Source organism: Glutamicibacter sp. 363 (assembly GCF_052379505.1).
In the GTDB taxonomy this organism is placed as follows: domain Bacteria; phylum Actinomycetota; class Actinomycetes; order Actinomycetales; family Micrococcaceae; genus Glutamicibacter.
Genome location: NZ_JBQSYR010000016.1, coordinates 1 through 102,859, shown reverse-complemented (window position 1 = coordinate 102,859; position 102,859 = coordinate 1). Strand labels below are relative to the sequence as shown.

The window sequence follows — 102,859 nt, the reverse complement described above, 5'->3', positions numbered from 1 at the left end:
GCAGAACCAGCCACAAGCACCTCAGCAGGGCGGTCAGTTCCAGCAGAACCAGCCACAGAATCAGGCTCCGCAACAACCAGAACAGGGAAGAACGCCTCAGCCTCAGCAGGGTCAGTCAATGCGTGAACAGCCGATGCTCGACGGCGAAGATTTCTAGACGAAGCTCCTGTTCCAGGCACCCGTCCAACACCATGGACGGGTGCCTGTGATTTTTAAGCACGGGTCACCGTTCGCAGACCGGCATGATGGGTAGCAGAACGTGTGGAGAACGGACATAAGCCTCGAATGGATAACCAAGAAAAGCCTAACGGCCTAAAGCAAATCAGCGATGACAAGAAGAAAGTCGGACTGGAAGCGCTTAAAGGGTTCACTACAGGTGGCGCGACCGGCGCAATTACTGGCGGTGTCAAAGGTGCGCTCAAAACCAAAACAGGAAAGAAGACAATCACTCTGATCATCGGCGTATTGCTCATCGCCGGCATAGTTGTAGGAATGGTCGGATACACGCTTTTTGTCAGCATGATCGGGCAAGAAACCGAAGCTAGCACCTCAAATGCGAGAGCCAGCATGTCCTTAGCCACCATGAACAAAAGCGTTGGCGCGGACAATGGAGACGACGTGAAAACCGTTATGACCGCCTCACAAGAGGTCGAATGGGAACTGACCGTTGCAATCTGGAACCTTCAAAGGCAAGCTAGCGGAGGCGTTGGTGACTATCAGGTCACTAATAAAGCCATTGAAGACAAGAAGATCAGCAAGACCGATGCTGAAAATCTCGAAAGCTCCACCAGGTTCATCTCCCGCGAGCTTGCCCGACACCTACGCGATAACAGCACCAAAGGCGTAGCAACGCTCGATGCTGGTCTGATGGAGAGCGCCAATGCTAAGGGCGAATGGGTGCGCTCCGTTGGCAACGATGACCGAAGTAAAGAGAGTGCCGAGTACGCGAAAAAAGCCATCACTAAATCAGTCAGTGCACTGCCTCTGAGTGGGGTCAAAGACCGCGCTGATGAAATCTACCGCGTGGCCTTAGGGTGGCGCACCGGAGATTCAGGGGCACCCTCGCCGGACAACAACGCGCCAGTCTGTACACCTGGTGATGGAAGCGATGGAACCGTACACATTCCAGAGAAATATCGGAGCCTTGTTGAAGAGGCCTCGAAAATCTCTGGGCTGTCGGTGAACCTGCACGCGAGCCAGATTCAAGCTGAATCGTCGTGGAACCCTAATGCCTCTAGCGGGGTTGCATTCGGGATCGTCCAATTCAAAATGGAAACTTGGGCTGAGTATGGAAACGGCGGAGACATTTGGAATCCAACCGATGCGATTCCAGCACTCGGTAGGTACATGAAGTTCATCAAGGACAAGATGGAGCCATTGGCCAAGGGCGACGAAGAGCTTCTAGCAAGAATGACCCTATTTGGCTACCACAATGGCCCTTATGCGATTTCCAATAATGGTAATGACTTTGAAAAGGCGCTTTCGGTCTCTCCGCGGGGCAAGGCCTACGTTGAAAAGATCATGGCCGGCTCCAAAGGCACCTACACCGCAGATTGCAAGGAAGATGAAGGCGGTGGCTCGCAGGTAGCCGAGGGCACCATCACCGAAACAGCCGGTAAGCTCGCCTGGGATCAATACGTCGAAATGCCCTACACGAGCATGGCTTACGCCTATGGCAAGGACAAAGCACGCCCAGAGTTCGTTGAAGCCGCCAGCAAGCTTTCAAAGGACTGGCACACCGCATACTTCACTGACTGCGGTGTCTTTGTCTCAACAGTCATGCGCACTAGCGGTGCAGACCCAACCTTCCCCAAGCGCAGTACGCCCGTCATGCTGAACTACGTCAGGAACAGCGAGAAGTACGACACTTTCATCCCTAAGAGTGAAGCTGACCTGAAAGCGGGCGACGTTCTTGTGCTCAACGGACACATTTATCTATACACCGGGAAACGAAACGCATCCGATACCGGGCGTGCGCAGGGTGCTTCACTAAGCGCGCGACCACCAGCAGGTCACTACGTGTACCTCTCCGACCGCCGTGGGCAGTACACCGTCGCCCGATTGAAGAACCAGGACTAACCATGAATGTCGCTACAACCGCTCAGAAAAAGCCTTTGGCTCTCAAAATCACTATTGCTGTTCTGATCGCCGTAGGCCTTGTGGGAGCATATTTCCTCACCATCGGAAATCCTCGCGAGCCAGAGGCACCAAGCACTGCCGAACTAACTATTAGTGGCTCTCCGAAGGAATTCAACCTGAAGGTCAACGGCCAGGACTACGGGTTAGTGAAAGACGGCGAGACAGTCACGATTAGCGCCACGGGGTCAGTAGAGCTGGTGGCCTCCCGCGAAGGCTTCGCGGACGTGACAATCCCATGGCAATTGTCATCGGCCAACAAAAACGGTGTACACCTCGCGCTAGAAGCCCAAACCGATGAGGCGAAGGCCATTGTCGCTGAAGAGCAGAACCTCGCAAACGAAGCCGAGGTTGGAGAGGCCTACGTCAAAGACGCCGAAAAGGCCTACAAGGATTACCCAATCCTCTCCGATTTGCCATATCAGGGCAACCGTTTCGAGCTGTACCAAGGGCTAGCGAACAAGCAAGGCTACGAGTTCGGACTTTACCTGCAACTCTTCACCGGCACCGAGGATGAAGGGCGAACCGCTTTCAACGCCTGGATGAAAGACCACGGGTACGACCCAGCGGGCTACAACGTGATTGAAGAAATCAAGTCTGCCAAGCAATCAGCTCAGCTGCCGGAACCGCCGACTAGTGGCGCTCTCGGTGCAATCACCGTAGACAGTATCACTGTGCACGACAATCCTGAGCTGAAAGAACGCACTGCTGATCAGCTAGCGCAGTACTTCGGTCTCTACACAGCCACGTGGGAACCCAAAGAAGACGGCTATATCGAATATTCTGAACAGCGCGCCAAACCACTCATGGCCAAGAATTTAGCCGACACCGTAGAAGAACCCTACAAGCCAACCATCACCTTCAATTGGCAGGTCGCCCAATCAATGAACGGACGCTCCTACCCATGGATTCAAACCTACGAATCCACCACCAAAAAGGGCATCACTAAAGCCAAGATGGAAGTCTGCTGGGCATGGATCGCGGACGAAGAAGACCCAGTATTCGATGCGCCACGCGAACTCGACGTGACGGTGAAGGACGGCAAGGTGCAGGAGTACTACTACACCGACGGCGACCCACTAGTTGACCAGTCCGGTACGATCTGCGACCCGTCGAACCGTTAGACCACAGAGAATTAGAAGGCACCCCATGAATAACAACGTCGATCCGAGCCGACTGCGCAAGCACTACCTGACCGAACCCGGAACCCCGCTGATCATCGCTGAAGACCCGATTGGGCGCATGTATGACTTCACCGTGTTTGCAGACGACACAGGCTTGCCAACCGAGAACATCTCAGCAAGCACCCTCTGCGCCGTACCGCTCCCCATCGTCACCGCCGATATGAACCCAGCCCGCCCCTATGCGCACGTGAACCCGGCAATGATGTGGCACCCGCTCTTCTGGCTTCCATCACGCCTGATCGAACGCGATGTTTACCTGAACGACGATGGTGAAGAAAGGATCGAGGATGACAAGATGTGGTCTTTGCGCCTTTCTCTCGAACTCATCGCAGGAATGGTCTACAGTCCAGAACTCGGCTGGCTCAACATGATGGAACTCATCGGCATCGACGTGAATGACCCCGCCGACGTTGAACGTATCCGGCGCTGGCAGAACGGCGCAGAAGACGATGCTCTGGACAGCATCAACCTAGATGAGCTGATGCGAGACCAGCAGGAACCAAACTGGGCAATGGAAACCACCCAAGCCTTGGTCGATGAGGTAGAGAACGCACAGTTGGCTGTCCATGCGTCGGCGCTGTCCACCTACCTGCAAGCCGGCATGGAAACTAATGACCCGTCAGGCCTGGTGCAACGACTGCTTGAATGTGCCGTGATAATGGATGTTGATTTCACTGAAGTCACAGACGAAATGTTCGAGAATCTGGACACTGAGCACCTGGTGAACACGCTCGATGAACTGTACAACGGTGGAGAGCCAATCGCCTTTGATGCGCTGTTGGAGTATGCGAAGCCAATGCTCGGCATCTTCGATGACATTGCCACCGAATTCGCTGAGTCTGTTGAAGCTGTGCAGGAGGCGTTCACGCCTCAGGCCAGCTAGACAGGTTGGCCGACGGGCACACGCTGGCCGGGCAGGCACTATTCGGTGCCTGCCCGGAGTGGCACCAGGCGAGAAAACAACCCTCGGATGAACGTCGATGCCATTGAAGATCAACACGAAATTCTGGTCTGTATCGCCAACGATCTAAAAAAGTTGCGAATAATTCTTAGAAAAATCACCACCACCCAATTTTTTCGCACACATCTATAAGGTATGAGCGACGTTTCATGGCGATCACGCCAACGCAAAGGACAGTCCAGTGGCGGACAGTTCGCTACTGAGCGCAAAAGAGAATCCAACGTCTCCCTTGTCTCAGCGCAATCAACTGTCACCGAACCGCAAAGCATGTTCGGTGACTTCAGCGAGGCCGAAGTGCTCAACATCGCTGAAAGGTGCGCCGAGAAGTACTCCCGCCAGTACTGGGCCGGCGGTCGCAAGGTAAGCCACAAGGACAAAGAAGACATGGTGCAAGAATCCCTGATTGCTCTCGTCTCCCGAGTTCAAAAGCATGGTCTGCCCGACAACGTGCCCCATTATCTGATGGGAGTCATGGCCTCCAACATGTCCAGGGCAAGCTCGGAAACTTGGCATGCAGGTGACCGTAAGGGCTACCGAGTCCTCAAGGCCTTGCAACAGCAACGCGAAGAACAGATCGGCAGGAAGCTCAAGAGCACAGAGACCGATGCACTGGCCAATGAAATCATCGAGACCTGGCCAAAGTACGCGTACCTGGACGTAACCAACCCACGCGAAGAACAAGCAACTAAACCTGAGGAAAATGCCTCCAACCCTAAAAAGCCACGCCCTGGCTTCCAGCACACGTACCAATACCTCAACGTGAGCTTGAACCTTCCTACTTCCGAAGATGGGCCAGACATGGGAGATCTGATCGCTGACCCGGCGAAAGCCACCTCCCACGTGGCACCTGGTTCCTCACTCGACCGGGTTTTCCGAGAAGTCGAAGACAAAGGCTGGGTGAGCGAAGGGGCAACTGAGAAGGAGGGGCATAAAGTAGGCCGTCTGACCAACGCTAAGAAGGACATATACCTAGCATTAGCTGAGTCATATGACGCACCAATTCCGCGCCTGAATAGTATTAAGGTGTGGGAAGCCAACAAACTGCTGAAGCAAGTCCGTGACAGCGGTTTCGAGGACATAGAGGATAAGACGCTGTTTCGCGCGTTCGGTGATTTGGAGAAGAGCGACCGCATTAGGGTGCGCAAGGTCTTCTACAAGCACCCTAACTACGCGCAGGAGCTTTGGGAGTCGACAATCAAGTACTCAACTGAGCAACAGGCTGAGGACGTGTGGGGTGGATCAGATGAAGCAGACTACGGCTCTTTCTGAACATGGGAAGGGAACTAAATGAGCAAGCAGTACCGGAACCGTGTGCCGAGAGGCCAGAGCACCGGTGGCCAATTCGCCCGTGAACGGCGCAATGAATCGAAGGTATCCCTCACGGGAGCCTCCAACGCGAGAACACCGGACGATCCTGGTGGGTCAGAGAAAGATTTCGGCCCGGACAAGTTTGGTGAGGAAGAAATGAAAGCGGTGATGAGCGACATGGAAAGCACGATTGCTGAGCGCATCAGTGCTGTGCACTCCATGAATAGTGGCGCGCCTGACTTAGCGCTAGCTGATCGAGACCCGCTTATTCGCGCACAAACTATAGGTCTTGTTGGATCCACGCCCGAGCAACAAGAACAAGCCATCCAAGACCCGGAAACTCGGCGCATCTACGAATTCCTCACCCAAAAGAATCATCGCTAAAACCACTGTGCCAGGGTCACCTCCCACAGACCGGCATGATGGGTAACGACCACTCCCATAGTCGACTCACACTTCCATTAGGAGAACCAGCATGAACATCACGGACACCCTGACGGGTTCGATTTTCACGGACACCATCAGTAACTCTCTCGTCATCGGTGCCAACGCCACAAACCTTAAGGGTGGTTGGGATAAGGTCTGGGGTGCTTTCACCTCGGGCTGGGGCGGATTCGCGCTGTTCCTCACCATGATCGGTGTGCTTTTGGCTGTCATTGGCATCGTGACCGCGATTATCAAGGCACGTCGTAACGAAGGTTCTGGTGCAGGCAAGGCTTTCAAGGGCCAGTGGATTATCTTCTTGCTAGCAGGCGTAATGGCCGGCCCACAGCTCATCCTTCCAGTGCTTCTGGGAACCATTGATATTTTGATCAACGTAGGCTTCTCGCTGTGGCAGACCTTCTTCGGGGTCAAGAAGTAAGACAGCAAATCAACCACGAGCGGGAACAGCACTAGCCATGGCAAAAAGCCTTCCGAACATGTTCAATCTGACCGAAATGACTGGCCGGCAATCGGCAGGCGAACGGCAAGTCACCATGATGACTTTTGACATGGCACGACGCACTCAGTTGATCATTATCGGTGCAGGCCTTCCAGGCCTCCTGATCAGCGCACTACTGTTCCCGCTTCTTGGAATCTGGTCGACCCTAGCCTTGCCACTTTTCCTTGGAGCAGGTTTCTATTTCTTCCACCTGAAATCTCAAGACGGTCTGGAACAGCGGAAATACAAGCAGTTTCTCACCAAGTACAAAAGCCGGAACAACAAGTTCATGCGCGGGATGGAAGAGGTAACCATCGGCCAGTTCAAGATGGACTGGATCGTTCGCACCGTTGGTGAAGTACCTTTTGAAATGCTCACCCCGGACATTCAGAAACTCGTTGACCACGACCGCTGGGAACGGGAAGAGCAAGACCGGTATATGCAGAAGGTTCAGGACGAGAACGGTCTCAAGGCAGAGAGACGGGCCAAAGAACAGGTGATAGCTGAACAAGCTCAAGCCAAACTTGACCGGAAATACACGCGCAGAACTAGGACTGGCCTCAGTGCATCCAGCCTGAAAACCAAGTTACGTCGCGCGAAGTCGGAAGATACCGAGGATAACGATGAAGGCTAAACCAATCTGGGCACGGCTCATTACCACTCTTGGAATCCTCGCTCTATTCCTTGGCATTACCGCATCGCCAGCTAATGCGTTCTCATCGGTAGTGAAGACGGCTCCCACTGTTGCACATCCCGCATCTTCAGGTAGCGTCTGCAACACCAGTGGCGAATCCGGTTCTGAAACCTCGAATCTACTGCCAATCAACCGCTGGTCAGACGCATCCAGCGAAATGCTCACTGTTCTGCTTTCGCAAGACCACATCCAGAACATGAGCGACCGCGCGAGTCGAAACACACTAGTCGGCTCGTTCATGTCCTTCGGCAACACGATGTTCAAGAGTGCCACCGAATTCGTGACGTTCTCATCCAATTTCTGCTTCTTAGATAAAGCAGGCGGAGCTATCGACAACATTGTCGGTTCCCTGGGCAAGACCATCTTCAAGTCCGAGGTCATGACCTTTGTTATCCTCGCCCTGTTCGTCTACGTCATCTGGGTCTCACGTCGTACTGGTTCCTTCGACTTCAAGACCTTTGGCACGAAGATCGCAGTCATGTCTCTGGTGCTCTTCATGAGCTTCCAATCCGCGCTGTCTACCGGGGGCGGAGCGGACAAGGGCGGAGATATAGGCAACAAAGATGCGAACTATCAGCCAGCTATCGGCGGTTTCGGTTGGGTAATGGTGACCGCAAACAACACCTTGGGCGCGATCATTTCTTCTCCGGCAGGTCTTTTCGAGAAGGGCATCAACGGCGACAAGAACATCTTCGACAATGATCCAGTAGGCGAGCGGAATACCAATCCATTGTCTTGCAGTATGTACGTCGAGGGCATGCGTGATGAATACGTCAGCACCTACCCGCAGAATGTTTACGGCCTTAATGCCGGTATGCCACTCATGCTGGACTCAATGTGGCAAGAAATGGGTTTGCGCGCATATAGAACAGCTTCTTTCGGCTACAACCTGCCTAACCCTGAAGCCCCTAAGAACGCTTACGATGATCAGGCATGGTGCCGTCTTCTGGAATGGAATTCCGGTATTCCTGGCACAGTCGGCTACGACAAAGCTACCGACGTGAACGGCGATACAAGCGGTATGTCTGGCGACGGTGGACGCGTTCCACGATTGTCAGGCGATTTGGAAAACGGTGTTTCCCAACGCCACGCGCTTCGAGAAGCTGGCCTGGGCGACAACCTGCCGACAGCACCTGGCATTGGCACGGGGCAGGGTGATGGGGTAGTAGGTAAATCACCAGGCGATGAGCTTTGGCCATACACGTGGCAAGGCAATGCTTTTAACCCCGGCTCGGATGTAGAGAAGCAACGATCCCTGATCGCTTGGAGCGCCTGCAACCTTAAAGACGGCGAACGCGCGGGCGAAGGAAATTCGTGGGAGATTCGAGGCGACTTTCAGCAGATATTTCCCCCAGACAAGCGTTACGGAGAAGAGTGCGCCAAGTGGTTCCGTGGGTACGACGATCCAGGGAACTCGCCCTGGGCAGGCGATGGTAGACAGGACGCAAAGAAGTTCGAGTTCCCTACCACCAAGGGCGAAGTGGATGAAAAGGTAGCTAAGGCAGGCGGAAACCCTGCCCTGGCCAAGTACGTCGCCACTATCAATGGCAATGACAACCAGCAGTCCATGGCATCATCTATCGTTTACGTCTTTTCAGCAGGCGTACTCTCCGTCGTGTTCTTCATCTTCGGGGCGATCACCCTCTGCGCAAAGATCTTCTTGGCTCTATTGATCTTCGGACTCTTCGCAGGCCTCCTCATGCTCTGCTTCCCGAAGTCGCTCCCGACCGTCGTCGGCAAGGTCGGTAAAATCGCAGTCTCAGTCATTTTGCTGACTTCGATGGTTGGCTTCCTCTTTTCGCTGATCACCCTTCTAACGCGCATGATGCAAAGCGCAGGCAACATGTTCCTCATGCAAGGTAGCATCATGCACCTGCTCTGGATGGGCTTGTCACCTGTGGTCGCCATTGTGGGGCTTCATTTCGTCTTCAAGGTTGCGAATATCCCGTCTCCCTTCACTTTCAAGGGAATGGCTCAGTGGGCAACCGCTGGCGGTGCAGGTGTCATTGGCGGTGCAGTAGGTTCAGGCCTCACACAAATGCGTCAAAGTGGCCGAAACATGCTCAGCCGAGCAGACCGTCGGAGCATAGGAGCGCGATCACGGAAGACTTCACCAATCCAGCGTCTGAGCAACCGGGCCAGCCAGCACAACGCTCCTGGCCAAGTAGGCGCTGACGGCGTTAACCGGCGCAAGTTCGCCAAGAAGACCGAACCAGCTATGGCGGGCGGACAATCGGGCGCATCGAAAGGCCACGGACCTACCGACAATCCAGGGGCACCAGGCTTGGATGGAGGCTCCACGGCTCAGGAACCTGTAGCGTTCCGTAAGGCTGGACGAGCGGGGGTACCTGGTGGCGAAGTCGAAATTGAGCGTCCAATGGGAAACAGGTTCTCGACCGGCGAGAAGTTTGCACGCAGGGAGACCCGGAACATGCGCCACCAGGATCGTCTTGATCGTGGCCACGCGATTGAACACGCGCTGAACTCCCCTAACCTCCCAAGGAAAGATCGAAGGCTCCTGGAAGAGCAACAGCGGTCTGACCGAAGCGTGGACGACAAGTTCAGGGATGCTAGTGTTCGCGCCTACTCCGGCGCACACCAAGTATTCGGGGCTGTGCGTTCAAAGGAGTCGTGGAAGAACGGTGCGAAGAGTGCTGGGCGCGGTATATGGCAAGGTACTCAGGCCACAGGACGCGGTATCAAACGTGGCGTAACCAGTGAGAAGTTCAAACGCATGGCTCATGATCCTGCCGGCGCTATGGCTAGTGGAACTGTGGCACTGGGCAAGGTCGCAAAAACCACTGCTAAATACGGTGCCCTCGGGGTTGGCCTCACCATGGCCAGCGCTCTTACGGGGGGAGTGGCCGCTCCGATTCTGATAGGCGGTGCTGTAGCTGGCATGAACGCTGGGCGCATTGCTCGCGGTAGTTCCAGAGTGGCCCGTGCAGGAGCGAATGCGGTGAGACAGCGCAAGCAACGTGTTGAGCGTAGACAGGGAGCAGTTAACCGTTCTCTCGCCGGGTTCCGCACCCCGGAGCTATCTCAGGCCAGGGTAGAGGCCAAGCCTCAGTCTGATCCAATACGTCAGGTGAAGAAGCCTCGTGTGATCAGCCCGAAAGCTCAGGAAACGCAGGTACGGAAGCAGAGAACAATCGAAGTACGGAACGCAGACCGAACGCGCCAGCAGGAACAGCGGAACCGCGACCGCTTGATGAGCCAGCGTGCGCGGGAGAAAGAACAGTGGCATCGGACGAACCGACAACCAAGCCAAATCGGTTCCATTAGGGGTGCGCACTGGAAACCTCGCCCATGACCCGCTAATCAAGGAATGAGCTGTGGCCACCATGATAAACGCAGGTGGCCACAGCTCAAGTCGTTGGAGTGAAGAATTGAGGGAGTAAAAACTGTGGCCAGGAACTATTCGGTTCCTGGCCACAGTTTTTACTAATTAAGAATTCTCTGAAGCTGAAGGCACTGGTTGCATCGTGCATCCCGATCCTTCAGGGGCGAACATCATGTACCTCTTGGCTACGCCACCCCGAGCATCTGATTCAGTCTTGAAAGCATCTAAGATCGCTTGACCAGCGCTTCCTGGCTCGCAGGTGAAGTTCGGAAGGCTCGCAATCGGCTCACCGCCACCTTCGCGGTCGTAAACAGCAAATACCTGTTCGAAAGCGTACTCTGCTGGGTCTGACGTATCAGATATAGGGAATTCCATGCCTCCACCGGCAACCGTAACGTAGTCAGTTTTGATGCTTGAATCACCGTAATTGAATGGGCTTATCTCACTTTCCCATTCGCTCGCAGTCTCGCGGAAAGAGGAATCCCTGATGCTCCCTGGGCTTTTCGATACCAAGCATCCGTTTCCATAGGGGATGTTGAACAGCGGATCAATCGTACTGGTCGATGTTGACTGAGTACATGCCTGGTTGACCAGCACGTAAATCTCGTTCTTTGCCTCGAACGCTTCATCTTCGTCTTGGCCGTCTTTGATTTTGTCGACGCGGAATTCTGAGGTGAAGTAGTCGTTTTTGTCGGCTTGTTCCTTGAGGAACTCTTGAGTCTTCTTCTCTACTGCGGACTTTGAAGCTGGCTTGCCGTTGTTTTCCTCTGCCAACCGTTCGACGAAGCCCTTCCTGACCTTCTCAATGATGTATCCACCGTTGGGGAATTCCTGGATGGTCATGGAGGCCCGTCGGGCCGTGCCGTTGGGGGCGTTGTAGGCGAAGGTCTGGTGGAACTTGGTGGATTCCTGGTCTGGAGTGAGTTCTGGGAAGCCAGACAGGTCGACTTTTTCTTCGGTCTGAGGGTTTTCACCGTTGTTTGGTGCGTCATTGCTGGTACAGCTTGTTAGCAGTAGGCCGGCTACGGCCATGATGCTCATCGCCTTGTACGTTTTGTTGCGCATGACTTTGGTTCCTCGAATGGTTCCGGCCAGGTCGTTCCTGGTGGTCTTACCTAAAAAAATACCGTATTTACGGGAAAAATGCTGTATTCCTGCCCATAAATACGGTTAACTCTATGGTTTAACAACTGTGAGCGGTTGTAAGTCCAGCCTAGCAACGGCACCGGGAGCCAACGAAAAACTGTTTCCTGCCAGCACACACTGTCGGCGCACCATTCCTGAGAGGATTGGAACAACCCATCGCACCGACGAAAGGACAACCTATGTCTGATTTGCCCGGCAACCCATACGCAAACATGAAGGACGGCGTTAACGAAACCCGCGCCACCCTTGCCCTGGCATACGAACAGCGTACTGCCAGCCTCATCGCGCTCATGGCTGACGAAGACTACGCCAAGCGCTACGGCGCTCAAGTTTCCAAGGAAATCTCTAAGCGCCTTGGCCTGAGTGGCAACAGCAAAAGCTAAGAACCCAGCTCGAATGCCCCGCTCTCTTACTCCATATGGGGGGGCGGGGCATTCTCCTATCCAATCGATGACGGAAGGACACCACCCGATGAGTTCCCTACCTGGAAACCCGCACTTCTTCGAAGGCCCACAATTCGCCACCCCGGAGACAACCAACGAGAAATTCATCGCTGAAAACGGCCCAACTGACACGACAGCGATCCTTTCTGAGCTAACCCGCAACACGGAGGCCACCCTCGCACTGGCATTCGAACAACGGACAGCAAATATGCTTGCGCTAGTTGCAACCTCCTCCCAACTAACCAAACTAGACGTTGCTGGACAGCAACTTGTGGTGGCTGAAGCCATGCGACGGCTCAGGCTCCCTGCGACGAACTAAGCACTTCTGAATTATCCTGTGGTGTCCTGCCCTAGCCACCTCGGGCAGGACACATCCACACCATCTGACTGGCAGGACGACTGAAATAAGCCAGGGTGGCTTCGAGCAGACCGGCATGATGGGAAGCAAAATGTTCTGAGAGTCCGCGGTGCAAAGTTTCTGTTCCCTCGTGCACACATTGTGCGCACTAAAACTTCTCAGAACGGAAGGACACCATGAACGCCACTAACACTAGCCTCTGCGAGTTGGAGCGCCACACTGAGGCTTATGGCCTCAGTCGCGGATTGATTATCGCGTTGCTCATCTCCATCGCGGGTACGGCCATGATCATCCTGGCCTTGTCGGGAACTCTCTCACTCGCACCGGCGCGATACCTCAAAGGCGGATCTGGCCATTCGCCCGTATGGGAGATTTCAGTCTTGGCCGGTGCATTCGTCGCGCTCCTTGGTTACAGGCCATTTTCCGGCTGGCGCTTGAGCAAGCTCAATGGGGCAATCGAACAAACTCGCACCCAGGAACAAAAGAGCGGCGGCCTTGATGACTGATCAGCTCTTTGAAACGCCTGGTGTGAAGTACACCGAGCGCGACATGCTCAACCTCCTGACCCTCCGGTACAACACCGAACGCCGGGGCACCATCGCTGACCGGTACGTGCGAGCCGAGCACGTCCGAAGCACCCAAAACCTCGGGCGCATAGTCTCCATCGCAGACTTCATTGCCGTGGACAAGTACTCCACCAAGCAGGCCTTGATCGGACACGAAGTGAAAGTATCCCGCGCTGACTGGCTCACCGAACTGAAAGACCCTGCCAAATCCGAACGGATCAAACGGTTCTGCACCTACTGGTTTCTGGTTGTGCCGGATGAGAGCATCGTCAGGCCTGACGAACTGCCTGAAGGCTGGGGATTGATGGCCAAAGCTGGAAACCGGCTACGCATCAAGCACCAGGCACCGAAGCTTGCCCCGGAACCAATGACCCTTGATTTCGTGGCAGGCCTGACCAGTGCCGTCCAACGAACCGCGTTCAGAGAACCCCTGCACAGGTCGGCCAGAACCGTGCAACTGTGGCGGGAGAAAGCTAACGATTCAATCGCTGTGTGCCAATCCTGCGGAGAGCCGGCACCATGCAGATACCACCAGAACGGAGTGAACTAATGGGATACGGACAATACCTCCTGAACGACGGTCGCGAAGCTGGATACACCGTGACAGCAGAGTGCGATAAGCCTGGTTGCTCAGTCGTAATCAACCGTGGACTGGACTACCTCTGCGGAGAGTCACCAAGACTCGATCCAGACACAGAGTACGGATGCGGGCAGTACTTCTGCGCAAAGCACCAGGGAGACTGGCACGGTTGCCCTAACCCGGAGTGCGGGAAGTTCTCGGCCGAGGGGGGTCTGTATTGCCAGCGTCCACGCGACCACGAAGGTGCTCACTTGGACTTAACAGACACCATCGAGTTCGAGAAGACAGAGGATGACGATGAATGAACAAACTGAGCGCTTAGACGGCGAGGCGGACGAGACCATCCTGGGCGTGCTTCGGGAGCATTCCGCTTGCTATGACCAAACCGCCGTCTTCTTGATGTGTACCTGTGGCTGGGGCTATGGAGAGCACCTGGATGAAGAATCTCATCTGTCGCACCTGGCAGGGTTTTTGGAACTTCACGAACAGGAAGCCCGGGCGAGGGAGCTGGAATCCTACGTGCAGGCCATTGAGCACATCGACGATGCGATCCTCCGAGGGGCTGGCAAGGATGATCGTTGGTACGATTTCATCCTCGCGGAGAAGGAATTCCACCGAGTCGGATACGACAAAAAGCAGGACTATGTGACTGCTACCGTGCACTATGCCAAGTACCGGGCACAGCAAATCCGAGACGGCCAACTTCAGTTAGAAGAGGACGAAAGCGGAGATACCGGCACCGGATGAGCTGGAAGAATCGGTGGCGTACTGACGCTAAGTTTTCCAGGGAAGAGGGGTGGTTCCTGAACCAGTTGGTTCGGGGAGCACCCCTCTTCTGTGCAATGTTCCGTTTACAGCCGTGCATGACTGGCTTATACGGCGGTGATTTCAGAGAATTAGGTGAACACCTGGCGCAGAATAGATCCAGGAAGAACTGCCCGTCGTGGAGGCCAAATTGAGTGCACCTAAGAAACCGAGCGCCCGTAAAACGAAAGCAATCAAGGCGAAGAAGCCAATCAAGTGGGATACCTCCTGGGCTGAACAACAGTCGGCCAAGAACAAGGCGATGATCGAATCGGGGGAGTCTTTCGCATCTCAGAAGCGCACAGGGAGGGAGAAATCCCCATCGGCTTACAAAGAAACCCGCTAGTACTCCTTTCCTCTTCTGGCACTCGTTAGAAGCGACCACGACTAACCCCAAGCGCTGATGATCCCCTGCAATGCTCAAACAATTCTTTCCCATCCGGCACACATGGTGAGTGCCCTGGATGTGGCCTCTCTCCATTTCCAGATCCAGTCGCAAGTGATACTGGTAGCACCCAAGGAAAAGATAGATTCATGATCCCCGGAATTCCATCGAGAGGAACCCCATGAGCACTACTAACCATGATTCAAAGGCCACCACGGCAGAAGACACCCGCCTGGTTCAGTACCCGGAGCACGAGAAGTTAGCCAAAATCACCAAGGAATCACAGGCGATAGCTGACTTTCTTGAGGCCACCGAATACCAGCTCGGGCACTACGTGACCTATGAAGGCTTCTCCAATCCACAGTTCGTGCCCCCGTCGGAACCGCTAGAAAAGATTCTCGCGAAGCACTTCGACATTGATCTAGCGAGAATCGAGCAAGAGAAACGGCATATGCTTCAGAACCTCTAAAAATGAGGGAGCAGGCCAGCTCGCAAACATTTAGCGCTCTCTAACCGCATCGGGTAGGGAGCGCTATTCCTATGCCCGCAATTTTTCCTTTCCTGCCGGCACACATAGGTATTGCAAGAGCAAACCTTCCCAGCGAAAGGGGAACAATCAGTATGACTGCCCACCAAGAAACCATGAACGAGATTCTGGACTTACTCGACGAACTGAACGTCGATCAGCTCGCCAACCTTGGACACAAGATCAAGGGCATTGCAGAAAAACGCGGAGCTTTGTTGCCGTGGATTCTATGGGCAAAGGAAGACTTCAATCCTGATGCCTATGAAATCACCGAACAAAAGGCCGAAATGGCGATGGACTACGCATGGAATGCCGTGCTTGCCAATAAGCGCTTCACTGACCTTGCTGAGACAGATCGGGAGCGTGTGAATGAGGCTATCGCTGAGGGCGTGGAAGCTGTCAGCGCCAGCGATTTTGAGCCGGGGCTAACCCGCGCAGAGGCTGACGCGATGGAGCGCCGAGCGCTAACCCAGCTAGAGCCATGGGTGGTCTATGAGGTGCCCGAACGTCGTTCCGAGCCAGAACCGCACTGGCATTCTAACTGGGGTGTCAGCCCGGACGGTGAGGGCATGTACTGGTATGAGTCATTCGCAGAGATGGTGGACAACCACTTCGGTATTGGGCGACTTGTTCCGCGTGTACGCATGGGGTCGAAAAGGCTCGAAATCATTCGGTAGAGTGCGAGAACGACTTCCCTGATGGGGGTGAGCACTTGTCCCACGTGGCCATGACCGAAAAGGACTTTGAGGCTATCCGCTACGGCGAGGACGACGAGAGCTGACCGACCGAAGAGACAATGGCTCGCTAATTCATGGGGATTAGCGAGCCATTGTGCTAATTTAAAAGTGGCTGATAGCCCAGCCCGTCTCCGAGCCACCGGATCACCCGCATTGATCTGCCGGCATTCGAGGACAAGCGCCTCAGGTGACGGCTCGATTATTTCCATGGTTTCCTTTAGCCGTGCGGTTATATGCGGGATGAGCGCGCGTTGAGACTAAGGGGATCATTATGACTTCCACCCGCATCACTAAACTTGCCCGTGAAATTCAACGGCAGACCGGGGTTCCTTATAGCCTCGCCCTGCGTGAGGCCAAACAGTCAGTGGGGCTGAGTCTTCCTCCCACGGATCTGGTTCCTCCTAAGAAACACTCACACAGCTATGCAGTTGCTTATGACTACGAGGAAACGCACGGCGACAATACTTCTCAGGTTTTCTTCGGTGTTCACAAGGACACTGGTGCCCTGGCCAGGGTCGACTTCGACGAAGAAGTTCATCTCTTGATTTCAGGAAGCCCCAATTCTGGCAAAACGACCCTACTGAAGAACCTAGCGTTTTCTGTACTACGCCTCCACCCGTGCTACGAAGCATCAATCATCGCTATCGCAGATTCTCGCGAGTACCTTTTCGCTAACGGTTTCGCCAAAGCTGTCGCACGCACCCTCCAAGAGGCCGTAGCAGTACTCAGGGCTGTTCGGCAATCAGTGATTGACCGTATCGAGATTCAGGAAATGTATGCTGTCTATTCGCCAGAGCTTCCCCCGGAAGAGGCCCTATTCGATGAGGACTTCAATCAGGGTCGTCACGTATTGTTTATTAGCCATCTCTTGGAATTGCTAACCCCAGTAGCTGTTCCGCGAGAAACCCCGTTGTCCGAGTTCAAGAAGCTCCGGGATCAGATCATCCAGGAGAATGCTTGGCGGGCAGAGATGAACGAGTTGTTGAAATACATCATTGTGCACGGAGAGAAGGCCAAGGTCTCCGTCGTCTGCGAAAGTGACCTTTTTAATGAAGACAGCGAGTTTCCCGCTATTCCGGCCCTACTTAGGAAATCTGCGCGCATCCTTCTGGGCGATAGAGTCCACCTAGCCCGCCGAACCCTGCTTCACCATCCTGATAAGACTTCCCTCTTGACCTACCCGATTCCAGCCGGCGTCGGAATCCTCAGTTCCAAAAAGTGGGGAGACAAGGAATTTCTGGGTTGGTTTGATGACCATTTTGAAGCTGACCTCAACCGTGCTGAGATTCTTACCCAATCGGTCGATTTCGGAGATATACGGCCACTCTATGCCTTGGCCGAGTACATGGATTAGGTCTATTGGGTGCCGGGGAATTTGCGCGCCGGCAACCTACCCCACTCAGTTAACGCCACCCAATATCTGATAGATTTGGGTCTAACAGGTGAATGGTCTCGCCTATCTCCGAGCCACCGAGCTACCTGCATTAGCTCACTGGCATTCGAGGACAAGCTTCTAACGCTGACGGCCAGCTTCTTCATGGTTCCTTTGTCGTGCCGTTGGATGCAGGGAGACCGCACGCAGGCAAAAGGAAATCGTCATGACTTCTCAACGCACGCGTAAACTTGCTTTATCCATTCAGGATGAATTGGGCATAAAGTACACCGAAGCACTCCGTAAGGCCAAGATTCAGATCGAGGAACGCTTGGCTCTTGCAGTCACTGCACCCTCTGCCTCACGAGCCACTGAGTTAACTGAGCGTCGCTTCCCACATGAAGGAACTTTCGGCTCTGGCCTGCCCTTGGGGCTGGACGAGACCTACGGCAACTTCGTGACTTGGAATTTCAAAGACAACGATCACCTCCTGTGCGTTGCGCCCACTGGCAATGGGAAGACCGTCTTTCTACAGAACCTTGCCTACAGCGCGTTGCGTTCCGTTCCCTCAGCCGAACTCTCGATTGTTTCTTTGAAATCGCCGGACGCTTTTAGGTTCGCTGACCCACATGCGAGAGGCGTAGCGCGTTCCATTGAAGATGCTGTTGCGCTCTTACGGGCGCTCAAGGATATGGCACTTGGTCGCCAGGAGTTGATATCGAACCATGGCGTTTCGTCTTTCCACGAGCTTCCCAGAAGCGTGCAGCAGACTTATGGGTTGGAGCTTCGTCGGCATATTCTAATCATTGACGAATTGTCCTCTCTGACTGAGGTAATTCCAGTTCCAGAGACACCCGAGCCTTTTGCCCCGTCTTCTGATGATCAGAAAATTATGGGTGAGAACGCTTGGCGCTCTGAGATGAACGAAATCTTGTCTTTCCTTGTGCGGGCGGGTCATTCGGTCGCGATTTCTGTTGCAGGGGCTACCCAGAGAATCCATTCGACCATGGCGCTAGAATTGGCCGACTACGTGCAGAAGTCGGCACGGCTCATCATGGGTCGTGTGCCCTCTAACGAAGCACATCTTCTAACGCTCAATCAGGCCGACCGACGACCATTCTTAGCCCCGATGAATGTAGGCCATGGTGCTTTCATTCCCTCTTCGGGTGAATCTGAGCAGGTTATGATGTGGCCTCCTCTTGACGATGAACAGATTGAATGGCTCGAATCCTCGCTACAGCCATTGAGTGACCGCCAGAGGCTCGATCTAGACGGGCACAGCGACTGGTGGATTGATCGCATGTCCTACGACGTTTAGGCCTCAGTTCGGATATTCATTTCCCTACCTCCCGGCACACCTTGAAGGCGTATCAACAATGCCCCGCGAAAAAGGGGCTGATGTGCTGGGAGGAACTAATGAGCACACTGTACCGGCCAATCTGCCAAGGCAAGACGCAAAAAACCACCGCTGAAGCTATTTATAACTACGTGGTGGCCAACCTGGAACGGTGGCTGGCCTCTAAAGGTGAGGTGGACGTGACGTTCCGGCTCGACGATTCAGCCGTGGCCATTCGGTTCCAACAGGGTGGCCTACGAGGCAACGTTCTGCCGGTGATCGCGCCGAAGAACCCGGCAAGCAAGGCCGAACCAGCCTTAGCTGGTTCTCTCGCTGACGGGATCGGAGAGGACTTCAAGGCAATTGACGGTAGCCTCGCCCGTCGCGTAGATGCCGTTAGGGCACTCAAAGTCGTCATCGGTCGCGCACGGCGCTGGCACAACGCCTAAGCGTTTGGGTGGGGCATTCCAACCCCATGAATGCTCCACCCTGTCCGTCTAGTCAGAAATAATGGAATTGATTGGCCTCGATCTGGTCATCAAAATAGAATTAAGGAGTTAAGCCTATGATGGGCGCTCACCATGCTGCCTGTGGCGCTGGTGCCTGGGTGGCTCTGACGAGCAGTGTAGAGATTCCACTCGACCTGATTACTGAGAAAATGGGTTGGAACCCTGTCACCCTGCAACTAGGGCTGGATTTGCTCGATGTACCAGGATTCGGAGTAGTCCTGGGCGCACTCATTTGCGCAGGATCAGCACTTCTGCCGGATGCTGACCATCACTCAGCGACTATCGCGCACTCACTGCCTCCCGTCTCAAACATCCTGTGCCGGGTGCTGGGCAAGGCTTCTGGCGGGCATCGGCATGGCACTCATTCGATCCTCGGCATCTTGTTTTTTACTCTGATCGCCATTGGAGCTAGCTTCGCCACAACGATTGTAGACGGCTGGGGAGCCGTGAATGTTGGTGCCGGCATCATGTCGGTCATCCTCATTAGCTTCGCCTGCAAGGCACTTCGGATCATCCCTGATTCTTGGCGTAAGTCTCCCTGGGGAATCGGCGTGGTCTTTGGTGCCCTGGTAGCGATCAATGACTTCGGGGAACCACGCTGGTTCGCGTACTGTGTCGCCCTCGGCGTAGTCGTTCACCTATTAGGCGACATGATGACCACAGGCGGATGCAACCTTTTGTGGCCTGCCACGTGGAAGCCACCAGCGGTAGTGCGTAAGACCCCGTGGCTGAACAAGTGCTGGATGGATAACGGCTACCTAGCTATCCCAGTGCTAGGAAATGCCGGTTCAATACGCGAATGGCTCCTACTAATACCGGTCTCCTTGTATGCGGTCATCGGAGTACTTCAAGCCTTGGTGGCCACAGGGCAATCGTATTTCCGCTAAAACCGGGTGCTTCAAGAAAAGTATTTGAACGCCCGTGACCGGAACGAAAGTTTCTGGGGGCTAGCTACACATTGGCCTTGTTAGTTCCCAAGACCTAGAAAGAGGCCAAAGACAATGCCCCTGTTTCAAACCGTTCTCCCTGAGAGCTTCACGGAGTCTGCTGACCCTGCCTTGTTCACGTGGCCAGTCATCCTGCTCATGTTCGGCGCAACTGTCGCGCTGTACCTCGCACCTTTACTGATCGGCTGGTTCATTGACTCGGTTTTCAGTAATCCTTCCGCAGGATGGGCTTCTAAGAGCATCAGCGGTCTGCTGTCGGCAATCAGTGTTTTCTTCGCGGTGGTACTGCCTATCCGGCTGATCGAGGGAGTTGAATACCCTAGTGACGCGTGGAGGCTCGCATTCGGGTTCTCCCTGATCGGACTCGTTTTCATCTGGTGGATGCACAAGATCACGGAGAATTCCCGCGTGAGCTGGATCATCGGCGGAAGTTATACCGGGTTGGTTCTGCTCACCGCGTTTTTCGTAAGCATGAGTATCCTGCTCAGTAATCTGGGTGCATACCTGGCTACTATCCCTGTGGGTCTGATCGTGGTTACCGCTCTGTTGATCTTCAGCAGGCGTTAGTCGCTTCTAGAGCTGGTGGACACCGGTCTGGCTGGCGGTGACCACCAGCTCTAGTCTTCATCCCGCGAACAGCCCGAATTTTTCTTCCCTGCGCACACATAGTGAGTGTTCGAGTTTCCCGACCTATGAAAGAGGTTGCCCGATGTTTCCAAAATTCGATGTTACGCCCATGCCCGTAGAGACCGTCGATACGAGTCTCACCTCATGGTCAAGCGTGATCATGATGGTTGGTCTGACCCTTGCCCTCCCGTTAATGGTTATGGCATTCAACTGGTTCATGGAAGTTGAGCCGTTCAGCCCTATCGCTAGGTTCTTCAGCAAGCTGGGATTCGGTGTGCTGTGCCTTTCCAGCGTTAGCGCTATTTTGGTCTTGCCGTTTGTCCTCATGAACCGGGCGGAGTCTGCCGGTGGCGTGTGGACGATGTTCATCATCTTTGTGATGATCGCATTTGTCTCCCGGTGGTTGATGAAGCAATCCGAGGTCGATGACTGGACTAGCTGGGTTATCTTTGGCGTGTTCGTCGTCTTGTGCTTCATCGGAGCCATCGTCATCAGCTTGTCGCTCCTGATTCAGTCCTTGATCGCTTCGGTTGTCCTGCTTCCGCTTGGAGTTATTCTCATTGTCGTAATTGCGTTCATGTCTCTCAGCCAACGCGCGAACTAGCTTCTGATTAGAGACGGCCACTGCCCCGCTAGGGTAGTGGCCGTTTCGTGTATCTGGAAGTCGTGCTGAATTTCCAAGAATGAAAAACGATCCAACAGGAAAGAAATTTTTCTTTCCTGCTGGCACACATTGGGGCTGTCCGAACAAAAGTTTCCTAATGAGAGGAACAGGCAGTGACCAACTTTGATCAAAACGAGAATCCCATCTCGTTGCGCGATGCTGAGAGCATCCTCGCCTACATCCCGCACGCACTTGGCTTTCAGCCTAAAGACTCACTGGTGCTCCTGATGTTTTCCGGCACCACGCTTGAAGCCACCATGCGCATAGACCTCTGCCACACGCAGAACAACATGAGCACCTGGGCTGACCAAGCTTCCGCCATGACACGTCGTCTGGACAGCATCACCCGCGTCATCCCTATCGTTTACGTTCCTGCCGGCGACCATGCTTCTAGCGCTCACTACTTGGAGCTCATGGACAAACTCGTAGAAGCTCTAGAGTCCTACGCTGTTGACGTGATCACCGCATATGGAGTGGATGACGAGGTGTTCGGGTACTCGGAAGATGAGTACATGAACGTGGATTTGAGCAACCTCAAGTTCCACCCTGTCAGCGTTCAACTAGTCGCCGGTGGCTCCGCGCCACAGCCGAAAACATGGAACGCCACTGACGTTCCACGGTGGGGGAACATCGACCGTGTTCGCGCTTTGGTCGCTGACGCGGAGTATCAGCTCCCGGATCACTTCGGCGCATGGATTGGAGTGCTACAGCAGGCTGACCCAACGACCATCCTCACGGATGAAGAGAACTGCGTGAAGCTCCTACACGGCCTGAACAGTAAGGTCGTGCGCGACATGCTTCCGGTCCTTGCAGGGCTGGGAGAACCCGCGATGAACCAGTTCTACGCAGAGGTGAGTTCAGGCGTAGAGAGTTGCTTTGCACAATTTCTGCTGGGCCAAGGTAATTTCACACCAAATTGGGAACGGATTGACCGGCTTGATGCAGTATTGCGTCTGCTCGTGGGTGGTGCCGAGCAAGATGAACGTCACGCGATCATGAGCTTGATCGCTTGGATCGAGTGGGCGCGTGGCCGTGGATCATTGGCGATGCCGTTGATTAGGCAATCCCTCTCTGAGGATGGAACCTACAGCCTGGCCAACCTGCTCAAGCGACTGATGAAGTCAGGTTTTGTTCCTGATTGGGTGGAAGATAAATATAGGGCTTGGCGACCGAATTTCCGCCAGTAGAGCCTAACCAAACTGGCATTGGTGGGGCAGGTGCGCAAGCTTAAGCACCTGCCCCACCAATTCATTTAGATTCCTGGTCGATGGGCAATTCCAGAACGTCCGCCAGAGCTGATAAAAATGAATTGGTACGACATTAAACTTTTGGAGCATTTTGATTGGATTTAGAATGCTCGCGTCCACAACCACTCTGGACGCTGAGCAAAAAATAATAGGAATCTTCGAGAACTGGTTCAGGTCTCGAAAATTCGACGATCTGCCCGCTTCAGATGCCCGAACGGAAAACTCCAAAGGACAGACCCTCCGGCATCAGTACCGCGTCATGGAGGACGGCACGAATGCCTACCGCTGGCTCCTTACCGAGGAATGGGAAAAAGCACACTGGCAAGAAGACGGGCTAGATCAAACCGCGCGCACACGCATCACAGTCACTTCTCAAGGCGACAAAGTGTGGGTGCTCGCAGACATACTTCCACCACTGGAAAAATCGCGCTACGGGGGCGACAGGCCACGTGATACGACTACGCCTGCTTTCATTCAGCCCTTGTTGAAAGCCGTTGATTTCCATGACGGAGATTCCCCCCTTTCTGCTGGACACTCGCTTGTCCGAACGGCGGAAGGACTAGACCTACTTCTCAACACCATCCAGGATGAGAACCGGCGCGGGATGGTTCTTGTCACCACCCCGCCAGAAGACCAAACCCCGGAACGCTGGCAGGGTACGGTTCATGACGTATTGAAAGGTATGCACGGGTTGACCAGCATCCATATGGTTGCCGGCGAAAAGCTCGACGCTTTCAACTCCTGGATGGGAAACGCCCACGGAATAGCGCCCGGAAGCATCAGAACCTACAAAGCCTCGGTTGACCTCGACAACCGGCTCGATGGGCATGCCCACCGGATCATGCAGAAGCACCGCATCTATTCGGAGGCTTCTCATCGTCTCAACCGTTTGCTTCGCCGTTCGCTCATCAAGGAGTTGGCCGGCGTTGAACTTCCCGACACTCTACGCCGTGCAGACCTTGAATTCCGCAAGCCTGTCCGTCACCGACAAGAATCATCGGTCTTTGAACAGGCCGTCGAAACAGTCAATCTTCAAAACGAAAACACCGAACTCAACGAACTGCTCGATGCCTCCGATACAGAGAACGCTGTACTTCGCGCGCTCACGGAGGAAATCGAGCAAAGCAACAGGGAACTGTTGGACGAAACTGACATTCTGAACTTCGAGATTTCTGCCAAACAGGATGAGCTAGACCGCGCTCATAGTGAAATCCAAAGGCTCAGGCACAAACTGTGGAGTACTGGCGATCAAGATGCGTACATCGAGCCGGCCCCAGAAGAACAGAGCGCTCCGCCCGAGAGCTTCGATGAACTTTTGAAACGAATGGTCGAATTGCCTGGTGTGCACTTCAGTGGCAATGAGGAAATTACCAGAGAACTGGACGATTTCAGCGATCTGGGCGAAAGCGTAGTCCAGAAAACTTGGGAAGTACTGCGCACTTTTGACGCTTATGCAAAGGCTCGAACCGGCAAAGAATTTGATGGTGGAATCTTCCAATACCAGCGGAATACCGAGCATGGATTCTACATGCGCATTAGACAGATCAGTGCCCAGGAATCAAACACGGTTCAGCAGAATGGCAAGATGCGCGATCAAAGGCTTTTTCCTGTGCCTGCTGAAGTTGATCCTTCAGGACAAATGCTCATGTATGCCCACGTGCCTTTGGCGACCAAGCGAGGTCGTTCCCCACGGCTCCATTTTGAAGACACCTGGGCACTCAATGGACAAATCACCATCGGGTATATCGGCCCGCACCTTGACAACAAATCCACGAACTGAGAGGACAGCACATTGGCACAACCATCGACCCAACCCACACGCACCCCAAAAGAACTGGTCGCGAAAGCGATCAAAGAGTGTAGTGAGCAGTCCTCTGAGTTCCGCATCTATCCTCGGGAACTAAGCCGGGAGACCTACGCGCTACTCATCTTTGCCTGCTCGGTACACTGCCCGATTGAGCGAGTTGCTGAAGAGAGATTCCGTGTGACCTCCATGACTGAGAAGGGCAAAACCTTCTCGATCAAAGAGGGGGATGACTTCCGTCGGGTATTCAAGCTCATGATCAAGGCCTTCCTCCCCGGCCCGGATCAGCGCATGCCCTACCTAAGACGATCTGAGCAGTACGCTGAGGCTTGCTTGTCCACCGTCGATGAAATGCAGGAGAATAGCGGTTCACTGCCACTGCTCTCCGATATTTTGCCAACACTCAACACGGAAGCTGGCTCCGACCAGGAAAGCACCGACGAGACCGCTGGTGATGAAAAGAAAGATCCACGGGATCAGCTTGACCCTCCGTCGTCGGCAGAGATACAAGCCAGCCTGCCTACTCCAACCGCTAAAGAGAACGAACCCTCGGCATTCGATGAGATGAGCGCCGAACAGAAGATCGACGCGATTCAACGAGTTCTGGGCATCACCAAGAAGACCCGTGAAGAGCAGGCGCAACGGGAAAAGACCATCATCAGGCTTACGGAACGGGTGAGTGCGCTCGAAGCTCGAACGGAGGAGCTGAAAAGGGAGAACGAAGAGGCGGAAGAAGCCAAGACCAAACTGCGCCGAGAGTACGACGACTACAAGCTCAAGGTTCGGTCAGTACTTCTCGACTAACTTCTTGAAGCACTGAAAGGGCGGGGCACTACGAATTTCGTGGTGCCCCGGCTGTTGTTTAATCCAGTTCGAGGAATGGGGCAGGAAAATATTTGTCGTACTGGCAGCACACAATAGAAGTGAACAACTACTAGCCCACCCGAAAGGTGCCGGAAAAACTAATGTCCGATATTCGCCAGAATTTGGCCAAGAGTCCTGAAATTCAGAACCTTTCGATTGATCCGCGGAGTGTCACTCAAATTGTCATTGATGCACGCCGTGGCACCTCAGAGAAGCCCTTGTCGCCTTGGCAACATCACACGCGCTGGTCAGCCAAGGATGCTGGCATCATGTGTGAACGTATGCGCGAGCTGTACCAATCGCCTTATGCATTACTGACTACGGCTGAGCTGATTTCACGGGGTAACTTCGTCTTCCCCCCCCCAGGTACTGATCCTGCGCGCAGTACTGCTCAAAGATACCTTGATTTCTGGGCTTCTGATGATGTTCTCATCGGCTTCCTGGATGACCCGACCGCCGATATGGTGCTTGCATCCAGCCTCAGCGCACCTCCTGGCGTGCTTCATGAAGACGAACTGATCGCACCACGTGGCATCGTCTTCTTCCAAAACCCGACCAGGATGTTCGAGGATATTTTCACCGACCTCCCGCCTGAGGAAATCGTTCCAGTGCGCGCAATTGCCTGGGAACTGCCTGTAGAGCAAGGGCAGAAATTGGTCTCGCTCACCACCTACTTTGATGGGTCGGAGCAGGTATTCACTGAGATTCCGTTCGAGGGCTATTCGGCTGAAGAACGTGCCCGGACTGAAGAATTCATCGCCAAAACAGCTTCTTATCTGAGCACTGGCCTGATCAATAATATCGTTCTAGACCTGGTTGAGGACGAACCAAAGACCAGCTCGCAGAGACTCATCAATTACCTACGCGCCCTGAATGCTATCTCCCAGTCACCCCGCACTAGCTCCATTACTAAGGCCGTGGCCGTCGCCAAACGCAAGAAAGGGAAGCGTACTTACACCAAGGAACGCCCAGTCACGATCATGTCACTGCACAAGCCTGAGACCGCACAGTATGAACTAGACGGCGTGCGAGGCACTGTCCAGCGTCAGCATTGGGTACGAGGGCACTGGCGCAAGCAGTGGTACGCCACTATGGAAGACCACCGCCTGAAGTGGATCGACGGTTTCATCAAGGGCGACCCGGAACTGGGAACAGTGAATGCGCGGAAAGTCACGAAGTTTTAACCCCTCCTGTCACACATGGAACGTATCGCCAGGATCTATTTGAAGAGGGGATGAAGGTTTTCCTGTCGGCACACAATTAGGCTGAAATAACGAACAACTCAAATTTAGGAGAAATCATGGACTACCCGGAGACCGCAACTCATGTAGTTAAATTCGATGACGGAAAAGTTGCTTGGTGGGATACTGCACTCGGCTACTTTGGAGGCGACGACGACGTAGTGGCCAACGCGATCATGTACGCCGTCTACGGATGGACTGTCCGCCTCGGCGCAATCAACGTTGGCGCTAACAAGACGACCCCACTAGGTATTGCTGGTGCACTGGCATCCTACGAGCCAGGGCGAGCGTTCTTCGTGGTGATACCCGAAGAGGTGGTAGAGCAGGCCTTCAGTAGTGAAGACGAAGAAATCAACTCGTAGTCCAGTTTTGGGGTGCCGAAAATGAAAATTCAGATTAGCCTGACCGTGGAAATTGACCCTGAAGCATGGGCCAGCTCCTACGGAATCGAAAAGCATGATGTACGCCAGGACTTTAAACGATGGGCAGTTCAAAAGATTCTTGAACATCCAGAAGGTCTGGTTTCACCAGCTCCGAAGAACGCTTCCACTGATTAGCGCTAAAGACTGGCCTCAACGTTCATCGTAAAATCGTTTGGTCTAGCTCTACGCTGGTTTGGTTTCCGAAGTTCCTTGACGATTTTTTGAGGACAGTTTTCGATATTTTTCTCCTGAATTCGCCACAGCCTCTATTTTTCGCATACATCTATAAGCATGGACAGAAACGATTCGTCATGGCGTGCACGGCAACCGAAAGGCACAAGTGCTGGTGGACAGTACGCCACCATGCGCTCCAATGAAGCCCGCATCAGCCTGATCAACAACAAGCATCAGATGAACCAAACCCTAACGAAGACTCTGAACGAGTTTGACGGCCTCATGGTCGACGGAGTGCTGACGGGTCGTGACGGCCAGTTTCAGGTCAATTTCATGTCCGCCAACGAGGATCAGCATCTCACTGACGGTTTGGCCATGCTCGAAGAAGAGGCGCGAAAACATGGATTCTTTGAGCTAAAGGTTCACCCCAACGCTTTGGAAGACTTTGACACCCCTGAACAGTCAGCTGGGTTCTTGAGTTCAGCCGGATACAAGTTCGATGGTCAGTCCTACGTGAAGGAACTGCGACAAAGACCAGCCGACATAGCTCCCGAGCCAGCGCCGGAGCCGGCACCTGTGAAGCCAGCGCCGGCACCGAAACCACCACGGCCTGATGTGGTGAAACCTTCTCCTGCCCCAGAGCCACCCCCTGCGCCAGAGACCAGCAGTGGAACGCTCTCGGAACGCGGAGTACCCACGGCGGAGATTACTGAAAAGAACTACGACGGTAGCGTTCCTGTTCCCGCTCATTTGACCGCTAAGTACCAAGAACTCATTCGCAACATCAATGACCCCCAGGGCGGAGAGCAGGGAGCTGTCGCTTTCGGTGCTCTACTAGCCAAGCGAGCGGACGTTCTAGCCGGGTTTGATGTTGAAGCAGAAGCAGAACGCCTTCGTAAAGACACCATGCGCATCCGCAATGAAATCAAAGACGGTCTGGTGGCTTCCCGTGGTCATGCAACCATGGACGGCATCTCATCTCGGTTGGAGTGGAGGGTAAAGTCGGCCGACCTTAGCGACCCGACTCTGAAAGTGAACAACACTAAACTGCGTGACGCGTACCGGCAGACGCTTGCGGAGATTCGACCAATGGGAGGCACGGCACAGACCGGTAAGCGTGCACAGAAGAAAGCCATTTCGTACCTGAACGAAGCAACCAAAAACTTCCCAACTGAATGGGTCGAACGCTCAAACACCCATGGAAACCCCCTGGTTCCCAAGATGAGCACCAGGCGCGCACACTACATTCCCGCACGGCTGAGCCAGGACGGGCTGACCGCTCCGCTCACTATGAACGAGGAAAGCTCCTATGTAGATGGGCAAGCCGGTGCGGTCGCCGTGGCCACGCATGAATTCACTCACCGGATGGAAGACGTAGTTCCTGGCATCTATCACCTAGAGAACCAATTCCGCACCAGGCGTACAACGTTGCCTAATGGGCGACTTGAACCACTTGTTCCCATCTATCGGCACACACCAAGAGAGAAAGCGCGCGTCGATCACTTCGCCAGCCGGTACATGGGCAAAGTCTATGGTTTCGGCGGGTATACCGAGATTATGTCTACAGGCACAGAGGCGCTGTTCGGTGGAGAATATGGCGGGTTGACGGGAATGAGCCGAGGCACATCTGCCGACAAAGACATGAGAAATTTCATTCTCGGTGTCCTGGGCGGGCATACCGTGAAGAACTAAGTAAAGGAAGGCGGCTTGAATGCCTAGACAACCGCGAATCTATTCAACTGCGGTAGACATTTCCGCGCGAACCCAAGGGGATCGCGTACAAGCATTGCTGGCGCTAGCCTACGAGCTTGAGCACGACGGCTCCGATCAGCGCATGTTTGCAGATGCCACCACGTTCTTCAGTGAGCAAGATCAGAAGCTCAGCAAATCGACTTGGTGGAAGGTTCGAAACTCTAAGTACCTGGTCACCTCCTATTCTTTCCTTTCCACCCTGGCTCGCTTCCTAGATGTGGAACCTCAAGTGCTCACCCGCGAGCACGCTGAGTTGCCGGTAGATATGGGGGAGGGGATGACAATGCTTCATGATGCCAAGGTTCGAAGGATCATAGATTTCGTGGAGCAACAGTTCGGCGCTGTAGATGACCAGACTCGCCTGAAGCTTACGCAGGCGCTGGGCTAAATATGTGCGCTGAGACGGGCCGTTCCTGACACTGGTTTGGGGCGCTCTCACGGTAGTGATTTGCCGTTTAAAGCCAGGCAAGAATGTTGTGCACGAGTCAACTCCCACAGACCGGCATGATGGGAATTGAGAAACAATCAACTTCTAAAAGGGGAGCCTGTGACCATGAATGGCGCGAGCGCACTAATTTCTACTTCTGTCAACGGAGGCGAGACCGGACAGAAGGTCGAGAGAACCTTCAACGAAATGTGGAATAGCGTCATCGCCTCTGATCCGCAGACCGAAGACGCAGTGTTCGTTGTCGGCCTCGCGTGGGTCATCCTGGCTGCCTGTGGCGCACTTTTCAGCTTGAAGAAAGGCTGGAAGAAAGCAGGCATCAGTTTGTTCTTCGCTGTTATTCCCGGCCTCTTTCTGATGTTCCCGCAACAGACTCTTCTAGCTTTCCTCGGGTTCCTCGGTTTCATTTGGGAATTCATCGGTCGCTTCGTAGAATTCGTCACAAACTTCAATTCTTAGTTCCTCCGGCCAACAACAGAAAGACTCACGGTTTTCCCATATGGCAATGATCCGAGTTTCCGACCTTAGCGGAAAGCGAGACGCAGAAGTCCTCCAATTCTCAGTTGGAGACGAGACTTTCGAAATTGACGTGACCTACGAAGAGAAAAGCGTCATGGAACAAACGTTGGGCAAGTTCCTGACCGTTGCCCGCAGAAAGCCCTCAAGCGCTAAGAATCTGCCGACACGGGCAATGGAGAGTAAAGCAATCAGGGAATGGGCTGAGGCCAACGGACATGACCTCAGCCCTCAGGGCCGATTGCCTAAGCGCATCATCGAGCTGTATCGGAATCGCTAGTTGAGAGTTTCTGAGACCGCCACTTTGACTGGTGGCGGTCTCTTGGTTTAAAAGGACTGGCCTCCCGTACCCTTGGTTGGGTGGGAGGCCTAGCTGGCAATGTGGGCGACTAGCAGTGGTCGAAACCGTAAGCCAGGTTGTAGAGACCGTTCACCAAGTTCTGCACGCCCAATCCAGCTTCGTGGCGTTGCTGAATCCTCTTCAGCTCTCGGTTGTACGTATCGACTTGTTCGTCGGCCCAAATCGCGCCATTCCAGCGTCTCTCACCGAAAGGCACCGGTTCAAAGCCGGTGATACCTGCTGGGAGGGTTGTGGTTTGTGCCATGGTGCTCACCTTTCAAAGGCTGGTGCTCTGTCGAGCGGTGCGCCTGTCCGGGTGACCGGCGCTCACTGACCATGTGTGTCTGGCGGAGAGAAGTTTTCGGCGTAGCGGGTCGCGCCTTTAGTTTCCCCATGGTTCTAGGACAAGCCCGTTTCTATGGAATTGCTGTGCGGTTGAGCGCCAACAGCGAGAAATAACCCTGACCCAAGGACATTCCAATTTTTCACTCGTAGGCTTCCAAGTGTGGAGGAAATATAACCACCGAAACGGAGGCACGAATGAACATTGATCTTAATAGGATTGACCACACTGAAGCCGTCTCTAGGCTGTCCTTGTTGGGCATAACCCGCGAAGCATTTGAAACCGCGCGAGGGCATGATGAAACCTTCCCGACTTCATACGACGTGCGGGAAAAGACTCCTGACAGCTGGGTGGCTTACTACGACTGGCCCGACTTGGAATCCTGGGCTAAGCGGTACATCGTCTCTCGCTAGACGCAAAAACAACGGTGGGTATCAATTTTGATGCCCACCGTTGTTGTGTTCAGATGAGGCTAACCGTCTTGGGCTTTCACTAGCTTCTCAGCTTGCAGTTCCATGTATATGTGGTGGTGTGCGTCTTCTTCATCGGTATCTGATTGTGCATGGGTGCGGATAACCCATGAAGCGTCCTCTGTTTTTCCCATGATTCTGAATAGGTCCGCCGAGGACTCAGCCTCTTTGCAGGAGGTCTTTTGCCATATGTCGTCTTCGACCCAGTAACGGGTGACTTCGGTGAACTCTTCGACGGCATCAAAAATTGGATCTTCAGTCAGCGTGTCGAGCTGAGTTCGAATTGACGTTATTGCATCTTTGGCTTTCTTCCACTTTTCGTCTGCGATCTGTTTGTCTTGGTCGCTGTAGTCTCCGAACTGAGCCTGGTAACCAAAGTCGCTTCTTCCTCGTTCGGCCATGCAAAGAACTTCTTTCAGCCCGTCTACAAGATCTTTCGAGAAGCGTAGGGTCAGTGCCATGAATGTTTCCGTTCTCGGTGGGCGGTTCTGTGTTGACCGCCGTGCACTCATAATGTGTGGCATTTGGGAACGTTTTCGTTGCGGATACGCCCAGGGTGCCAGATCGTTTCGAGAATTCTCTAAAGTTTTTTCGCCAAGAGTCGCCACACCTGCATTTTTTCGCACACATCTATAAACATGAGTAATCAAAGCCGAGTTCAACGTGGTGTGCGAGAAGGCGGACAGTACACATTCGGTCGCCAAGCAGAGGCGAGTGTGTCACTGATTCAGTCGGCTCCGACCGCAACGGACGATACCCGTACCCAGACCATTGCCGATCCCGAGCCGACCGTTCAGCCCGAGACCCTGACTATCAATCCCGATTTTGGTCAGGAACGAGCGGATCTTCTTGCTTCCAAGGGCTACGTTCCAGCAATCTCCGTCGACAAGATTCAAGAGAGTGAAGCCCGAGATTGGTGGGATAAGCACGAAACTCTAGGCGAATATGGTGAGCGCAATCGTTCGGTTATGCGTATGCCCAACAACGCCACCCCGAACATGACCCCAGGCCGTGGCGACGGTGGTACTCGCATGACCCATAGGCGCACCTACGAGGGTGGCGGTACTTCCATCAGGATGCCTTCCGTTACGTCAATCCGCCGTGCTAGCGCCTTGAACAATGACGTGACCATGGCGGTGCCTGTGCGCTACAAGGACGACCAGGGCAACGAAGTAGAGTGCGACGTGCACGTTACCCAGTCTGCGCCTGGACGATGGCACGTATCTGCCATGGGAGTGGAAGACGAAGCCCTATCGGCACACATTTCCGAGTCCGTTCAGGCTTCGCTGGAAGCGCGCCGTATTGGCAATGCCCTACAGAATGTTGATTGGGCTGAGCGTCGTCGGCAGATGCACGCATCTGAAGGCAAGATTCTTCATCCGTTGCCTAATGGGTCTTCATTTGTTTCCGGGGTGGCCTATAACCGTGCCAGTGGTTTACTCGTCATGGAGATGAATGGCCGACACTATGGGTACAACATTGACCCAGCAACTTATCGACAGTTGTTGGAGTCTTCTTCTCCGGGAAAGGTCTACAACGAGCTGATCAGAAAGCGCACTGGCAGTACCCCCGTTCAGCAGTGCGAAAAGTGCCAACGCTTCACCTCGGCCAAGGAACCGCACCGTTGCCCAGGGTTCCACAAAACCTTGAAGGGAACTGGTGCTTCGGCAACGCGAAGCGCCCGCCAACGTGCTTCCCTTGTGGCCGAGCGTCAGGGTTCGACGCTCTATAGAGGCAAGGACGGATCAGCTTCGCCACGTTCAGCTTCGCCTTTGACTGTCTGGGATTCCCAGACTGTCAACCATGTAACGAAGGATTCAGGTTGGACGCGTCCTGCTGTCCAGGCGTTGGAGAATGGCCACATCTATGAAGTGGACTCGAAGAATAACCACTACGGTTTCCGCGGGGTTGGCCGGCAGACGGCAGGGAACCTCTACCGTTCCTTGCCGAGCCATGTCCTGCATGCCTCGCATCATGGAGCGCCACCGCTGTCAAAGATGCTTCATCTGACCAAGAATTTTAGCAGTGTTGAGGTTCTTGGTCGGTTGAACTCTCCGAACTCGAAAGATGAAGGTGTTCAAGGCACCGGCCTGCGTATCCGCGACTCGAACCTTGTCGCCAATATGCGTTCTCTGAGCGGAAAGGTCAGCGGTGAAAAGCTAGATCAGCAGATGTGGCTCAAAGTTTCTTCCGTGACTGACCTGCCGGTTGGTAAGACTCTCCCGAAGACGCGGATTGTCCGCACAACTGAGGGCGAGGAAGCAGTTGAGTTGAGCTGGGTCTAATTGGCCGGTTGCGGGGCGAAGGATTTTCTCCCCAGTGGCACACAGTGTAGGTACAAGCGATCTCTTCCAGCAGGGATGAGGTTCAAGGATGAGGAGGGATGAATGGCTGTTTCAATGAATAGCATCATCTGTCTATGCCATTGCACTCAGGATCACGCTAACCTACTCGGAGAAGCAATTGGAATCCGGGCCGGCAAACGTCATCTCCGGTTGGAGGGGTTCGCTGAAGCCTACGCTTTAGCTCACCCAGCCGAGCAAGTCACTGTGGCATCAGAATTGGCCAAGTGTGGTTGGAATGCAACGACTGCCAAGCTACACAGTGCCGACTACCGTCAGGCGGTAGACCGTGCGTGGGTTCATTCGCAGACGATCCACGGAGAGGAATGGCCCATCGAAGTTGCCCAGGCGTTCCTTGATCCGACACAGCCAGTTCCAGAAGGATTGCCGAAGGCCGTAAAGAATCTTGTGTGCCCGATGCCTGATGAGGGATTCGTCGTCAGCGACAAGTTGAGGCTCACGACCTACCTGCCCTGGTTCCGTTCCAAAGGTGCGCTGATCGTTCACCAACAAGACCAGCCTTGCGATCAGGCCACCAGCCAAGACCAATACATCCATATCGGCTCCGGGAACTCGGCCAAGAACTATTTAAAGGCCTCTGAAGCAGTTCTTCAGTCGCTCACCACTAAACTTAACAGCTAAGGAAAACACTCATGTTGAAAGTTACTGAAAAGAACGAAATCCTGGTTCACAACGACGGAGCAGAATTCCCATTTGCCATGATCACCCGCGCAGATGGTGTCGAAAAGACTGTTTTCGCTGATACGCGAACCGACCTGTTCACGTTCTTCATGCCCGGATATGACGCACTGAACGATGCCGATGCTCAGGAGCAGTTGCAGTCGTTTGCAGAGGTCACCTGCGCACAGCTTCAGTCTGGGGCGGTAGCCAGCGCCGAGGGGTTCGACCAGGACAACTACACCGAGAGCCAGTTGAATGCGATCTTCGGGGAACGTGGGCTTCCTACGGTGCTCAAGGAATGGACTCGCGACGAGCCTTTCCCTCTGTTCTTAGTTGCAACTCTGCATGAGCCATATTCGGCAACGGTTCTTCCCGAAGGTGGCAACATCGTCCTGCTGAATCCTGAGAACGAGACCACTTTGCTGGAATCCCTTGAGAAGGCAGGTCTGATTCGCTTGATGATCAACCAGGATGCGTTGAACAACTACTCCGACCAGCCTGACACTTTCCAGAACGATGAGGCTTGGGCTGACCCTCGCTTGCTTGGGGTCTGGGATGCAAACAGCTAACCCGAAGATTGGCACCTTCCTTCAGAACTGAAATCACGCTGGAACACCTGCGAAACAACGCCAGTGTTCCAGCGTTTTTCTTTACCTGAAATCTTCTGTGCCAGGGTCACCTCGCACAGACCGGCATGATGGGTTTCAGAGGACGATTGGCTACCATTCAAAGGATTCATCATGGATTATTCGGCGCTATCCGAAGAGCATCAGAAGCTCAAGCCTGAAGAGATTCTTGCTCTGCCTGAATACCAGGCGATCCTAGCGAGTCGGGCCAAGCTCCCGGAAGATATTCAGCGCCTGTATGGGTTCATTGACCACCTCTACATCCACAAGGTCTCCAACGCGCACATTCACCCCGATAAGCCGGTGCGCCATGACATTCAAGATGTTCTCCGCATTGATAACGAGAGCGCGTACTCCCTCTTCGTTGAAGAGGAAATCAAGGCGTGGGCTGAATACGGGCGTAAGGCCTCGGACGTGGCACGGGTCGCGCATCTATTGAAAACTCACGGGCATGCATCCGTCGCTATTGATACCGACTTCGCGCGCGTTCGAGCCACCTTCCGTGACTCTATGCAGGGCTTCTCCGCATCCTTCCGTGTAATCCCGCGTGAAGTACCTACTCCTGAAATGCTGGACGTTCCCGAGGTAATTCAGGTTCAGGCCAAGCGTCGCTCCGGCCTAATCTTTGTGTGTGGCCCATCTGGATCAGGTAAATCTACGCTGAACCACTCTCTTCTGGGCAAGATCAACCGTGAGACCAACCGACATATCTACACGCTTGAAGACCCTATCGAATACCTTCACAACGAGGCCGGCGCGTCATCTATCGTCCAGAGAGAGATTGGCACCCACACGCCAAGCTACGGCGCTGGTGTTGCTGATGCGCTACGTTCCAAACCACACGTCATTCTCGTGGCCGAGATTCTGAAACCTGAAGATGCCCGTGCGGTACTCCGAGCGGCCTCCACTGGACACCTTGTACTGACTACCTCGCACGCTGGTTCAGTCCGCGAAGCTATTGAGTCTTTCGTCGCGTGGTTCCCTCCTGAAGAGCAGGAACAGACCCGACGACGCTTTGCCGATGTTCTGTTAACTGCCGTGGTACAGAAGCTGATTCCTCGTACTGATGACACGTTGTTTGCGGTTCGTGAGATTCTGACGAACACTCCGAATACTGCTGATGCCATTCGTAATGACCGATTAAGTGGAATCCAGCAAATCATCGTTTCCAATGCTGAGAAAGATTCGAACAGCATGGAGCAATCCCTGGCGCGCGCTGTCCGCGAAGGGCTGGTTTCCTTACCTGTCGCGAAGTCCTTTGCCCGTGATAGTGGTGCACTCGATGAAATTCTCGGCCAACTGCAACAGGCCGATGAACTGTCCAAGCCTAAAGCCGGACGCTTCCGTCGCTAAACGGACTTACTTTACTTCCCGAAGGATCTATTCATGACCGAAGTTGCTGAGAAACCAGCTACGAAACGTAAGCCGTTCATCACTTTCACTCCTGGCAGACGGGCTGATACCAACACCATCGCGAGAAGCCTACGTTCCCTGAGCCTGCAACTTTCGCTGTCCACCAGCGAGCAGACGGCCCTGTTGACCATTGGCGAGCAGTACCGAAAGTACGACATTGGGCACAAGTTCATCAAAGCCTCCAACGACATGGTGGCTAACGGAACTACACTTAGTGAGGCGCTAGCCAGCATCGACATGATTCCCCTGATTTCACGTCAGCTCATCGCGTCTTCGCAGAACACCTCCCAGCTCTACGCCAACATCAAATCCGCAAGCGAGATGGTTGCCGATTCTAAGAGCGTGAAAAAGCGTGTTTGGGGGGCGCTCATTCCATCCATCTTCAATGTCGCGGTCACTCTCGCTTTTATGTTCGTCGCAGTGAACTTTATTGTTCCGAAAATGATCGAGGTATTTGGTAATTTTCAGGCTGAAACGCCGGCAACAACCTACGTGCTCCTAGCGGTGGCTGAGGTTGTGAAGTGGACGGTCGCCACAGTCTTCATCGTCACTCTCGTATTCATGCTCTGGTGGACGGCCTTTGGTCGGCGCTCCGAACGATTCCGCACCATCATGGACAAGGTTCTCATCCGAGTTCCATACATCGGAGAAGTGCTGATGTATTCCTCAACAGGCCGTTTGTTCAACGGGCTCGCGCTCAACCTCAAAGCAGGCATGTCCGAAACCGAAGCGCTCAAGAACTCTGCATCGGGATGCGGTAACGACGCGATCCGAAGTGTTTGCATGAAGCACACCAAAGCCATGGTGAACGAGGGCGCTTCGTTCAAACACTTCGTAGACTCGAAGTTCTTTCCGCCAGGTGCCCGTCAGCTCGTTCTTGCTTCATCGACTTCGTACCAGGCTGTGGAATTATTCGAAGAATTTGCGCCCTCCTACCAGAACGAATCCAGGCTGATGCTTGAAACTTTCTCCGAAACATTGCGCCCCTCGGTAAATTTCATCACTCAATTGTTGCTTGGAATAACAATCGTGATGGTGGTATTCCCGATGTTCCAGATTTATCCAGCGCTACTAGACGTGGACAGCGGTTTGTAATGACTACTGAACCTCAAGTTTTTGGTATCAGTAAAGAGCCTGCCGTGCTCTTTGCTTTGGTTCTATCCACCGCGGTTTCCTCACTAGTTTCGCCGGTCATCATCTACCTAGGCTTGCCCAATTCCGACGCTTCGTTGACTTCTACATTCGCTTACGCAGTGGTTGCCTTGTTAGGTGCATTGCTGGGTCTGCTGAATGTCGTCGATAGCGTTACCCGACGAATTCCCAACCAGGTTCTCCTAGCCTTCACCGTCGTACTGGTACCGCTCGTGCTTGCTCAGACTCTGGTATCCAGCGAATGGGGCAAGCTCGGATTAGCTATTGCAGTCTCGGCTGGCTGGTTTGTTGCCATGTTGATATTCACAGTGGCAAAGCCTGATTCCTTTGGCGGGGGAGACCTCAAGGCCATTCCCTTGGTCATGCTCCCTCTCGGACTCTTTGCGTATTGGGTACCTCTTCTGTGGGTGGTGCTGTCGCTGGTCTTCGCAACCTTCCACTCAACACGCAAACGATCCTCCACCGGAGGGAAAGTGCCGTTCGCTCCTTCTATGAATATTGCCCTTCCTATAACGCTCGGAATCTATTCCCTGATCACGACTATGGCTACCCTGCCCACGTCGTAGCTCCCTAGTTTTGAGGCTCAGTTACATGGCCGGCTGAGACCTCACGCATCTATGGCCACTAATGAGAAAAGGAATACAACATGCAGTTCTCTACCCAGGACACCGCCATTGCCGTTACTTTGATGGCTGTGCTGACCCTTGGCGCACTTGCTGCGGTCTTCGGTGTCGTTCCAGCAACCCAGGATCGTGCGGCCCGAAACGCTGTTGCTGAAGCTGTCACCGCACAGGCTCTGTGCGCATCCGAAAAGTCCACGACCGGTGCACTGGCGTTCTGCTCACGCGAAGAGCTGGCTAGCACTGGCTACCTGCCGTCCGCTTCCAATGAGGAAGGCGAAGATGCGCTGAGCATCACCACCTCCGGCACCGGAACCACCGCTTCCTACGTCATTAACGTAACTTCCAAGACCGGCAAGCAGTTTCAGGCAACCAACGAGCGCCAGACCCCTATCGAGGTCAACTAATGCTTGGTGGGAGTCAAAGTGATCCTGCCTGACTCCCACCGACCTGCTCTTCCCTCTAATCTGCACCTTCTGGAAGGTCTCATCATGTCCTTGACTTCACGACTGCGTGAAGCGCTCCGTGATAAAACCGGGTCGATCATGATCGACTCAGTAGTATCCTCGGCAACGCTAGCGATCTTCACCGTTTCAACTGTCGTGATCTTCGCTGTGTTTCTCACGCATTCCAGTGCGAATGCAGAGAAGCTTGACCGCGACCGTACAAACAGAAATGCGGTCAGCCAGATCGTTGCCCTCAAAGGTGACGAACTGACCAGCTCACCAGAAATCCGCACGTATGACGATGAAAGCGTGAAAGTCTGGACTGAAGATTCCAACGGGCAAACCGTCATCTATGCTTCCAACCCAGAATGCAACGCTCCCGAACTCAGCGGATGCCGTTATGCTTCCCAGCACCTGATTTCCGGGCAAGGTTCCGTAGCTGACGATATGAAGCGCGACATTCGTATCACGGATGATTCAGGTACCGAATATGACCTCAAAGTACCTGCTGATACAGAATCTATTCGATACCTATTCACGGAAGTTCCAGTGGATGCAACGCTGACCGTCCACCCTGGCGAAGACACCGATATCGGACTGCCACTTATGCGCCAGGACATTGCCTTACCCGGCGATGATCAAGACAGGAACAAAGACGGGGAATTGAAATACGTCACTGGTGTGATTGAGCTTCCTGAAAAAGTCAGCAACTGGCACACCATCACGATTGAAGTGCGCAACAAAGATAAGAGAAAAGTAGCAGTCAAACCGTTCTTTTACACCTTAGATAAGGCCGAATAGTTCATGGGAAACATCAGGAAGTCGCTACTTTCGAAACTTCGGAGCGAAGACGGAAACGTCGCAGGCGTAGCCATAGCCTCCATCTTGGGGTCTGTTGTACTCATTGCTTTAGGTACAAGCATCACGACCTCCAACACTGTGATGACCGGAGTTTTCGAACGCATCAACACCAACTCCGACATATCCCGTGAGCTACATTCCCAACTAGAGAACTCTGACCGTTGGCACGGCAAGGAACACACCGAATCAGTCACTAAAGACACGACTTCCAATGGTTCTGTCTCGCGCACTGAACACTATTCGAAGAGCGGTGGAATGCTCCTGCTCGGCTACGACACTGCCGGGAACCCCATATGGGGTAATGCCGGCGACGATGAAGCAACTTGGAAGATCGGGTTCTGACCATGATGGGCAATTTGAAACAGCGCGTTCACACTGCGCTCGGCAACGACCGTGGGGAAACCATCAGCTCCGTGGCTATCGGTTCTCTGGTCTCCACCGTGATCACTTTGGCTGTATCAGCGTCAATGGTCGGGATGATCGCCGTTCAGCACAAGGTTGAAGAACGCACAGAAACAGCTACCGGATACGCCAGCGTTGAGCACAGCATTCGCGACGCGCTGACCTGGGCTTCTGATATTCCCAGCGTCGAGGCACGATCAGACCGGTTTACCACGATAAGCACGGGCATCGGCACCGAAGATGATTGCCAAGCCAGTACCTGGTCTAAAGAGGCTCACCGCCTGATCCTGACCCGCCAGACTTACCCTGACTATTCTTTCCACCCAACCACAGGCATGCCCATTTGCCAGGGTAAAGCTTCCCTCACGACTGATTCCATCATGTCCACCAACATCCCGGATGACGCGCGGTTCGTTTTCCTTTCTGCCCAGGGGAAAACGCTTGAGCGCGACGGGAATGTGTACCGTAACGAAGACAAAGACGAAACCCGCATCGTTGGCGTGCTCTTTGAAGGCGGGAACTTCCGCGTCCATCAGGTCGCGTCGCGCTTAACCCCCGAAAATGCGCACTCCATCGAAACAGGATTTGTTGATGGGGATGATCGGGGTACAGATGCTAAGCCAGGTGAGGCCGTCGCCTTGAAAACCACAGGCGTAATGAAAACAGTCTGGGATTTGAAGGAAGCGCCACGGGGCACCTGCGAGCAGGGTGAACGCATGATCACCCTTCCCCTGCGTTCTCGCGGTGACAGCAAGCTCAAGGCTGATATTTACTGGGGCGACGGCAAACGCACCGACGATGGAACCCTGACGCATTGCTACGACGCAACCGAGGGGCGCAAGCGCATCACTGTGATCGGTGAGGTTCCGTCCTACGGTATGGCTCATCGTGGTGGACAATACACCGGCGTAAGCGATGCAGTGCGAGATGGGCAGATGCGCATCAATCGAGCGCTCGTTGAAGTCGAAGAATTCACCGAAGAGCTAAAAACCACGACCCTTGACGTTGCCTTCGCCGGGGCTGAAAACCTGAGCCATGTTGGCAACATTCCAAAAACTGTCGAATCTATGAATCTGACTTTTATGGAAGCCGGGAATCCCGACTTCGGCACCGTAGACACATCGAACGTCTTCTCTCTGCGAGGAGCCTTCAAGGACAACACAAAGTTCGATCAGAACTTGAATGGCTGGGATACGGGCAAAGTCACTGACCTACACCAGGTGTTCGCTGGCTCCACAAGATACAACCAGCCGATGAATCGGTGGAACGTCCGTAAAGTAGTGAACGCGCAACAAGCATTCAAGGGAGCCACTAGCCTAGACCAGTCGTTACGAAGCTGGGATGTAAGTAATACCGAGCGGTTCGATGCCATGTTCAGCGGAGCCACGAACTATTCAGAAAACCTGTCCAATTGGAATCCGAAGTCGGCCAAGAGCTGGGGAGACTTCGCCAAGGACACCAAGCTTGAGCAGGAAGACCTGCCTGAAGAGTTCCGCGATCCAGTGACTGAAGAACCTACATCTTCCCCAACTCCCACGCCGTAGGTGTGATGGGAACGTGGCCGAGAAGCTAGCTCATTCCGCTAGTTCCTCGGCCACATTTATTCCTGGTGCTTCTCGCAAATATTTCATTCCCTAAGTCACACATTGAGGTCACCGAGGCAGGCCACCTGGCCAGTCACCACCTCACTATGAGCCGAAGGGGCATCACCATGCGAGAAGCAATCAAAGTCAGCAAGAAGATCGGGAAACAGGTTGGCATCTTCATCCTGCTTATAACATTTCTTGTTGTCGCCCATGTCATCCCGATGCTAATCACGAACTCCGTCGATCCATCCCTCTCACTCTAAGGACGCACCCAGATGGACACTTATGCCGAAGGAACGATCCCCAATGGAACATTTGTGGACGTATACAGCAGAGGAGTTTGGCAGAACCAGGATCATCAGTGCCAGGTCGTCAAGTGCAACGTGACGCGAGGTGCCTATGTGATCCGGGAGATGAGACATGAAACAACGTTCCTTGCCCCACCGAATGATGTTATCCGTGCCGGCACTGCCAAGCACCCGTGAACCAATAACCGGAAAGGCCCCTCGAATCGTCGAGGGGTCTTCTTCGTCCAAGATGGAAAATAATCCATACCTGGTACTGTCTGAGCAGGCGTGAAGTATCGACCCTGCGACTCCCAAACTAAGAATATAGGTACATAAAGATGTACATATTTATGCGCATCTTTGCTATGCTGAACTCATGACCACCATCCCAGTTCAGAATGTCCACACAAGCAAAGAAGCCCGAGATGAACTCGGCTCCCTTCTAGCTACATTCCGAAAAGAAGGCTCCAAGGCCTCACCCCTCGTATTCGGCTCGCACCGCAAGCCCGAGGCCGTTGTACTCCCGTTCGAGGTCTTTGAGCAGATCGCCCCTGCTCTGGAAGATCTAGAAATCGCTCATATCGTCAACAGCCGATGTGACGACAAGATCATCCCTCTATCAGAGATTGCGGAACAGTTCGGGCTAGACCCGGAGCAGTATGTCTAAGGGCAAAACCGGGCTAAGCCTTGATGCTACCGAGGGATTCAAGCAGGATATACACGAGCTCCCCCCAGAGATGCGAAAGCTCGTATTAGATTGGTTGGTTTCGATCAAAAAGGGAGAGACATCCGGGACACCCTTGGATAACTTGCCCGAAACTGGCGACCTGTCGGACTGCTACAAGTTCTATTTCGACCCTGACCCTTCTCCAGACCAACCGCCTCGATATCGGCTGGTATATCGGTACACACCCAACGAAATTCGGGCAGTCTCACTTCAAGCTGTCGCTGTTGGAAAACGAGCGAAACTTGACGCATATATCCGTGCACTGGCGAACCTCGGAAGGCTAAAACCCTAAATACACGTTTGAGGCCACCCCCAAATTGGAGGTGGCCTCAAACGCTCTTAGTAGAGCTATTTCGCGATGGTTATCGATGCTGTAGCGCCCTGTTGATTGCCGTTCATCGGTACAACACTGATCCTGGTTCCCGGAAGGTCAGCGCCTGGTACGGTCGCGCTTGTGCCTTCGACTGTTTTTACCTCGCGACCTTTTTCATTGGCCACAATTAGTTCGTACTTTGTGGCCCGGTCTACTGCCGACCACATGACCTTTGTGCCCGCGGTGCGGATAGCGGGCGCGTCTAAGGCACCAACCGCTTGCACCGATCCACCCACGCTCCTTGCCAGGTCTTCGAACTGCAATTTACTCAGACAATCGCTCGCCCATTGTCCAGGCGCTTCGCGGGGCTGTTCGTCTTCTTGCTCCATCACCCAAAGGTTGCCGGCCTGCGACTTTCCGATGACAGCGAAACATGCGCCACCCTGCCCAGCGCGTGTAGCCACGTTCTCCGGCACGCTTGAGACCCATCGGTACTTCTCTAGGTCTTCGGAACTTTGGTAGCGGGAGGTGGCCGACAATGCCCCCTGTTGGCCACGTGCTACTGCCGAGACTTCATCAAATGTGGCACGATCTTGGAACGTTGGTACGACTTGAGGAACGATACTGAAAGCCCCGATCAGAAACAAGGCTCCGACCATTGAAGCGATGACAATGCTTGCAGGTGTGAATTCACCCCGCTCGTTAGCTAACGCGCCAAAAGCTTTCCGGGGAATCATTCTGGCTTACTCTCAGACTTTGGGCGTTCACCGAGGACTCGCTCGATTTCCTCCAAGTCAGTGATCTTGTCAGCAATGAGCTGATCCGCGTTGTGCCAGAACGTTTCTGGCTGGTCAGCCTTTGCTAGCTGACGAATGCTGTCCAAGGACTCCTGGTTGACCAGAGCATCGACGATTTCTGGTGTGATCACCATAATTTCGTGGATAGGTACGCGCCCCTTGTATTTCGTGTATTCGTCTTTCCCATCCCATTCTGGATTCAGCTTTGCCACCAGACGCTGGGAGACCAACCCCTGAACGGAATCGAGTACCGAGTACGGGGTATCGTCGGCCAGCTCGACAAGACGAATGAGCGCGGAGACGTTATCGGTGGCGTGAAGCGTTGTCACCACCTGCCGGCCAGCGCGCGACTGGCGCACTGCCGCTCGTGCGGTTACGTTGTCTCGCAATTCGCCCAGGAAGAGGGTGTCGTAGTCGGCGCGCACCAACGCCGGAAGCATTTCCTCGTAGCCAGTTCCAATGTCGTCGTTGGCTTCGAGCTGGATGACTCCCTTAATGTCGCGTTCTACGGGGTCTTCCAGCGTCCAGATGGTTCGGGTTCCATCGTGTAGGAAGTGCAGGCCGGCATAAGCGGTGGTGGACTTACCTACACCCATCGGGCCGACGAAGATCATCATCTTCTTAGCTGTATTGAGTAGTTGAAGCACACGCCCCTTGTTCTCCTTCGTGAAACCAAGCTCGTGGATAGTCTTCAGCTTTCCTCGCTGTGGCAGGCGAAGAACAATGGTGCTTCCCGTGTCTGCCGTGGTGAAGAGCTGGATACGGGCTTTGCGCTCCACCATTTTCTCTTCACCGTTTTCATCGACGAAGCCAGAAGGTACGTCCATCTTCAAGGTGGAGCTTTCTGGGCGCAGATTGGCACTGGACTTCAGGTTCGCCCTGGTCTTGAAACTGTTGAGTACCTGGACTGCGAAACGCCCAGGAACTCGGTAGAACCGGCGCATGGTGCCGTCAATACGCACCTGAGTAACCAGCTCTTCGTCCGTTCCGCGACGCCATTCGATGAGCACATCACTGGCGCCCAATTCCGAGGCCTCCGCAATCAGGTTAATGAGGCAAGTTTCAATGTGTGGATTCTCAATATCCACATAGTCAATCAAGTCGGCCTTTGGCTCCACTGCTATCTCTTCTGGGGCTACTGCAACCATTTGTTAGCTCTTTCTGTTTTAGGCTCGGTGGCTGTTGGCGCGGTGCTGGTCAGCTAGCACCCTAGATTCATGGGATGCTCGGGCTACACCTCGTAGAGGCTTGCCGTCTTCCCCGTAGCTGATGGGAGTGTCTACCGGGTCTCCCATCTTTTCCCGGCGCGCAATGGTTTGCTCCCTGTCATCGTTCAAGCTGGGGGAGTACATTGCGATTTCGTAATCCGATGGTGCTGGCCGTGTAGTTCTGTGCACACCCAGACTGAGTAAGGCATCGCGGTACTGCCCAGGTTCGCCGTAGAACGTTTTGTAGACGAAGGAACCTGCACCTTCTAGCTGAGCCAATCCAACACCCTTAAAAACGCGTTCGTCCTCAGCTATGTGCTTTGGCACGACGGGCACAGATGCTTCATCGTTGAATGCCTGACTCCGTGCAGTCTTGGATGGTTTCGATCCTTGTAGGAGCCGGTGGCCGTTCTTGGCCTTGAACGTCGGTGAAAGGCCTGTGTTGGCGTTGGTAACCTGAGAGGAAGTCACCATTCGAATTCCAACGAAGCGCATTTCGGAAACGATCCGATCCAGCAGTTCCATGATCTGGATACGCAAGAGGTTGGTTTGCACTTTCGCCTGAATTAGCGGGTTGTCTTTGGGTACTCCGGCAGGAATCTTTTCTGTCACGACTAGGCCTGCCACCTCATCAGCAATGATGAGAATAGGGCTGAACCGTGTTTCCTCAGGCATTTGGAAGTGGTTCAAGTATCCGTGTTGCTTCAGAATCTTTGAACGCCTCGACCCTTCGTTGTAGACCATCTGAAGGGTTGCCACGCTGGCACCGAGCGAGTCACAACCCCAGCCACCTTCACGCACGAAGTCTTTACACCACATGAAGTCTGTTGACTTATCAGTAGTGTCCACAATTGCCAGTTCCGCTCCGTTCGAGAGCTGATCAGCGATGATCGCATTCAGTGTGACTGTATTGTGTGTTGGGATGAACCCATCGGTCAGATAGATGTGGGTTGGGTCGGTAATGCGGACGCACCGACCGGGCGCAGGATCGAGCTTGTTGATCTTCTGGATAGCGAAGCCTGCGGGAGCCAAAGTTACACGCAGTTCATTGGTGCTATGGATGACTTTCATGCCCATTGATCGCAACAGTTCGATTAGGCTCTCAACTTCAGCATCGTCCAAGGATCTGAGGCTCCAAACTTCCACGTCCTCAATAGGTTCAGGGTTGAACATGCCCAGGAGTACGTGCAGAATATGGTTCTTTGACTGAACGCCTGAACGAAGAAGCTCTGGGGTGAGCAAGAGACGCGTTTGCGAGACGTTGCTTTCCCATTCCAACATTCGTTCATCCGACAGCTCCATGGTTGCGCCACTGTAGCGAGACATGGGGATGCGGTAGTCATCCAGGCTAGGGGTATTGACAATCTGCTTGGTCGTCAAAAGTTGCATAGCTGGTTCATGCGTGCACCCGTCGTGATCCGCCAACCAGGCAAGCACCTCATCGGTCGGGTACAAGACAGCGCCCTTGTCGTTAGGTCGCCCATAGATCCCCACAAGATCAATGAACCGCTGAACGTTCTCTGCTGGAATGGAAGTAATGTCGCTGATGGTTTCCACGGTGGCATCAATGTGCTGAGCACAGGCTACCTGTGCAGTGATGTTCCATTGATGAGACTTCAGGAAAGACCCATGAGGCTTCGCGCATGCGTCAGCAATGCTCGAACGCTGAATGAGCCACACGTGGTCAGGATCAGACTGGGGCTTCTGCCCATCATCAAGCACAAACTCGTAGAGGTCGTTGATCACTACATCTGTTTGGCCGTCGACACTGACTGATGAACCGTCCAAGCCGAGTATCTTGTCGCCAAGTTCTAGATCCCCGAATGTTGCCCAACCGGTCGGGAACTTTTCGCTGACGGGCACTGGCAATCGGGCAGTAAGTGGTTGGCGCTTACCTCCACCAGGCAGACCGCCAAGGAGCGTGAATGCTTGTGCTTTCCAGTCGATAACAGCCTTCTCTGGCTCGGACTGACCTGTTTCGGGGAGTTTCATCGCGAAAGGTGTCCTATTCACGTCGCCCTGCCCCAGCTTATGGATAGGGAACGCCAACATCTCTGGGAAAGTTGGGGGCGCTGACGGAATGAACCGGCATTGGAGGGTCAAGGGGTCAGCTTCAACCACCCATCCAAATGACCCTACGGTTTCTTCAGCTACTTCTTGAAGTTTCGCAAGATGCTTCGAAGGAACATAATTCTTCGGCAATGCTATTTCGTAGCCTCCGTTAGGGGCATCTTTGACCTTAATATCCCATGGCTTAACACCGAGAATGGTGGTAACAGCACGCCTACACTGAACCTCCGTCTCAGTTAATTGAGCTAGCACAGCCGTCTTCAGGTGCGGGTTGAATTCAACCATGACGTAGCCGGGATATTGCTTGGAGAACCGCTCTGAATACATTTCTCCGTCAGAAGCCTTAGCCTTAGCCGGCAAGCCGATTTCCTTCTCACCGTCGGCACCTCCTTCTCCCACCTTGGATACGGAGTTGTAACGGGTTGCGGTGACTTCCCACCCACCCTTTTCCGACTCGATTGGCTCAATAGAATCAATTTCAAACCCACTACCAAAGTTCCTGGTGATGATATGCATGAGTTGACCCTGATGCTTATCAGGATCAAAACTTGCAGGCAGTTTCTGGACGATTCGTTGTGCGCTCATTAGATCGGGATGGTGCTTTCTGCTCGGATCTTCTATTTCCCATCATGCCGGTCTGGGCGAGGCCACCCGTGCACAGAACGATCCGTCAAAGTATTCCAAGCCAAAACTCGCCAAAGACATTACTTTTCGCACACATCTATAACTATGAGCGATGTTTCCAGGCGATCACGCCGACCTAAAGGACAGACAACTGGCGGACAGTTTAGCCACGAAAGAAAATCCGAGTCGAAGGTCAGTTTGGCTCATTTTGCTCCCACGCCAGGACATATTAGGTATCAGAACTGGGTGCTAGATAACCTTCCGGCGCACATGCACGAGCTGGTCGAACACGCTGATGATGAGCGTCTTTTCCTGAGCACCAAAGACGGAAACTACCGCATCGAAGTCAGACCGGGAACTGATCAAGAATGTGACACCTCCGATCCAGAATTCATTGCCGACACCACGACTGAGTTCGTTGGCGACAGAAGCCACGAATACACCACAACAAATCCCCTACGACGTGCTGGCGACAACCAGGCGGAGCTTTACTGGGCGTACAAGGAAGCGTTGTGTCACGATGTAGCAAACAAGCTTGGCAGAGAGCACTTCCATACTCTTTCGGAAGAGAATGGAAAAGACCTTCAAGCAGTCAGCGTGGTGCCTGGTGAAACACTCCCGACGATAACCCTCGAATATGCTTCATCGTCGACTGGTAAAACTGACGATGAGAAGCTGTCGTTTTACCAACTAACTCAGGACTCGCCAGCCTACGCTCAATCCATCAAGTTCTACAACGCGTTGGCAAACGACCCTAACTATTCTCCCGGCTACCAAAGGTACGCCAGCGCTGTGCTCGAACTGGATCAGCTTCACCGGCACAACAAGGTACCAGATTCGATGACCAACGAAGCTCTAGGTCATCTATATCAGCGCGACTTTCAAGCAACGTCGGCTCGGTTGGATTCAACAGGCCGATACCTAGAGTTCACAGCTGATCTGGGAATGGATACCGAGTACAACCTGCTGTACGACTCGGAAACTGGGTATGTCGGCGGATACTATGGCACCAACCGTGACGAGGACTTCCAGACCGATCCAGAGAATCCATACGATGACGGGTTCCCCTTGGCATTCATGCGTAAGCACAGACCTCCCATGGAGAAATTATTCAAGAAGGCCAATCGGGAAAAGCAGGTCATTATTTCCAGCATTCAAGCACGCCAGAATCCTGCCGAATAACTGTTAAAGCTAGAAGAACGCCACACCCTTAGATGCACCGTTCTCTTATAAGGCAATATCTACAAGCAGGGGCTCCGCTGATCCGTCGCTTGCTTGGCGCTGGCGACCACTTCAAGTGCTTTCCTAAGCACTTCACCAGCGTCAAGGCCTACGTCTTTGCATATCAGCGCGAATATCGGAGTTGGCAAGTCACGTTTTCCGTTGATGTACCTACTTAGCGAACCTATGCTAATTCCAGTTCTTTCCGCTATGCCCTGCAATACAATGCCCTTCCCTTTGATCTGCTCAAACAGTTGTTCAGCGATTGATTGGGAAAGAGGGTTATTTACCTCCATACGGAAATTTCCTTACTGTTCAAAAGCTTCTTCCCGTTGCGCAATTAATGGTGTCAGCCCTGTAATCGCGCCAGCACGTCGCACTTCGCTGATGAATTTGAGTTGGCAAGACTGTTCGTACCATTCGCGAAGTGCTTCCAGCATCTCTCCTTTACTGAGCTGATCGTTGCCGAAAGATACTCCGAACTGAATTTCAGGACGTTTGACGGTATGCACGTTGATGGTGTGGCAACCATCCCATTCGATCAGGACGGCTTCTTCCAGGCGCTGTTCTATGTTCTTCCAGAGCTGTTCTTGGAGCGCTGGATGCTCTTCTCCTGACATGCCCATTGCTGTTCTCCCATCCTGAAGCTGAACATTCGTACAGACCCATTGCGTTCTCTGCTAAAGGGTTATTGTTCAAGCATGGACTGCTCAACATAACTAATTCCCAAGTGGACTTCTCCTTGAAGCTGACTGAGAATCCATCGAGACTCACCCATGATGGGGAGAAGATACCCTGTTGGCTTCCCGTCCTTGCAACCGCTGGGCATGTGGCTAATGACTAGTGCTCCTTCTGCCGGCATCACGGACATACCCACGCTCTCGTAAAAACCGATCGACGCTGGTGTTGCTACGCCCCAAAGATAGTCGATCTTCCGAGTACTAGCTTTTTCGACAACACTTCGGAGAAGTTCTTGAGCTAGTCCTTTGCCTCTATGATCTGGTGCCACGGCCACGTCAAAGAGCATCCAGGTGTGATCCAACATCGCCAAAGCCAGTTCGTTCATGGCTTGAGCTTGACCTTGCAGGGAGCCAAACATCTGAGCCTGTTGCGCTTCCGCCATTGGTGGGCCAGCCCAGATAGCCCCCACTAGTTCGCCTTCTAGATAAGCGACGAGGACGGCGTTCTCCTTCCCGTCCTCGGCAGGAACATTAGAGAGTCTGTAGCGCGAGGGATCCTCGATTAGATCATCAAAGAACCGGTCAACCCGCGCGTAGCTGTTAATTAGTTCTTGGGGGTCAGCCTGATCAATCCATTGGAGACTGAAGCTCGGCTTACGAGACTCCCGTGTTGATAAAAGTTTCTTTAAAAAACTCATCATTCTTACTCCTAGGTGGCAACGCGTTGGGCAGTAACTCGAAGATACTCTGAAGCTTTCAGCATAGCGCTGGTGTCCGAGAGGTCGGTGTAGCTGGCGCGGTTAACTTCTACGGTGTGCCCGAACCAAGCTGAACGGTCTACGTCTGAAATCTGGTCACGGAGTAGTGTATTGAGCGTTGCCCGCCAGATGTGAGTTCTCTCGTTCTCAAGCTCAACTATTTTCAGAGTTTTAGCGAGCATTCTATAAAGATTGGATGCTACTTTATGAACGGCTGGCCTGTTCCATTGTTTATTCTGGTGTATTGGCGAACCGATGACGTAAAGCGAATCTGGATACTTGTTTTTGCGCTCAATAAATCTTTTTGCAACGCGAGGGTCAAGGATAGATACTCTGCGCGCCCTGTGCGTTTTGGATACCTCCGCGTCGATGGAGATGTGGACATTCTGATCCTTGTCAATTTCGACGTGCGCCGACCAGACGAGCGAATTAGCTTCGGTTACCCGCAGTCCAGTCGTGGCTTGCAGTAATGTCAGATCAATTATAGATTCAGCTTCTCTAAGGTCGCGCGGTATAAGGTATTTAAACCTCTCAAGCGTGCGCTCTGGAGCTATATCAACGGGGTCTAATTCCAGTAGGAAGTCAATTACGCGGTTGTAGTCGTCACGGGAGAGGGCAATGCCACCTTTCTTGGTGTTGGGGTTGATGACGTTTGCTACGTGACGTAATTTGAAATCCATCCCGCGCATGGGGTTGAAGTCAATCAGCGCATCTTTTCGCATCTCTTGAATGATGTATTTAGAGATGACTGTTTTAGCCTGCTCGGCGGATTCTCTGCCGTGTAGCTCGGCTATCTCTTGCAGGCACCGTTCAATGACTCTGATCGTTTTCATGTCATCAATCGACTTATATTTCAAAGAATATGAATGCTGTTTATCCGAGTTTTTTCCGTGTTTATTGCAATCCCCAGCGACAAGACGGAGGACGCTGAGGTACTGATCCTTGGTACGATCACGCAGGTTGGCCTTCTCGATTTCTGGCCTTGATACTGTGTTGATGTACTTGGCAAGCTCAGAGCCTGGTTTCCATTCAGAATCTTGAGCATTCGCTAGGACTTCCTCCGCCTTAGCTCTGGCCTTCGCTCTCAGGTCTCCTTTACGCACGGATTCAGTACGCCGTCGAACGAGCTTTCCGTTCGGCAGGCGTAATGACCAGGCGAGCATCCACTTCTTAGTGTCTTCGTCTTGCCATGGCGATACTCGGTCAATGGAGTCTTGGCCTGGTTCAAGCTTCGTCGAAGATGAGCGGGTTATAGTTGTGGCCATGAACGTGTCCTTACTTTGTGGAGCGCGTAGGCTAGCTACGTCTTTCGCTACGTTGCAATCGTATCGCATCGGCGTATCTGTGCATTCTCCCTTATATCTACAGGGTTCTAGCCCTCTACGGCTCATTAACTTTGACCTAAGCTTACCTTAGGTATGTAGTTAAGGTCGTATAAATGCATGTAAACCTGTACAGCAATGTGTATTCAAGTATGGTGATTTTTGCCTTCTGAACATACGGGGTAACGGTTCGACTCTTCATGGCAAGGGTTGACCAATCCCCAGCTTCACTTTTCACAGATTTGCCACAATCTGTTCAGGAGCATTAATAGAAATCATTTCTATCAGGCGTGCTTCTTCGATTTCTCGCCTTTGAGCACACATTGGAACCGCAACCTGAATGTCTACGGAAGGAACCATTATGGATAGTACTTTGAATAACGCGTTGCCTGTTCCGGTCATCGAAGAATGCCTCGCCTGCTATCTTGATCGAGCTATGTACACAGCTTCATGCGATGGAACATTGAGGGCAATTGAGTACTTTGCAGAAACTGTCGCGCCAAGTCAGCACCCGCTCGCAACAGTCATCAAGGCCGATGGAATTCACTGTGACTGCGAGTATCGAATGAACGCCAGTAGGGTCGCAGGTACAGCGGAGCGTGATGCGCGGGGAAGAATCACATGCCAGGGAACGTCTACCGGTAGCCTGACTCCCTGCCCAAATTGGTCCTAAGGCCAGATGAAGCAGTAACGCTAAAACCCCAGTATTCCGTATTTCCATACGGTTTACTGGGGTTTTTTACTGTATCAAGGTATGTATTTAAGCATCTACGGTACAGCTTTACATGTTCGTGTATTTATTACTGTATTTGACCGGCTTCTTGGTAGACCAGTACCTTCTTCTATTTACGTCGTTTTTTGCTGGCTAGCACGCTGGTTGCCCTAATTTCAGTGACTACCTCGGAACCTAGCCGGCTGGCAATTAACTCGACTATCTGAGTACTGTGCAATTTCATTTGCGCCACCCAAGCCGGCGAATCGCACTGCACGAGCAGTACCGTTCCCTCCATTCCTTCAGCGCTACAGCGTTCTGCAATCGAAGCCGGCACTATTTCTCGCCAGCATGCGAGGACTCGGCCTACGGCCAATCCTGACTCCCACGCATGATTCTTAGTGAGCTGATCAAATATGCCGCCCAACAGTTTTGGGTCACCTGGTGAGTCCTCGCCAGATGACGGCCTTGAGGCATTTCCACGGCTGGACTTCCTGAGACGCCCATTTCTCGTGTTTCTTCCCGGCGCTGTTCGCCTCGCGCCGGTACTATCTGCGATTGATCGCCAACGGTTCAGAAGAGCTCTAGGTGCTTCCACAATGTCATCGGATAAGGTGCTTTCGACTTCACTCATCATGCACTCCTAGCCTTCAGCCGTGACCTTCGTGGCCTTATCTGGCTTTCTGCAATTGCCAGCTCGCTATGAAGCAGGGTGAAGGTCTTTCGATCACTTTCGTAGTTCAGCCCTGGATAGATTAATCCAACCTTATTGATTGCCTTCAGGAACTTCTGTTTGAAGCGATAGGTCTCTGCAATCTCGGTTCCAAATTGCCGATGAAGTGTCGTCCATTTGATGGTGACTGCTCGGGTTCCTTTGCCTGCCTTGTAGACTCTGAGCACTGTCCAAAGGTAAACGTCCAAGGCCAAAGCATCCTTGCCCAGAGCATCGACCGCGCGCATATCGACAGGAAACGCTTTTCCGTTATCTTCGCCCTCACGCCCAACGATGCGTTCGTAGAATCCCTGATTAAGCTGGATGTACGATTCCTCGTTTTCTGCGGGGTTTGCTCTACCGGCTTCACCTACGTGTGTAAAAATCCTGCCTTGCTGAGCAATATGGAAGTTCTCAAATTCATCGACAATCAAGTTTCCCGTCGTATCTACTGCGGTCACGCTTATGCTTGCCCGTAGAAGTGCCAGAGTAGCTTTCCTGAGCGATGCTACTTGTGAACCACCTACGTTTACTTTGAGCTTGTTTTCCATAAAGTACGCGAGCGAAGACCCCAGGTATAGCTTCGGGTTACGGGTACGCAGGGCTTCAGTGATGATCCAGATCATCATTCTGCGTGGATAGACACCATAGGGATAGATAAATTCGCTCGTACCATCTGGGTTGCGGATTCGAGCTGGTTGAATTTCTAGGTGAAGCTTCCCATTCCGCTTTTCATAGACGCGAAGTTCACTTCCTGGATCGCTAACAGGGAGGCAGGTTTCTGCCAGGAAGTCTATTCCGAAGCTGAGTTCTTCAGCCTTTTCTTCTCTCACCTTTTGCGCGACGTTTAGGAGCTTTGTCTGCTGTGGGGTCAGCTTGAGGACTTTACCTGGTTCAGCTTCGTTGCTGTCGTTCTCAGTCTTTTGTGATGTAGCTTTGCGCGTTGGGGGTGTATCAACGTCGGAGTTATCAGGTAGCATGAATGTTGCTATCCTCCTTTGGGCGATTCGATGTAGAAGTCGATTGGGCTGAAGGGCGTTTCCCTCTTGCTGGTTGCTATGGGGTCGACGTTGTTATAGAGAAGTGGCGTTCCCTTCTATGTGGTTCGTTCGCTTTAGTGGATCGAGAACTCATGGTCGGCAAAACTTCAGTTCTCGAAGGACAGTGATTTAGCTGTAGACCCTCTTGGTATTGCAAGTACCACGGGGGTCTTTTTTTGCTTAATCTCTCCGATCCTAGCACTGACCTATCCCCAAATTTGGCATCTACTCCCGTCCGCGAATCACGGTTTTTCCACGGGATAATCCCGCTTCCCTTAGTTATCCACTGTCGAAGTGGTAGCTTTGCTCCAAGGCACATCTTCGGCCTGTTGATAACGGTATATTCCTTGAATTTACGGGGCTAAATCACTTGTCGAAGTGGTAGGTTTCTATTTTCTTAGCCGTTAGTGGGCTGTCGAAGTGGTAGGTTTCCCTTGTCGAAGTGGTAGGTTTTCCTAGGATTTTTTCGACATTGCCTTACCTAGTTGCCAGCGTTAGCAAGGCTGTTTGACAAAAAACGAGGTTTCGCGCACCCTCTAGTTAAACAGTTAAGTACAGCTATAGACAGCCCAATACCCGTGGATTTGTGGATATAAGCTTCCGTGGGGTCATGAACAGACGATCAAGTTTTCTATTTTGGTCTCTACTTGCTGTACCAGGACGCAGGATGTGGCAGAACCTTCTAGGTCTCTGCCACATCCTTCAACTTCCCTTCTAGACAGTTAGCAGTTCGAATGCTCGATCTTTGACGCTCTGGTGAGCTTGATCGAACTGGCGCATAGCGCGAGCTTCAGATGCATTCTGACCGCCAGTTGCGCGCACGGTGGTTCCCCAGTCAAGGAATTCAGTGACAGCGTTGAAAGCGCCCCACTGGGTATGCCGTCCATAGTCATTAGTATCTGCGAACGTGAACAGGCTGATCAGCTCTCGACGACGGTTGTACCAGATGGTGTGGCTACGCTTTTCGCGCTTGTCTGGTTCTGGGTAGAGAGCATCAATGTAAGCAACAAAATCTGTCCGCGTAAATGGCCGAGAAATCATTTCCTCTGCAATGGCGCTGAACTCCTTGGCGTAGGTGATAGCTCCCTGTAGAACGCGCTCGGCCGTAGCGAGACGTTGCCTTGCATTCGTAGTGTGGCGGATGCTGAAGGCGTGAGGTACGTGCATCTTGACGGCCATACCGTTGGTGCAGGCTAGGCGGAGGCCTTCAACACCAGCCGTGACGGTGCCGGAGCCATCGTGGCAGGCACGGAGCACGATGCCAAATTTCACCAGGTCTGAACCTCCTACATTCACGTGGGTTTCTGGAAGGTCGAACCGCATGAAGGTGCGTCGGCCATGGTTGAGTTCACCGCCTGAGACCAGTTTTCCGCCATGGCTGAGGATGTGCTCGCCCAGAGAAAACACTTCGTGGTTGTCGACGTTCTGGTAACGTCCGCCGACAACGCCGAGGGTCACATGATTGTCGGAACGCATGACCATCCGCATGTCAGGTATGGAAGTGTTAGTTACGCCTTCCTCGGTCAGCATCATGAGGCCTTGTGCTGGCACCAGATTCACCGTCCAGTCGAGCTTGGCCTTGGTCATTGCGTCGTCGATGCTGGTAATGCCCGAAAGATCGGTGCCGATGCGGGTTGCCTGGCGGTTGTGGGAAGGGATCAGGGTGGTCATTGGAGACTTCCTTTCATGAAGCGTTGTGGTTCGTACATCTCCAATGTGTGCCGTGAGGAACAAAAAATTTCACGCAGTTGACTAGGCGTTTCTGTTCCACCTCAGCTTCATAGTTCGCAAAGCACACCTGCTTTCAGCGGTTCTGGGCTGCCGGAATGGCTTCAGGGTTCGTTTCTTAGATACTCTGCCCTTCAGGACATGCATAGGAGGACACCGGAATGCATCATCTTCCGCCGAAAGCATCAGGCTGGTTAACGAATGTCTTCCTGGTAGCGGAGCAAGCCAGTTGGGCCGTGTACTCCGACGAGACAAGCGACTGCAAGAGAACGATCATTTTCAAGCGCCCCACCGCCTACTTCACAGTCGTAGTATTTTTCCCCGATGAGAACCGTCGACGAACCAGACGAACCGCCTTCCTAACGACCGTTGCAGGTGTAAAACCAGTGCTCTTGCGCGAAGCGATTTCAACGTTGAAGTCTGTTTACTGAGAAAGCCGGACTCATAATCTCTTATCCGAAGGCACACATAGGAGTCATGACTAAAAGAAAACAAATAGCGCTGTCAGCTCTGGCCTTGAGTGCCACACTGCTTACAGGGTGCGACCAGATCAATCAGATCGCCACTGACATAGCTACTGAAGAAGCCGGCAAAGCTGTAGAGGAATGGCTCTCTCCCAGCGCACCAGAAGAATCTCCTGCCGAACTATTTAATACCAACGAAATTGGTTCACAGATTGAAGCGTTGACCGTCAAAGGCAAAGCACCAATGACGAACTACAAACGCGAAGAATTCGGCCAGACATGGGAAGACGTAGACCGAAATGGCTGTGACCAGAGAAATGATGTTCTCGCCCGTGACCTCACCAATGTCATCTTCAAACAGGGAACCCGTGACTGCGTTGTTTTGTCCGGCACGTTCAAAGACCCATATACCGGTGAGACGATTGAGCATGTCCGTGGTGGCGGGAAAGTAGACATTGATCATGTGGTTGCGCTGGGGCAGGCTTGGGCCTCAGGAGCACAACAACTCACCGAACAAGAGCGCACCTGGTTGGCCAACGATCCAATGAATCTCATGGCTTCAGACGCATCTGCCAACCGCCAGAAAGGCGACAAGGAAGCATCTGCCTGGTTGCCCCCGAATAAGAGCTTTCGTTGTGAATACGTGAGTCGGCAAATTATGGTGAAGTCCAAGTACAAGCTTTCTGTCACAAAGGCAGAAAAAAACGCCATGATCGTTGTTCTGAATTCGTGCCCAAATTGATACGGTGTAGAGGTACTGCGAGTTCTGTTAGCAATAGCTAGCAGGGATCGGCGGGGGTGTTTCCATTGGCCTTATGGCGTTCGGAAGCATCCCCGCTTTTTCTTTCATGCCTCCATGGCAACAAAAATGCCCCGCACACTTTGTGCAGGGCATTTTGTTGATCAACTACCAGTCATCGCCTGGTGCGGTATATCCAGTGTTGGCACTGATAGCTTCTGGTTCCTGTACAGGATCTTGCGCAGGCACCTGTGGCTCGTAAACGTCTCCTTGGAACTCTATCGGCTCTTGGTAGCCCACCGGAGGCTCTGTGATCTGTTCGGGGGTGCCTGTGACCCCTTCAGAGGTTGATGGGAGCTGAGGAGCAGATTTAGCTCCTGTGACCATCTCTGACAGCCTCGCGTCCGGTTCCGTCACAAGGTACTCGATGACTCCCCCAGGGTCGCTAGCTGTCATGTCGCCAAGCCAAAGGATGCATTCGTGCAGATGCTCAACCGATATTCCACTGCTAGCTTCCACTTCGATGTATCGAGCATGAATTCGGCCTGGACGGTGCAGATATGAGCCGATCACATCTACCCATCGCATATCCGGGGTTTCGGAAGGCTCTAGAAGCCTCTGATCAACGACAAGGATTGTGTGAGCCTTCATCCGGCGACGACTCTTCAACATGTACACGCTAGCCTGACGCATGTACTCACCTGCCGGCACAAAATTGACCTGGTGGCTTATCTTTTCGCGGAGCTCCTGTGCGTCGTCTTCGTCTTTGCACAACACCATATGGTTCGGGTTCTGAACAAGAAGATCTACCACCTCAGGACGGTACCTAGTCCGGCCTCTAGTAGATGTGCTGAAGCTCTTCGTCTTACCCTTTGGCCTTGTTGGCAAAAGAACACCTTCAACACCCATCACAAGAAGTGTGTTCTCAAAGCTCAACCGGTCAAAATTAGGTGCTAATGCCTCGGCTACTTCGGGTTTGATCTGAACTGCCGGCTGTTCAACAGCCAACGGGGAAACCAACGGAGTCAGCGGTTCGGGAATTATCATGTCTTGATTTGGCGCGACATATGGTGTTCCGCGACTTGCATCTTCAGGCATTACGACCTGCTGATGCACGACAACTGTTTCCGCTTGTTTTTCAGTATCAGCCGAACCTTCAGCTCCCTCCATCTCTAGTTCTGCCAAGTAGGATTCCAGATCATCCTCTTCTGAAACTCCTGGTGCCTGCGCCGACAGGCTAAGTGTGTTTTCACCCAATGATTCAACATCAAGTTCTGAAGCGGTCAGAGAAGGGGATTCCTGATCGGCAAGCACATTATCTTCATCCGCAGATTCCAGATCTTCCCAATCGAACCCAGCGAAAATCTCGCCTGCATCCAGAAGTTCAATCTTAGGTTCACCGGCAGAATCACCTGATAGTCCAGCAACAGTTTGCGTACCCTGTTCCATGTAGCGTGAAATATCTAGTTTTTCGTGCGGAACCAAAGGAATGATGCGCCGTTCCAGCTCAAAGCCCAGCTTGCTTTGCTCTTCTGGTTCGAACCACACCTGCATCGGCATCGCGACCGAACTGAGCGGTTCATACAAGCCTCGACCTTTGGGAACCTCATCACCTAGCTTTGGCACCCCGAAAGGTTGGCGCAAAGCTGACATCAATTCACCATTAGAAGCATTACCGACAATGGCTCTTGCCATATTGGTCTTGAGGTCTTCACCGCCAGGAATGTTCTCCATGATCTTCGCGGAGAGTTTCTGAGTCGCGAGAATAAGGCTGAAGCCAGCAGAACGTGCTTCTCGAGCAATTCGGCCTACGAAAGTACCGATTTCTGCACGCCACGAGTTCTCCTGGATGATCCGTTGACGCTCTTCCTCCGCGTCAGGATCGTCGGTTTCTGCGGGCACGGGGAAACGTGCCATAAGCGAAGTGAACTCGTCTATAAGGATGACCCGATGCTTAGGACGAACTTCGTTTGGCAGGTCACGATAGTTACCTACACCGTACTGAGCATTGAGGTCTTTAACCCTTTTGACTTCCTCATATAGCGCGCGGATGATCGCCCGCGCTTCTTCAATGTCGCCGGTGAAAGCGCTGGTGTATGGCTCTGCGAACTTGAAATCCGCGCCACCCTTGCTGGGGTCGATAACGATCAGTTCATATCCACGCAAAAGTGCGGAGAACAGGTATGCCTGAAGGATTACTGACTTACCACCGCCAGTTGCACCGAGACACAGCAAATGAGGTGAAACCTTGAAATCTAGTTCGAGAGGGGTTCCCTCCACACCTGTTGCAAAAGGCAATTTATGTGTGCTGTCGATGTAATCGAAATCGTATCTGGCCAGTTCAGGAATCGGGTTGGTCTTGCAAACGCGCAATGTAACTTTGGTGGGGTCTTTACTATTTCGCAATGGGTCAACCCAAGAGTTTTCGGTGACCGTCTTTAGCTTCTCTACCTTCCCCTTGAAGGTTGAGAATACGATGCCTGTGTTTGCTGTGCTGAATTCAAAGACATGAACATCCTTGTTGTATGGAAGCACAGAAACACTTGTTATCTGAGGTAACCGGCCTTCCTGCCCGTAGAAGCCGGCATCAATAAAGTGCTGATTCCAGTTGAGCTGTTCCAGGTACTTTTCGTCACTGTCAGGATGTTCCAGATCATCGTGATTTGGTGTTCCACCTGCAACAATGGTGCACCCCTTGGCATGCTGGGCGATGCGAAGCCAGGAGCATCCCAGAGCTACTTTGAGCTTGGTGGCGCGCGCGAGCACTTCTTCAAACACCACACCGTCGTACAAGGCGACTTCCATCTTCCAGATATGCTTCCGGGCGCGCCGATGCGTGAGGCAAGTGGCAGAGATAAGCTCTGGGCGGGCAAGCCGAGCAGATTTGAACGCACGGTTCAAAAGCCCTGCCAAAACCCATTCCGGTGCTTTCTCTCCGCTTGCAGGAGCCAGCGATTCAGGTGAAGTGGGAATGCTGTGATCGTTGCTGTGGCGAACCACGATGCCCATAGGATGCCGATCCCCAGCTTGAGGGGCTTGAAAACCGGTCATCGACACGAAAGGGGCCGCATCCAAAACTGTTGGAAGTTCCTTCTCTAGGTCAAACAGCACTGCCGGGGTTACGCCCTCGCGCGTGACGAAAGGCAGGGATTCGATCACAGCTCCGCTGGCAAGAGTAGAGAACTCCTGCAAATCCCATTCTGGACGTGGAGGGTTTGCACCAAGCTTGGAGCTGGCAGAGCGCCACCGTTTAGCCCATTCCATTTCACCGAGGATGCGATCGAGGTCTTCGCCGGTCACAGGGGAATTCTCCACGAAATCAACTTCGGCAGTTAGCTCTCCGAAATAAAGGCATCCATTTCCATCATCAGCTCGATGATCGGTAACTGCTTGAGTACCAATAGCTAGTTCAAATTCGTCGTTGGCGAGTTCTAAGAAACTGCGTGAGTCCGCGCCGTCATGATGTGACCAGTGAAGCTGATAGATCATTGGTGCGTCGTCAGCGTCTTCGCCTTTTTCTAAGGCTGGCCCTTGGGTATTTGCATCTGGGTCTGACCATGCAACTACTTGGCCTTCTACGCTTGACGATACTGGGGAAGACGCTTTTGAGTCAGGCGCGACAGTGATAGGGCTAATGCCTTCGAAAACGAATCGCGGGTTGAGTTTCCCCTCGTCGCAGGCTTTGGCAAGAGCGCACCGAGCCTTCAGCTCAACGAACTCGAAAGGTGTGGTTGAAGAACCTACATCAGGATCGTCTTCGCGGAACCACGAGGCTACTTCAAACTTCAGTGGACTACGCGAACCAGGAATCGGCCTTCCATCCTGGTATGAGTCGTGAGTTTCTAACGTGTGGACGATCATGCCTCCACCGATGGTGGGGGCGATCTGAGATTCCATGGACGTGTATTTCTGAGCGCCTACAGATTGGGGAGCTAGAAAAGTGTCTAGTGTCGCCTTACCGAGAATCTGCCGGTTGATCAGTTTCGGCGCTGGATCATGGTTCAGCATTTGCCAGCGAGGTCGCCACTCTTCTCGGGCGTTCACAACAATCTGCCATTGTTTAATGGCCTCTTTGCGGACACGCAGGCCTAGCAGGAGAAGTGGTAGTCCTAGCCCGAAGATCAGATACAGAGACCAGGTAGGTGCTGTGAATACCGCTTCGTAGACCGGGCGGAAGATGTTAATGACTGAGGCGATGACCATACCGCCGATGAGGCCACCGATCCCCAGCCCTATCGCGGTATTTCGTTCAGAACTCTTGAAAAGCTGGATTAATGCAGAGAAACGAACGCCTGGGTTTACATCGTCTTCATACTTCGTTCGACGGCGCGATCCGTGCAATCCGGTCAGGGTGATGAAGGTGAAGAGGGCATTCATAAACGCTCCTCCGTCACCAGGGAAACTCACTGGCACCCATAAACCGGCGACAGCTATCATCAACGATCCGATCCAGGACAACAACACATTGATCCCTGGGGTAAACGCATCTTTGAAGAAGATGGAGGTTCGCATGTCTTGCCAGAACCTGAACTTCTGCATTTTAGTGCGTTCAGAATCATCGAGCGGAGTTGGCTTGCCTGATTTATCCTTCTTCCCTGTGTATTGGAAAGGTGGGTAGGTTATCGCTCCTATGAGCAGTCCAAGCCATAGGGCAGGAACGCTGGGTAATCCGAACCACAACAGAACGAACATGAGGGTGAAACCGAGAACCGTGAAAAGTACTGCTTTGGGTTTTGGTGCCGAACTTGGGCGACGACGTGCCATTAGCTTTTCACCACGAAAGGTAGGAGTTTCTGTACGACCTGACGATCAGCGTGCCCTTCACCGTGGCGCAGGACGAATTTGCGGACAGCCGTGCGGAGGGTGGAGGCTTCGATGACATTGGCACCGACGACTCTTACGTGGCGGACATTCACATCACCGTCTGATCCCCAGACAGCGATGGTAGGGGTGCTGACCTCACCATCTGCGCGTAGCAGGTCGCCAAAAGCGTTGTGAGCCATGCTCAGGGGCTTATCGACATACAAAGCCCGCTTCACCCCGTGGAAAGTACCAAGGCCGGGGAGAGTCCAATAGAAGCCTTTGCTCCACCCTTTTGTATCAATCAGCATCACATGCTTGCCGGCTACAACGATATGATCCATATTCGCCTTTACGCCTGCTAAGGGGATGCGCACATCATGGAGCACAGCGCATTGCTTGGATAGTTCGTTGAGAACCTTCGCAGTACGTTTTTCAAACTTGGCACCAGCTTTAGCGGTGCCAATGTTGCGTGCAAAATCTTGGTTCTCAAGACCTGCGCCAGGAACGCCAAAAATCCCAGTAACTGTCATCGACTATCCCTCCCTAGGCGAAGAGGCCGTAAACCATCAGGGATATAAACACGATTGCAATGATCGTGAATGGGATTGCTCCCCCATCGCCTAAGAACTCAGCAACCGTTCGATTCTTCTTGTCACTCATATCTTCCATCATGCCGGTCTGAGAGGTTCCACCCCCGCACTGGTGCACCCGGATACCGCATTGAGGGCAATCCAAGGCAACGGTTCAATAGGCCAACAGAAGCGAAGCGGAGCGTCCTGCAGGGAGGTAGAGGCTTGTCGAAAACACGCTTTTGAGTCGTCGCCTCTTTATCGTCCTAGATCGTCAAAAGAGGGCAAGGAATATGGGCATATCGCTGGCATGATTTTCTGCGAAAACGAGATTTTGCTTCGCTCCAAAAATTTTGCTCAACTCCCTCTCTTAACGATCGGCTCCCAAAACGACCGAGGAGTTAGAGGTGTATTTATAGGAATGAGTTATTGGAGAGTTAATAGGGGGCGCGGTGCCAAATCCCATTTTGCCCCGTAATCACTGGGAAGTAAGCCTGTGGATAAAGTCTGAGGCGCGAGTTGTGTCCGTATTCCCGCGAGTTGTGTCCGTGTAGTGCGCGAGTTGTGTCCGTGTAGTGCGCGAGTTGTGTCCGTGTAGATTGTGAGTTATCCACAGGATCGAAATACGGATACAACTCGCGCTTGATAAGTTCCAATGTTGGAATAATGCAGGGATTGAGCGCCTTTAGAGACGTTGTGATGCGCGAGTTAAATACTTGTCCAGGTGACACACATTGAGGGTATCCGAAGAGCTTCGCCAGAAGGTGACTACCGAGGCTAGTCAGAGCGAAAGGAAAAGTTTTTCACTCAAAATACGCCACTGAGGATTCGTTTCGCACACATCTATAAGTAAGAGCCGATAGAACCGTTTCCGACACGAACACCTACGTGGTGGACAGCAAGCAATCCCAACGTGCTTCAACAAGGCACACTGGGATACACCCTCTCCTGAAAGTCATCATGGAACCCACGAACAATACAGAGAGCGAACAGCCTCAAGAGAAGGGAGCAACGAAGCTTCCTAACCCTTTCGAAGTGGTGAACCGTACTGCCCATGCAATCACTGCCCGTGGTCTGATTGAGGATGGGAACAAGAAGCTGAGCGTTTCGCCCTGGTGGCTCTCATCGGTGTGTTTGCCCTATAAGAACCCCATCCGAAAAGGAGAAGGGCCAGAAGTATGGGAACGCGTGAACGGCAATGTTCGGTTCACTCTTTCGCCCTACCGTGCACGAGGCAAGAAGGGAGCTGAAGCTCGAGAATTCCCTTACGGGATCTGGCCTCGCCTCATCCTTATCTGGCTCGCGCAACAGGTGACCATGAAGGGCGACGACATTGATGATCTTCGTTTGCCAAGGAGCTTTGACGAGTTTGCGCGCCAACTAGGAATCGCGAATGGCGCGAACCAAGGTGGGAATACGAAGCGTCAGTGCATTGAACAGATCAAACGACTCCTGGGTGCATCTATTGTTCTCGACTCGGTATCAGAAGAATTTCTGGGGAATGGGAAGAGCGTAGAAAAGTTCAGCGTAGGACACCTGCCCATTGGCGACATTAGCCTGGTCATCAACAAGACCAACGGTGAAATCGAAGATATTGAATGGGGAGCACCGGTCAAACTGTCCTCTCAGTTCATTGACTCAGTACGAAAGTACAAATTCCCGATCTACAAAGAGGCAGTCAGCGCATTCAGCAAAGCCCCACTTCAGCTAGACATTTACTTGTTCCTGGTAGCGAGACTCTACACTCCGAAGAATGCACCGCGGATGCCAATTACTCGGATCACGTGGGATCAGCTGTTTGAACAATTCGGTGGCCACCATTCTCGGGTGCGAGATTTCCGGCGCGACTTCATCAGAGGTCTCGATGCAGTCAAGGTGATATACAAGACCGCTAGGGTCGAAACGACCTCGCAATACCTGATCCTCCATCCGTCAAAGAACCATATTGCGGAGAAGGAATTCGCAGAGCTGGAAGACGACAACTAGGCAACAGCCTGTCGTGGCATAGGTAAACCCCTCACGGGATGTTTCCGTGAGGGGTTTACCTATGCCTCGAAGCATTCCAGGCTAGAACAGCATGTTTGCTGTCATTGGACTGTCGCTTCTTTATTGATGAGCGATTCGATGCGGTTTCTATGGCACCCGCAGGATTTCCCAACGAAGTGCTGGCATGCCGATTTGAGCGTGAACCAGAGAGATGAAACCAGATAGAACGCGGTCAGCGGGGTAACCCAAATGAAGAACAACACCACCATCAGGGAGCAGGCCAGGAGGATATAGGTGTCAAGGGTGAATATCCATGAGATGACTCCCAACCCCTCTTCCACTAGCACGTTCTGAGGATGGAAGGTGTGCATGAACTCCAAGTTGTTCCTGAAGATCGCGAATGGATCGTTGAACACGTCAACATGGAATCCTTGTGGCACCAACGAGACCCACAACAAACGACCTAGTAGAGCTGAAGCCACTAGGTACGAGGTGAACAAGCTCAGGATCAAGTGCGCGCAGTTCTGTACGCAGTTGACTACAGTGCCGTCGGTGCGGTTAGCGCTGATGATTCGGTATTGTGCCCAGGATACGAGGCAAGCTCCGAGTACCAGGATGTAAAAGATGGTGAGACCGCTGGTGAAGTAAAACGGGGCACTCATTCGCTATTCCTCGATTTCCATTGTGCTTTCAGACGGTCTGGCAAAGTGATTCGGTGACCCTCCAAGTTGCCCGTGGCGATACCGAATTCGCGGAACTTCGGTTCGTACCCTCGATAGTAGGTAGGGATCGGTGGAGCAAGATTCTGCCTACCTAATGGCGTACCGATCAGATGCGTATGATCACCCTCGCGCATCCACCAAGGCGTTTGCCCTAACATCTTCATGTTGCTGTTGATTGCTGTGGCGTTGAAGCTGTGGTGAGGCGCAAAGGGCATGTCCAGGAGGTTCTTTGATTCCCACTGCGAGATGCCTTTACCTGTACCGGTGGCGAAGTTCGCGGTGAGATTCAGGAACCGGTCTGATAACTGATGACGTGCAGGGAACCACTCATCCCAGCTCGCGATGCCGATGCGTTGTGCTGGTGAATCCACACCACGGCTGGGATACTCACGCAGTACGCGCACAAGGGTGTTGTGTGTGGCTACCCTGGGGTTTGCGCTGGTGCCTAACCTTGCCGGGTGCCCGGCAGTGACATAGACGACGACCAGGCCTGAAGTTTCTAACGGGCGTTGGGAGATGAGGTCTGCCCAGCGTCTGATCTTCCGCTCGAAATCTGCGCCGTCATTGGCTGTCAGTTCGTAAGCGATGCGTAGGCCGTCCTTGCGGACGATCACCCCATCGGCGCGACGGTTATCAGGCTTATCTACGTTCTTCCCGAGGCCGGAGCCGGCCAGAAGATCTACACTAGCGTACTTTTCCCCGAGGACACTTCCAATGTCCAGGTACTCTGCGCAACGTAGACCTAGCTCTGTTGCGAGAACATTATGTCGGTCATATTGACCTCCGCTAGTCCAAGGCGTTCCACCAGTGATGTGTAACCATTCAAGGTACGTCAAACGAGGCTCGATGTACTTCTTGAACGAGTTTGAATCTGTAGGTCGGTAGATAGAGCCAAGTCGCCTATCCAGACGGGCAATGGGGTCGTTAAATACACCAATGTCTATTAGTCCGGCCATGAACAAATTGCTCAAAGGAAAGCTGTTTACGTCGGAAAACTCTGGCATTCCAGTGAATGCTGATACCTGTTGAGCTGTCATAGTTCGCCAGCTATCCAGGGCACCTAGGAAGCTCAGTTTCTGGTCAAAGAATTTTCCATTGAAGAACTTTTCGACAGCTTCATCGACAGTCTGATGGTATTTCTTGTATACGGGTGTAACACGGGGAACATCGAGAATGTCCTTCGTTGACCAGACCGCTTGCGAGCCTGGTGCCCAGAGCTGTTCCCAGTATGGGTCTAGGCGCGAAGAAAGCTCTAGAGGCTCGACAGGGTTGAGAGAGAATGCATCGGACGCTGGCCAGCCAAGAGATTCCTCCTGAGGCGGTACTGACGGCTCTGTGGGAGCGCTTCGTGAATTCGAAATCATCCGTTAGATGCTCTCCTGAATGGCGCTGTACCCGGCCATGTTCTCTTCAAAATTCGGCAACTTAACCACCACAGGAGATTGCAACCGCTCATCGACGTGCGTCACCAGTACGACGTGATATGGGAGCAAATTCATTAGGTCTTGATCAGTCCACCGGTCGTTCGCGTTGCTTGAGGAATCGTTGGTGATGTTCTCAGCAAAATACTTTGCTGTCTTTTTATCGACCTGGGCGAAGGACATCTTGGTCGGATAAGTCATGATGTTGTTTCGTAGGTTTTCAGTAATCTGATCTGGTCGCTGTGAAGCAAGGATCGGACGCACACCGTAGGCTCGACCTTGATCGCGGAACCACATCAGAATCTCAGGGTTTTCACCAGCGATAAGCGCAAGCTCGTCGGTGAAGAAAGTGATGTTCCTATCCTGCTCGTACCAGCCAGAACAGTGACGCTTGATCGCATTATTCATGCCAAAGAAGAGAAGCGATGAAACGATTTTGGTCTCTTCGTCAGTCAGAACTATGTTCACGTTCTTTTGCTGGCTCTTGTTGTAGAAAGTCGTTGAACCGGTATTGATGACGATTGCTCGGTGGCTCAGGATAATTTCTGACCAAGAAGTTTTCTGTCGACGTACAGACCACCAGTAGCCAAGGGTGCTCAATGACTCAAGCTTGTTCATAGGGGCATTGAATACCTTAGCCCTGTATGCCTCTGTACGACCCTTGAATAGAGGTGCAATAGAGTCCACTGCAAGGTCAATCGTGGGATCAGGTGTTTGCCGTTCGCGAAGACGAATGCTTACGGTTTCTAACGCCTTCCAAAGCGCAACAGATTCACGATCCGAAGCTCCACCAGTAAGAATGTAAGCATAGTGAATAGGTGATCCACCATGCACGATTGCACGCCGGCTAACGTCCTTATCTTCCAGGGCAATGTCAATGACTTCGGGCGTGATTGCCAACGAAGCGGTGAAGACAAGGCGTAGTGTTTTGGACGACTCTGGGCCGATAGGTCCTTCGCCAAATGCATACTTCATTGCGTCGACAAAGAACTTTGCTCGGTCAGCTATGGTTCCGGGAACATCGAACAAATCAATACCCAGAGTGTAGGGATTCATTACATCAATGAGGTCAGCGCGATCCCCCATCGTTTGAGCCCAATCTAGGTACTTTTGTGCACCTTCACCTTTGGACTCGAACGCGATCATTGTGTTGTTCTTGCCAGGGAAATTTTTCTTCCCGCAGGGATTCAACCGCTCATGTAGGTGCCATGCCCACAGGGAACGGATGAGAACGGATTTGCCACCGTTCGGACGGCCAAAAACGGCAACACCGTATCGCATGTCTGGTGCGCTAAGACGAATTTTGTCGCTCTCTGAATCACCGATGTATGGCCCAATAGTCTTTCCAGTCAGGGCGACAGGAGTGCTTCGTTCCCGACTGACTACATTCCCTGATTGACTATCGGTGTGTGGTGAAGCAAGGCCAGCAATGACGTTGCCACCAACCATGAATGCGTTTCCAGCTAACGGGTAGTCACCCGCGAATTCTTTAACAAGTTTCTGCTTGTTGTGAGACTTGCCTTCACTGTCTTTGACGGTCTTGTTCTCGTAGTGCTCCTTGACGGGCTTGCGCGGTTTAGACGACCGCCTAGGAGGCGCTGGAAGCGCACCCTTGGCAAGGTTCTTATCGAATGACTTTCTGACATTAGGGAACCAATTTGCTAGCTGGCCGGAACCGTAGACAAGGAACAGGCAACCGAGAACCAGGAGAGCAGAACTTAGATCAAGCCAGCTAACGATTTCCACGTCCAACGAGTCGGGCAGTACGAACCATCCACCCACAAGAGCAAGACCAAGAGCAAGGTTATACAGTGCTTTTTTACGACCGGAAAACCGTACAGGTTTTACGTCCAAGTCGAAGCCAGGAAGTTCAGCAGTTAACTGTTTCAGAAGCGAAGAAGCTGTAGCAAAATCTTCACCGCCAGCCCAGAATGATGCCACAATCGCACCAGAGGTCACCGAGTGATGTTGAGGCGCACTTGCGTTAAGACGATGACTCAGCCACGGTACGTACCGCCTGTTCTCAGCCTTGGACGCGGAGCGGAAAGCAACACCAACCCACGCGCCGACTGGGAGTGAATTAGCGATAACGCGAGCAACTTCAAAAGGATCTAGCCCTGCTTGCGTCTCACGCCTGAACCCTGACGCGCTGTACTGGGCGAAAGCAATGCTTGGAGCGTCAAAAACGACCCCTGGAAGTACATCGCTCTCTGCCCTGGCTCCAACAGCTTGCGCCAAACTCATGTGCGCACCTGAGGTAACTCCCGCGTCGTTGAACCCTGCATAGGTTTCCACGCCTGAATCGGTTTTCACGACGATCAAAACACCCCCGTCAGACCCAGAGGTGGCCTTGGTGGCGAAAGAACCTGCTCGCTGGTTGAACAGAGCTGGGTCGGAAGACTCCCCAGCTTGCCGAGACATGCGGAAAATTTGGAAGCTCATGGGTAAATTTTATCAACTGTCAAGGGAAAACGCGTGCGAATTCGGCCAAAATTCCCAATTTCTTTCGGATTAAAAGCAGGAGTTCCACCAGAAGCAAGCGAGTTGAACAGCCTTGGCCACCCCCTCTTTCCCCGACATACCATATTTCCGTACTGGTTTTACAGCTTTTGGTACAGCTCTATGGTTTGTCGGCTTGAAAGTCGGGGGTGCACCTGCGGTGGGCTGTCGGCTCCCCTGGTGGGCTGTGTTCCTCATTCTTCGGTTTGTGCCACCAGTGAAGCCGACCGTACTTGCGTCGTGGTTGGGAGATGAAATCTGACGGCTCAGGATACTGGGGTTGCACCTGCGGTGGGCGGACCGTGGTTGCGTCATGCTGTTCACGTTGACCCGTGATGAACTGGTTCAGTCGAGCCGAGGTGGCTCTTTGTTCACCTGGTTCATCCGGGTTCAACTTAGCTCAGCATTCTCGGCTTGTACTTCGTTCAATCCTGCGCACACACGGCTTGGTCGATTCACCCTTGACCCCTTGGTTTGAACTGGGTTCTTCCCCTTGGTGTCTCGGCTGAACGGGTTGGGCGCTCCGAGTTCACTGGGTTCAATTGAGCTTTGTTGGCTCCCCTTGGCTGTATTGATTCCACCCGGTAAGAGGTACCTGGTTCCATCAAACATGGTGACCCGCCCCCCTGTACTCAACGCCTCCTCGGTAACGATCCACAGCACATGATGCTTCACAGAATGATCCTCATAATGCATCGCAACACCCCGCACCTGACGGCACCAAATATCAGTCACCACCAGTTCAACCAAACCAGGGGAACATACCCAATCACCCACCATGTCAGCCCAGCGCGAAGCGCCGAACCAACAAAGTAACTCAGCTCGGCTGATCCACCCAAACATCAACCCAGCAGAACCGAATCCACCCAGAGAATCAGACCCGGAAGAGTCACCCCAGTCAGAGACCAAATCACCGATGCGCGAAGCGCCGAGAACTCAACAACCACCAAATCAGACAGCCGGAAAGCATGCTCACCAGCTACACAATCAGCCCAGCGCGAAGCGCCGAAAATACCTTGGAACGAGTCGCCTACGACACGATCAACTGCACCAAGCAGAGCAACCCAGTAACGATCAAAAACCCCAGTATCGAGCACACAAGACAAGAGCCAAGAACACCCAGCAGAGCAACCCAGTAACGATCAAAAACCCCAGTAGAATCAACAAGAGCACCGCACCAAATCAACCCAGTTAAACTAACCAAGTCATCATCGAAATACTCAGGACAGTTCATTCAAGAACACCGAGTTTCAACCAAACCCAGTATTGAACCCAGTTCATTTAAGTCCACCCAGTTAACTCTTAATATGGGCTTGGCGACGGACACCCGGCACTATCGTGCGCCGAACGGCTGACACGCAAGGTGCCAGCCAAAGCAACGACAAGGACAACTCTTGCCACGGGCATCATCCAAAGAACAGCGAGCTACCGCTCACGCCACCCACGCCTCCCACGCCTCCGGCGTGGCCGGCAAACTCTACTTCCAGCAAGCCTGCGCCTGCGGATGGACAAGCGCTCGCCGTGAGGCGGTAATCGACGTGCACCGACCACCGGTCATGCACTCCTGCGGGATGAAAGCCTGCTCGCGTGGATAGGTTCAGCGACCTCGAACAAGTAGAAGTTCAATTCACGCCAACAGGGCACCCCTGGAAGATACTGCGCAATGGACGCACGTGGACTGTCACCGTCGTACCAACCGTCCATTACGACCGCATCAAATGGTGGGAATTGGGCATGCGCATCCCCAAAGGAACCGGCGTGAGAATCGACTACGCAACATGGCTCATCCAAGTCAGGCTCGGCAACAACGAGCGCTCGCAGGTGGTGACGTGGGAGTTGGTGGAGGACATTTTTGAGAAGGTCTGGCGTGTTCGTGAACTGCCCATAGCCGACCTGTAGTTGCCGGCAGTGGCTGAACGATAAATTCATTCCCTCTGGCACACATGGGTTGTGAGCACGAAGGTGACAGACGGTTGCCTGGGTACTGAATTCTAAGTTGAGGGTGCAGTGCCGAAATTGAGTGCTCCTGACGCATGTAGAAGGAGGTGAATGACCATGGGCTTGGTTTCTTGGGCATTCCGTTTCTCGGTGAAGACCGCAATGGTTCTCATCGCGTTGGTGATCTTCTTGACCCCGCTGATTATCAAGTTCGTGATCTGGTCAATCGCAAGCATCGTTGAATTGATTGTGTCCATCATCGACGGCATTAGTGGACGATAGCCATGTTAAGAAACAAATATCCATCAAGGCGGTACCTGGACAGTTCGAACGAATCGCACGGTTCCCGGTACCGCCTCTTGTTTCGTCCGTGACTGCGCTTGAAAGACCTGCTGTAGGGCGCGAAGAAATTGCTTCCTCTTGGCACACCTTGACCGTGTACGAAGCCCTAGCGAGTCATGAGAGGACTCAAGCATGAACACAGAAGATATGAAGATCTACTTTACTGAGGCGATCACCCTTGGCGCGTGCGCGAACGGAATACCGCGTGAACAGTTCTGCGCGAACGTGGTGCGTCACCTGCTTGAAGAGGTCAGCCTGTCCGAGCAGATTAGAATCAGCGCTGATGTTGAGAGCCGGCTGAATGCCTTTAGCCTAACGATCACCCCGCAGGACGCGATCTACCGCATCACGGAGATGTATCAGCATGATGGACATGACCCCGTGGCGCTGGCGCTGGACTTCTTTCAGTCGGATGAGTGGAAGGACGCTTCTGAGTCCGCAAAAGAGGAATTTTGGGATGACTCCGGTATTGAAGTGCTGAATGCGCCGTTGCACGAATGGCTCAAAGCACGCGGGGTTAGCCACGTGTACGAGACGTACCTCGCCAAATGATTCCCAGCCGTGCTGACATTCAAACAAATGTCAGCACGGCTGATGCCGTATAAGCGTTGGTTGCCGGTGTTTCTGACTTTGAATCTTGATCGACAGAGGGTGCTAGCCGTTAGGCATTGGCACAAATAAAACCTTTCCTCCGGGCACACATTGACCGTGTACGAAGCACGTCAGCTCCCCTAACTAGGGAGAAACCATGGAGCTAGATAAGAACGCACTAGAAAAGGCGACAGGAGCATTGGACTTTACCTGTCCGACCTGCGGAGACGGGAGCGAAGGCCGGTGCGAGAACTGCCAAGAATTGGTCAAGCGAATTGTCACCGCCTACGAGGATACTTACCACCCGCTGATCGGGAGCCATGAAGGGCTTCAGAATCTCTCAACGCACAGTGCCGTCCGCTACTCAGACGGCTCAGTGTATGAGAGGTACACGGAGAACCCGCGCAACGTGAAGCAATGGATGAGCCAAGCCGGACAAGTGCAGATTGCCGTTACCGACATTCCATTGCCGGTACGCCTGGTCTGGACTTCAACCGACGTGTAACAGCCAGCAAGGCACCGCACGTGGTGGACTAGAACGCCGTCTCGAACCGGCTTATAGTCCGCCACGTCCGTTGCATGGCAATCAGCTAACTGATTGCCTGCGCGAACTGAGATAATGAATGCAGACCAAACAGCAAAAGAGGAACAGATCATGGCCAGCGAAGCCACCGAGCACGGTGCCACCGACAGCGGACTAACCATGCCGAAATTCGGAGAGCTAGACCTCGAACAGCTCGTCAACGAACCACTCCTGCCTGAACTGGAACCATACCTGCGCCACGAGACGGCCTTCGGAACCAGCCTGCATCACCCACTGGTCATCGAACCCTTCGCTGTACTCAGCGGACTGGCCAACCGCATCTACACGTCCAAGACATGGGCGCTGAAGAAAGCCATTGAAGACCAGGACTGGTCAACCGTTGTGTTCATCCACGAACGCCCCTACCGCCTAGAAGCCTTCGTAGAGCACGTCCTGAACGGGCTAGCGACCCCGCTTGTAGACCTCTCCCCCGAGCTAAAAGCACTCGCCACAGAAATCTGGTCAGACTCAGAGAACCACTACGAAATGAAGCAGTACTGGGATCAACTCCTATCCAAGCGTGACGGAGCACTCCTGCTGGCGGACAAGAAGGGGCTAGAACTCTACGGCACCCTGCCTGAGGAATTGACCGTGTATCGAGGCGACCACGAAGACTCTCTGCGCATCTCCTGGTCATTGAACAGAAGTACAGGAGAGTTCTTCGCCAACAGATTCAATGACCGCACGCGCGCTCTGCTTACCGGCACCGTGAAGAAGGAACATATCTTCGGGATCATCATGGATCGCAACGAAGCTGAAATTCTCGTAGACATGCGCCAGGTCAACATCGACAAAGAGTAATCTCACCTGCCGGCAGACATGCAACAGAGCCCGACTGGGGTGCTTTCTCAACACGCATCTGACGATCTGAACGTCCGAATGCTATCCTTTCGTTCAAGGTGGAACGCGAACACCTGTGCACCGCAATCCTCTCCGTACCAGTAGGGATTTCGACTAAGCCAAGGTCTTTGATCATGCGTAACGAGACAAACCCAGCAACCGGGTCAATCTCCTGAGGTACGGCATGAGCGACCCTGAACTGGATAAATCTCATGACCCGCGACAGCAACCGCAAAAAGGCCGTCCGTGCCTACGCCAAAGCCCACGGACTCAAGTACTGCGAGGCGCAACGCCAACTTGCAGGAACCAGCGAAGCCCCTCAGCTCAGCACATACAAGGTGTATGCCCCTTCAGCGGTCAAAGCCCACCTCATGCCAGAGCACAAACGCCAGATGCTCGAAATCTTCGAGCACGAACCCAACAGCATCGGTCTCTTCTACGACCAGAACGGGGCACCAATCGGCGCGTGGCACCGCCAAGAAATTGGTGATGGTGAGGAAGTCTGGGCAGGAACGACTCTCTCGCAACAGCGCTACTCGTGGGTGCCACAGAATCCCACTAACCCCTTGCAATGGATCTACGGGCAGGGCGCTGACGACAACTTGCATTGCCTTGTCCAGGAAATCACCTCCAAGGGGCTGGTGAACATGAACGACGAAAAGGATGACGCTGGCCTACCTGGTGCACCCCGCACCGCACAGCAAGTTGCATTCATCATGAACACTGCCGGCCCCGGAAGATTCTTCCTGTTGCAAACCATCAGCGATGTAGCCATAGTCGGACGTGACAAGGAAGGATGCTGGCGCGGAAGCGGAGACGGCCCAGAAATCTACTGGTACCCGGACATGTACCCGCAGACCGACCCACGGGAAATCCAAGAACTCCATAGGACAGGAGACTATGACGACCCGTTCTACGACGCAGGACTACCCGACACTGAGCAAGAAGCTGTAGAGCACAGGTGGCCAGCAGAACTAGCATCCATCAGGTCATCACGCCTGGTAGGAGCCGTGCGCACGTGGAAGACAAGGCCAGTTACCTCGGGTGGGTGTGAAGAAGCCGTAGAAAAGCTCAGCAACAAGCCAGCAGAAGAGAAACACTCGATGAACCGGAACGAATGGCTAGAGAAGGCTGACCAGCACCTCAACCCACTCCACTTTTACGTTTTCTCCACTGACGAATTCTGGCACGACGGTCGGCAAGATGAGAACCCGGTGATCCAGTTATCCATTCGTAATGAATGGTGGCGTGAACGGCCACTCAAACAAAAAGTGATCGACCAGGTGTTCCCACTCATCCCTGAATCGACAGCAGACATAGTGCAGACCTTGCGGGGCATGCGCGAAGATGACGTGATCAATGCAGAGGACGAAGGCGTAACCCTAGAGCAGTACGTGGGGGTCGCTGTGCCAGACCTTGACGCGATGACCGACGAAGAAGTTATCACCTGGTGGAAAACCCTGGGCAAGGGAGTGTACAACTACACCGACTTTGACACCACGCCAGGGCTTCAGACGGACTGGGATGTAAGGGAGAAGATCGTCATTCCAGCTATCCAAGGATCATTCCACGGCACGCACGGCACCAGCATGGAGCTGAACTTGGACTACCGGAACATCAACCCAGACACCATTCTGGAACTCTTCAAAGAGAACTTTCCCGGTCTTGAGGACTTCATAGACACCATGCTCACCTAGACGCAATGAAGGCTCCCACGCGCGGGGAGCCTTCAAAGCGTCCGACTGCGCAAATAGACTGAAGCAACAGCGTCATCCCGGCACTGTCTGATCCGATAGCCCACCACGAAGAAGGATTCCCGGCCCATGGAACAAGAAGGCCTCTACGTCGAATACGGTGACACTTTCAAAGTCACCAAAGACCCCGACGGATACAAAGCAATTCGGGTCAATAACAGTGCCTGGGTTGAAGAACCACGTTGGTTGCACTTCGGAAGCATCGACGGAGACAAGCGCAGGCTCATAGAAGACCTGATCTACGCGCTCGAACAACTACGAGCCAGCCAGGACTAAGAACCGTACAGTCCGCGGACTATATCTAAAAAGAAACCCGACCCGACGCACGGGTCGGGTTTTTATGTCCAGGAGCCAGTACCAACTGCGAATTCGGGGAACTTCAGGGGTTGCTAAAGGGTATCCGTGAACAGAAACTTGCCCCGTGGCACACATTCTCGGTATCCAAAAAACGCCGACGAAGGGTGACCAATGACAGCGCAACACACGCCAATCAAGCTGACGACCCTGCGTATCCCTCGCAAGATAGACACCGTTAGCGATGTTCTTAGGCTCTGGGGAGTGCCAGATATGTACCTCACCATCTCAGACGGCCTACACGCAGGAATCTGCCACTCCCCGAGAAGCTGGCACAACACGGTCGAGCTGGGCACCCTCCCCGAGGTCTACGCCAAAGCGCTCAAGCTTGCATCCCACAAGGACGCAGTGGTGCTGCTCAATGCGCTCGCCCAAGCCAGTATCATCTCGCAGTTCACCGTGCAGGAATCCTTATCGCTCACCATGCATCTCATGAACCTGGACTTCCGCAACGGCGATGAAAAATACCACGACTACTTGCTCGAATCGTGGGAGCCGATATTCGGGATATTCGAGGCGATTTGCCACCCTCAGCGCCTAGGAGAGCGCCCGGTAGGCAGTCGATCAGTCGTCCATACGATGCTTCAGAGGTTCGACGTGATGATAAGCTGAACAAACTTGAATGTAGCTAAACGCGATCATTAAAGTTTGCATAAATGGCCGGTGCCCGGTGATTCAAATTTGGATCACCTGGCACCGGCCATTGTTTTGCCCAATCACGGCTATAGGCTCAATGTAACTCCGCAACGAAAAGGCTCCTGGTGGCACACACTGATGTTGAAGAAGACCCAAGCCAACCCCTAACAGGAACCCCATGTTGCCAACCACCCACGAACTCGTTGAAGCACTCACCCAGCACCTCAATATCACTAGCGCAGAAGTACGCCAACGCGTAGAGAATAGCGTCAACCTTGGATGCATAGGACACGAGAGCACTCGCCCAACAGTGAACCCACACCACAAGCTCGAAGAATACTCGTATTGGGAACAAAGCCACGTACAGCACGGGTACAGCAAGCTGAAGATGGTCTACCTATGCTCCTGCGGTGCACTCGGAGAGCCAATCGACGCTCATGGCCGAAAGGACGTAGCTGAAGAGCACGCCCGCTACGATCACTACCAACACGTCATCGAACGCCCCGTGTACGCCAAGCTCATGCAGTCAATACGAGCGTTCGAGCTGGAACCCATCAGCAACCACACCCCAGAAGAGCTTCACGCTGAAGGGTATGGCACCTTATTCCAGTGCGTGAACTACGCGACCATGATCAACAGCATCATGGGAGCAACCCGCCTGCCCATAGACGAGCTGAACGCAGACCAGTGCGAAGACGTACTCGGCCTCCTGAACGCCACAGTCTTCCCGGAGAACTAATAAAACCGACCAGCGCCCCATATGGATCTACCGAGAATGTTGAAAGGCGAAACAGAATGAGGATGAAGCGAATCCGGGAGTACTACAGCGTTCCGGCTAAGAGGGGCATGAGGATCAAGTTCGAAGGCAGACCGTGCACGATAACTGGAACCACCAGTGGCCAGATGTACCTGCGCATCAGATACGACGGCGACCCGAAGCGAACCTACCCGATCCACCCAACGTGGGAAGTGGAGTATCCCGAGGCCGGCGAATAATGGATTAGTACTATCGTCCACGGCGGAATGGAAAATCTAATTCGGAGTTCCTGAGCGAAAAGTACCGGCAGGAGTTCTGGAAGCCGTGTGCCAAGAGCCTGAAACACCAAGATGTACAGTACGGTGCCCCACCATTATTTGGTGGGGCACCGTACTGTTTCCTGGCATGGCTGTAAGAGGCCTACCTGTGCTCAGGAGCCTCGATCATGGACTCAATGTACTGTTCAGCGAGCCGGATGGTTCTGAACGGTTTGCACTTACACCAGCGGGTCGGATGAGGGGCACCTTCGCAACCAGGAGTTACGGCCAGGAAACCGTGCGTGCCTTGTCCAGGCATCTTCTTCACTCGCCATATGTTGGCTTCCCCTTCCAAAGCGACACCTCTCCCCCAACGAATTTTCTGCTTAATCCAGTATGCGCCAGCTCTCCCACAGGGAAGAGCTGACGCATACGGGCAACAGACTAGTCGAATTCCTCAAGAAAGTTGTTCCAAACGTCTGGGAGCAAATCTTCTAGCTCACCCAGACGATCCAGCACTTTGTCTTCTAGAGAGGCACCAGGATCATAGGAAATCCACCCGGTCTCAAGGTCTCGGATCAGCTTCACAACCCCTTTTTCCACGTCCTGCGAAGGAATCATGTACTCCTTCCATTTCTTGCTAGAGTCCTTGAGGGTTTCCTGAAGACCATCAATGGTGTCCTGCATATCCTTGATCTTCTGTCCGGCGTCTTCCAGCCGTTCAACATCAGTGAAGTTCTTCAGCGACCTGTGCGCCACGTTCAAGGCTTCGGGCGACAGCGGGGTATCGAACTCAAGTGCGTGTGAGCGCCCCAGTATCATAAAGACCTCTTCCACGTCATAGATGCCGACTACGGCCTCACAAACGGTCTCATAGACGGCATAAGAGACGCTGTTGTGATCGCGAACCTTTGGCTTGATGTACTCAAGCTCGCGATCAAGAATCTCATTGACCGCATCACGGACGGCTGGTTGCAGAGTCTGAGGCAGACTATCGAAGTCGTAGTTACCTTTCTGCTGGAAATCCACGCGCCACCCAAGCTGAGGTTCCCCCTGCTCGTCCACAAGAAAAATTGGGTTGATGTTGTTGTGCGCGAAGGTGACCTTCAGATCACGACCAGAAAGGCCTTTAGTCACAGTGAATTTGTAGACCGGCTTCTTCTTGCTGTTCATCGTGCGTGGGTAAGTAATGCTCATTCGTGCCCTCCAAAATGGCAGTGTTGCTTCCATGCCAATGTGTGCCAGAAGGAAAGAAATCTATCTGCTAAATACAGGGATACATGCACCAATACAGAACAGTTATACAGAAAACCATAAAATATATCTGGTAGAAAGTACGTCAGAATGTAAAACTGTGCGATCAACTGTATTCAATGCATATGTCCATCAAGGATGACGGCGATACCCGGAGCGACCTGATTGGACAGAGGCACTCCCCCAAACCTGTCCGGCTAGCATGAATAATTCTGTCCAGTAGGCACACACTAACGATGCGAGCATCCACTGGTGCTACGAGCGACTTTTAACCCGAATGAAAAGGAGAAACACCATGGCAGGCGAAACCGTTATCACGGTCATCGGAAATCTCACCGCCGACCCTGAACTGCGCTTCACCCCGTCTGGATCAGCGGTAGCCAATTTCACCATCGCATCCACCCCGCGCACCTTCGACCGTGACAGTAACGGATGGAAGGACGGAGAGGCACTGTTCCTGCGCGCCTCTGTGTGGCGCGAGTCGGCAGAGAACGTCGCAGAGACCTTGACCAAAGGAATGCGAGTCATTGCGCAAGGACGGCTACGCTCGCGCTCCTACGACACCAAGGAAGGCGAACGGCGCACCGTGATGGAACTAGAAGTCGATGAAATCGGCCCATCACTGCGCTTCGCATCAGCCAAGGTCACCCGCACCCAGCGCGCCAGTGGAGGCAGTGGAGGCTTCCAACCAACGCATGCCCCACAGGACACCCAGCAGAATAACGCTCCACGGCAGGGCGGAGGCTGGAACGCTCCTGCCAATGATCCGTGGAGCACGGGCGGGAACAACAGCGGAGGCTGGGGAGACTCCAACGACGAACCGCCGTTCTAAGCCACTCCCCTACCGGCAGTCCAAGATGGGCGGTGTCTAAACCCTTCACCGGGTTTAGACACCGCCCATTGGCATGTATAAAGAGAAGGAAACACGCCGTGAGTGCAATCAGAGCCAATATCATCAGCCCAGAAAATCGCATTGCCGATTGGGTGGAGCAAGAATTCAATGAAACTGGCCGGATCACCTGTGTACCAAAATCATCAAGTGCCAGACGGCAGAATTCGTTACCGCACCAAGTGGCATCGTGTTCCCGGTTAATGAGGGCGGAATAGCCAAAGGCTCTTTTTGAACCCCCGCGAAGACTGAACTACCTTGCCCTCCGGTCGGCCATTCCCCTACCTGCTGGCAGGCACCGTCGCTATTGTTGGTACCGACGCGAAGGGCAACATAGTCTCGCTCAACGAGGAACAGCGCGCGAGCACCTAGGGATAGTTGGCCGTCGCTCTCAAGTATGGATTCATTTCGAGGGAGCCGTAGAACCATATTGCAGTATGTGCAACTGTATTTGAATGCATAAACCGGTAACTGAAATCAGTATTACTGTAAATTGCTTACATGAAACCATATCTACAGGCTAAAACCTGTGTGCTCATATGGTCGAATTTGGGTCGAATGGCTCACCGTGCGATACCTCAACCGAGTTGAAGCATGATTGATGTTTGGCGCGTTTCCCTCATAGGCGGAAGTGACTCAAAGGGCAAAGGGGGAACGTTCTCGCCTTTTCATTTCCCGGCACAAGCGGGGAGGCCCCGATCTTCGAATTGGGGAATTTCTCTTGCCTGAGCGCATTCCAGGTGCCTCGGTCTGAACTTGATGCTTAACGATGAAAACGGATATGTACTGAAATGCGCCTGTATTGCTGTGGACTGGTGACGGTTTCACGGTTAACCGCATGATTCATACGATTAGCCGTATGATTTTGCCATAGATACTGCTGTTGATCTGTATGTAAAGCAGTAAGGCCACACCAAGGTCATGGTGTGGCCTTACTGACTGGGAACCGCTTAGCGGAGGTCTTTCAACTCCTGGACGTTCTTTTCGTACAAGTCCGGGTAAAAGTTCTTTACCGCTATGTCGATGGCAACACCCTGTGGAAGCTTATGGAGTTTCTTCAGGTCGCGGAGGGCACCAAGAACGGCAGGGTCAAGGGTTACCGTGACCTTCTCCCGCGCGCTAGCGTCGTTGGCGCGCCGGAACTCCTCTATGGCCTCATTGGCGCTCTTTAGATCGCTAGTTGGCTTGCTGGCCGGCAAGGGCGTAGGTTCTTCCGTCGTCGCAGGCGCTGGGGGAGTGGACGTAGAAGTACGGGAAGGATGCGCGCTCCGGTCAATAGTCTTCTGTGGCCGAGACAGGTTTGGTTGCTCGCTCATTTGATGATCTTCTTTCCTAGTTCCATGTAGGCATTGATGACTGGCTCACTCTTCTTGCCCCATTCACCCACCCAACGTCGAGCTGTGCGGGATTCCCTGACGCAGGTGCGTGCAGGTACCAGCGGAGTGAGCAGGACACCCAGTTCGCGGAGGTCGTCAACAATCTTGGAAGTCATGCGTGGCGTGGCGACTTCCTGGTACCCGCAGAATACGGTTCCAGCTTCTTCGATCTTTGCAGGGTATCCACGTAGCTCCTGCTCTTCCTGGAAGATCTGTAGGGCTTTACGTGCACCGTTGACACCTTCGTAACCACCTTCGTCGCCAGTGGCGGAGTAGATGATGGTGTCTGCGACGAGTAGAGCAGATCGCAGGAGTGGGCCACCGGAGCGGTTGGGGCAGTCAATGATCACCACGTCGTAGTCTGCTCCGATGAGAGACTTCTTGAGGCGTAGCTCCATTGCTGGGTCAGTGTTCAATTCGAGGGTGCCAAGGGATTCGTGCGAGGGGATGACAAAGAGGTTTTCATCCCAGTCGCTCTGAAGTGCCATTTGCATTGCCCAGCCGACCGGGTTGCGGTCGGGATTCTTGTCGGCGGTTCCGTCTGCGCTCAGAATGTCACCAATGAAGAAATCATCGTCTGCTGGCTCCAAGTTGAACCATTTGGTTCCGTCCATGGATGGGTCGAGGTCGATGAACAAGGTCTTGTAGCCGAGTATGGCGGAGACCTTGGACAGGTGAACAGCCGTGGTGGTTTTTCCTTCGCCACCCTTGGTTGACGCGATCATTATGGTTTGCATAGGTCTGACGATACCCGTATTTATGCCGTACTTACAACTGTGTTTACGGTTTTATTTGCTAAAAGCTGGCTTTTCTATACATGTTTATGGCTTTTCTATACGGTAAACCGGAAAGCTGGGATGTATTGAGGTATGCTTGATACGTGTCTATGTTCCGTAGCGCTGTCTGTAAAAGTGGATTATCGGATGACCGGAAAGCCATTCGTAAGCCGTACAGTGTTGCTGACGCACGAATCCCGCCAACTAACCTTTGCGCCTGACAGGAGACCCAGTGGACGCTCGCATCATGATCTTCCAGCAGTCCGTGCGACCAGTGCTAACGGACGTGCTCACTGCCGGCATCACGGGAGCATCACTCACATACGTTCAGCAGATCGTTAATTACCGCGAACTCGCGCCGGCCTATGCCCGCTGGAAAGAAACAGGGTTCGAGCTGAATTTCGCTCGGATTCCAGAAGCGCCTTATGACAAGCTCGCACAGTACGCCACCTCAAAACTTGGCGGAATTCGCTCCTGGCATGGAGCTGAAAAGCTATGCATCATCCCCGAGGGCATGGGCGAGGCTATAGCTAAGAAGTTCAAGAAGACCTACGAGATTGCGCCGATCACAAACATTGTTGACGAGCCCAGCCAGGACAAGAACTTTGGTGTGAAAGGTACCAGCCACCCAACTTTGGTATTTCCTGACGATGATTCACCAGTTCAGACGCGAATCCAGGTAGGCGTTCGAACGATCAACAAATGGTTCGACAGCCTATCTCGCGCCGAACAAGTGCGCTGGTACGACGCGAACATGCCCATGGCATTCATGCTCCTGCCAGCAGAGCAGTGCCTAGTTGAACCAATGATGGCACTTTCCGATGCGGACACCATGCAAATAGAGCTAGTGGACGGCGTAAAACGGTCTGCATGTGCAGTCATCACGAAAACGAAAGAGGCTGGTGCAGTTGGGCACGTCGTGGACTGGTGGAACAACGAATCCAATCTCTGATGGAAGAGAACAATTTTTCATTTCCGACGGGCACACCTTGGGGTCATGAACATCATGACCGAAACCAAGAACGCGGAGACAACTAAAATGACCGAACAGCACGTAGATGGGCACAACCTCATCTGGGCGGATTTCGAAACCACTGGCCTGCCATTCGACGAGGGCTTCGAACCTCTAGAAGTCGCCATTGTGGTCACGGACGCGACCGCCACAAAGATCCTCTGGGAGTCCGGTTCACTGGTCATCAGCCCAGAGAACTTCAAGAACGCGCTGTTCAATATGAACGAGTATGTTCGTGAGATGCACACCAAAACTGGCCTGATCCACCGCCTACAGAACGGCGAGGGTATCCCTCTGGCTATGGTGGAAGAATTCTTAGTCAGCAACATCGAACCGCTCTTTCCAAAAAGCGGTGAAGAAATGCCAGACGGCCACAAGTTCCGCGGTGCAGTACTCGCCGGAAATTCGGTTAGTTTCGACCGAGAAGTAGTGCGCCAGTTCTTCCCACGGCTAGAGCAGATCATGACCTACCGTGTGCTAGATGTTAGCTCGATAGAGCACATGGTTTGCAGAAGCTTCCCAGCAGTGCAGGAAACGCTTGAACCAAAGACCAGCGACCACACAGCCACGCACGACATTGCCGAGAGCATCCGACAGTACAGGCACTACGTGCAGTCATTCAATGGCGCATAGGCGCTAGGGGAGAGGGGCAAGCAGGTGGGCGCTGTTTGCCCCAGAAGCCCGTCTCAGAAAGGAGCAACGAGCGTTAAGCTTGGTTTCATGGGCATCTCAAACCATCTCAGCACCACTATCAAGATCACCAACCGGTTGGGTCTTGCTGAAGACGTGATCGTGGAAACCGTGGATAACGGTCGCGGTCGCTTTATTACTGACATTCATCGTGTGCACCATGAATCAGACGGTTTGGAATCCCGATTCTACGAGTCGCCGGCCTACCGATTGTTTGAGCATGATGAACACCCGGAAATCAATGTGCTATCAGCTCACAGCATGGCCATGAGCGAACTCTCAATGGCTCTAGGCGTGGATACTGAAGTGACGCGCATTTTCACCCCCTAGGAGGGAACGTGAACCTACGAGGAAACATCACCTGGATTTCGTTGGAGCGCGGGTACGGGTACATCAGCGATGACGCATCGAATACCTACATCTTCCACCACAGCAACATCGTTCCGACAAAGGGAACCAAGATGCTCGGCGTGGGGAACCTGGTCTCTTTTACGGTTGACGAGGGAATCAAGGCAGGTCAGGCCTTGGAAGTGAAACTCATCAGCTAGACAGGTACAACTAAGGCCACCTCGCTTCGAGGTGGCCTTAGTTGCTTCCGCAGTTAGCTCATTGGCTTGAACCCTTGTCCTAGCCGACGGGCAATTTCCTTGACTTCCAGATGCGTACTGCTGACGGCGATAACTAAGTCGTAGGCTTCATCATCTCCCAGCGTCCACACGGCTCCGAGATTGCGGAAATAGGTCAAACGAATCGCGATCCAGGCGCATCGCTTATTACCGTCGACCAACGCGTGGTTTCGGCACAGGGAGTCCAAGAGTGAAGCGCACTTTTCGTGGATCGACACATACTGTGGCTGACCGTAAAAGCTAACCTGAGGGCGCTCTAGCGCGCTTTGGAGCAATCCCGCGTCTCTCACGTCTGGAAATGAATCGTAGATTGCCGAGAAAGCGCGGAAAACATCTTCTGCGTTAGGAGTCCAGATCACGATACATTCCCGAGTCGATCAAGCAATGGCTTGTCGTTCTGCTTGATGTTTGCGATTGCGTCATCCAGCGAACGAAGCTTCTGCGCGTCGAGGGCGCTTTCAACCTGCTTTGACACGAAGTTGCTCAGGTCACCTTTGGGAATTTCCGAGCGTAGGCGTTTAGCCACATCATCGGGGAAGCTGATCAGTAACTTGGTCATGTGAACCTCCTTTCCATATATACAGTGTATATATGCCGAGGGTTGAGGCCAAGACCCGCATGGGTAAGGCCGGCAGATTCGGATGAATCTCCCGGCCTTAATGTGTGCCTGTGGTGAAGAAATATTGCCTAGCGTCCGAGTCTGGATCTAAAGAATAGCCGTGCTTCTCGGCCATTAAGAGTTCCGCGTTCCGAGAGTAGTTCGGCAAACTCTGAAATGGTGGATATATGCTTGTTGACTGTTTCCTTGGTTAGCTCTCGGGCGGAGCTGATGAGTGCATCCGTAGTCAGGTCACCTTCGTACCCTTCGGGCTTTTCTCCAATGGAGATGAGGTTATACGCATGCGAGATGCATGATTGCATGTCGGAAGCGGAGCCAGAATCTCGGATTCCTCGGGCATGATCGACGGCTTGGCCGGCCAATGATGTTTGGAGCATTGCCCAAGACACTTCTTCGGATGGGCGTGGATAAGAGTCGTTGGCGTACTCGCAATGACCCACCAAGTTGCCCGACGGGCGAACTGTCACCTTCAGTACGGTCGAGCCGTTGAGATAAGCCATGAGGGCATGGCCGGCTTCGTGGTGCGCTACGTCGATCTTTGCAGGATGCTCGATGGATTTGCGCCACGGGGGATGTTTTTCCAAGGCGTGCTCCATGAGTTGTTCTGTTGTCCATTCAGGCTCGGACGTAGCTAGAACATATTCAGCGAAAGTCTCATCGTTGAAGCGCTGAACCAGGTGTATGCGCTGTTCGTGCAGATCGTCGAACCTAGTCGGAATGGCCAGACCAGCACGGTTGGGCGACCATTCCCGAACCTCGTATCCCCTCATCGACCGCTTAAAAATCAGGAAGATACGACCGAGTATGGCGAATCCAACCACCGCGAAAACGGTGAATAACTGTTCCTCGTGCGTCAACCTGTAGATGAAAACCGGTGCAAACATGAGCAGAACTACTAAGAGAAATACTGACGGTATGGTTTTGCTTGCCGACTTGCCGACGTTCTTGAGATAGCTCAGGGATTTGCTTATGTTGAGCTTCGCCAGTGCCTTTTTCATAGTTCTTAGTTCCTATCGAGGGTGTAGTAGCCGAAGAGCGGGTTCCTCGAAACGTTGTGGATGATGGTGCCGACACTGGGGTTCTGTGCGCCGATCATGCGCCCGTTGCCAAGATAGATTCCGACATGTCCGCCATTGTTTTGAAACACCAGATCGCCAGGTTGGGGGCTAGTTGTTCGCTTGAACTGACCGGACGCACGAATGGTGGAAGTCGTTCTTGCGGTGTTGATGCCGGCTTTTCCATATGCGTACTTGACGAAACCGGAGCAATCCCAGCCATTTGGTGTGTTTCCGCCCCAGACGTAAGGAGCACCGACGTACTGGACTGCAATGTCGACGATCTTCTGTCGGAGGGTGTCTGGTGCGATGGGGGAGATGTTCTCAGAGACGGCGATGATCTCTCCCCGGTATTCCGGTCGAACCATGGCATCAGAGTAACTGCCGTCAGGTTCAGACTGAGTTGGAGTAGGGGGTGTGGTAGCTTCCTTGGCCTCTTTGTCTTCTGGCCATTCGTAGATCAGCTCGGAGGGATAGCTGGAGCTTGTTTCGCCGGAAAGTTCCATCACGCTGGGGGAGTCCAGATCGTAGTGGAACGTTGGGTCGATCTTCTTGAGAGCCGAGAGGCTGGCGCGCTCAATCTTCGGAGCGTCGTACTCGTGAACGTTTACTGGGAAGACAGCATGAGGATTGGTTTTGTAGGTGGTTACCGATACTGCATCGGTATCACGTGGCTTTTCCGGTGTCGTGCCTACGGAAGTGCAGGTGGCGATAAGCGCTATGAGGGTGAGGGTAAACGTCGTGTTGCTTCGATTCAGGTTCATCGGGTTCCTCACTAGAACTGGATTTCTGCCACCTATCATGCCGGTCTGTAGGGAGCCACCCTGGCACGGAAAGAAAATGCACGGAGTTCGAGCGAGTTATCCCATAGGACTTATATGGACGAAAAATACGCTGTAGGCCTGATCGGTGAACTTGATGGATTGAAGCCGATTCTTGAATCGGCTGGAATCGAATGCGTCGTGGGAAACGTGCCTTACGTCGGTAAGGAAGTGCGTCGCCTTTCGGAAGAACTGGGTCACCCTGTTCCTGTTCTAGTCGAAGACCCGGAGAAGCCTGACTCTGGGTTGCAACGATGGTGCGCTGTTTTCCCGGTGAAGACAGGAATTCCTGTACTTGTTATCCGGCAAGGCGACGTTGAAACGCTCACAGGTGACGATCTATCAGCAGTTATCTCGCCAGTGGCTCTCAACGACATTCTTGAAAGGATAGGGTTCCCTCAGCTTGCAGAGCTGGAAGGACGAACCTTCCCGCCAGGAGCATTCGTTGCGCCACCTATCCATGAATCGTCTTCGTTGGCTCCCGGTGAAGATGACGACGATGAACTCGCACGCCTTGAACGCGAGATGGAAGACAAGGAATTTGCCAGCATTACTTCCGGCATCACTAGCGAAAGCTCTTCAGGCTATTTGCAAGCCCCGCCGTTGGACATGAGAAGCCGAGGGCGCAGGTCAGCTGATTCCGATCTTGAAGAGGCAGAACAGTTCAATAATCCTCGCGAGCACCAGTCGACTGGGGATCAAGAGCTAGATTCGGCCCATGGGCTGGGGAACGGCGAGGATCATTACTCGAACCAGGTTCGTCAGCAGGAGCCTGAAGCTCTACACCAGATGCCAGAGCGCATGGTAGAGCGACCTGCCCCCTCACCTGCACCACGTGATCACTTTGAGGATCAGCCCGAATCACGTGAGAACCGCGACGAACAGTTCGGCCAGCAAACTAATGCGGAGCCAGCGTGGCAAGACCCGCATCGAAATGATCCACAGGGTAGGGTATACCAGCCGGAACGGGCTGGGCAGTATGCACCTAACCAGGATTTCGATCAGCACACATCTCAGTACCGCCAGAGTCCTATGCATGACCAGTCCCGCCAAGGTAATGGGTCTCTGGATCAAGGTCAGCCAGAGTGGAACGGCAATGGTTACTCAGAGCCGGGTGCCCAAGGGGGGTACCAGCAGGATCGCAATGGCCAGTACGGTCGCCCAGTCCAAGACCCACCGCAGAACCAGCAGTGGAACGGCAACTACCCACCGCAGGATCAGCGTGGTTACGGATACCCACCCAATGATCAGTTTGATCCGCGCGGGGGTTTCCAGCGCCCTGATCAGTACTCGCCCAATCAGCAGGGGTACGGTGTCGATCCGAGATATGGTGACGGGTTCCAGCAAGACCCGCGTGGAGGGTACAACCAGGGGCAAGGAAGTGCCTTCTACAATCCGCAACAGCAGGGCTTCGCCCCTCAGAATCAAAGGCAGGGCTTCGGCTACCAGCAGGAGCAGATCGTGCATGGACGACAGGCTTTAGCTAAGACCGTCGTCGTGCTTTCCACAAAGGGTGGAGTTGGTAAGTCTTCCACTTCATTACAGCTTGCTCACGAAGCAGGTCTGGCCGGCCTCAAGGTGATTTTGATTGATGCCAACAGCGGTCAGGGCGATCTAATGGTGATGCTCGGTCTTGAGCGGTCAGGGCTACCCACCATTCAGGACGCGTCACTGCATAACGACCCGAACGTTGCTTTCATTGAACCGGAGCAGATCAACTACTACAGGGAGCACGACGCAGACGAAGTGACCTTCGGCTTTGTGGCAGCTCCACTGTCCAGCACGAATCGTCGCGGAGACGTGGACAACCTCTTCTACGAACGAGTGATTGAGGAAGCTCGAAAGCGTGGTGATTTGGTTATTATTGACACTCAGATTCTTGAGAATGATGACAAGACTGGCGTAGTTGAAGATCTATGGGCACCCATCATCAAGAGCGAAACTGGATGGGCAATTGCCGTCGCTGAGTGTTCCACGGTCAACGTGAACTCGTTGCAGGTTCGCCTTCAGCACCTTACCCAGGGGCTGAACATCCCAGCGTCAAAGTTCATGACTCTCTTCAACCGCGTAGACATGGAAGACATGGGAGACGTTGTAGCAGGTCACGCCAATGCCTTCCGAGGCTACGGTGAAGTGCTCGGCGGTATCCCGTTCTCTCGTGAGGCGAAGCTGGCTATGGACTCGCATCAGCTAGAACTGAACACGCCGTTGTATTCGTTCCGCGTTCTGAAGGCTCTGATTCGCATGACGCGCACTGATGCGTTGGTAGAACGCACCAAGGAAATCGAAGAAATTCTTGCTGGCCCGAAGAAGGAACCTAACTTCCTGGTGAAGCTCTTCAATATGAAGAGAAATAAGAAGTAGGCGGTAACAAGGTGACTGCAACGCATATGGTGTTTGATGCTGGCGTGGCCGGCGAACCGCACCCCGGAAACTTTGAGGTGTGTAAGCACCTAGAGAACATCTGGTGGGCGCAGTCAGCGCGGAAAATTCTCGATGAGGGTCTTCCCGCTGACGCGGTAGGACTAGTTTTCCTGCCGATGTGGGATTGGGATTTCCCCCTAGTGAACGTCGGAAGGAAAGGGCGCGCCAGCGACGGCGGACAGGTGCTGTTCCCGGTTCGTCGATCCTACGATGCTGATTCCATCGTCGTAGTAACGGAAGACATGCTCTCCCATGAAGTCGCCCATACATCTATCGGTATGGGGCACCAGGTTACGGGCGGGCAGATCATCCGCTTTGCTCCCGCTCAACGCTCTACGGTGCGCCCACGGACTCAGAACTGCACCGTAGGGGAGACTCTAGGTGTCATCCGTGTTGGGCGTGGAACCGCTGACGAGCTAAACGCCGTTTTGCGAAACACGATTAGCACCGCGGACACTGACCACCTATGGCTGGGTGTCCTTCCGATTTTGGCGAGAGCTACCAAAAAGATCGTCATCAGGAATCAGCATGTTTTCACCCTGGAAGCGAACGCTTTGGGCGTGAAGAGCAAGATGCTCCTAGACCCCATCGCCGTAGATGAAGTCGTTGACGACATGATCTACGGGGGAGAGAAGGAACGCCAGCAAGGGAAGAAAGCGGTTTCACTGAAGCTGATTGATTCCTTGCTCGATCCGTCGAAGAACAAGAAGGTTGATCCAAAGCGTTACATCTCGCAATTTCTTCAGCGGGAATCGTATCGGGCGGTGCAACGTGCGCTGGGCGATCCTGACCAAGGGCCGAGGATTAGAGCGTTCGCCAGAGAGGAAGGGTTGACCGACTACGGCCTGATTGCTCAAGCGTATAGCGATTCAACTGGCAAACTAGTTACTAGCGAGTTGGTTCAGAAAGCTATGGAGCTTAGTCACTCGGTGCACTCGAATGTATGCCCGATAGACGCGCTAGGCGACAGCATCTAATGGGAGAGGCGTATGGCAGGGCGAAAGATTAACAGCGCTAACGGGAGTAGCATGCGAGAAAACGCGGTAGAAGCACGCCGTTTTCAAGCTGAATGGTTGCTTCTGGTCGCCTCCGCAGAAGTCTCCCTGATGGAAGTCATTGATGAAGCTTGTACCGAGGACGGCGCTCCCTTGCGGAAAATTCGTCTGATTTCTCTTCTCACTTCCCAGCCACGCTGGGGTGAAAAGAAAGCCTTGCAGGTGCTAGACCTCATGATTTCAGTGTTGAAAGTAGACGTTGAACCGAGGGAAATCACGATTGGGTGGCTAGTCGATTCACGAAGTGGCGGACGCAGGATTCAGGCATGGGCAGATGTCCTGCAACCCAAAGAGCCAGTTTGGCAGGGGTTCCCGTTTGCGCCCAGACCGAAGGTAGAGCGTGAGTAGGCAAGAAGTATTGGAACAGGTGCGCACGGTCTGTGGCGTACCTGAAAACGAGCGTGAGCGCTTCATTGAAGATTTCATGAGGTCAACGGTCTCAATGAGGGCGGTGGCCGGTATTGCTGACCGCTATTTACGCACTAACCGCATTGGTCGCACATACTTCAACGACCTACGGCAAGTAATCTTCATTCAGACCTGGCTGTACCTGCGTGACCTAGCTGAGTCACCGAATGAACTGGAAGAACTTAAGAACTTCTGGGGAATGGTTTACCGCCGTTCTTCCAATGCTGTTCAGAACTTCCTGGTGAACGAAGTGAACCAATTTGGTGGCATCAGCGCCCAAGTGCGGACGCACCAGGACTACGAGCGTTTCGTGGCATCGCATCGCGCGGGAGGCGTGATGGTGAATGAGGAAGAGCTGATCGACCAGTTCAACCGGGGGCGCAGGTCTCGAAGCGAGCAGATGACCTTGGAGAAAGCCCGGAATGGTTTGCCTAACGTCTCATCGTTAGATGACACAGGCTCCGATGACACCGGCTCGCCAGCAGTTCCGGCAAGGCACCTGTCTACTATGGATGCGCTGGCCGATGACAGCTTCCTGTTGCACCCACACGAAGGACAGGAAGCAGTTCGGCTCATCATCGCAAAATTACAGGAAACGGCGAAAGACGCAGAAACCGCACAGTACGCCGATATATGGCTCGGCGGGTTCTACCGTGACTATGGGGAAGTCCTACCAGTAACTCGCATTGCTGAAATCATGGGCATTACCCGGCATCGAGCCAGAACCTTGCAGGGCAGGGTGCGCAACGAAGCACAGAGGATTCTCAAGGAGCACCTGGGAGTCACTTCAGCCTGATAAGACAAGGCACCAAGTTCATGGGGAACTTGGTGCCTTTAGCAATTTAAGAGGCTAGCTGGTCGTCTTGTGGCTCTCTTTCGGCGCGTGAGAGTTTACTCTGCCAGCCTCCCAGGATGTGCCATGGTGTCGGCCAGGCCGAGAATGTTTCTCCCGTGAGGGTGTTGCGCTGGAAGACCACGGCAGGGATGCCCAGGAGCGTTAATTGGACGTAGGCCATGTGTACTGCTGTGCTGTTAATGTCTTCAGCGGTCACGTGGGCTTCCTGTTGCGGATTGATGCCAATCTTGGACAGGTTCATGACAGTGGCTATGGCCATGGCGCCGGCACCGCAGGCTGGCTCACCAATGCTGATGAATCCATTCTCCTCTACGGCTTGGTGAAGCTCTCTCGGGTCTTGAAGCTGTGCCATGAGTTCTGCGACATGCCAAGGAGTGAAGCACTGTCCAAGGTCTTTGGAACCAAGTTCCAGCTTCATGTACAACTCTCCTAGAACGTCGCGGGAGTGTGTCTCCATTTCATTGACGAGCATGCTCAGTAGCAACGGAAAACGGTCGATCTGATCTTTCTCGTATTTGTTGATAATGCGCAGGTACTCTTGCTCGCGCTCTTTTCTTCTTTGGTGGTCTGAAACGTTGCGCAGGGATATTGCGCTGAGATGCACAAAGTCCACGAAGACGTTGTTCAGGTTTTGTGCCCCAGTGTTGGCCTTAAGCACTTTGACCATTTCGGGAATGAGCGACATATCTTCTCCTGTGACGGCTCGATTGCTGGACATGCTCAATGTGTGCCGGTGGGAAGGAAAATAGCGCGGGTTAGGAGGTGTGTACTGGCAACATGGTTTCCTGTGCGTAATCGCGGTAAAAGGTATGTGCATATGGTTTGTCGGCTGTAAATATGCCCCTTAGTACTGCCGAAAGGTCGAGAATCCACAGAATCTCAGGGCAATATTTTCTTTCCGCGAGGCACACATAGGTGGTGTACGAACAACAACGACTCACAAAAGGGAGTTCACACCATGGCAAAGAACATCGAAGCTCTGAAGGTCACCGCAGACGGCGAAGCCTACAAGGTTGTCTTGGAAGCCAACGAAGAAGGGTACACCTACCCAGCCATGTACAAAGAAATCGGTTGCTCCACCGTCCAGTACCTCGGCGCGGACCACAACATCGACATTGTGATTGACGAAGAAGGCAAGCTGACCGACGAGGACATCAATATCCACGCCACCGTGCTGGCCACCCAAATGGGATTCACCTTTTTGTCCGGCGACTACATTGCAGGAACCGCACTCATTGTCGGACACGACGGCGAAGGTGAAACCGTGAGCCTTAACGAGGGGCAGAAGGCAAAGATCAAGGGAATCCTGCTCGGGGCAGAGATTTAGACTGACAAGATCAGCGCAGAGGCCGGGAAGACTGTAGAGTCGCCCGGCCTCTTCTCAGCCTGCGACTAAGAAGAACTAGCGTACCCAGGGAGCAATTGTTTTCCCCCGGCAGGCACACATGGGAGGTATGAACACTACAACTGAAGCCAAAAAAGAGGCTACCGCAAACCCATTAGACCTCAGCGGTCGCGTTGAGTGGGAAGGCAACTGCCTGAGGATCGTCAACGACACAACACGGGATCGTATTCAACGCGCACGTATGTCGCCCTCAACTGCTCAGGCACTCGAATCTGGTGCTTGCGCCACGAAATGGGCCGTCAGCTACCTTCTTCCCCGCGATGAAGCCCCGCTAGACCCCGCACCAGTGGGCACGGATGCACATCGGCTTCTCGAAGACCTTTACTCGTTGATGCCCTCTTCTCGTACCGAATCGAAGTTCTACGAACTATTGGATCAGCTCACTGCAAAGAAGCGCGAGAATGAGGAAATGGATGACGTGGAGCTGAAGACCTGGCGAAACAGCGTCCTGAGCAAAGCGGGCCGTATTTCCGCCATGGAGAACCCCCAGCAGGTGATCGTCTACTCCAATGAAATCAAGCTCGAAGAGACCATGCCCAAGGTCAAAACAGCCCCTGACGGCTTTCCGTTCACCGGCACAGCCGACCGGGTGGACGTAGTAGTAGACGACGAGTTGGGGAAGCTGGTTCGCAGGGCTCTCCCGACCGAGAAAGCCGAGACCTACTTCGGCTCCGTATTCGGAGTAGAACAACCAGACGGTGACATGCTGATGCACCTTGCCGACGACCTCTACGATGCCATGCCTCGTGATCCTGAAGAGCTGACCAAGTTCCTGGCAGAGCTGGGCATCAACCTGAACCTGATCATCGTTGACTACAAGACGGGGAGTTCGAAGAATTGGAAGAAGCATCATGAGCAGGTCATGTTCTACGCCCTTGCTTTCAAGGAACGCACGGGGATTTTGCCCCAGTTTGGGCGGGTCTACTACACCACCGAGGGCGTGATCCATAAGGTTTCCATCACTCAGGACAAGGTAGACGGAGTACTGGTAAAGATGGGCGCTTCCTGGAAGCGCCATAATCGTTTCATCGAGAATCAGGAGTTCCCTACCAAAGCGACTGCCTTGTGTGGAGGGTGCCCACTGGTGAACGCATGCCCGCGCGCGAAGGAAGCCGGCAGGAGAGCAAGGAAAGCTGGTCTGCCCACCAGCGATGAGCTGGTTATCCCGATGCACGAAGAACCTGCACCAGAGGCCGTCGAAACCAGTGCCTGCACGACCATGGAGCATGATGCCACCGAACCCTCAACGACGGAAACCCCGGAATCACCAGCGCGTGTTTGTAAGCCGTGCGTGGAGGCAGGAGAACCAGGGGAGCGCGTGGCGGTTGTTCGGATACCGGAACTGCTCGGTGGGCATAGTCCAGGAACTCCCTCTAGTGGCGCATCTGATCACCCTGTAGGCACGCCGGAGAACAACGACGCAGATCCTGCACGAAAGATTTACGTCCGCAAGACACACAAAGAAGGTATGAACACACAGACTCAGCCACAACAGGTGGCGAAGGCTTATGAAGAAGCCCCGCAGTTTACGACGTTCATCACCTCTGGCGATGGACAGCAAACGTCTGACATAAACCCATCCAGCTTCGCGATGACGGCGGGCTTTTCCCTGACGACTATGGCTATGAAGATTCTGGCCAAGCAAGACGAACGGATTACCCGCCAGCGGGTGGCATCGCTCTCGGGAACGTTCGCACACATCATCAACGTGGCTCATGACCAGTGGATTCCTGGGCAAGCGCATCTATGCGAGGGCGAGAAGATGGGTTTCCATTCGCACGCAAGGCTACGCGGGGCACTCATGGCCGTTGTTGAGGAATTCCCATTCCCACTTCATGGAGACCTTGAACAGATGGAGATGTGGGTAGCTCAAACGATCAAGCGAGTTCTCTTCACCATCCAATCAGCCGAGGACTTGGTGAAATACGGCTCCGGGAAGAGTCCATGGGAGCTTCTAGTAGCGACGAAGCAGGAGGACTAGACATGGGTATCAGCGAGCAGGAACAGCAGATCATCCTATCTGCGATCAACGCATCAGCGAATGAACCCTTCGACCCTAACTATCCGTTGACTTCTGAAGAGAAGGTGATCGAGAAGATCACTCTCTTCAACTCTATGCTCGATGAGAATTCCCCAGCGGTGAAGCACCTGCGATCTTTGAACGGTCAAAACGGTTCTGAAGTTAAGCGCATTTCCGGTGTAATCCTGGGCGTGTTCAAGGAGCAGACCTCATCTAGGGGCATCGTGGTCTTCAAGACGGAACCGCATGAGCATTGGAACAAGCGGGGCATCGAAATTGCTCGAACCGAAAGGATGGATGGTTCCGGGTTGGCTCTGAAAATGGCCCGTCAGCTCCGCGAGTTAGTCGGGCACAGGGTTGTTGCCACCATTGAGGTTCGCATGGCTGGCAACTTTAAAGTGCGTGTCATCCACCAGTACAACGTGATCGGCCGAGATGACTACTACGGAACGGGGCAAGGCTATCAAGAGGCAATTAATCTTGGGCGACGGGAATTCCAAGCCATTTCGCAAAGAGCAGTCGTACAGTAAATCAACATATGGGCTGAGGCTCCCCTCCTAATTTTGGAGGGGAGCCTCAATGCTATGCGATGCCAGGGTTGCTTATCGCAGACCGGCATGATGGGAAATGTACGCTTCCAAACCTCACGAAAGGTAGCATCATGCACCCATCCGACAACGACTCAGATGCCTCTATTTCCATAGACCCATTAAGTGCAAGCATCCAGGAGGCCTTGCGCGACTGCGGGGGGATCATCGTGGGTCTGCCAAGGGAACTAAGCACGGCCAGCCAAGCCAAGTTCGATCCCATGAAGTTCTCGGCATAACACGTCGAAACGGCCCCTAAAACCGTGCACAACAGTGCCTTCCCGAATGCTCCGGGGAGGCACTGTTCTGTTGCTCTCCAAAGTCCTGTGCCAGGGTCGCCTCTTACAGACCGGCATGATGGGAAATGGACAACAAAAACGCTGGAAAGGCAGAACATTGCAGGACACTTACACGTCAACTGAGAACAAGACTTCCACCCCCGACAGCTCTGCTGAAACTGAGAATGAACAGAACCAAGTGGAAGCTGAAGAGTCCGCAATTGTCACTGAAAACGAGGAACCTCAGAAGCGTCGGGCAAACCGCCGTAAGAAGGTCGACGAAGACACCGCAACGCGCAAACTGGTCGTCAAAGTAGCCAACAAGACCCTGGAAATCATGGATCTTCAGGGCACCGCGCGCGAAGTACTCTCCAACATCATTCCTGGAAGCAATGGAGACATTGCGAAGACTGTCGCATCCATCATCAGCGCACCATCCAAGAAGTACGGAACTCCCCTTCACGACGTGCTGTACGTGGAAGACAGCTTGGGTCAAGACCCAGTGGACGTACTCGTTGAAATCGCGTCTTGGGAAGAAGCACGACTCAAGGAAGCTTGGAACGTACTGCGTCTTTTGGGCATCGTCTCCAAGACCGCCAAGCTCAACGTCAACCAAATCCATGCTTCACGGCAGTTCATGGACACCGTTCAGAAGGCTGAGCTGACTCAGCAGGCTAAAGCCGATATTAACGCTGTCCTCGAAATCCTGAAGTAAAGCAAAAGAGTTCCTAGGAAGATTGGGCTGTAGTGGCTAAGAAAACGAAGGCACGGAAGATTACCGACGGGTCGCCCGCTCGGTGGGATCAGTCGACTTACGACATGCGCGCAGACGTGGGCGGGCAAGCCATTGTGGTGAAGAAGAGAGCCAAGAAGTACCGTGCCGTCGTTTTCTTGAGCACGTTTGTCCTTGCACCACTTGCACTCTTATTGGCTATAGGAGTATCTGCGATCTACATTCAGGGAAGCTCAAATGAATCTCCTGTTGAGCGGAGCGTCGATTCGCCCACCAAAGCAACTGCGAACAACGCGATGACAACGTGGCTGTCATCAAAACCCGCTCCGCTTCCAGGGGGCACACTAGTCTCTTGGGATGGAGTGATCAGTGCCGTTGAACCCGCTGAAGTAGAAGAAAACGGTGAGACAGTCGAACAGCCTGGTCTTGAAACCCACCAGTTCACAGTGCGTGCATCATCAGGCCAGCTTTTCCACTCCACAGTCCAGGTCACTTGGACTGAAGCCCTGGGATCAAGGGTTGTCGGTGCACCATCTTTGGAACCTCTGATGCGAGAGAACGAAGCCACCGCAGTCGACATGGTGGAAGTTTGGCCAAACCATACTCTAGCGACTGCCCCAGACGGCATAGTGCCAGCAGTTGACGTGTGGCTTCAGGCTTATACCTCAGGCAATTCCAACAAGCTCCGTTTAGCAATGAAAGACCCCACCTCGGAGCACAACTACTTCCCATTGACGCAGGTAGCTCAAGCGAGCGTGGGGGAAGTGACCCACTTCGCTCCTAACCCAGAGAATCCTGCCGAAGGGCTAGCACGAGTCACCGTGAACATCGTTTGGGATGGAACGCCAGTGGACACCAACGAACAAGAATTTATCGGAGGTGCGACCATCCAAACTTATGACCTACTGCTAGAAGATACAGACACTGCTTCGCCAACTGTTGTGGCATGGGGAGGCGCGGGAACGGGCCAAGACCTCACACCATTCAAGAACGCTTTTGAAGGTCGTGCAGTCGATCTGAAGACTAGCCCGTTCTTCTCTGAAGAAGATGTTCAACGGCGCATGAAGGAAAGCATCGACCAGTACAACAAGAGCATGGGGGAGAAGAACTCCGCTATGGCACCGAAGAAGGAAGCAGAGTAATTATGGCTCGAAAATCTTCGCAGGCATTTGAATGGGAGCACGCGCCAGACCGTATCAGGAAGCTCGCGGGTTCAGGGAGCCACATACGCACGCTCTTGCCTAACGGATTGGTGATTCCTCGTACTGGTGGCGTGTACTTAACCCGCAAGGTACCTCTGCAACCCGTCGACAACGCTAAGACCACGACTGCGAAGATGGAATCTTTGCAACCGCTGTTCGAAGTGCTCGATGAGCTTTCATCCCTCGTTCCAATTTCCGGTATCAAATCCCGGAATATGATGCGAAAAAACTACCGCAAGTACGAACTTTTGGGGGTGAATATACCTGAAATATTCAACCCCCATGGTGCTAGCCTTCAGCACAAGCAATTGCTCAAAGAGCAGTATTCTGACCTGAGAACTGACCGCAGGCTGTTGCTCATGTCGGTCAAGCTGAGTGATACTTTCGGCGGAGACCAAGGCTTCGGCAAAGCCGTTGAATCCGTTGTCGAATCTATGATTTATGGCGGTGCACCGCTCAGCGATTACGAACCCGACCGGGAAAAAGTGGAAAGCATCTTCGCCAGCGCCGGCTTCCAGGTTCCTACCGCAGAAGAAATTAAATTTGCTGACTCCTTCTTCAACCACGGAAAGCATGCGAATGTTGTTAGGCTCCCCCACAGTAAGCACATGCACATTTTCGATGGTGAAGACAGCGCTCGTATGGCTGAGCGAGCAGGCAAAGAAGACTGCACCAAATGGCCGGATATACCAGGACACCATGCCCTAACCATCGCGAGTGTCAACGGCTTTGACTTTGACTTCATTGAGCCAGAGGACTCCGCATCGCAGTGGGCTACCGAGCTGTACCGCGATGATGCATTGGCTATTTCCATTAAGGGATCAATCGAACCCGCTGAAGTAACGAGAGCCGAACTGCGCCGTCGTCGCTCACAGTACATCAGCGATATTGAAGAACGAGTCGCGTCCGGCAAGATGGACAAAGCAGAACAAGAAGAGCACCTAACTCTTCTTGAAGATGTTGAGAGCGCCTATGCCAGAAAAGATGCTCCTGCGTCCAGCGTGGACACCTCTATTCTGGTCGCATTTGACGGTGTTGTGGATCGACTCAAAACGGGTAAATCGGCAATGACTGATTTGCGCACCGTTGATGATCTTCAAGCCGAAGCACTTGAAGAAATGCTCCCTTATTCACCGCTGACCGTGAATCCACTTCTCCAAGACCTGCCGGCACAGACCATCGCAGGTTCAGGCATCAATGGACTCACACAAGCTGGTGATCCATCGGGTGCTTTCATTGGCATGACAGAGAGCGATAATCAGGCACTCTACGAAACCGCAGACGTGAAAGCCTATAAGCACAAGGAACCGATCATTGCCACCATCGGCAACACTGGTTCAGGCAAGTCCATGTTCATGGTCTGGAAGTCGATCCAGTTCGACATGGCATGTACACGTGAAGGCAAGAAGATCCCTCAGGTTGTTATCGACCCGAAAATGAATTCCGACTATTCAGAAGTATACGAGTTCTTCGGTGCTCAGGTAGTTTCGTTGGATACGTTGTTGTCCAACGATGGAATCTTTGATCCATTACGATTTGCTCAGACTACAGATGCCGGAATTGCTCTTGCTGTTTCGATGCTGATTTCGATCAACCCATGGGGCATTTCGAACCCAGCTCAGCATGAAGCAAAGTTGCGTGAGGCTTTGCTGTACGGGGTGAATGCGGGAGAAATTTGCACGGGGGCAGCTCTAAGAACCGCCTTGTTCAATCAGCGCATTCACCAAGAAATTGTCGGCCCGATTCTGGACTATCGTGCAACGTCCGTGATGTTCCAGGCTATCGTTGGCGAATCCCCGAGCACTGAGGCATTGCGCTTCCATGATGGGCTAACTTATATTCGAACCGGCCAGCAGTACATCGACCTGCCCGACCCGCAACAGAAGGATACGATAAAGAACTCCGTCATCGAGCAGAAGGTGGCAATGGCACTGGTACGCATGATGGTTTTCGGCTCTCTCATGGCACTGGCAAACCGTGGCGGAAAAGTGTACCTGGATGAGGCCTGGGTGTTCCTGCTGGCCGGTACGCAGGAGCTACAGACGGTAGCCAGAACTGCGCGTTCGATGGAAGTCACCTTCGACATGTTCAGCCAGACCATGGCAGATGTGGTGCAGGCTGGTCTGCGTCAGTACATCACGCGAGGGTACATCCTTTCCTCCGGTAAGGATGAAGCGAAGGTAGCTCTAGATCTCTTTGGTATTGAGGATAGGGATGGCCTGTTGAATCGTCTGACGGCCAAATCCGAAGTTCCTGTCGGCGCTGTTTCTGCTGAGGAAGACTACGAGAAGCCACCTAACTACGACAGCTTCAAACCGCTGTTCTTTGAAGAGCGACGTAGGGGTATTGTGCGCAAGACATTCAAACGTGCGCCGTTGGCAATTGCCGTGGACTTCTCAGGCAAAATGGCAATCACCGAACTGATGGTGCCCCCGGATATAGTCAGAATGATGGACCAGCGTTAATCCGCCCAAGCGGGATGACCCGAGCGAATAATTACATTCGCTCGGGTCAATTCTTGGAATTATCACAGTCGTCGCACATAATTAATATGTGACGGAAAACAACAGCCAGCGCTTAGACGCATCTAGTGCGCAAATAATCGAACAGTACCGGGCGAAAAGCATCAACGAAGATACCGCCCGCGCGCTACTGTACGATGCCGTTGTGCAGTTCAACGTGTGTGCAGGCATCATAGTCAGCACTTCCGTGCCAGGTGTCGATAAGGCCTGGTTGCGCAACCGACGCGAAGACTTCCAATCCGACGTGCACCGTCTCATCCACGACAAACTAGTGGGCGAAACTGGTGCTAAAGCGTTCTTCAACTTCGCCAAGTTCCCCAACAGCATGACCGGATGGGTGCGACAGTTCCTCCGCGTCGCTTACCCGCGCATGGCGAACGATCTATATCAGAAAGAACGCCGGCAACTCCCTACCGAAGACGAAGTTCTAGCGTCACTGAGTAATGCGTCGCGAACCGTCTCTCGCGACACCGAATACTTCACCGACGCAGAGTGCGAACGCCAGCGAATCGAAGAAATTAGCGACGAATACATGCGCATTTCAAGAGGCGTGCGCGAATTCAAGAAGGCCGAAGTTCGTGCTGAAGCCATAATGGCCGGCTTGAACCTACCCGCCACGGTACGGCCACATCGAGATGACCGCCTTTCTCTGTACCGCAAGGTCGCCAAAGATGTAAGCCTCTGCGAGAAGTCAGCCAAAGAAATGCTGAGCATTCTTCGCAATCAACCCCGAATTTATGACTGCGATGAACGGCTCCTGGCGCTTTGGGATGACTACACGGTTGAGAACCTGGAAGCACTGATCCGCGTCGATAAGTCGGCAGTCCGCGCAATGGTGCTGAAGGCACTAGCCGACTACAGTGCCTTATCTAAGCGCCGGCACAAGCTCTTCGTCTCTTCAGTTCGCAACCTGGGGAATCGGTCGGCGCAATGGAGCACTTTGGCAGAAAGCATCGTGCATCTTTTTGTAGCAGAAGAAACCCAGCCCATGCTTCACGGCGAGACCGACGAAGAGCTGGCAGAAGAGAAACGGAAAGCATGTGCTTTCAGGCGAGCAATCTTGTCGAAGAGCAACCGCATCTATGAGGGCGTAGCCAAATTTGAAGGGCAACCTCTGGGTACAACGCGAGATGATGTTCGCCAGCACCTCTACAGCATCTACGTGGGCACTGAGGCCAAGCATCGGCGTAAAACTAGCCCAGCAACTGTCTGAGCCCTTAAGAATGGCACTATCGCGCAATGCGGTGGTGCCATTTTTATTGGGTTGGAGGGCAAGAGAACATCCCAGTAGCCTGAAAAGTTTCTGGATCGGCCATTCTGTGCATGGGTCACGTCTCACAGACCGGCATGATGGGTAACGATGGAAAAAACACTCGCAGTTCCCCGTAGAGTCGCTACCGTGCAGGGCGAGAACGCTGTCCGCATCATGCGCACCCACCCGAAGTATCTCTTTATGCCGGCGATGCTCACTGTGTTGGCTATCGTCGCTGTGGTCTTCACCGCGATATATATCCCCGAGAGCTACAAAGGGGTGCCTGCCCGAGCCGTGGTGTTCGGAGTGATAGCTCTGATCTGGGTACTGGGGTCGTTCAAGCGAGTGTTTACCTGGATTTCGAATAGGTACGTGATCACCACGCGCCAGGTAGTAAAACTAAGCGGGATTATCTGGGTTAACAGCCATGCAACCAAAATTGAGCGGATCTCCGATGTGAGGTCTTCTCAGGGCTGGTTGGACAGAATATTTGGATGTGGAACCTTGCATCTGATCAATGCCTCTGCTGGCGGTCTGGATGCTGAGCCACAGGTAACGCTTTACGATGTTCCCCGAGTTCAAGATGTACACCAGCAGATCGAAGAACTTCTAGAGGCTCTACGCCGTCCAGATCCGTTGTTCAACCAGTGGAACATTCCTGGTATGCAGGTGCCTGTTCAGGCAGAATCGTTGCCAGCGGAGCAAGACCAAAAACATTCTGTTCGTCGATGGGGAGTTGGTGGCCATGAATAACGAGGCTTTTCGAGCCTACGCCGTAGCAATAGCAGGCTTCAAAGAGCAAATGAAAACATGGCCTACCGCAAAATCTGACGATAGCTTGGAAGCTTCTCTAGGAATTTGGTTGGATCGTTGTAGGAAACAATTCAACACTGATCAGCTCACTGTTAAGCAAATTGAACTGTTGAACTCGATACTTCCGGGATGGTATGCGAACGAGGGTCTGACATGGGATCATAGTGCGACGGCTTTATCGACATATCTACTGGAAAACGGCGGAATGCCTAAAAGAACTCACTGGCTTTACCGATGGTTCGTGGCGCAGAGCGGACTCGCTAAATGCGGGTACCTCGAACCACGAAAGATCGAATGGATTCAGAAGCATTGTCTTGGGATGAGCGATTTTGGTGTGATGGGCAGTCCGCTAAGGAAGATTAGCTGAATGCATTCACCGATTATTCTCGCAAAGGAAGAATCAGCATGAACACCGAGACATTAATGCTTTTTGGGTTAGATCTTACAGATCATCTTTTAGAGACCGGTGCGGAGGAATTTGTTGAGCTAAACACCGAATACCACGCCCAGGACATAGCCAAGGCGCTCAACGCGGTGGGCATGCTGATGACGCAGGTACTTTCAGGGCTGACGGAACGACCAATTAACTCTGTCGTGGCCACCTACGCGCAAAGTATCCTCGGGTCAGCAGAGGCCATTGGTCTAGAAGACCACACGAGAAACATCCTTGCGATCATCGAGGGCACCAAGAACCCGGTCAAGGTCAAAACGGTTAGCGTTCCCCTCGCCATGAGTTACGAGCTAATCCTGGGAACCCTCGTAGGTGTTTGCTCATCTATGGAAGAGATTGAGCCAGAAGAGTTCATGGATCGTTTGCGGATGGTTTCTTCCTTGGAAAAGGACTAATAGCTAGGCCTAAAACAGACCAGAATATTTCTTCCCCTGTGGCACACATGGAAGGTGTAGCAGAAACAACGGCCACACCATGAGGCCACATCGAATCACATAGGAGCATCCAATGTCTTTGACTATGAGCATCCCGGTATCCGGCAACCTAACCAATGTTGATGGGTTGCAGTTGCGTAAGAATCGCCAGAACAAGTCGGTTCTGTACTTCAAAGTGGCAGTCGTGGAAGACGGACGTAACGGTGGCCAGTCGAAGGTTCACTACCTGTCGTGCTCCTTGAACGGCGTAATGGCCGACAACCTGTACTACGCGATTCAACAAGAACTGATCACCACTCGTACCCGCTTGAACTTAGTGCTGGGTCTTGACACATACACGAAGCCGTTCAACGACCCGAGCAACGGCAACCCGGTCGATGTTCAGCAGACCAGTTACCCGGTCTGGGAGATTGGCGTATCAGCACGCTTCGCCCCAATGGCGGACGTGAACTCTCCGGGATTCCAGCGTTTGATGAACGGTCAGGCACCTCGGCAGGGCGGTCAGTTCCAGCAGAACCAGCCACAAGCACCTCAGCAGGGCGGTCAGTTCCA

General features: G+C 53.2%; 105 protein-coding genes. 78 read left to right on the top strand and 27 right to left on the bottom strand.

The annotated features are described in order from the left end of the window. Positions 1–285 precede the first annotated feature (285 nt). The 8 genes from ACT3UA_RS11580 to ACT3UA_RS11545 all read left to right on the top strand — a co-directional run bounded on the left by ACT3UA_RS11580 (position 286) and on the right by ACT3UA_RS11545 (position 10,518). Positions 286–2,079 carry a transglycosylase SLT domain-containing protein gene (locus ACT3UA_RS11580; protein WP_444616565.1) on the top strand — a complete coding sequence of 598 codons (1,794 nt, stop codon included), beginning with the start codon at positions 286–288 and terminating at the stop codon, positions 2,077–2,079. Between the two features lie 206 nt (positions 2,080–2,285). Beyond that, positions 2,286–3,260, top strand: a complete 975-nt coding sequence (locus ACT3UA_RS11575) for a hypothetical protein (protein WP_444616563.1) — start codon at positions 2,286–2,288, stop codon at positions 3,258–3,260. Between the two features lie 25 nt (positions 3,261–3,285). Then, on the top strand, positions 3,286–4,203 hold the full coding sequence (locus ACT3UA_RS11570) for a hypothetical protein (protein ID WP_443452427.1): 918 nt from the start codon (positions 3,286–3,288) through the stop codon (positions 4,201–4,203). A gap of 213 nt (positions 4,204–4,416) precedes the next feature. Beyond that, a complete protein-coding gene (locus tag ACT3UA_RS11565; RefSeq protein WP_444616561.1) occupies positions 4,417–5,550 on the top strand; it encodes a hypothetical protein in 1,134 nt (377 codons plus the stop codon). 18 nt (positions 5,551–5,568) lie between these two features. Then, positions 5,569–5,973, top strand: a complete 405-nt coding sequence (locus ACT3UA_RS11560; protein ID WP_444616559.1) for a hypothetical protein — start codon at positions 5,569–5,571, stop codon at positions 5,971–5,973. A gap of 91 nt (positions 5,974–6,064) precedes the next feature. Next, positions 6,065–6,451, top strand: a complete 387-nt coding sequence (locus tag ACT3UA_RS11555) for a hypothetical protein (protein ID WP_444616557.1) — start codon at positions 6,065–6,067, stop codon at positions 6,449–6,451. A gap of 37 nt (positions 6,452–6,488) precedes the next feature. Continuing rightward, positions 6,489–7,145, top strand: coding sequence for a hypothetical protein (locus tag ACT3UA_RS11550; RefSeq protein WP_444616555.1), 657 nt, complete (start codon positions 6,489–6,491; stop codon positions 7,143–7,145). Beyond that, positions 7,135–10,518 (top strand): hypothetical protein, encoded by a 3,384-nt coding sequence (locus tag ACT3UA_RS11545; protein ID WP_444616553.1) that lies wholly within the window; start codon positions 7,135–7,137, stop codon positions 10,516–10,518. Before ACT3UA_RS11550 ends, ACT3UA_RS11545 begins: the two co-directional genes overlap by 11 nt. A gap of 135 nt (positions 10,519–10,653) precedes the next feature. Here ACT3UA_RS11545 and ACT3UA_RS11540 read toward each other — a convergent pair whose 3' ends face one another. Then, positions 10,654–11,613, bottom strand: a complete 960-nt coding sequence (locus ACT3UA_RS11540; RefSeq protein ID WP_443452433.1) for a hypothetical protein — start codon at positions 11,611–11,613, stop codon at positions 10,654–10,656. 260 nt (positions 11,614–11,873) lie between these two features. Between ACT3UA_RS11540 and ACT3UA_RS11535 the strand changes: the two genes are divergently transcribed. From ACT3UA_RS11535 to ACT3UA_RS11420, 24 genes are all read left to right on the top strand, one after another. Continuing rightward, positions 11,874–12,077 (top strand): hypothetical protein, encoded by a 204-nt coding sequence (locus tag ACT3UA_RS11535; RefSeq protein ID WP_443452434.1) that lies wholly within the window; start codon positions 11,874–11,876, stop codon positions 12,075–12,077. An 88-nt stretch (positions 12,078–12,165) separates the two neighbouring features. Beyond that, positions 12,166–12,456: a hypothetical protein gene (locus ACT3UA_RS11530; protein WP_443452435.1), complete on the top strand. Its 291-nt coding sequence runs from the start codon at positions 12,166–12,168 to the stop codon at positions 12,454–12,456. Between the two features lie 215 nt (positions 12,457–12,671). Then, entirely contained in the window at positions 12,672–13,001 is a 330-nt protein-coding gene (locus ACT3UA_RS11525; RefSeq protein WP_443452436.1) for a hypothetical protein, read from the top strand. Further along, a complete protein-coding gene (locus tag ACT3UA_RS11520) occupies positions 12,994–13,611 on the top strand; it encodes a hypothetical protein (protein WP_443452437.1) in 618 nt (205 codons plus the stop codon). Before ACT3UA_RS11525 ends, ACT3UA_RS11520 begins: the two co-directional genes overlap by 8 nt. 327 nt (positions 13,612–13,938) lie before the next feature. Further along, complete coding sequence (locus ACT3UA_RS11515; protein WP_444616550.1) at positions 13,939–14,388, top strand: hypothetical protein; 450 nt, start codon at positions 13,939–13,941, stop codon at positions 14,386–14,388. 196 nt (positions 14,389–14,584) lie between these two features. Beyond that, positions 14,585–14,791 (top strand): hypothetical protein, encoded by a 207-nt coding sequence (locus ACT3UA_RS11510; protein ID WP_444616548.1) that lies wholly within the window; start codon positions 14,585–14,587, stop codon positions 14,789–14,791. Positions 14,792–15,011: 220 nt separating this feature from the next. Next, positions 15,012–15,299 (top strand): hypothetical protein, encoded by a 288-nt coding sequence (locus ACT3UA_RS11505; RefSeq protein WP_443452440.1) that lies wholly within the window; start codon positions 15,012–15,014, stop codon positions 15,297–15,299. Between the two features lie 71 nt (positions 15,300–15,370). Then, on the top strand, positions 15,371–16,033 hold the full coding sequence (locus ACT3UA_RS11500) for a hypothetical protein (protein WP_444616546.1): 663 nt from the start codon (positions 15,371–15,373) through the stop codon (positions 16,031–16,033). 331 nt (positions 16,034–16,364) lie between these two features. Continuing rightward, positions 16,365–17,447: a hypothetical protein gene (locus tag ACT3UA_RS11495; protein ID WP_444616544.1), complete on the top strand. Its 1,083-nt coding sequence runs from the start codon at positions 16,365–16,367 to the stop codon at positions 17,445–17,447. Between the two features lie 244 nt (positions 17,448–17,691). After that, complete coding sequence (locus ACT3UA_RS11490) at positions 17,692–18,783, top strand: FtsK/SpoIIIE domain-containing protein (RefSeq protein ID WP_444616542.1); 1,092 nt, start codon at positions 17,692–17,694, stop codon at positions 18,781–18,783. 98 nt (positions 18,784–18,881) lie between these two features. Next, entirely contained in the window at positions 18,882–19,250 is a 369-nt protein-coding gene (locus tag ACT3UA_RS11485) for a hypothetical protein (protein ID WP_444616540.1), read from the top strand. 116 nt (positions 19,251–19,366) lie between these two features. After that, positions 19,367–20,197 (top strand): metal-dependent hydrolase, encoded by an 831-nt coding sequence (locus ACT3UA_RS11480; protein WP_443452445.1) that lies wholly within the window; start codon positions 19,367–19,369, stop codon positions 20,195–20,197. Between the two features lie 114 nt (positions 20,198–20,311). Next, positions 20,312–20,824, top strand: coding sequence for a hypothetical protein (locus tag ACT3UA_RS11475; RefSeq protein ID WP_443452446.1), 513 nt, complete (start codon positions 20,312–20,314; stop codon positions 20,822–20,824). A gap of 169 nt (positions 20,825–20,993) precedes the next feature. Continuing rightward, positions 20,994–21,488, top strand: coding sequence for a hypothetical protein (locus ACT3UA_RS11470; RefSeq protein WP_443452447.1), 495 nt, complete (start codon positions 20,994–20,996; stop codon positions 21,486–21,488). Positions 21,489–21,661: 173 nt separating this feature from the next. Next, positions 21,662–22,735 (top strand): DUF4192 family protein, encoded by a 1,074-nt coding sequence (locus tag ACT3UA_RS11465; RefSeq protein ID WP_443452448.1) that lies wholly within the window; start codon positions 21,662–21,664, stop codon positions 22,733–22,735. A 166-nt stretch (positions 22,736–22,901) separates the two neighbouring features. Beyond that, positions 22,902–24,575, top strand: a complete 1,674-nt coding sequence (locus tag ACT3UA_RS11460) for a hypothetical protein (RefSeq protein WP_444616537.1) — start codon at positions 22,902–22,904, stop codon at positions 24,573–24,575. A gap of 12 nt (positions 24,576–24,587) precedes the next feature. After that, positions 24,588–25,403 (top strand): hypothetical protein, encoded by an 816-nt coding sequence (locus ACT3UA_RS11455; RefSeq protein WP_444616535.1) that lies wholly within the window; start codon positions 24,588–24,590, stop codon positions 25,401–25,403. A gap of 161 nt (positions 25,404–25,564) precedes the next feature. Next, entirely contained in the window at positions 25,565–26,647 is a 1,083-nt protein-coding gene (locus ACT3UA_RS11450) for a hypothetical protein (RefSeq protein WP_444616533.1), read from the top strand. Between the two features lie 116 nt (positions 26,648–26,763). Continuing rightward, a complete protein-coding gene (locus ACT3UA_RS11445; protein ID WP_443452452.1) occupies positions 26,764–27,066 on the top strand; it encodes a hypothetical protein in 303 nt (100 codons plus the stop codon). Between the two features lie 21 nt (positions 27,067–27,087). Beyond that, on the top strand, positions 27,088–27,261 hold the full coding sequence (locus tag ACT3UA_RS11440) for a hypothetical protein (protein WP_443452453.1): 174 nt from the start codon (positions 27,088–27,090) through the stop codon (positions 27,259–27,261). A gap of 156 nt (positions 27,262–27,417) precedes the next feature. Continuing rightward, positions 27,418–28,992: a hypothetical protein gene (locus tag ACT3UA_RS11435; protein ID WP_444616531.1), complete on the top strand. Its 1,575-nt coding sequence runs from the start codon at positions 27,418–27,420 to the stop codon at positions 28,990–28,992. A 19-nt stretch (positions 28,993–29,011) separates the two neighbouring features. Then, the gene (locus ACT3UA_RS11430; RefSeq protein ID WP_444616529.1) at positions 29,012–29,440 is read left to right on the top strand and encodes a hypothetical protein; all 429 of its coding nucleotides are present in this window, start codon (positions 29,012–29,014) and stop codon (positions 29,438–29,440) included. A 159-nt stretch (positions 29,441–29,599) separates the two neighbouring features. Beyond that, positions 29,600–29,956 carry a hypothetical protein gene (locus tag ACT3UA_RS11425; RefSeq protein WP_444616527.1) on the top strand — a complete coding sequence of 119 codons (357 nt, stop codon included), beginning with the start codon at positions 29,600–29,602 and terminating at the stop codon, positions 29,954–29,956. Positions 29,957–29,996: 40 nt separating this feature from the next. Continuing rightward, positions 29,997–30,293: an Lsr2 dimerization domain-containing protein gene (locus ACT3UA_RS11420; protein WP_444616525.1), complete on the top strand. Its 297-nt coding sequence runs from the start codon at positions 29,997–29,999 to the stop codon at positions 30,291–30,293. A gap of 109 nt (positions 30,294–30,402) precedes the next feature. On the opposite strand, the gene ACT3UA_RS11415 is transcribed toward ACT3UA_RS11420, so the two are convergent. Beyond that, complete coding sequence (locus tag ACT3UA_RS11415) at positions 30,403–30,618, bottom strand: hypothetical protein (RefSeq protein WP_444616523.1); 216 nt, start codon at positions 30,616–30,618, stop codon at positions 30,403–30,405. A 275-nt stretch (positions 30,619–30,893) separates the two neighbouring features. Here ACT3UA_RS11415 and ACT3UA_RS11410 point away from each other — a divergent pair, with 275 nt between their 5' ends. Continuing rightward, a complete protein-coding gene (locus ACT3UA_RS11410; RefSeq protein ID WP_444616522.1) occupies positions 30,894–31,109 on the top strand; it encodes a hypothetical protein in 216 nt (71 codons plus the stop codon). Positions 31,110–31,168: 59 nt separating this feature from the next. Here ACT3UA_RS11410 and ACT3UA_RS11405 read toward each other — a convergent pair whose 3' ends face one another. Continuing rightward, positions 31,169–31,627: a hypothetical protein gene (locus ACT3UA_RS11405; RefSeq protein WP_444616520.1), complete on the bottom strand. Its 459-nt coding sequence runs from the start codon at positions 31,625–31,627 to the stop codon at positions 31,169–31,171. A 177-nt stretch (positions 31,628–31,804) separates the two neighbouring features. Here ACT3UA_RS11405 and ACT3UA_RS11400 point away from each other — a divergent pair, with 177 nt between their 5' ends. The 9 genes from ACT3UA_RS11400 to ACT3UA_RS11360 all read left to right on the top strand — a co-directional run bounded on the left by ACT3UA_RS11400 (position 31,805) and on the right by ACT3UA_RS11360 (position 41,253). Further along, positions 31,805–33,451 carry a hypothetical protein gene (locus ACT3UA_RS11400; RefSeq protein ID WP_444616518.1) on the top strand — a complete coding sequence of 549 codons (1,647 nt, stop codon included), beginning with the start codon at positions 31,805–31,807 and terminating at the stop codon, positions 33,449–33,451. A gap of 264 nt (positions 33,452–33,715) precedes the next feature. Beyond that, positions 33,716–34,150 carry a hypothetical protein gene (locus ACT3UA_RS11395; protein WP_444616516.1) on the top strand — a complete coding sequence of 145 codons (435 nt, stop codon included), beginning with the start codon at positions 33,716–33,718 and terminating at the stop codon, positions 34,148–34,150. Positions 34,151–34,161: 11 nt separating this feature from the next. Then, on the top strand, positions 34,162–34,758 hold the full coding sequence (locus ACT3UA_RS11390) for a hypothetical protein (RefSeq protein WP_444616514.1): 597 nt from the start codon (positions 34,162–34,164) through the stop codon (positions 34,756–34,758). 171 nt (positions 34,759–34,929) lie between these two features. Continuing rightward, positions 34,930–36,168: a type IV pilus twitching motility protein PilT gene (locus tag ACT3UA_RS11385; protein WP_444616512.1), complete on the top strand. Its 1,239-nt coding sequence runs from the start codon at positions 34,930–34,932 to the stop codon at positions 36,166–36,168. 33 nt (positions 36,169–36,201) lie between these two features. Then, positions 36,202–37,323 carry a type II secretion system F family protein gene (locus ACT3UA_RS11380; RefSeq protein WP_443452464.1) on the top strand — a complete coding sequence of 374 codons (1,122 nt, stop codon included), beginning with the start codon at positions 36,202–36,204 and terminating at the stop codon, positions 37,321–37,323. After that, positions 37,323–37,946 (top strand): prepilin peptidase, encoded by a 624-nt coding sequence (locus tag ACT3UA_RS11375; RefSeq protein ID WP_443452465.1) that lies wholly within the window; start codon positions 37,323–37,325, stop codon positions 37,944–37,946. The genes ACT3UA_RS11380 and ACT3UA_RS11375 overlap by 1 nt, the downstream gene beginning before the upstream one ends. A gap of 80 nt (positions 37,947–38,026) precedes the next feature. Further along, positions 38,027–38,407, top strand: a complete 381-nt coding sequence (locus ACT3UA_RS11370) for a hypothetical protein (protein ID WP_444616509.1) — start codon at positions 38,027–38,029, stop codon at positions 38,405–38,407. A gap of 84 nt (positions 38,408–38,491) precedes the next feature. Next, complete coding sequence (locus tag ACT3UA_RS11365; protein WP_444616507.1) at positions 38,492–39,247, top strand: hypothetical protein; 756 nt, start codon at positions 38,492–38,494, stop codon at positions 39,245–39,247. Between the two features lie 404 nt (positions 39,248–39,651). Then, positions 39,652–41,253, top strand: a complete 1,602-nt coding sequence (locus ACT3UA_RS11360) for a BspA family leucine-rich repeat surface protein (protein ID WP_444616505.1) — start codon at positions 39,652–39,654, stop codon at positions 41,251–41,253. Between the two features lie 95 nt (positions 41,254–41,348). On the opposite strand, the gene ACT3UA_RS11355 is transcribed toward ACT3UA_RS11360, so the two are convergent. Then, positions 41,349–41,507, bottom strand: coding sequence for a hypothetical protein (locus ACT3UA_RS11355; protein WP_444616503.1), 159 nt, complete (start codon positions 41,505–41,507; stop codon positions 41,349–41,351). Between the two features lie 451 nt (positions 41,508–41,958). On the opposite strand from ACT3UA_RS11355, the gene ACT3UA_RS11350 reads away from it, so the two are divergent. After that, the gene (locus ACT3UA_RS11350) at positions 41,959–42,249 is read left to right on the top strand and encodes a hypothetical protein (RefSeq protein ID WP_444616502.1); all 291 of its coding nucleotides are present in this window, start codon (positions 41,959–41,961) and stop codon (positions 42,247–42,249) included. A 408-nt stretch (positions 42,250–42,657) separates the two neighbouring features. Here ACT3UA_RS11350 and ACT3UA_RS11345 read toward each other — a convergent pair whose 3' ends face one another. Genes ACT3UA_RS11345 through ACT3UA_RS11335 form a run of 3 tightly spaced genes read right to left on the bottom strand, consistent with a single transcriptional unit; the run spans position 42,658 to position 47,282 of the window. Then, positions 42,658–43,359: a hypothetical protein gene (locus tag ACT3UA_RS11345; protein ID WP_444616500.1), complete on the bottom strand. Its 702-nt coding sequence runs from the start codon at positions 43,357–43,359 to the stop codon at positions 42,658–42,660. Then, positions 43,356–44,567: a GspE/PulE family protein gene (locus ACT3UA_RS11340; RefSeq protein WP_444616498.1), complete on the bottom strand. Its 1,212-nt coding sequence runs from the start codon at positions 44,565–44,567 to the stop codon at positions 43,356–43,358. Before ACT3UA_RS11340 ends, ACT3UA_RS11345 begins: the two co-directional genes overlap by 4 nt. Positions 44,568–44,585: 18 nt before the next feature. Continuing rightward, positions 44,586–47,282 (bottom strand): hypothetical protein, encoded by a 2,697-nt coding sequence (locus tag ACT3UA_RS11335; protein WP_444616496.1) that lies wholly within the window; start codon positions 47,280–47,282, stop codon positions 44,586–44,588. A 144-nt stretch (positions 47,283–47,426) separates the two neighbouring features. On the opposite strand from ACT3UA_RS11335, the gene ACT3UA_RS11330 reads away from it, so the two are divergent. Continuing rightward, the gene (locus tag ACT3UA_RS11330; protein ID WP_444616494.1) at positions 47,427–48,503 is read left to right on the top strand and encodes a hypothetical protein; all 1,077 of its coding nucleotides are present in this window, start codon (positions 47,427–47,429) and stop codon (positions 48,501–48,503) included. A 59-nt stretch (positions 48,504–48,562) separates the two neighbouring features. Here the strand turns inward: ACT3UA_RS11330 and ACT3UA_RS11325 are convergent, their stop codons facing one another. The 4 genes from ACT3UA_RS11325 to ACT3UA_RS11310 all read right to left on the bottom strand — a co-directional run bounded on the left by ACT3UA_RS11325 (position 48,563) and on the right by ACT3UA_RS11310 (position 51,245). Continuing rightward, the gene (locus ACT3UA_RS11325; protein WP_444616492.1) at positions 48,563–48,838 is read right to left on the bottom strand and encodes a hypothetical protein; all 276 of its coding nucleotides are present in this window, start codon (positions 48,836–48,838) and stop codon (positions 48,563–48,565) included. A 12-nt stretch (positions 48,839–48,850) separates the two neighbouring features. Further along, entirely contained in the window at positions 48,851–49,162 is a 312-nt protein-coding gene (locus ACT3UA_RS11320; RefSeq protein WP_444616490.1) for a hypothetical protein, read from the bottom strand. A 68-nt stretch (positions 49,163–49,230) separates the two neighbouring features. Next, the gene (locus tag ACT3UA_RS11315; protein WP_444616488.1) at positions 49,231–49,923 is read right to left on the bottom strand and encodes a GNAT family N-acetyltransferase; all 693 of its coding nucleotides are present in this window, start codon (positions 49,921–49,923) and stop codon (positions 49,231–49,233) included. Between the two features lie 8 nt (positions 49,924–49,931). Then, entirely contained in the window at positions 49,932–51,245 is a 1,314-nt protein-coding gene (locus tag ACT3UA_RS11310; protein ID WP_444616486.1) for a hypothetical protein, read from the bottom strand. A gap of 397 nt (positions 51,246–51,642) precedes the next feature. On the opposite strand from ACT3UA_RS11310, the gene ACT3UA_RS11305 reads away from it, so the two are divergent. After that, on the top strand, positions 51,643–51,975 hold the full coding sequence (locus ACT3UA_RS11305; protein WP_444616484.1) for a DUF2695 domain-containing protein: 333 nt from the start codon (positions 51,643–51,645) through the stop codon (positions 51,973–51,975). A gap of 169 nt (positions 51,976–52,144) precedes the next feature. On the opposite strand, the gene ACT3UA_RS11300 is transcribed toward ACT3UA_RS11305, so the two are convergent. The 3 genes from ACT3UA_RS11300 to ACT3UA_RS11290 all read right to left on the bottom strand — a co-directional run bounded on the left by ACT3UA_RS11300 (position 52,145) and on the right by ACT3UA_RS11290 (position 55,437). Beyond that, positions 52,145–52,648 carry a DUF721 domain-containing protein gene (locus ACT3UA_RS11300; protein ID WP_444616482.1) on the bottom strand — a complete coding sequence of 168 codons (504 nt, stop codon included), beginning with the start codon at positions 52,646–52,648 and terminating at the stop codon, positions 52,145–52,147. Further along, the gene (locus ACT3UA_RS11295; RefSeq protein WP_444616480.1) at positions 52,648–53,706 is read right to left on the bottom strand and encodes a replication protein RepA; all 1,059 of its coding nucleotides are present in this window, start codon (positions 53,704–53,706) and stop codon (positions 52,648–52,650) included. The genes ACT3UA_RS11300 and ACT3UA_RS11295 overlap by 1 nt, the downstream gene beginning before the upstream one ends. A gap of 774 nt (positions 53,707–54,480) precedes the next feature. Then, positions 54,481–55,437 carry a DUF932 domain-containing protein gene (locus tag ACT3UA_RS11290; RefSeq protein WP_444616478.1) on the bottom strand — a complete coding sequence of 319 codons (957 nt, stop codon included), beginning with the start codon at positions 55,435–55,437 and terminating at the stop codon, positions 54,481–54,483. A 534-nt stretch (positions 55,438–55,971) separates the two neighbouring features. Here ACT3UA_RS11290 and ACT3UA_RS11285 point away from each other — a divergent pair. Beyond that, the gene (locus tag ACT3UA_RS11285; RefSeq protein WP_444616476.1) at positions 55,972–56,700 is read left to right on the top strand and encodes an HNH endonuclease family protein; all 729 of its coding nucleotides are present in this window, start codon (positions 55,972–55,974) and stop codon (positions 56,698–56,700) included. Between the two features lie 165 nt (positions 56,701–56,865). Here the strand turns inward: ACT3UA_RS11285 and ACT3UA_RS11280 are convergent, their stop codons facing one another. Next, positions 56,866–61,461 carry an FtsK/SpoIIIE domain-containing protein gene (locus ACT3UA_RS11280; protein ID WP_444616474.1) on the bottom strand — a complete coding sequence of 1,532 codons (4,596 nt, stop codon included), beginning with the start codon at positions 61,459–61,461 and terminating at the stop codon, positions 56,866–56,868. Beyond that, positions 61,461–62,030 carry a nuclease-related domain-containing protein gene (locus ACT3UA_RS11275; RefSeq protein WP_444616472.1) on the bottom strand — a complete coding sequence of 190 codons (570 nt, stop codon included), beginning with the start codon at positions 62,028–62,030 and terminating at the stop codon, positions 61,461–61,463. The genes ACT3UA_RS11280 and ACT3UA_RS11275 overlap by 1 nt, the downstream gene beginning before the upstream one ends. 999 nt (positions 62,031–63,029) lie before the next feature. Between ACT3UA_RS11275 and ACT3UA_RS11270 the strand changes: the two genes are divergently transcribed. After that, entirely contained in the window at positions 63,030–64,055 is a 1,026-nt protein-coding gene (locus ACT3UA_RS11270) for a replication protein RepA (protein WP_443452488.1), read from the top strand. 101 nt (positions 64,056–64,156) lie between these two features. Here ACT3UA_RS11270 and ACT3UA_RS11265 read toward each other — a convergent pair whose 3' ends face one another. From ACT3UA_RS11265 to ACT3UA_RS11255, 3 genes are read right to left on the bottom strand one after another with little or no spacing between them, the layout of a single operon-like run. Next, positions 64,157–64,717 (bottom strand): hypothetical protein, encoded by a 561-nt coding sequence (locus tag ACT3UA_RS11265; protein WP_444616470.1) that lies wholly within the window; start codon positions 64,715–64,717, stop codon positions 64,157–64,159. Then, a complete protein-coding gene (locus ACT3UA_RS11260; RefSeq protein WP_444616468.1) occupies positions 64,714–66,141 on the bottom strand; it encodes a hypothetical protein in 1,428 nt (475 codons plus the stop codon). The genes ACT3UA_RS11265 and ACT3UA_RS11260 overlap by 4 nt, the downstream gene beginning before the upstream one ends. A 3-nt stretch (positions 66,142–66,144) precedes the next feature. Then, entirely contained in the window at positions 66,145–68,640 is a 2,496-nt protein-coding gene (locus tag ACT3UA_RS11255) for a type IV secretory system conjugative DNA transfer family protein (RefSeq protein ID WP_444616466.1), read from the bottom strand. 1,451 nt (positions 68,641–70,091) lie between these two features. Between ACT3UA_RS11255 and ACT3UA_RS11250 the strand changes: the two genes are divergently transcribed. The 11 genes from ACT3UA_RS11250 to ACT3UA_RS11200 all read left to right on the top strand — a co-directional run bounded on the left by ACT3UA_RS11250 (position 70,092) and on the right by ACT3UA_RS11200 (position 76,731). Further along, a complete protein-coding gene (locus ACT3UA_RS11250) occupies positions 70,092–70,292 on the top strand; it encodes a hypothetical protein (RefSeq protein WP_443452675.1) in 201 nt (66 codons plus the stop codon). Further along, on the top strand, positions 70,285–70,596 hold the full coding sequence (locus ACT3UA_RS11245; RefSeq protein WP_443452674.1) for a hypothetical protein: 312 nt from the start codon (positions 70,285–70,287) through the stop codon (positions 70,594–70,596). Before ACT3UA_RS11250 ends, ACT3UA_RS11245 begins: the two co-directional genes overlap by 8 nt. Before the next feature lie 156 nt (positions 70,597–70,752). After that, the gene (locus tag ACT3UA_RS11240; RefSeq protein ID WP_444616464.1) at positions 70,753–70,917 is read left to right on the top strand and encodes a hypothetical protein; all 165 of its coding nucleotides are present in this window, start codon (positions 70,753–70,755) and stop codon (positions 70,915–70,917) included. A gap of 192 nt (positions 70,918–71,109) precedes the next feature. Then, a complete protein-coding gene (locus ACT3UA_RS11235; protein WP_444616462.1) occupies positions 71,110–71,529 on the top strand; it encodes a hypothetical protein in 420 nt (139 codons plus the stop codon). A 196-nt stretch (positions 71,530–71,725) separates the two neighbouring features. Beyond that, complete coding sequence (locus ACT3UA_RS11230) at positions 71,726–72,073, top strand: hypothetical protein (RefSeq protein ID WP_444616460.1); 348 nt, start codon at positions 71,726–71,728, stop codon at positions 72,071–72,073. A 150-nt stretch (positions 72,074–72,223) separates the two neighbouring features. Continuing rightward, entirely contained in the window at positions 72,224–72,952 is a 729-nt protein-coding gene (locus ACT3UA_RS11225) for a hypothetical protein (protein ID WP_444616458.1), read from the top strand. A gap of 251 nt (positions 72,953–73,203) precedes the next feature. Next, positions 73,204–74,688, top strand: a complete 1,485-nt coding sequence (locus ACT3UA_RS11220; RefSeq protein WP_444616456.1) for a hypothetical protein — start codon at positions 73,204–73,206, stop codon at positions 74,686–74,688. Between the two features lie 126 nt (positions 74,689–74,814). Beyond that, on the top strand, positions 74,815–75,021 hold the full coding sequence (locus ACT3UA_RS11215) for a hypothetical protein (protein WP_444616454.1): 207 nt from the start codon (positions 74,815–74,817) through the stop codon (positions 75,019–75,021). Positions 75,022–75,213: 192 nt separating this feature from the next. Next, the gene (locus ACT3UA_RS11210) at positions 75,214–75,711 is read left to right on the top strand and encodes a hypothetical protein (protein ID WP_444616452.1); all 498 of its coding nucleotides are present in this window, start codon (positions 75,214–75,216) and stop codon (positions 75,709–75,711) included. A 202-nt stretch (positions 75,712–75,913) separates the two neighbouring features. Continuing rightward, positions 75,914–76,474 (top strand): hypothetical protein, encoded by a 561-nt coding sequence (locus ACT3UA_RS11205; protein WP_444616450.1) that lies wholly within the window; start codon positions 75,914–75,916, stop codon positions 76,472–76,474. 107 nt (positions 76,475–76,581) lie between these two features. Continuing rightward, complete coding sequence (locus ACT3UA_RS11200; protein ID WP_444616448.1) at positions 76,582–76,731, top strand: hypothetical protein; 150 nt, start codon at positions 76,582–76,584, stop codon at positions 76,729–76,731. Positions 76,732–77,193: 462 nt separating this feature from the next. Here the strand turns inward: ACT3UA_RS11200 and ACT3UA_RS11195 are convergent, their stop codons facing one another. Beyond that, positions 77,194–77,946: a hypothetical protein gene (locus tag ACT3UA_RS11195; RefSeq protein WP_444616446.1), complete on the bottom strand. Its 753-nt coding sequence runs from the start codon at positions 77,944–77,946 to the stop codon at positions 77,194–77,196. A gap of 352 nt (positions 77,947–78,298) precedes the next feature. Between ACT3UA_RS11195 and ACT3UA_RS11190 the strand changes: the two genes are divergently transcribed. After that, positions 78,299–78,835 carry a single-stranded DNA-binding protein gene (locus tag ACT3UA_RS11190; RefSeq protein WP_443452663.1) on the top strand — a complete coding sequence of 179 codons (537 nt, stop codon included), beginning with the start codon at positions 78,299–78,301 and terminating at the stop codon, positions 78,833–78,835. A gap of 1,007 nt (positions 78,836–79,842) precedes the next feature. On the opposite strand, the gene ACT3UA_RS11185 is transcribed toward ACT3UA_RS11190, so the two are convergent. Together ACT3UA_RS11185 and ACT3UA_RS11180 are read right to left on the bottom strand one after the other, a co-directional pair. Next, positions 79,843–80,091, bottom strand: coding sequence for a hypothetical protein (locus tag ACT3UA_RS11185; RefSeq protein WP_443452662.1), 249 nt, complete (start codon positions 80,089–80,091; stop codon positions 79,843–79,845). A 113-nt stretch (positions 80,092–80,204) separates the two neighbouring features. After that, positions 80,205–80,993, bottom strand: a complete 789-nt coding sequence (locus tag ACT3UA_RS11180; protein WP_444616444.1) for a ParA family protein — start codon at positions 80,991–80,993, stop codon at positions 80,205–80,207. A gap of 298 nt (positions 80,994–81,291) precedes the next feature. Here ACT3UA_RS11180 and ACT3UA_RS11175 point away from each other — a divergent pair, with 298 nt between their 5' ends. The 4 genes from ACT3UA_RS11175 (at position 81,292) to ACT3UA_RS11160 (ending at position 83,294) form a co-directional block, all read left to right on the top strand. After that, positions 81,292–81,996 (top strand): hypothetical protein, encoded by a 705-nt coding sequence (locus ACT3UA_RS11175; RefSeq protein WP_444616442.1) that lies wholly within the window; start codon positions 81,292–81,294, stop codon positions 81,994–81,996. A 45-nt stretch (positions 81,997–82,041) separates the two neighbouring features. Further along, positions 82,042–82,689: an oligoribonuclease gene (gene orn, locus ACT3UA_RS11170; RefSeq protein WP_444616440.1), complete on the top strand. Its 648-nt coding sequence runs from the start codon at positions 82,042–82,044 to the stop codon at positions 82,687–82,689. Positions 82,690–82,776: 87 nt separating this feature from the next. Further along, the gene (locus ACT3UA_RS11165) at positions 82,777–83,076 is read left to right on the top strand and encodes a hypothetical protein (protein ID WP_443452658.1); all 300 of its coding nucleotides are present in this window, start codon (positions 82,777–82,779) and stop codon (positions 83,074–83,076) included. Between the two features lie 8 nt (positions 83,077–83,084). After that, positions 83,085–83,294 carry a cold-shock protein gene (locus ACT3UA_RS11160; protein WP_443452657.1) on the top strand — a complete coding sequence of 70 codons (210 nt, stop codon included), beginning with the start codon at positions 83,085–83,087 and terminating at the stop codon, positions 83,292–83,294. Positions 83,295–83,347: 53 nt separating this feature from the next. On the opposite strand, the gene ACT3UA_RS11155 is transcribed toward ACT3UA_RS11160, so the two are convergent. The 4 genes from ACT3UA_RS11155 to ACT3UA_RS11140 form a co-directional block, all read right to left on the bottom strand. Continuing rightward, complete coding sequence (locus tag ACT3UA_RS11155; RefSeq protein ID WP_444616437.1) at positions 83,348–83,731, bottom strand: type II toxin-antitoxin system death-on-curing family toxin; 384 nt, start codon at positions 83,729–83,731, stop codon at positions 83,348–83,350. Continuing rightward, the gene (locus ACT3UA_RS11150) at positions 83,728–83,931 is read right to left on the bottom strand and encodes a hypothetical protein (RefSeq protein WP_443452655.1); all 204 of its coding nucleotides are present in this window, start codon (positions 83,929–83,931) and stop codon (positions 83,728–83,730) included. The genes ACT3UA_RS11155 and ACT3UA_RS11150 overlap by 4 nt, the downstream gene beginning before the upstream one ends. Before the next feature lie 128 nt (positions 83,932–84,059). Further along, the gene (locus ACT3UA_RS11145) at positions 84,060–84,989 is read right to left on the bottom strand and encodes a hypothetical protein (protein ID WP_444616435.1); all 930 of its coding nucleotides are present in this window, start codon (positions 84,987–84,989) and stop codon (positions 84,060–84,062) included. A gap of 5 nt (positions 84,990–84,994) precedes the next feature. Next, entirely contained in the window at positions 84,995–85,810 is an 816-nt protein-coding gene (locus ACT3UA_RS11140) for a C40 family peptidase (RefSeq protein WP_444616433.1), read from the bottom strand. A gap of 114 nt (positions 85,811–85,924) precedes the next feature. Between ACT3UA_RS11140 and ACT3UA_RS11135 the strand changes: the two genes are divergently transcribed. The 4 genes from ACT3UA_RS11135 to ACT3UA_RS11120 are packed head-to-tail and all read left to right on the top strand — an operon-like array spanning position 85,925 to position 90,550. Then, on the top strand, positions 85,925–88,231 hold the full coding sequence (locus tag ACT3UA_RS11135) for a nucleotide-binding protein (RefSeq protein ID WP_444616431.1): 2,307 nt from the start codon (positions 85,925–85,927) through the stop codon (positions 88,229–88,231). A gap of 11 nt (positions 88,232–88,242) precedes the next feature. Continuing rightward, on the top strand, positions 88,243–89,268 hold the full coding sequence (locus ACT3UA_RS11130; RefSeq protein WP_443452651.1) for a hypothetical protein: 1,026 nt from the start codon (positions 88,243–88,245) through the stop codon (positions 89,266–89,268). Between the two features lie 51 nt (positions 89,269–89,319). After that, complete coding sequence (locus ACT3UA_RS11125; protein WP_443452650.1) at positions 89,320–89,694, top strand: hypothetical protein; 375 nt, start codon at positions 89,320–89,322, stop codon at positions 89,692–89,694. Next, positions 89,687–90,550, top strand: coding sequence for a hypothetical protein (locus ACT3UA_RS11120; protein ID WP_443452649.1), 864 nt, complete (start codon positions 89,687–89,689; stop codon positions 90,548–90,550). The genes ACT3UA_RS11125 and ACT3UA_RS11120 overlap by 8 nt, the downstream gene beginning before the upstream one ends. A gap of 46 nt (positions 90,551–90,596) precedes the next feature. Here the strand turns inward: ACT3UA_RS11120 and ACT3UA_RS11115 are convergent, their stop codons facing one another. Further along, positions 90,597–91,328 carry an N-6 DNA methylase gene (locus tag ACT3UA_RS11115; protein WP_444616428.1) on the bottom strand — a complete coding sequence of 244 codons (732 nt, stop codon included), beginning with the start codon at positions 91,326–91,328 and terminating at the stop codon, positions 90,597–90,599. 240 nt (positions 91,329–91,568) lie between these two features. Between ACT3UA_RS11115 and ACT3UA_RS11110 the strand changes: the two genes are divergently transcribed. The 11 genes from ACT3UA_RS11110 to ACT3UA_RS11060 form a co-directional block, all read left to right on the top strand. Further along, complete coding sequence (locus ACT3UA_RS11110) at positions 91,569–91,937, top strand: DUF3846 domain-containing protein (RefSeq protein WP_443452721.1); 369 nt, start codon at positions 91,569–91,571, stop codon at positions 91,935–91,937. Between the two features lie 127 nt (positions 91,938–92,064). Then, positions 92,065–93,996: a PD-(D/E)XK nuclease family protein gene (locus tag ACT3UA_RS11105; RefSeq protein WP_444616426.1), complete on the top strand. Its 1,932-nt coding sequence runs from the start codon at positions 92,065–92,067 to the stop codon at positions 93,994–93,996. Positions 93,997–93,998: 2 nt separating this feature from the next. Beyond that, a complete protein-coding gene (locus ACT3UA_RS11100; RefSeq protein WP_443452723.1) occupies positions 93,999–94,565 on the top strand; it encodes a hypothetical protein in 567 nt (188 codons plus the stop codon). Positions 94,566–94,976: 411 nt separating this feature from the next. Then, the gene (locus ACT3UA_RS11095; RefSeq protein ID WP_444616424.1) at positions 94,977–95,615 is read left to right on the top strand and encodes a hypothetical protein; all 639 of its coding nucleotides are present in this window, start codon (positions 94,977–94,979) and stop codon (positions 95,613–95,615) included. A gap of 104 nt (positions 95,616–95,719) precedes the next feature. After that, positions 95,720–96,775 (top strand): hypothetical protein, encoded by a 1,056-nt coding sequence (locus tag ACT3UA_RS11090; protein WP_444616422.1) that lies wholly within the window; start codon positions 95,720–95,722, stop codon positions 96,773–96,775. A 2-nt stretch (positions 96,776–96,777) separates the two neighbouring features. Further along, positions 96,778–99,300, top strand: a complete 2,523-nt coding sequence (locus ACT3UA_RS11085; protein ID WP_444616420.1) for an ATP-binding protein — start codon at positions 96,778–96,780, stop codon at positions 99,298–99,300. Positions 99,301–99,388: 88 nt separating this feature from the next. Next, positions 99,389–100,570, top strand: a complete 1,182-nt coding sequence (locus ACT3UA_RS11080) for a hypothetical protein (protein ID WP_444616418.1) — start codon at positions 99,389–99,391, stop codon at positions 100,568–100,570. Positions 100,571–100,717: 147 nt separating this feature from the next. After that, positions 100,718–101,362, top strand: coding sequence for a PH domain-containing protein (locus ACT3UA_RS11075; RefSeq protein ID WP_444616416.1), 645 nt, complete (start codon positions 100,718–100,720; stop codon positions 101,360–101,362). Then, a complete protein-coding gene (locus ACT3UA_RS11070; RefSeq protein ID WP_444616414.1) occupies positions 101,355–101,789 on the top strand; it encodes a helicase associated domain-containing protein in 435 nt (144 codons plus the stop codon). Before ACT3UA_RS11075 ends, ACT3UA_RS11070 begins: the two co-directional genes overlap by 8 nt. Before the next feature lie 38 nt (positions 101,790–101,827). Beyond that, the gene (locus tag ACT3UA_RS11065) at positions 101,828–102,268 is read left to right on the top strand and encodes a hypothetical protein (RefSeq protein WP_444616412.1); all 441 of its coding nucleotides are present in this window, start codon (positions 101,828–101,830) and stop codon (positions 102,266–102,268) included. Between the two features lie 112 nt (positions 102,269–102,380). Further along, the coding region (locus tag ACT3UA_RS11060; RefSeq protein ID WP_444616410.1) for a hypothetical protein at positions 102,381–102,859 on the top strand (479 nt) is incomplete at its 3' end.

Excerpts from the sequence above, each read along its gene's own strand:
- ACT3UA_RS11580 (WP_444616565.1), top strand. The coding sequence starts at position 286 with ATGGATAACCAAGAAAAGCCTAACGGCCTAAAGCAAATCAGCGATGAC.
- ACT3UA_RS11570 (WP_443452427.1), top strand. The coding sequence starts at position 3,286 with ATGAATAACAACGTCGATCCGAGCCGACTGCGCAAGCACTACCTGACC.
- ACT3UA_RS11565 (WP_444616561.1), top strand. The coding sequence starts at position 4,417 with ATGAGCGACGTTTCATGGCGATCACGCCAACGCAAAGGACAGTCCAGT.
- ACT3UA_RS11560 (WP_444616559.1), top strand. The coding sequence starts at position 5,569 with ATGAGCAAGCAGTACCGGAACCGTGTGCCGAGAGGCCAGAGCACCGGT.
- ACT3UA_RS11555 (WP_444616557.1), top strand. The coding sequence starts at position 6,065 with ATGAACATCACGGACACCCTGACGGGTTCGATTTTCACGGACACCATC.
- ACT3UA_RS11550 (WP_444616555.1), top strand. The coding sequence starts at position 6,489 with ATGGCAAAAAGCCTTCCGAACATGTTCAATCTGACCGAAATGACTGGC.
- ACT3UA_RS11545 (WP_444616553.1), top strand. The coding sequence starts at position 7,135 with ATGAAGGCTAAACCAATCTGGGCACGGCTCATTACCACTCTTGGAATC.
- ACT3UA_RS11540 (WP_443452433.1), bottom strand. The coding sequence starts at position 11,613 with ATGCGCAACAAAACGTACAAGGCGATGAGCATCATGGCCGTAGCCGGC.
- ACT3UA_RS11535 (WP_443452434.1), top strand. The coding sequence starts at position 11,874 with ATGTCTGATTTGCCCGGCAACCCATACGCAAACATGAAGGACGGCGTT.
- ACT3UA_RS11530 (WP_443452435.1), top strand. The coding sequence starts at position 12,166 with ATGAGTTCCCTACCTGGAAACCCGCACTTCTTCGAAGGCCCACAATTC.
- ACT3UA_RS11525 (WP_443452436.1), top strand. The coding sequence starts at position 12,672 with ATGAACGCCACTAACACTAGCCTCTGCGAGTTGGAGCGCCACACTGAG.
- ACT3UA_RS11520 (WP_443452437.1), top strand. The coding sequence starts at position 12,994 with ATGACTGATCAGCTCTTTGAAACGCCTGGTGTGAAGTACACCGAGCGC.
- ACT3UA_RS11515 (WP_444616550.1), top strand. The coding sequence starts at position 13,939 with ATGAATGAACAAACTGAGCGCTTAGACGGCGAGGCGGACGAGACCATC.
- ACT3UA_RS11505 (WP_443452440.1), top strand. The coding sequence starts at position 15,012 with ATGAGCACTACTAACCATGATTCAAAGGCCACCACGGCAGAAGACACC.
- ACT3UA_RS11500 (WP_444616546.1), top strand. The coding sequence starts at position 15,371 with ATGCCCGCAATTTTTCCTTTCCTGCCGGCACACATAGGTATTGCAAGA.
- ACT3UA_RS11495 (WP_444616544.1), top strand. The coding sequence starts at position 16,365 with ATGACTTCCACCCGCATCACTAAACTTGCCCGTGAAATTCAACGGCAG.
- ACT3UA_RS11490 (WP_444616542.1), top strand. The coding sequence starts at position 17,692 with ATGACTTCTCAACGCACGCGTAAACTTGCTTTATCCATTCAGGATGAA.
- ACT3UA_RS11485 (WP_444616540.1), top strand. The coding sequence starts at position 18,882 with ATGAGCACACTGTACCGGCCAATCTGCCAAGGCAAGACGCAAAAAACC.
- ACT3UA_RS11480 (WP_443452445.1), top strand. The coding sequence starts at position 19,367 with ATGATGGGCGCTCACCATGCTGCCTGTGGCGCTGGTGCCTGGGTGGCT.
- ACT3UA_RS11475 (WP_443452446.1), top strand. The coding sequence starts at position 20,312 with ATGCCCCTGTTTCAAACCGTTCTCCCTGAGAGCTTCACGGAGTCTGCT.
- ACT3UA_RS11470 (WP_443452447.1), top strand. The coding sequence starts at position 20,994 with ATGCCCGTAGAGACCGTCGATACGAGTCTCACCTCATGGTCAAGCGTG.
- ACT3UA_RS11460 (WP_444616537.1), top strand. The coding sequence starts at position 22,902 with ATGCTCGCGTCCACAACCACTCTGGACGCTGAGCAAAAAATAATAGGA.
- ACT3UA_RS11450 (WP_444616533.1), top strand. The coding sequence starts at position 25,565 with ATGTCCGATATTCGCCAGAATTTGGCCAAGAGTCCTGAAATTCAGAAC.
- ACT3UA_RS11445 (WP_443452452.1), top strand. The coding sequence starts at position 26,764 with ATGGACTACCCGGAGACCGCAACTCATGTAGTTAAATTCGATGACGGA.
- ACT3UA_RS11440 (WP_443452453.1), top strand. The coding sequence starts at position 27,088 with ATGAAAATTCAGATTAGCCTGACCGTGGAAATTGACCCTGAAGCATGG.
- ACT3UA_RS11435 (WP_444616531.1), top strand. The coding sequence starts at position 27,418 with ATGGACAGAAACGATTCGTCATGGCGTGCACGGCAACCGAAAGGCACA.
- ACT3UA_RS11430 (WP_444616529.1), top strand. The coding sequence starts at position 29,012 with ATGCCTAGACAACCGCGAATCTATTCAACTGCGGTAGACATTTCCGCG.
- ACT3UA_RS11420 (WP_444616525.1), top strand. The coding sequence starts at position 29,997 with ATGGCAATGATCCGAGTTTCCGACCTTAGCGGAAAGCGAGACGCAGAA.
- ACT3UA_RS11415 (WP_444616523.1), bottom strand. The coding sequence starts at position 30,618 with ATGGCACAAACCACAACCCTCCCAGCAGGTATCACCGGCTTTGAACCG.
- ACT3UA_RS11410 (WP_444616522.1), top strand. The coding sequence starts at position 30,894 with ATGAACATTGATCTTAATAGGATTGACCACACTGAAGCCGTCTCTAGG.
- ACT3UA_RS11405 (WP_444616520.1), bottom strand. The coding sequence starts at position 31,627 with ATGGCACTGACCCTACGCTTCTCGAAAGATCTTGTAGACGGGCTGAAA.
- ACT3UA_RS11400 (WP_444616518.1), top strand. The coding sequence starts at position 31,805 with ATGAGTAATCAAAGCCGAGTTCAACGTGGTGTGCGAGAAGGCGGACAG.
- ACT3UA_RS11390 (WP_444616514.1), top strand. The coding sequence starts at position 34,162 with ATGTTGAAAGTTACTGAAAAGAACGAAATCCTGGTTCACAACGACGGA.
- ACT3UA_RS11385 (WP_444616512.1), top strand. The coding sequence starts at position 34,930 with ATGGATTATTCGGCGCTATCCGAAGAGCATCAGAAGCTCAAGCCTGAA.
- ACT3UA_RS11380 (WP_443452464.1), top strand. The coding sequence starts at position 36,202 with ATGACCGAAGTTGCTGAGAAACCAGCTACGAAACGTAAGCCGTTCATC.
- ACT3UA_RS11375 (WP_443452465.1), top strand. The coding sequence starts at position 37,323 with ATGACTACTGAACCTCAAGTTTTTGGTATCAGTAAAGAGCCTGCCGTG.
- ACT3UA_RS11370 (WP_444616509.1), top strand. The coding sequence starts at position 38,027 with ATGCAGTTCTCTACCCAGGACACCGCCATTGCCGTTACTTTGATGGCT.
- ACT3UA_RS11365 (WP_444616507.1), top strand. The coding sequence starts at position 38,492 with ATGTCCTTGACTTCACGACTGCGTGAAGCGCTCCGTGATAAAACCGGG.
- ACT3UA_RS11360 (WP_444616505.1), top strand. The coding sequence starts at position 39,652 with ATGATGGGCAATTTGAAACAGCGCGTTCACACTGCGCTCGGCAACGAC.
- ACT3UA_RS11355 (WP_444616503.1), bottom strand. The coding sequence starts at position 41,507 with ATGGGCGACAACAAGAAATGTTATAAGCAGGATGAAGATGCCAACCTG.
- ACT3UA_RS11350 (WP_444616502.1), top strand. The coding sequence starts at position 41,959 with ATGACCACCATCCCAGTTCAGAATGTCCACACAAGCAAAGAAGCCCGA.
- ACT3UA_RS11345 (WP_444616500.1), bottom strand. The coding sequence starts at position 43,359 with ATGATTCCCCGGAAAGCTTTTGGCGCGTTAGCTAACGAGCGGGGTGAA.
- ACT3UA_RS11340 (WP_444616498.1), bottom strand. The coding sequence starts at position 44,567 with ATGGTTGCAGTAGCCCCAGAAGAGATAGCAGTGGAGCCAAAGGCCGAC.
- ACT3UA_RS11335 (WP_444616496.1), bottom strand. The coding sequence starts at position 47,282 with ATGAGCGCACAACGAATCGTCCAGAAACTGCCTGCAAGTTTTGATCCT.
- ACT3UA_RS11330 (WP_444616494.1), top strand. The coding sequence starts at position 47,427 with ATGAGCGATGTTTCCAGGCGATCACGCCGACCTAAAGGACAGACAACT.
- ACT3UA_RS11325 (WP_444616492.1), bottom strand. The coding sequence starts at position 48,838 with ATGGAGGTAAATAACCCTCTTTCCCAATCAATCGCTGAACAACTGTTT.
- ACT3UA_RS11320 (WP_444616490.1), bottom strand. The coding sequence starts at position 49,162 with ATGTCAGGAGAAGAGCATCCAGCGCTCCAAGAACAGCTCTGGAAGAAC.
- ACT3UA_RS11315 (WP_444616488.1), bottom strand. The coding sequence starts at position 49,923 with ATGATGAGTTTTTTAAAGAAACTTTTATCAACACGGGAGTCTCGTAAG.
- ACT3UA_RS11310 (WP_444616486.1), bottom strand. The coding sequence starts at position 51,245 with ATGGCCACAACTATAACCCGCTCATCTTCGACGAAGCTTGAACCAGGC.
- ACT3UA_RS11305 (WP_444616484.1), top strand. The coding sequence starts at position 51,643 with ATGTCTACGGAAGGAACCATTATGGATAGTACTTTGAATAACGCGTTG.
- ACT3UA_RS11300 (WP_444616482.1), bottom strand. The coding sequence starts at position 52,648 with ATGAGTGAAGTCGAAAGCACCTTATCCGATGACATTGTGGAAGCACCT.
- ACT3UA_RS11295 (WP_444616480.1), bottom strand. The coding sequence starts at position 53,706 with ATGCTACCTGATAACTCCGACGTTGATACACCCCCAACGCGCAAAGCT.
- ACT3UA_RS11290 (WP_444616478.1), bottom strand. The coding sequence starts at position 55,437 with ATGACCACCCTGATCCCTTCCCACAACCGCCAGGCAACCCGCATCGGC.
- ACT3UA_RS11285 (WP_444616476.1), top strand. The coding sequence starts at position 55,972 with ATGACTAAAAGAAAACAAATAGCGCTGTCAGCTCTGGCCTTGAGTGCC.
- ACT3UA_RS11280 (WP_444616474.1), bottom strand. The coding sequence starts at position 61,461 with ATGGCACGTCGTCGCCCAAGTTCGGCACCAAAACCCAAAGCAGTACTT.
- ACT3UA_RS11275 (WP_444616472.1), bottom strand. The coding sequence starts at position 62,030 with ATGACAGTTACTGGGATTTTTGGCGTTCCTGGCGCAGGTCTTGAGAAC.
- ACT3UA_RS11270 (WP_443452488.1), top strand. The coding sequence starts at position 63,030 with ATGGAACCCACGAACAATACAGAGAGCGAACAGCCTCAAGAGAAGGGA.
- ACT3UA_RS11265 (WP_444616470.1), bottom strand. The coding sequence starts at position 64,717 with ATGAGTGCCCCGTTTTACTTCACCAGCGGTCTCACCATCTTTTACATC.
- ACT3UA_RS11260 (WP_444616468.1), bottom strand. The coding sequence starts at position 66,141 with ATGATTTCGAATTCACGAAGCGCTCCCACAGAGCCGTCAGTACCGCCT.
- ACT3UA_RS11255 (WP_444616466.1), bottom strand. The coding sequence starts at position 68,640 with ATGAGCTTCCAAATTTTCCGCATGTCTCGGCAAGCTGGGGAGTCTTCC.
- ACT3UA_RS11240 (WP_444616464.1), top strand. The coding sequence starts at position 70,753 with ATGGGCTTGGTTTCTTGGGCATTCCGTTTCTCGGTGAAGACCGCAATG.
- ACT3UA_RS11235 (WP_444616462.1), top strand. The coding sequence starts at position 71,110 with ATGAACACAGAAGATATGAAGATCTACTTTACTGAGGCGATCACCCTT.
- ACT3UA_RS11230 (WP_444616460.1), top strand. The coding sequence starts at position 71,726 with ATGGAGCTAGATAAGAACGCACTAGAAAAGGCGACAGGAGCATTGGAC.
- ACT3UA_RS11225 (WP_444616458.1), top strand. The coding sequence starts at position 72,224 with ATGGCCAGCGAAGCCACCGAGCACGGTGCCACCGACAGCGGACTAACC.
- ACT3UA_RS11220 (WP_444616456.1), top strand. The coding sequence starts at position 73,204 with ATGACCCGCGACAGCAACCGCAAAAAGGCCGTCCGTGCCTACGCCAAA.
- ACT3UA_RS11215 (WP_444616454.1), top strand. The coding sequence starts at position 74,815 with ATGGAACAAGAAGGCCTCTACGTCGAATACGGTGACACTTTCAAAGTC.
- ACT3UA_RS11210 (WP_444616452.1), top strand. The coding sequence starts at position 75,214 with ATGACAGCGCAACACACGCCAATCAAGCTGACGACCCTGCGTATCCCT.
- ACT3UA_RS11205 (WP_444616450.1), top strand. The coding sequence starts at position 75,914 with ATGTTGCCAACCACCCACGAACTCGTTGAAGCACTCACCCAGCACCTC.
- ACT3UA_RS11200 (WP_444616448.1), top strand. The coding sequence starts at position 76,582 with ATGAGGATCAAGTTCGAAGGCAGACCGTGCACGATAACTGGAACCACC.
- ACT3UA_RS11195 (WP_444616446.1), bottom strand. The coding sequence starts at position 77,946 with ATGAGCATTACTTACCCACGCACGATGAACAGCAAGAAGAAGCCGGTC.
- ACT3UA_RS11190 (WP_443452663.1), top strand. The coding sequence starts at position 78,299 with ATGGCAGGCGAAACCGTTATCACGGTCATCGGAAATCTCACCGCCGAC.
- ACT3UA_RS11180 (WP_444616444.1), bottom strand. The coding sequence starts at position 80,993 with ATGATCGCGTCAACCAAGGGTGGCGAAGGAAAAACCACCACGGCTGTT.
- ACT3UA_RS11175 (WP_444616442.1), top strand. The coding sequence starts at position 81,292 with ATGATCTTCCAGCAGTCCGTGCGACCAGTGCTAACGGACGTGCTCACT.
- orn (WP_444616440.1), top strand. The coding sequence starts at position 82,042 with ATGAACATCATGACCGAAACCAAGAACGCGGAGACAACTAAAATGACC.
- ACT3UA_RS11165 (WP_443452658.1), top strand. The coding sequence starts at position 82,777 with ATGGGCATCTCAAACCATCTCAGCACCACTATCAAGATCACCAACCGG.
- ACT3UA_RS11150 (WP_443452655.1), bottom strand. The coding sequence starts at position 83,931 with ATGACCAAGTTACTGATCAGCTTCCCCGATGATGTGGCTAAACGCCTA.
- ACT3UA_RS11145 (WP_444616435.1), bottom strand. The coding sequence starts at position 84,989 with ATGAAAAAGGCACTGGCGAAGCTCAACATAAGCAAATCCCTGAGCTAT.
- ACT3UA_RS11140 (WP_444616433.1), bottom strand. The coding sequence starts at position 85,810 with ATGAACCTGAATCGAAGCAACACGACGTTTACCCTCACCCTCATAGCG.
- ACT3UA_RS11135 (WP_444616431.1), top strand. The coding sequence starts at position 85,925 with ATGGACGAAAAATACGCTGTAGGCCTGATCGGTGAACTTGATGGATTG.
- ACT3UA_RS11125 (WP_443452650.1), top strand. The coding sequence starts at position 89,320 with ATGCGAGAAAACGCGGTAGAAGCACGCCGTTTTCAAGCTGAATGGTTG.
- ACT3UA_RS11115 (WP_444616428.1), bottom strand. The coding sequence starts at position 91,328 with ATGTCCAGCAATCGAGCCGTCACAGGAGAAGATATGTCGCTCATTCCC.
- ACT3UA_RS11110 (WP_443452721.1), top strand. The coding sequence starts at position 91,569 with ATGGCAAAGAACATCGAAGCTCTGAAGGTCACCGCAGACGGCGAAGCC.
- ACT3UA_RS11105 (WP_444616426.1), top strand. The coding sequence starts at position 92,065 with ATGAACACTACAACTGAAGCCAAAAAAGAGGCTACCGCAAACCCATTA.
- ACT3UA_RS11100 (WP_443452723.1), top strand. The coding sequence starts at position 93,999 with ATGGGTATCAGCGAGCAGGAACAGCAGATCATCCTATCTGCGATCAAC.
- ACT3UA_RS11095 (WP_444616424.1), top strand. The coding sequence starts at position 94,977 with ATGATGGGAAATGGACAACAAAAACGCTGGAAAGGCAGAACATTGCAG.
- ACT3UA_RS11090 (WP_444616422.1), top strand. The coding sequence starts at position 95,720 with ATGCGCGCAGACGTGGGCGGGCAAGCCATTGTGGTGAAGAAGAGAGCC.
- ACT3UA_RS11085 (WP_444616420.1), top strand. The coding sequence starts at position 96,778 with ATGGCTCGAAAATCTTCGCAGGCATTTGAATGGGAGCACGCGCCAGAC.
- ACT3UA_RS11075 (WP_444616416.1), top strand. The coding sequence starts at position 100,718 with ATGGAAAAAACACTCGCAGTTCCCCGTAGAGTCGCTACCGTGCAGGGC.
- ACT3UA_RS11070 (WP_444616414.1), top strand. The coding sequence starts at position 101,355 with ATGAATAACGAGGCTTTTCGAGCCTACGCCGTAGCAATAGCAGGCTTC.
- ACT3UA_RS11065 (WP_444616412.1), top strand. The coding sequence starts at position 101,828 with ATGAACACCGAGACATTAATGCTTTTTGGGTTAGATCTTACAGATCAT.